Below are 115343 nucleotides of genomic sequence, written 5' to 3'. Positions count from 1 at the left end.
ATCTACCTGTCTGCGGAGGACGACGCGCGGTTGCAGGACCTCATCGCCTCAGCGAAGCCCGAGTCGTTCAAGCAACTGCGGAATCTCGCGATCGTCGCCCTTCTTCTTGGCTCTGGGGTGATTGCGGCCGAGCTTCGGCAACTGCGGGTCGACGACCTCGACGCTGACAACGACCGTCCGACCATCTTTGTCGATAAGCACGGACCTCGCATCGCGCGCCGGGTACCGATAGATGCGTTTGCAGTCGACGTGCTCCGCGCATACGCCGACGGGCGGCGCTCAATACTCTGCGCCACTCAGTGGCTGTTCATTACGACGGCGGCCGGCAAACCGATGCAGCCCGACACCATGCTCAAATGCGTGCGATCCGCTTTGCATGCGGCCAACCTTTCCGCGGCTGACGAGAGTCCTAGATTGCTGAGGAACACATTTGGTCGACGCCATCTCATCAGCGGTAAGTCCAACGAGCAGGTAAGCAGCCTGATGGGATTGTCCAGCCACCGGACCGCCACTCGGCTGCGCCAGACCATCGAGGAAAAAGCAGACGAGCACACGGACTTGTGAGACCGGGACTAGTTGGACACCGTCACATCGCGGTCGACCAGTCGACTGCCGCTGCGCGGTATGATCAGCGCACTTTGAAGTACAGATACTAAGAACAATTAGAGTAAATCGCGACAGCCAGAAAAATGACAAGACAGACCTGCGTCCTCCTCGTATTAAAGCCCGGTTCCCGAACAGTGAGCGGTTCGACGCCACCTTTGACTCCGAGCGCCAAGTTACGACGCCGCCTTTGAGCACGTGCTGCGCGACGCTCACGCTTCTTCTGTGCGCAGCCGAGCGGCCCTCAATTGCTCTCGCCGCTCCTCGATGATCGTGTTGTAATCCACGTCGCAGTTCTAGCTGCTGATGTGGTGCATCCACGTCTTTTATTGACGCACGGTAGCCCGCTCGACGACTGGGACACCGCGGCGCTAATCGCACGTCCGGTCTTGGCAGCCAGCCTTCAATGCGGAACTAGTCACCGCATTGCCGAAATCGATACGAACGATCCGGCAAACACTCGTGTTACCGTCCGTCACGGTAGTGCCTACCTGCATCCCCGTCACGAGTCGCCACACCAAAACCGAGTTCAACATCCACGACAAAACCCACTCCGCAATGGACCAGCCCTCATGAAGGATGAAAGACTTCTGGAGATGCGAATATTTAAAACCGTCGTGGAGACGGGCGGTTTCACCGCGGCCGCGAACGTCCTCAACGTCAGTCAGCCTTTCATCAGTCAAAATATCAGCAATCTAGAACGACGACTCGGCGTGCAGTTGCTTCATCGTTCGACACGCAGAATGCGTCTCACGAACGAGGGTGAACGATTCCTTCGGTCGTGCAGCGAGATTCTCGAGAGCCTCGAAGAAGCGGAAGCGCAAGTTCGATCGAGCGAACCTACCGGCAATTTGCGAGTGAGCGCGCCGCACGCCTTCGGCATGGATCAACTGGTGCCTCAGTTGCCCGGCTTTCTTGCGGCTCATCCGAAGGTGTGCGTGCACTTTTCGTTGTCGGATTCCAACGTCAATCTGATCGAAGACAATTTCGATATCGCCGTGCGCATGGGCCGATTACAGGATTCATCGCTGCGCAGCCGGAAGTTGTGCGACTTGCAACGCATTGTGGTCGCCTCGCCCGCCTACCTCGCCGCGCACGGCCAGCCAGTCACGCCGCAGGGCCTCACAAAGCACGCATGTCTGACATGGGAATCGCCACGCGAGCATCTCAATCAGTGGCCGTTCATCATCAACGGCAAGCTGGAACGCGTGGCGGTGCGCGGCGGTTTCCGCAGCACGGACGGCACCACGCTGTTTCAACTGTGCGTGGCAGGCGTGGGCATCATGCGGCTTGCCGAGCATCTCGCGTTGCCGGCCATCCGCCGGGGCGAACTCGTGCGGCTTTTGAGCGAATACGAGGCGAAGGACGATACCGCGATTCACATCGTCTATCTACCCGAGCGGCAGGTGGTGCCGCGCATCCGCGCCTTCATCGACTATTTCGTCGATGCCTTCAGGACGCCCCCCTGGCAGGTGGTGTAATCCCGCATATATACCGCGTCGTGATAAATCTTATTGTCCGGCGCCCGTAGATGGCCGAGGCGGGTTTCCTTATCTTAGCGGGCATGCCAACAGCCCCGATCCGGAAACAGCCATGACCGTTACCGTCGAAGAACATCAGACCGGCGCGAAACAAACTGAACTGCGCCGCACCATCTCCCATCCGTCCAATAATTCGATCTATCGGCCGAAACAGGCGGGACTGAAATTCCCCGAACTGCCGGATTTCAGTTCGTTCGCGGAAGAGCGCCAGCATCGAAAGGAGCGTCTGGTCGCAGCGTGCCGCGCGTTTGCGATGCATAACTTCGACTATGGTTTCGCCGGCCATCTGACGGTACGCGACCCCGAGTTTCCGGAGTTGTACTGGACCAACCCGATGGCCGTGCATTTCTCGCAGGTCAAGATTTCAAATCTGATTCTCGCGAATCACGCGGGCAAGGTGGTGGAAGGCGAGTATGCGTTGAATCGCGCGGGCTTCGTGCTGCACGCCGCGGTGCATGAAGCGAATCCGGATATCGTCGCGATGTGCCACGCGCATACCGTCTACGGTACTGCGTTCGCGGCGCTCGGCCGCCCGCTCGACCCGATCACACAGGACGCCGCCGCATTCTTCGAGGACCACGTCGTCATCAAGGACGAAGCCGGCGCAGTCGCGGTCGAAGAGAAGGCGGGCCTGTCCGTTGCCGATTACTTCAAGAACGTCAAGGCCGCCATTCACCAGAATCACGGCCTCCTGACCGCGAGCCGTCACAGCATCGAAGCGGCGGCGTTCTGGTTCATCGCATTGGAGCGATGCTGCCAGCAGCAGTTGCTCGTCGAAGCAACCGGCATCAAGCCCGTCATGGTGCCGGAGCACAGTTCGCGGTACAGCCGCGAGAACGTCGGCAGCGAATACATCGGCTGGCTGCATTTTCAGCCGATCTATGAGCAGCTCGTGCAGACGAACCCCGACATGTTCCACTGAGCGACGGCGCGTAAGCCGCCAACCATCAGGACCAAAAGCCGGCGTGACCATGTAGCACGCCGGTGACGATTCACGGAGACAATCATGTTGAAAACCACTTACGGCGATGTCGTCGCGCATACCGATGCCGAGGATCGAACGTATGCCAAGGTGACCTGGCGGCTCATCCCCTTTCTATTCTTATGCTATGTCTTTGCTTATCTCGATCGCGTGAACGTCGGGTTCGCGAAGCTGCAAATGCTTGCCGATCTCAAGTTCAGCGAGACCGTCTACGGCCTGGGCGCGGGCATCTTCTTCATCGGCTATTTCATCTTCGAAGTGCCGAGCAACATCGCACTGCATCGATTCGGCGCGCGCAAGTGGATCGCGCGCATCATGCTGAGTTGGGGCGTGCTGTCCGGCATGATGATCTTCGTGAAGACGCCGGCCGCATTCTATGCGCTGCGCTTCTTTCTCGGCGTTGCGGAAGCGGGCTTCTTCCCGGGCATCATTCTTTATCTTACGTATTGGTATCCGTCGTCGCGGCGCGCGAAGATCACGGCGTTGTTCATGACGGGCATCCCCATTGCGGGCGTCATCGGCGGTCCGCTATCGGGCTGGATTCTGAACAACTTCGGCGGCGTCGGCGGGCTGGCGGGTTGGCGATGGCTGTTCCTGCTGGAGGCGTTGCCTTCGATCATCGGCGGCCTCGTCGTGCTGATGTATCTCGACGACAAGATCAGTTCCGCGAAATGGCTCAGCGCCGATGAGAAGACACTGCTCGAGAAAGGGCTCGCGAACGAATCGGAGCATATCGAGGTACATAGCGCGAGCGGCGCGTTCAGCAATCGCCGCGTGTGGGTGCTGTGCCTGTGCTACTTCGGCATCATCATGGGGCTGTACGGTATCGGCTTCTGGCTGCCGACGCTCATTAAGGCATCGGGCGTATCCGATGCGCTCAACGTCGGTCTCCTGACGATGATTCCCTACGGCGCGGCCGCCGTCGCGATGGTGTTGCTGGGACGCAGCTCGGACCGCAGCAAGGAACGGCGCTGGCACGTCGCGCTGCCAGCGATCGTCGGCGCGGTGGGTCTTGTCGCAAGTACGCTGGTGCCGCACAACGTCGCGTTGGCGGTGGCGTCACTGACCGTCGCGACCATCGGCATTCTCGGCGCGCTGTGCCAGTTCTGGGCGATCCCTCCCGCGTTCCTCGGCGGCGTGGCGGCAGCGGCGGGCATCGCACTGATCAATTCGGTCGGCAATCTCGCAGGCTTCGTCAGTCCTTATCTGGTCGGCTGGGTCAAGGACATGACGCACAGCACCGATGTGGGCCTGTACTGCGTGGCAGCGTCGTTGATCGTTGCAGCGGCCATCGTCCTGACGATGCCGAAAAAGGTTGTGAATCGCTGACGCCAACGTCAACCGCTTCCATCTCACTGAGATGCCCCCGACTCTCACCCGGGGGCATCTCGTCTTTTTAGGCGAAGGCCGCATAGTGCTGATGCCTTCAGCCACATCGCCGTCACGTTGCCTCATTTCGCTAGAGAAGACATCTGTTCAGATACGCAATGCATCTGGGCTGAGGCCAGCGTCCACGCACACAGCGCAGCGTGTACGAATGCCGACTATCGTGGCCAGCTCGACTGGTTTCGAGGAAGTTTCTCGTTGGGATCGTTGACCTCAATCGAATTGCCGTTAGCAAGTCGATCGATGAACACCACCACGTTGGTGCCTCCAGCGTGCGCTTGACTCGGGAAAATGATGCCTGTGTAGCCGACGTCCCGAACCAGGTCGCTCAATACCCAGGTCGGTGGCTCGATGTGCTGCTCGAACTTCCAGTACCGCCAGTCCTCGCGCCAATCGCCCCAAAGCTCGTCCCAATTTCCTCTGTCGAGTTGCCGCAGGTCTACCAGGTCCCTGAGAGCGGCCATGTAAGAGCAGATCGTGCAAGGCGGAAGAAAAGGGGAGGTCTGCTGGTATTCGCGCAGCGCGGTTAGTACTTCCAGCGACAAGTACAGCGCCTCGACACCTTCGCGGTTGAAGCGTCCACCTTTCAGCGCGGCGCCTGCCCCGCCCATGGGGCGGTCGGCCCAGCGCGGGGTGTGTGCGCGATAGAGCGTGGTTCCTTTGGGCAGATCGGTGACGATCATCCAACGAAACCTGCGCTGATGGATTCCAGGTAGTCGATCACATCGTCAGTCCGGCCATCCTGCACCAACTGGAGGATCGTCTTATGACGAAACGCCGGGATCGGATGGTTCTTGATGAAGAACAGCGCGCGTTCAAGGTCTGGTTGAAGCGCGACAGCCGCCGACACGACTCGCATCAGGTCACGAAGCGCGCCCTGCAGCTTCGGCGACTCCGGATGCGTGCGCAGCGTGTTTCGGTGCACGCCGGCTATGGCGGCTAGATCCTGCTGCTGCAGGCCCAGCACGTTGGCGAGGTTAGCCGCCGAAAGCCGCGACGTTCCCGTTTCTCGAGCAGACTCCAACACGTCGGCAAAGGTATCTGCGTTCATCTTTTCAGCTCCGGCGTCGATGCGACACGCACATTATACGCACAGTTCGGGCATAGTGAACGGTTCGTGAATCGGTTTGTCCCCGACAACCGGCAGCTCGGCGTGTCGCGCCATCTCTTAGTTATGCTGTTACATAACCTCGATTCGGCATTATGTCGACAGGCGCACGTTATTTGAATCCAAGTCTGCGCACGCTGCACTGATCTGCCCCGCGTTCGAGCCCTAGGTGCACTTGCTGTCGAGGTTGCAAACTGCTGCCTAGCGTCGTGGACCCGAGCGAAGCTGCGCTGGCGTAAAAGAGCCGAGCAAACTATCAGCCCAGCCGGCGTTGTTGCCGGCGCAGGTCACCGCTTAGACGCCGTCTTTCATCTCACGCAGATGCTTGTAAACGGTCGCGCGTCCCATGCCGAGCACTTTGGCCACGTAGTTCGCCGAACTCTTGCCCTTGAACGCGCCCTGCGCGTGCAGCGCCTCGACGAGCTCACGCCGATGTTCGCGCGTGAGCGAATTGAGCGCGATCTGCCGCTCGCGCAGCCAGCCGTGCAGAAACGTGTTGATGCGCTCCTGCCAGTCGTCTTTGAATAGCTCGACGGGCTGCGCGACGACGCCCGCACCGCGCAAGAAGAGATCGAGGGTCGAACGCATTTCCTCGAAAGCCGCGATGTTGAAGTTGATGCACATCACGCCGGCGGCGTTGCCCTCGTCGTCGAACAGCGCCGTGCTCACGCAGCGCATGCGGCGGCCATCCCAGTTCAGCTTCTCGTAGGGGCCGACGAGCCGGTCGCGCGCGGTGTCCTCGATATCCTCGAGCGCGGAGTCGTCGCCGATCTCGCGCTTCGACAGATTGTTCGACAGATACGCGACAGTCTGATCTGAGAGATCGTGGATTACGACTTCCGCATAGGGAAAGAACAGCGTCGTGATGCTGTCCGCGATGTGCGCATAGCGCGCGAGCAGCGCCTCTCGTGCGATGGCACCGGGCTTCGGCGTCTTGCGTCGTGACATTGACCGGGATGGGGGCATGAGTTCCAGAACGTTGAAAGACGATGATACTGCTTAATCCGCGGCGCGCGGCCTCGCGAGATGGAGATAGAGGGCGTGCGCGACCGCAATGTCTTCGAGGCCGAGGCCAATGGAGCGGAAGAACACGCTGCGCTCGGAAGATGGCGCCGGGCACGCGCCGCGCACGAGTTCCGCGAGATCGCCGCGAATCATAGTGGGCGACCAGCCGTGACACTCCTGCGCGATCACCATTTCGCCCGCGCTCGACGGCGTCGTCTGCCGATAGTCGCAGTAGACATCGAGCGCATTCAGCGCGGCCGGATGAATCTCGTGCGCTCGAGCGACGTTCGTGCTGATCGAGGTGATGAGCGCTGGCTTCGTGAGCGCATCGAGCGAGAGCACCGGCGTACCCGACGACGTGCACAGCAGCACGACATCCGCATCGCGCACGCACTCGGCGACCGATGCCGCGATGCGCACGCGTGCGTCGAGCGCCCGCGCTTCGTCGGCGCGTTCGTGGTCGTTCACCAGGCGCGGCGAATGAATGCGGATCTCCGACCATGCGCGCAACGGTGCGACATGCCGCAGATGCGCAAGCGCGACGCTCCCCGAGCCGATGATCGCGAGGCGTTCGCTCGACTCGCGCGCGAGCCGCGCGACCGCGAGCGCCGTGGTACCCGCCGTGCGCTCGGTGGTGAGGACCGCGGCATCGCACCACATGAGCGGCGCGCCGGTGCGCATCGACATCAGCGCTGTCCAGGCGGTGACGATCGGCGCGCCGGGATGCACGATATACGGCGAGAGCTTTGCGCCGAAGACGCCGTGTTTCGCGAGCGCCCCGAGATAAGTGATGAAATCGCCCGCGCCGTCCGGAAGAGGCGTGAGCGTCTGCGGTGGCTGCACGGCACCGCCGTCGCCGAGCGCGTCGAACATGTCTTCGAGCGCCCCGTTGATATCCAGCGACGGCAGCGCTCGCCGCACGTCGTCTTCGTGAACGATGGAAGGCGTCTTATCGCGCGTGGTTTCGGACAACGAGTTCATTCGATAGCCTCCGGTTCGCGCGGCCAGGGTCTTGCCATGCAGCCGCTGCGGGTTGATTAGACATTTTTGTCTATTCTAGACTTTTATTCTGTTTATGGACTATATTTCCGATGGGCGCTCGGCGAAACCCGGGCGGCGGATCACACACGAACTTGGGTGGCGACAATGAACTGGAAGATGATTTGCTTCGCGGGCGCGGCGAGTTTCGCGTTCGCATTCGGCGTGGCGCACGCGGATTCGCAGACCTTGCGCTTCGGGGTCGAGGCGTCGTATCCCCCGTTCGAGAGCAAGACCCCGGCAGGCACGCTCGAAGGCTTCGACATCGACATCGGCAATGCCGTGTGCGAGCGGGTCAAGATGAAGTGCGTGTGGGTGGAGAACAGCTTCGACGGACTGATCGCCGCGCTGCAGGCCCGCAAGTTCGACGCAATTAATTCGGCGATGAACATCACGGCCAAGCGCAGGCAGGCCATCGACTTCACGCCGCCCGTCTACGTGATGCCGATCCAGATGGTCGCGAAGCGCGGCTCGCATCTGGAGCCGACGCCCGCAAGCCTGAAGGACAAGCGGGTCGGCGTGCTGCAAGGCTCCACTCAGGAGGATTACGTGCGCAAGCACTGGGCGAGCGCAGGCGTGCAAGTCGTGACGTATCAGAGCCAGGACCAGATCTTCGCGGATCTCTCGGCCGGGCGGCTCGACGGCGCGGTGCAGGAAGTGCAGACGGCGATCGACGGCTTTCTCGCGAAGCCCGAGGGCAAGGCCTTCGATTTCGCGGGCGGCCCGTTGACCGATCCGTCCACGCTCGGCGAAGGCACGGGCATCGGCTTGCGCAAGGACGACGCCGCGTTGAAAGCGAAGGTCGTCGCCGCGCTCGATTCGCTGAAGAAGGACGGAACCCTCAGCCAGCTCTCGCAAAAGTACTTCAAACGCGACATCATCGCCAAATAACCATTTCAGCAGGCTCTGCACATGGCTCATGACGTGATCGTGCTCGGCGCGGGTATCGTGGGAGTGAGCGTCGCGCTGAATCTGCAGCAGCGCGGATGGCAGGTGACGCTCGTCGACCGGCGCGCGCCCGGCGAAGCGACGAGCTTCGGCAATGCGGGGCTGATCGAGGCGTCGTCGGTGGTGCCTTATGCGTTTCCGCGAGACCTGCGCACCGTGTTCAAGTTCGCGATGAACAGGTCGACCGCCCTGCGCTACGACCTGCGTTCCCTGCCCGCCTATGCGCCGTGGCTCGCGCGCTACTGGCGGGAGTCGGCGCCGGCGCGTCTCGCCGCCGCCGCGCGCGACATGCTTCCGCTCATCCGCAACAGCGTAGCCGAGCATGAGGCGCTGATCGCGCACGCAGGTCTTTCCGATCTCGTGCGGCCCACGGGCTGGCTCGAAGCCTATCGCTCGCCCGAGCAGTTCGAGCGCGAGGCGAGCGATGCCGAGCGCATCGCGAGCGAGCACAGTCTGGGCATGAAGGTGCTCGATGCGGCCGCGCTGCATCGGCTGGAGGCATCGCTCGCAGACGGATACGCGGGCGCCATCCACTGGACCGACCCGCGCAGTGTCATCGATCCCGGCGCGCTGACGAAAGGATATGCGACGCTGTTCGAGCGCCGGGGCGGACGCATCCTGAGCGGGGACGCCGCGACGCTCCAACGGTCGGGCAGCGGCTGGCGCGTGATGACGTCGAGCGGGCTTGTTGAGGCGCAGGCGGCGGTCATCGCGCTGGGCGTCTGGTCCGGGGATCTCGCGCGCAAGTTCGGCTACCGCATTCCGCTGGTGGCAAAGCGCGGCTATCACATGCACTACGCGAGCGACGGCCGCGCTGCCCTATCCCGGCCCGTCGTCGATATCGAAAACGGCTATGTGGTCGCGCCGATGCGGCGCGGGCTGCGACTCACGACCGGCGTCGAACTGGCGTGCCGCGATAGGCCGCCGAGTCCGGTGCAACTCGAACGAGCGGAGCGCCTTGCGCGTCCGATGTTCGGCCTCGGGGCGCGCATCGACGACGCGCCGTGGCTCGGAATGCGACCCTGCACGCCGGATATGCGGCCGGTGATCGGACCGGCGGACCGTCATCCCGGTCTCTGGTTTGCGTTCGGACATGCGCATCACGGACTGACGCTCGGGCCAGTGACGGGCAGGCTGCTGAGCGAGTTGATGGACGGAGAAGCGGGCTTCACCAGTCCACATCCCTACCGCGCGGGGAGGTTCTAGCACTGCGCAGCCGGTGATGTGGACTCGCGGAACCGTTGGACTTGCTGCGAACACTCGCCCTTACCGGTCAGACGCGATCGGACCTGGCGTTCTCATAAGAATGCCGGCGCGCTCGCATCGCCTGACCGAACAGCAAGCGCGGGGTCTAAGGATGGACGACCGTCATCCTGAACGGGCCTCCATCCGCCGCAGCATGACCGATGGCTTCGTTCACGTCGTCGAGCTTGAAGGAGGTCACGTCGAAGAGACCAAGATCGAGCAGACCGCCGCGAACCAGGCCGGTCATAAGCGTGACCGCTTCCGGCGGATACATCCATTTGCCCCGCACGGTGATGTCGTTGCGCATGATCCACGGATAAGGCAAGTCGAGGCCGTCGCCGCCGAGCATGCCGACACCGCCCATTAACACAACGCGTCCGTGGGGGCGCACGGCCATCACCGCCGCGCGCACCGTCCTCGTGGTCGCAGATGGCGGCAGCAGGTCCATTACGCAGTCGATAGGGGCTCCGGCAGCCGCACGCATCCGTTCCCGATCGTCGTCCTCGTTGCCAGTCAGCTCCACTGCACGGATGCGTTCCCCGAACCGCCTTTGCAGGTCCGCGAGCGAACTTTTATTGCGGCCCGGCGCGACCACGCAGCGCGCACCCATTGCGAGGGCAACGGCGACGCACGCACTGCCAAAATTCCCAGTCGCGCCGCTCACAAGCAATGTCTCGCCAGCCTGCAGATTCGACGCAAGCAACCCGCCATACGGAACCAGCATGGTGTTGAGCGCGCACCATTTCGCGGCATCGTCGGGGTCGATGTCACCGATGCGAATGGCGTTCTCAGTCGGCACGCGCATTTGTGTGGCAAACGGGCCGTGGTGGAAATGTCGCGCAAGGCGCAATCCCCCGTCGCCGCGTGCACTCCACCCCTGCAATGTAATGTCGGGTGTGAGCGCGTCGTCGCGTGAACGAACGGTCGGGTCGCAGAAAACCCAGTCGCCTGTTCTCAGATGTGTGGCGTCGGGGCCAAACGCGCGTACGCGACCGATAGCCCCGCAGCCCGGCACGATTGGCAATTCGATCGCGTAGCGGCGCTCGCCGCTGAATACTTCTCGCGCATACGACAGTACTGGCGCGGCAACGACGTCGACGATCACTTCGCCGGTACCCAACGAAGGATCTCCTACATCTTCAATCGCAAGCGGCTCGCCGAGCGTATGCAGAATGGCTGCTTTCATCGGAGTCTCCTTTTGATGGTGGTCAGGCAAGGCCATTCTGGCAGGCGTAGAATCGGCAACAAGGCCTAGCACTATCCTGGGATTGCCGCGTACCTGCTTTTACAGGAAGGACGGTCGTGACAAAAGCGAGCCGAAGCGAGTTTGGCGATTTCCTGCGCTCACGGCGCGAGAAGCTGAGTCCCGAATCCGTGGGACTCACTAACGGCGGCCGGCGGCGTCGCACGCCCGGTTTGCGTCGCGAGGAAGTGGCGGAACTCGCGGGCATTGGCGTGGACTGGTACGTGCGGCTCGAGCAGGGCCGCACGGTAAGTCCGTCCGATACCACGCTCGAAGCGCTGGCTCGCGCGCTGCGGCTCGGCAAAGTCGAGGCGGCGCATCTGCGCGCACTGGCACGCATCGGCGATCGGCAGCCCTTCACTCGCGAGAGCGTGCCGGGACCCATCGCGAATCTGATCGCGACACTCGAGCTTCCCGCGTATGTCACGGGCAGGCGCTGGGATCTGCTGGCCTGGAATGGTGCGGCGGCCGATCTGCTCGGCTTCGACCGTCTCGCCGAACCGGACCGCAACATTCTGGTGTTCATGTTCATCGAACCGGATGCTCGACGGCTATTCGGCGCGACCTGGACCAGCGAGGCGCGTCGCATGATCGCGTTGTTTCGCGCAACGCATGATCTCTATGCTGACGATCCAGCCTTTGTCGAACTCGTCGAAAGACTTCGCTCGCACAGCGCCGAGTTCGCGAAATGGTGGAACGCGCACGATGTTCGAGGAGGCACGTCCGGGCAGAAGGTGCTGACCCATCCTGAGCGTGGCGCGCAACGCTACGATTACGCGAGCTTTCAGGCGAACGACGACCCTGCGTTGAAACTTGCGATCTACACGCCCGCGTGAACCAAACTCCCCGCGCGCGGCGCGTCACGATGGCGAGGCCAGTGAAGCCGGGTATCGAGTACGCTAGACCCAGGGACGACAACGGAATGAAAAACGCCCCGCATGCCTTTCATCGCTAGGCGCTTGTCGACGATCAGTGGTCCGAAGCCGGTCGTCCGTTCTTGGCGGGTTTCGAAAGCTTTTAAGTGACGCTAACGTTGAAGAGGAACGTTTCGCCTTGAAAATGGTGTGAGTCCTCATTGACAGATGTGCAGCAATAGAGCCGTTCAACGACGCTGGGCGATGCGCGCATCGGCGTGTTTCCTCTACCGCCGCGATGAGATTGCCGCGTGGTCTAGAGCTGACGACGCCCCATTGGACCCTCATCGAGCCCATCGCCCTTCCCTAGCGGGAAGCACAACTGATCGGGCCAGCATCGTCGTGTTATCTCGCGCGGCCGAGCGCTGATATGTCACGCAGCCACCGTTGAGCCAACGAATTCGCCTACTCGAGAAGCGACTCGACACGCAGTCTTGCCGATCGTGCGCGGCTTTCGATCACGATCTTCGCTTCCGCGCGCGTCCAGAACCATTTAAGGCTCAAACGTTGATCTCGGAACTTGCCGTTGAATCTTTCGTCCGCGCCGTTCTGCCAGACCTTGCCAGACCTTGCCAGACCTTGCCAGACCTTGCCAGACCTTGCCAGACCTTGCCAGATCGCTCGTCGCGCCCGTCCGCGACGAGCATGCTGAGATTGTCCTCGTAGCACCTTTTCGAGTCCGAATCTGACCTCGCGCCGCCCAGATGCCGCCACTACTATCAAATGGCTTTCACCGGTGACATGCGTCGGTCGCGCTCCACGGGTCAAGCCAGTTCGCGGCCGATGCCGCTACTGCTAAATAAGCCACGCCCACGTGAGGCGTTATCCATAAGGAGACGTTATGGCAACAGGTCAGTGCTGCATTGCGAGGGCCGCGCGCGTGATCGCGGCTATCGTCACTTCCGCGGTTTCGGCATACAGCATCGGTGCGACGCCGCCAGCGGGACACGAAGCCGCCTGCCAACGTCTTCAAGGCTTTGTGGTGCCGGCTTCGGAAATTGGCGAGCCCACATCCGGAGCGAGCGTCACTGCGGTCAAGCCGGTCACCGCGAGCGGAAGCGGTGCAAGCGCGTTACCGGACTACTGCGAAGTGACAGGCAAGATATCCCCCATCGACAGGTTCGCGCCCGACATCCAGTTCAGAGTGGCGCTTCCCGCCCAGTGGAACGGCAAGGTCTTGATGTTCGGCGGCGGCGGATTCGACGGCACCATCCCCAATGTGGCGGGCAACGTACCCAATGGTCCCGTCGATGCAGCTGTGCCGCTCGGTCGCGGCTACGCGACGTTTGCCAGCGACTCCGGCCATCAGGCTAACGCGTTGGGTTCTCAGGACGGACGCTTCGGTGCGAACGACGAGGCGTTGAAGAATTTCGGCGGCGACGCGTTGAAGAAAACCCACGACGCGGCTCTGGCGATCATCAAAGCCCGCTATGCGCGTTTGCCCAGCAAGGCCTATTTTGCCGGGGGCTCGACTGGCGGGCGCGAGGCAGTGACGGCCATCCAACGCTGGCCGTCTGACTGGGACGGTGCAATTGCATGGTATCCGGCATGGGACGATGCTGCCGCCCTGCTCGCAGGGCAGCGCATGAGCCGCGCCCTAGCGAAACCGGGCGCGTATCTCTCGGTGGGGAAACGCCAGGCCGTGTACAACGCGGCGATGCAGGCGTGCGATGCGCTTGCAAGCGCAATTTGGCGTTGACTGCGTCGATTCGTTCGTGCGTTTCTACGAGATTCCCGGCATGGGACACGCTGCCAGCAGTACCTTCAATGCCACTTGGGATTCTCTGTCGGCGCTCGCCCAGTGGGTCGAGCGAGACAAGGCGCCAGTTGCGCAAGTGACAAGCGATACGGCTGGGGTTCCGGGCCGCACGCGACCGCTATGCGACTATCCGAAGTGGGCCCGCTACGAAGGCGGTGACGTCAATGATGCTGCTTCGTTTCGATGTGTGCGTTGAGCACATAGCGCCGTCGGACGCCTATATTGCGATTGCTCTACCAATGCCGTTGTCGACGCTTCCTTGGTCCGCCCGAGGTCGAGGCATTCGCCTCGATCGTCGAGAATCCGACGGTGCGAGGATTGACTTTTTTGGCCGGTGACCTCGCCCTCGCCATGAAATGATCCTTCTAGATGACCTTGGGAGCAGGCAACTAAGATGAGCCTTGGCGTTCGGATTGTGGCGATCAGCGGCTTTGGCGGTGGTGAGGTAGGCGATGCGTTTCATCACACGTCACCCGTCTTCCAAGCTAGTCTATGCTGCGGGCGAGGGCGGCGCGGGCAGTTGGTTAGCCAACCGTTTCGCCGCTGTGACGGCGAAGGTGGGCGAGAAGCGGTACTGGAGTCGCGGCTCCAACCACATTAGGCCTACTAAGTCCCTAGAAAAGCCGGCAGCTTCATTGACCACCACATCCGAGCAACGTATCCGTGGGGTGCCTAAAGAAAGGTTGGATAATTGATGAATGCCGTCTCACCAAGCGCAAGAGAAGACGATTAGATTTCGACCGGGACTTTCACTGTTCGCTGTCGGTCGCGGAGCGCATTGATAAGGATCTCCACGGAATCGAGAATATGTCGTTCGATGCAGGCGCACGCCTTTGTTACGTCTTGTTGGCGTATTGCATCGAGGATCTGGCAGTGCTCCTCCTGCGACTGAGGGTCCCAGTCCGTTTCGTGTGCTGTTGCGTACATATAGCGCAAGCGTGCTACGTGTAGTTCGTCGATCGTCTGAAGTAGCCTTGGCATGGCACACGGTCGGCTAATGGCCTCGTGGAACTCACGATTGCAACGTTCCCATTCTTCGATGTCGACAGCTCGATTCGCTCGCTCGATTGCAGCGGTGGCTGCGGCAATGTCGGTGTCTTGAATCAACGGCATCGCCACTCGCATTGCTAACGTCTCTAAAGCCGCCCGCATCCTTGTGATCTCCACGATTGACGGCTCGTCGAGGTCGGCTACCCGTACACCTCGACGCGGCACGCTTTGAACGAGGCCTTTCGACTCGAGCCGACGGAACGCCTCGCGGACGGGTACGTGACTGGTGGTGAATTCGGCGGCGATTGCATCTTGCCGTAACCACTCTCCCGGCTGCAGCTCGCCTTTCACGATTCGATCCGCCAGTCGCCCCGCAATCCGTTCTTGTAAGGTCATACTGGTCGATTCGCGCATCTTATACTCGTGAAATGTTCATGCCGGTAAGTCAACGGCGCCAAAAAAAGGACCGCATACCGCCTCAACCGCCCGCCTCAACGTGCCGTGAACGACCATAGAGCGCACGGCCTCGATGTCGTCGTGTACCCATCTATCGTCGCCAAGCGTTGCGGGGATTTTCTCACGAATCACTCTGTGAGCCGCGGACGCTCCCCGTCCAAGGGCATAGGCGGCCAGGTGAGCGTCCGATAGGTCGATAGCTTGAGCGGCGACCAGCAACTCGGCGGCCACAATGGACTGGGTGTTCTCAACAATCGTTCTCGTGCGACGCGCAGCAAAGCAGGAGTTGCTAACATGGTCTTCGGTGTTGCCCTTCGCAGGCAGACTTATCACACTGGCAGGGCTGCACAGCGCGACGTTTTCAAGAACCAGCCCTGTACCCATGCTCTGGACGACGGCGAAGCCTGTGTTGATGCCCGGCCGTTCCGCGATGAGGTTCGTGGGCAAGCCGAAGTTGCACGCTGGATCAATGAGACGCGCAGTGCGTCGATCACAGATAGCGCCGAGGTCGGTCATCACCAGTGCAAGTAGATCCATTGCCTGAGCAACGTATTGACCGTGAAAGTGTCCACCTGAGATTACTTGGTAGGCTCCTGCGGCGTCAGGGAAGATCAGCGGATTGTCGGTCGCACTGTTCATTTCCGTCGCCAGGATGCCATCAATATAATCGAGTGCGTCGAGGGCGGGTCCATAGACCTGCGGCGCGCACCGCAATGAATAGGCGTCTTGGATACGTGGTTCAAATGCGGCTCGGTCTCTTGCGCCGTTACCGCCAGCAGGTGAGTCCAAGCGCACTCTTCTAGACTCCTCTCTGCACCGCTCGGTCCCGCACATGACCGCCCGGATCGCCGCGGCTATCCGCCGCTGACCGGAGTGCGGGCGAGCCAGCATGACTCGGTCGTCAAAGCATGACAGTTCGGCCCTTAGCGCCTCCAGCGTCATACCAAGCGAAATCGTCGCGTCGGACAGAACTGCGCGGGCGTCATAAGCGGCCAACACCGCGTAGGCCAACGACGCCGTTGCTCCGTTGATGAGAGCCGTAGCGTCCTTCGCTTGGACGTCCATCGTTGCAGGCAGCCCTGCCCGCTCAAAGGCGGCAGGCGCCGACACAATCTCCCCATGGAACCGGACTTTGCTCTCAGCCATCCCCATAAGCGCTGCGCTCATGATGGCCAGTGGTGCGAGGTCCCCACTGGCTCCCACGCTGCCCTTTGAGGCGATTACGGGAACGATGTCGTGATTCAACATGGCGAGAAGCCGGTCGACGATCTGGACCCGGACTCCCGAGCGATTGCTCGCAAAGGCGTTAGCTCTGATCGCCATCATCGCCCGGACCGCGTCCGGGGGCATCAAGTCACCCGTGCTCGCCGAGTGTGAGAGGACGAGATTGCGCTGGAACGCCGATATGTCCTCGCTGCCGATCCGGCGGTTCTTGAGGCTGCCGACACCCGTATTGAACGCGTACATCAGCGGCGCGGTGTCGTTGAGCCACTTTTCCTCGATATAGGCCCGCGTCGCCTGCACCAGATTGCGTGACGTCGGACATAGTTCGACGCGGGCGTGGTGGCGTGCGACGTCGCTGAGCGCCTGGGCGGTCAGGGTCGCTCCATCGAGGATGACTGTACGTTGCATTGCGTTCTCCGGCTGTCGTCGTGCGATAGATAATAGATAATCTATTTATGTTGTCAAGACGGGCGTCGACGAGTTGGTGAGCCTCCACTCTGTTTCGAGTTTCCGTGGCCTCGCAGGGATTTCGTCGGTGGCAGCCTATGCCCTCGCGTGATACCTGCGTGCTCTCAGCTTGCCGCGTCGCATGTTTCCCCAAGGAGTTGAATTGGACGATGAGAACTCGCTCGACTCGCTAGACCGCAATCTATTGCGCCAGTTGCAGGACGATTCCCGCACGAGCGTCGCCCTGCTTGCGCGACGCCTCGGCGTGGCGCGCACCACAGTCATCGCACGCGTCGGCCGGATGGAACGGCTCGGCGTTATCGCTGGCTACGGCGTCCGCATCGGCCGAGAGTTCAGCGATATGGGCACCGTCGCGAAGAAATCGAAATCGCCGCTTAGGGAGCTCAGGCTTTCTATCTCGATGACCTTCGCCAGTTGGCGTTCGACGGTGGCCCAGGCGCTCGGCGCGGTGGCAATGCCGACGTAGGAAACGATGGGCGTTGGGCACCGGTGTCGTTGTGCTTGTGACGAAGCTGCGCACGAAGTACGACCATGCTTTGGGTCTGGAGGGTTTTCTTGCGCTCGGCACCGTTGCCTTGGCCTACGGTGCGACCTTGATCGTCGATGGCTACGCGTTCATTGCCGTCTTCGTTGCGGGTGTGGCGCTCCGGCGACAGGAAATGAAGGCAACCGGCGAGAAACCGCCAGGCGAGGTATTGGATTCGGTCGAGCGAGGTCAGCGGGAGGAAGCTGCGAAGGATCCGGATTGGCTCACGCCTATATCGCGGAGAACATGATGGGCTTCTCTGTCGAAGACGAGCGCTTCGTCGAACTGGGTCTCATGGTCGTTATCGGCAGTTTTGCATCGGCTCCAGGTCCGCGCGGCACGGTCGTCGTCGGCGACATCAAGATTAGCAACCCACAGCGCGTGATGGATCAGGCCTCAGGCCGCACCAAGCTCGACATCGTGCGTTACTACGACGCCATCGCCGAATGGGCGCTGCCCTACCTTCATGCCCGGCCGCTCGCACTGGTGCGTGCGCCCGACGGTATTGCCGGCGAGCTGTTTTTCCAGAAGCACTCCGAACGCGCGCGCATCCCCGGCATCGAAGAGTTGCCCGTGAGTCTCTATCCGGGGCACAAGCCGCTGCTGGTGGCTAACAGCGCGGACGCGCTAGTCGGACTCGCGCAGATGAGCGTCGTGGAAATCCACTCATGGAATGGCGTGGCGCCCGACCTCGAACATCCAGACCGTGTCATCTTCGACCTGGACCCGGACCCAGCCCTGCCGTGGTCCGCGATGCTCGAAGCGGCCTCGCTCGTCAAGGTGGTACTGGATGAGCTGGGCTTGCGCTCCTTCGCCAAAACCAGCGGCGGTAAGGGCTTTCACATCGTCGTGCCGCTCACCCGCCGACAAGGATGGGATGAGGTTAAGCTCTTTTCACAGGCGGTCGCGCAGCACATGACCCGCGTGGTACCGCAACGCTTTTCAGCGGTGCTCGGCCCGAAGAATCGCGTCGGCAAGATATTCATCGACTATTTACGCAACGGGCGAAGCGCCAGCACGGTCGCCGCCTTCTCAGTGCGTGCTCGCCCCGGCATGGCCGTGTCGATGCCGATCTCATGGGATGAGTTGAACGACGCCAAAAGCGGCGACCAGTGGACGATGGGACAAGCCATACGCCGGCAACGCACGCTCGCTGCAGACCCGTGGGAAGGCTACTGGCGCACGCGGCAAGGCATCACCGCCGCGATGCGCCGGGCCGTCGGCCTAAAGCGCTAGACGGGTCGCAGCCTCACTCAGCGGCTCTGAGATCAGCTACGTGCCTCGGTGCCCTTCAACTCGCTGTGCTTGTGCGAGTGGGTAGCGCCGTACTTCAGTTCATAGTGGGCGCCCTTGCCGCTTCGCGTCGGAGGAAAGTGCTCGCCCTCGACGCATGTCACTTCGAACGTATCCTTTCCATCTTCATGAACCACCGAGTAGATGCCGGATACCTTGACGATCTCGCCGGGCTTATACGAATTGTCGCCTGCCATCGTTTCCTCCTTTGTGAAGAACAACGATGGACGAGCAAGGAGCGTTCCGAGTGATGTGCGGCACGTATCGCCCGCTGGCGGCAATTACGCAGCGAGCCGATGCTCGTAATACGGCCGGTCGCGATCTTCGAGAATCGCATCGAGCGCGGCGAGGTCGGAGGCTTGCGGGTTCAGCCAGGCCTCAACGTTCTCTTGCTTGATCGGGACAATGCAGCGGTCGTGGCCGGCGGCTTCGACTTCCGCAGGCGGCTCGTCCGTGATCGCCGAAAACGACAAAAGATCCGGCTGACCCGGAGCCGTCCATTTCGACCACAGGCAGGCCACCATCAGCAGTTGGCCGTTATTGGGCCGAAACTCCAGTACGACGTTCTCTCCCGGCGCCTGCGGTCCGTCGTGCGTCTCAAACAAGGTGTTCTCACACTTCGCGCGCGCGACGTTCTCATAGAAGACGTCGACCAGCAGCAAGCCGTGCGTGTAGCCGAAGCACGGCTTCCAGAACTTGTCGAGACTGTCGCGCCGCGCGTTGTACGTGCCCGGGTACTTGATGTCATAGTTCGCGGGCTTACCTGCAATGCGACACTGGTAGCGCATCGGCTTGACCACGTACTGCCCATCTTCGACCACGAGGACGGGCGCGTAGTAGCCCGGAAAGATGCGTGAATCACGCGGCTCTTGCGCAATGCGGTTGATATCTGCCAGGCGACGCAACGCAGCGTCGATCTTGTCGGTCGCGATGCGCTTGCTCTCGGTTGCTGCCTTAGTGGTCTTCGTCTGCAATGTGCGCTCCGCATCTGCGAGTCGGGTGCGCTGCTTGAAGAGCTCCTGCTCCAGCTTCATCGTCTGTTCCGCGTTGTACCGGTCGATGAACGCCTTGATCTGACGCTCGTCGTCGGTCGCTTGATCGTGGAACGCGTCTTCCATCGCTTTCGGAATTTTGGCCTTGCTGCCCTCCGCGCGCTCCCAGAAAAGGCGCGCGAACTCGCGGATGTCCATTTGTGCGCCGAACATCTTCACATAGCGACGATAGTCGGCCTGGATCTGCGCGGAGTAGCACATGCGGGAAGTTCCTCGTTAGATGGTCGCGGTAGGGCTGAAGTCGCTTGGATCTTCAGAGCGCCTCTTTGCACAGCGCCAGCATCTTCTTGATGACGGTGCAGGAATAGTTGAGTTGCATGTCGCCCGTGAAGAGCGCCTGGACATTCGACTGCCGCACCGCAATGCCGGCGCCTTTTAGGTCTCGCCTCGCGATCTTGAGCGCGAGTTGTCCGAGGCGCACACGTTCAAGCCAGTCCATGTGAAGCTGATTGCGTCGAAGCCAGATTCGGCAACTTTCCACCACGTGGTCGACTCGCCACTCGTGCGTCAGCGAATACGAGGCCGCGACAGTTGCGACCAGGAAGCACAGCAGTTCCGCCCGCGCTTCCGACACTTCGTTGTTATCCGGTTCAGCCATACGTCAAGTCTCTCATCCTTTGATTCATTGTGGTCCGCAGCGGACGCACGCATCGTCACCAGCAACTGCGGGCACGTGCGCCGGAATCAACGGGAGTCGCTCACTTTCACCGGCGGGCACGGCCCGGGACTCTGTCGCGGATTCCATGCCGGCGGTGCGCGTGGTCGCTCAGCGCAATGAGCTAGAGCATAGTCACCCCGCAGGATCGCGGCCACAAAAAGGGCGCAATGCCATGTTGCGGTTTTCGATGTAAAGTACTGTACATCCATACAGTACTTATGCAAAATGGCCGCCCTGCCCAACCACGTCGAGTCCATCCACCCCGCGCTGTGGGGCGGCTCGCAGCTCGCGCGCGCCTACGGAAGAACCGTCGACACCGGCTACGCGGCCTTGTCGGCGGAACTGCCAGGCGGCGGCTGGCCGCTCGGTGCACTCGTGGAGTTGTTAGTCCAGCAACCCGGGATCGGCGAGATGCGCTTGATGCGCCCCGCACTCACTCGCCTGAGTCAGCGGCCTGTCGTGCTGCTGCAGGCGCCGCATGTGCCCAATGCGCTGGCATTCTCGTATCTCGGTGTGCCGGTGGACAAGCTGATGTGGCTGCGTGCGTCGAAGACCGCCGATGCCTTGTGGAGCGCCGAGCGCGTTCTGCAGGCCGGTACATGCGGCGCGCTGCTCTTGTGGCAGCAGCACATCCGCTCGGAGGCACTGCGACGCTTGCACCTGGTGGCCCAAGCGACCGAGACGTTGCTGGTCCTGGTGCGGCCGCTTGCAAGCGCTCAAGATGCGTCACCGGCGACGCTACGGCTCAACGTGAGACCGGCAGAGGGCGGGATCGCGGTCGACATCATTAAACGACGCGGTCCTGCCCAGACTGAGCAACTGTGCGTCACCCTACAACCGTCGCCGATCCTGCTGAGTTCCTATGGCCGTGTTCGTCGCCATTCACTTGCCCCGGCTTTCGCTGGAGGTATTTCGACCGAGGTGGTCGCCTCCGTCTGAGCACGGATGCGTGGTACTCGAGCGCGACAAGGTCATCGTGCTCGATGCGGTGGCCAGAGGCGCCGGTGTGCGCGTCGGGATGAAGCGCGGCGGAGTTGTGACGCTCGCGCCTGATGCGCTCATGTTTGACCGCAGCGCGGAACGCGAGCAAGACATGCAGCGCGAGGTTGCGATTGCGCTGCTGCGCTTCTCGCCGCAGGTGGCGGTGTGCGAAGAAGAGACCATCGTCGTGGAAGTCACCGCGAGCTTGCGCCTCTTTGGCGGCATTCTGCGTGTATGCAGGGAAATCAGGGAAGTCGTCAGTGCGATTGGCGTGACGGCGGGTACGAGCGTCGCCCCCACGGGACGCGGCGCCTGGCTGCTTGCCAAGGCTGGCCGCCGGCGCGTGCTCAAGGTGCAGTCGCTCGAGCGTCAGCTAGGCGGCTTGCCCTTCATGGTCGTGCCGGAGCTGCGCCGCTTCGCCGACTGGTTCAACGGGCTCGGCTGCCGTGTGCTGAGCGATATCCAACGCCTGCCTCGCGCAGGTTTGAAGAAGAGGTGTGGCGTGGACCTACTCGATTCCCTGGACCGGGCCTATGGCCTGGCTCCCGAACTACACGAGTGGCTTGAATTGCCACCGACCTTTAGCGCGCGCGTCGAATTGCCCGATCGCGCCGAGCACGCCGAAGCCATCCTCTTCTCGGCGCGGCGGCTCGTCGTGCAATTATGCGGGTGGCTCGCCGCCCAGCAACTCGCACTCACGCACGCCACGGTCACGCTGGAGCACGAGCGCGGACGCCAGGCCATTGAGCCGACGCTCATCGATCTTGCGCTGGCCGAGCCAACCTGGCACGAAGAGCATCTGGTTCGTCTTCTTAAGGAGCGGCTCGGACGCACGGAATTGCAAGCCGCGGTCATCGCCGTGCGGCTGACTGCCGCCGACGTGCAGGCGGCCGAGCCGCCCAGCGATACGCTCTTTCCGGAGCCCGGCGGATCGGCGCAGGACCATAACCGGCTGCTTGAACTATTGGCCGCCCGCCTGGGCGCCGAGAACGTCTTGCGGCCAGCGCCTGCGCCTGACCATCGTCCCGAGCACGCCAACCAGTGGGTGCCGGTCCAGAACGGTTCGAAGAACGGGCCGAATGGCCGCCCCAAAACCGTGTCCGCGCCCGATGATCTTCCGCGACCGACCTGGCTGCTGCATGTGCCCCTGCGCTTGATGGTCAAGAACCATCGCCCGTTCTATGGCTCGCCGCTCAAGCTCGTTTCGACCGGCGAGCGGATCGAAGCCGGCTGGCATGACGGGGCGCTCGTCACGCGCGACTATTTCGTCGCCGAAGCAGACGATAAAAGCTGCTACTGGATCTACCGTGAGCGGCCGAGCGTCACGAGTGAAGAAACGCGCTGGTTTCTTCACGGGCTCTTTGGATAAGCGAACAAGCAGGTGGCATTGTGGACTTTCCTTCGTCGGCCCTGCCCGACTACGCTGAGCTTTTCGCGTTCACCAACTTCTCGTTTCTGCATGGCGCCTCGCACGGTGAAGAGCTCGTGCTGCGTGCGTCACAACTCGGATACGCCGGACTGGCCATCACCGACGAGTGCTCGGTCGCGGGCGTCGTGCGCGCTCATGTGCAGGCCAAGGAAGAGAAGCTCCCGCTGATCATCGGCTCGTACTTTCGTCTGGTTCATGCAAGTCATGGCGCAGAAAAGCAGCCCGCCTTCGGTCTCATCCTGCTCGCACAGAACCGCGAGGGCTACGGCAACCTGTGCGAGTTGATCACGCTGGCCCGCATGCGGGCGGCCAAGGGCAGCTATCTGCTCACGCCTGAAGATCTCGCGCGGCCCGACTCGAAGTACGCGCATCTGAAAGGCATGCCCGACTGCCTGGCGATCTTGGTGCCGGACTTTCCGGCGAAGGAAGAGACGCTCGCCGCGCAACTCGATTGGTTGCGCCAGACCTTCCCCGCTCGTGCGTGGGTCGGGCTCACGCTGCATCAGCGCGCGATGGATGACATCCATCGCGGTGTAGTCGAATACGTCGCGTCGCGCACCGACGTCCCTGTCGTGGCGACCGGCAATGTCCTGATGCACGTGCGCTCCCGAAAGCCCCTGCAGGACACGATGACCGCAATCCGCCTGGGCAAGCCTGTCGCCGAATGCGGCTACGACCTTGCGCCCAACGCGGAGCAGCATCTGCGTTCTCGCTTGCGGCTTGCCAATCTCTACCCGCCACACGCGCTCGCCGAGACCTTGAAGGTGCTGACGCGCTGTACCTTCTCGCTGGATGAGTTGCGCTACGAGTATCCGGACGAGCTGGTTCCCGAAGGCTACACACATGAGGCGTATCTCCGGCAAGAGACGTACATCGGCGCGCACCGGCGTTTCCCTGCGGGCATTCCGCACAATGTGCAGCAGCAAGTCGAGCACGAACTGCAATTGATCCGGGAGATGCATTACGAGGCGTACTTCCTCACCGTCTATGACATCGTGCGCTTTGCCCGCAGCCAGCACATCCTTTGTCAGGGGCGCGGGTCGGCGGCGAACAGCGCGGTCTGTTATTGCCTGGGCGTCACGGAGGTGGATCCCTCGCGCGGCAACATGCTGTTCGAGCGCTTCATCAGCAAGGAGCGCGGCGAGCCACCCGATATCGACGTCGACTTCGAGCACCAGCGGCGTGAAGAGGTCATCCAATACATCTACCGCAAATATGGACGCGACCGGGCGGCGATTGCGGCTGCCGTTTCAACCTACCGTCCGCGTGGCGCGCTTAGAGAAACCGGCAAGGCGCTCGGCATCGATCCGCAGATCGTCGACAAGGTCGCCAAAAGCCATCAATGGTTCGATCACTCACAAGACCTGCTGCGTCGCTTCGAAGAATCCGGCCTTGACCCGGCCAATCCGCTCATCGCCATGTGGGCGAACCTCGCCGCGCAGATACTGAATTTTCCGCGACATCTATCGCAGCACTCGGGTGGCTTTGTGATCAGCCGTGGCAAGCTCACGCGCCTCGTGCCGGTCGAAAACGCGGCGATGCCGGAGCGCAGCGCCATTCAGTGGGACAAGGACGACCTCGAAGCACTGGGATTGTTGAAGATCGACGTGCTCGCGCTCGGCATGTTGTCGGCGATTCGACGCACGCTCGATATCGTCTCAGAGCAACGCGGCGAGCGCTTCGAGATGCAGGACATCCCGGCGGAGGACGCCGCCACCTACGAAATGATTTGTCGTGCGGACACAGTCGGCGTCTTCCAAATCGAGTCCCGTGCGCAGATGAGCATGCTGCCGCGCATGCAGCCAAGAGAGTTCTACGATCTCGTGATCGAGGTGGCCATCGTGCGCCCGGGGCCCATTCAAGGCGGCGCCGTTCATCCTTACCTGCGGCGACGGCAAAAGCTCGAGCCGGTCACCTATCCAAGCGAGGCGCTGGAAACTGCATTGGGGCGCACGCTCGGCGTGCCGATCTTCCAGGAGCAGGTGATGCAGGTGGCGATTCTCGCAGCCGGCTTCACGCCGGGCGAAGCCGACCAGTTGCGGCGCGCGATGGCAGCCTGGAAGCGCAAGGGCGGCCTGCAGCAGTATTACGACCGCATCGTCAACGGCATGCAGCAGCGCGGCTACGACAAAGCGTTCGCGGAAGCCATCTTCGAGCAGATCAAAGGCTTCGGCGAATACGGCTTTCCGGAAAGTCATGCGGCGAGCTTCGCTTTGCTCGTCTATGCGAGCAGCTGGCTTAAATGTCACGAGCCGGCCGCCTTTTTGGCCGCGATGCTCAACTCGCAGCCGATGGGCTTCTATTCGCCGTCTCAGCTCGTGCAGGATGCGCGGCGTCACGGAGTCGAGATGGCGCCGATCGACGTCACCATCAGCGGGTGGGATTCGGTGCTCGAAAAGCGCCCCGGTCGGCAGAAGCCTGTCGTGAGGCTTGGGTTGTCGTTGCTTAAGGGCATGCGCGAAGGCGCGGCCGAGCGAATCGAAACGGCCAGAGCGGTGAAGCCGTTCGAAAGCGTGAGCGACCTCGCGCGACGCGCACAACTCGACCGCCGCGACCTGCAGGTCCTTGCCGCGGCCAATGCTTTGCAGTCGCTTGCAGGCAATCGTCGCGAAGCACTATGGCAGTCGGCTGCCGCGGTGCCCGACCACGACATGCTCGCCGATACGCGCGTCGACGACGAAACGCCGTCATTGGGTGCACCATCTGAAGCGCAGGACATCGTGAGCGACTACAACTCCGCAGGCCTCACGCTCGGGCGTCATCCATTGTCGCTGTTGCGGCCGATGCTGCTCGAACAGCGGCTCGTGCCGGCATCGACTTTACGTACCTACCGCAACGGGCGTCTTGCGAGAGGCTGCGGGCTCGTGACCGTGCGGCAGCGGCCCGGCACGGCAAAGGGCGTCATGTTCGTGACGCTCGAAGACGAGACGGGTAACGTCAACGTCATTGTGTGGCCCTCCCTGCTCGAAAAACAGCGGCGCGAAGCGTTGGGCGCGTCATTGCTCGCGGTGTATGGCACTTGGCAATGCGAGGGTGAAGTCCGACACTTGGTCGCACAGCGACTTGTCGACATGTCGCATCTTCTCGGTGGACTGACGGCGGTTAGCAAGAACTTCTGCTAAAAGCGGCGCCAGGGTGACGGACGACAGCGACTTACCGACGGAGACGAGCCTTGGACCTTTCGGGATCGCAATGACCGCCCTTCCTCGCTAGCTAGGACACTGCCCTAGAGATGCGCAGCTTCTCGGCCATTGCAGTCGTTCAGCTAACGACGCGCATCAGGCGGCTACACAACGCTGCGCGGTCGTTCTCAAGCACAGAAGAAATCGTGCAGAGAGTCGTACGCAAGCGCCGCGACAAAGCTTCGACCGCGAGTCGGACTGTTGTATTTCTCGGCGAACGCAGAAGACAAGCTTGCCTGTAACCAAATGTAACACTAGACTGCCGAAAAATCATTACAAGCGGCCTCCCGGGGAACATGAAAAACGTCCTAGTCTTTGGCGCGGCGAGTGCGATGCTCGCGGCTTGCGCAACCGTATCTACGCCTCCGCAAGTCAAAGAGGCATCACTCCCAAGAACACAGCAACAAGCCGCGCAGGCCGCGAACTCGACAGTCGACGAGAAGGCGGTCAAGCGAAAAGTTGCTATTGGCCGGTTTAGCAACGAAACACGCTACGGGCGCACGTTCGTCACCGACGCCAGTCTGGACCCGCTCGGGAAACAAGCAAGCGACATCCTCGCAAGCCGTTTGGTCGCATCCAAGCAGTTTCTTGTATTCGAACGTCCGGACATCGCCAAGATCGCCGCTGAACAGTCCCTCTCAAAGGACGCAGGGCTGATCGGTGTCGACGCTCTTATCCTCGGTTCGGTAACTGAATTCGGACGGAGCACGACCGGAAAGTCGGGCTTCCTGAGCGCAACCAAAGTACAGAATGCCCACGCCAAAGTCGAACTTCGACTCGTCGACGTAAAGACGGGGTATGTCTTCTTCTCGGCTTCTGGCACCGGTGAGGCTTCGACGGAATCCGGAGAAGTTGCAGGATTTGGCAGTCGTGCAGACTACGACGGCTCGCTCAACGACAAGGCAATTTCCGCTGCAATCTCCGACGTCATCGGGCGAATGATGACGAAGCTCAAAGAACGCCCTTGGAAGTCGGACATTCTGAAAGCAGACGGCTCAACCGTATATATAAGTGGTGGCGCGCTTCAAGGCATCAAGCCGGGCACGAACCTGCATGTTTACAAAGCGGGTGAGTCAATCCAGAGCGGACAGACAGGCTTCACCATTGCGTTGCCGCCTGCCGCCGTCGCCACTATTCGTGTCACGTCAAACTTCGGGGACAGCGAAGTGAACGAAGGCTCGGTGGCATTCGTGACGAGTGGGTCCGTCACGAAGGACAAGTCTCTTTTCGTAGCGGAGTAACTTCAAAATGATTCGTTCCATATGCGTCGCAACGCTCGTCGTTGCCTTCGCGGGCTGCGCTATGCCTCACAGCCACGTCGTTTCGGGCAGTTCGCGCCCGACGCTCAGTCTTGTAGGCGCACCCAACGGCAGCGAGCTTGTTTTTGATGGACAGCTTATCGGGCCGGCGAGCCAGTTTGACGGAGTAAGCGGTGTGATGTCCATCGAAGAAGGCACACATTCCGTCGAAGTCCGACAGGGCTCTGCTGTCCTGGCGAGGAAGAAGATCTTGGCAGCGAACGGGGAAGCGGTTGCCATCGACGTCATGAGCGGAGGAGAACAATAGTGAAAGTATGGAAGCTTGCAGTGGTGCTCACGGCGGTCAGCATGACAGCCGCATGCGCGCCTCAGACGAAGTACGCATGGGGCAACTACGAATCGTCACTGTATCAACACTACAAGACTCCGGGTGACATGACGGCATTCGCCCAGCATTTGGCCGACACGATCAACGCGGCAGAGTCGTCCGGGAAAAAGGTTCCGCCAGGCGTGTACGCCGAGTATGGGCAAGTTTTGCTGGAGTCCGGAGAATCTAAGCAAGCGGCCGTATTCTTCGAGAAGGAAAAGGCTGCATGGCCCGAATCGACAGTCTTCATGACGACAATGATTCGCGTTGCCTCAGGCACCACGAAGGAGGCGAAACAATGAACACAATGACCCGTCTCATGAGACTTGCATTTGCGTCAGCGTCCGTCACTGGAATGGCTGCGTGCGCTCCAGTGCCGGTTCACAACGACTACAGCGCTTTCCGACATTCTGATCCGCATTCGATTCTGATCGTACCGGTGGTAAATCGAAGCGTTGATGTGGACGCCCCCGACTACTTTCTGTCGACGATCAGCAAGCCGCTGGCAGAGCGCGGCTATTACGTTTTCCCTGTCAACCTGACAAAGCGAGTCATGGAAGACGACGGTCTCGGCGACGCGGACCTCGTTCACGCCAACGATCCCACCGCCCTCGGGAAGATGTTCGGCGCAGACTCGATCATGTACATCACTATCAATCGTTGGGACGCTCAGTATGCTGTGCTTGCGACTTCGGTGACGGTGGATCTCAGTTATGCGCTGAAGAGCGGCACCACGGGCGAAACCTTGTGGACCCACAAGCAGAGCATGGTGTACTCGCCGCAAGCGTCGACGGCTGGAAATCCCCTTGCAATGTTGATTGCCGCGGCCATCACGGCCGCTATTGCAAAAGCAAAACCGAACTACGTCCCGCTCGCACAACAGGCCAATGCGATCTCGGTCTACAAGGCGGGTCAGGGTCTGCCGGCGGGTCCATACGACGGACAGTACAAAAGCGACGGCGCGACCTTCTAGGCTCGCATCGCTGGACTGAGCGGCCTTCGAAGTTCTCTCCCGGAGGCCGTCCAGACTCTAATCGGTAGCAGCCTAAATTATCCTGCGTGCGACACGGTGCCAGCATCACACGTGTCTTTGCAAGCAATTCCGCTCAAGTCGATGCGCTCGAAGGCCTGCCAGCAAACGGATATTCGAAAACCAGCGGCGGTTGCACTACTGGCTGTTCGTCTCTGCGGGCGCACACCCGTTGGACGGCATTTTCTTTTCGGCCTTTGCTGACGTTCGAATGTAGGCTTCGGTAGGTCGGCTCTACAACGCTCTCCGGCCGTTCCCACGAAAGCGGCCGTAAGCGACGCGCCTCGTCACCGCGAATGCGTACTTGCGACCCCATAACGGCCGTAGGACACAGGATCCGACGGACGTCCCTTGACGAAGTGCATCGTTCGCTCCGAGCCTGGCCGGTGCACAATCGGTATATCGACGATCGCGGGCCAAGCGTCGCGAGGCCGCTGCACGTCGACCACTAGTCATCGGCGCGCCGGTGCACTGAACCTCTGCTTCGGGAGCCGCTAAGGCTATCGCCCCCGAATTGCGGCAGTCCAGCGAAACATACATACATATCTCCGCGGTCACCGGAAAGTAGTTCAGGTCGCTCGCCGATGACGCGCTGCTCGCCCACAGAGATTGCTCTCTCGTCGCTGTGGTGGTGGCCCGACGGTGCACGTAGACCGCATGGCTTAGCTTCACCCGTCCGGCCCGGGGAGCGATTGGCTAGTCTCGCGCGTCCCACACGAATAGGCCCGCCGGTACGCTCCCCTCGGCGCGAGCGGCTGCTATCTAACATCGTCCATACGGTGTACAACGATAGTGGAGAGGCAGATGGGAAATGAAGAACAGTAGACGAGGCCGGTGGGTTACCAAATGGTCGGAGTGCCGCTCCGTTCGCTCCTACGACGCGATACCTGTATTGGCCAATCGGCAGCGACCCGGTAGTATCCCGGCCTGCCATAGTCTCGGGCGCTGCACCCGGCTACGACGGCACGATTACCTGGAGACAAGGTCATGGGCCACCTAACGGATCGAGAGGAAGCTGTACGACCCGGATAGCGGTGGCAAGAAAGCGCGCCGGAGAATGGCGCAGCGGCGGTGGAATGCAACGCACGGCCAGCGCCAGTCTATTTAGAGAGATGGCCGAGCCAGACCGTATTCATCGGGCATCAAAAGCCCTGGTGCCCCAGTACCGGGAGCGATTCGTCAGATGCATAGCTTGCGGAAATGCGTTCCACGACGAGCGCAGCTTCCTGTCACACTGGCGGTATGGTTTGAACGGTGCCATCGAATGCGTAACGACGTCATTTCTGCTTCAGGTTCTCGGTTTTGAAACTGACGAATATCGCTATCCCAACGAGCGTTGGGCAGACGTCGTCTATCGACAACCAGTCCGAGAATAGGCCAAGCTGCGTAAGTCAGTCGCCGGTAACGGCGAGGTTCGCGTTGATCCAGTCTAAACTGGGGAACGCAGCGCGAGTGTGCGACTTGCGCAAACGGCCGCGAGCGTCGCAAGCACTGCTTCCGTGCGACGGCGTAGTCGCGCCAAGAGCACGCGTGAAGACAACTTCGCACGGACAGGGAACGAGAGGCAATGTTGACCCTTCAGTCGGACATTCACGGTAACCACCTATTGCGCACCCTTCCCGCGCTTGAATGGCAGGCCATCGCAACGGACCTTCAACTCGTGCATTTGTGCGCGGGGCAGCTTCTTTGCGACTCCGGGAATCGTATCCTTCACGTGTATTTTCCGACGACCGCGGTGATCACGATGTTGCACACGATGGAGAACGGCAGCTGCGTTGAGGTCGCGGCGATCGGATGCGAGGGCATGACTGGGTTGCCGGTGTTGACCGGCGGAAACACAATGCCCACGCGAGTCGAGGTGCAACATGCGGGCGCCGCTTATCGCGTAAGCGGGAGCGCACTACGGGGGCACTTCGCTCGCTCAGATGCCCTGCAGCGCATTGCGCTCTTGTATCTGCAGGTTCTGCTCACACAAATGGCTCAGACTGCTGCCTGCAATCGCCGCCATTCGGTGAGGCAGCAGCTATGCCGGTGGCTGCTTATTCAGGCGGACCGGAGACCTTCAGACGAGATGAACGTCACGCAGCAGATGATCGCCGATATACTCGGCGTGCGGCGGGAAGGCGTTACGGACGCACTTGGTATGCTGCAAGATTCGCGGTTTGTTCAGACCACTCGCGGACGCATCAAGGTTCTAGACCGAGCCGCTATAGAAGCGCGCTCGTGCGAGTGCTACGGCATAGTCAAACGCGAGCTGGCCCGGATGCTTCCATGGGACCGTCGGACAGAGGCTCCTTCGCAAGAAACGTTACGGTCATGAACGCTGTTGACAGCACCCGCAACAGCGCTTAGCTACGTGTCTGTCTACCAGAAGAATTGTCTGGCTCGAAGCAAGCCTCAACGACGGCCTCAATCTGCTCCTGCGCGGTGTCGCTCTCGCCGTAGGTGGCCGTCACGCGACGGCGATGTTCATGGGGTCGCGCCATCAAATCACCCACCGTCCCGGCGAGCAGCGCGCGCTGTAACCTCCTTTATTAGGCGCCACCTCAGCGGGCTGCTTCTCGAACGGTCCAATACTTTGTGAGACTGAAAGTGTTCGGAACCGGCGTCAGTTGAGCCCGGTCCACCGGGCTTGCGTGCACAGGTTACCTGGATGACCGTGTAGACAACGCGCCGCAGCGGTCGCCATGCTTTCGAGGCGGAACATCAAACACATAATGCTGCTAACTGACCTCTCGCTATCGGTTCCGAGAACCGACACCAAGAACTCGGCGCATCATCGAGAAAAAAGTCCGCGGCGCTCGGGACCGATCGAACCAGTGGTCAGGCCGTCGCGCCATGCAGGGCGAGCAACACGAACAGCGCTATCTTCAAGAGGCTGTATGCGACTAGGCCAACTAGAACAGCGCCAAGCAGGACAGCAGTGACGTTAGCCAGCAACTCGCCGCATGTCATTTTCACAAAGACCCTCCTTCACTTAGCGGCATATGCAGTCGGGCCGCGGCCTGTCGCTGGCGTCTGCCTAGCGGTCGCAACCTGCTGTCCGCGCCCAACGGTGCGCCGCGCTGCCTGAAGCGTCGATGACAAAGCCCGAAGCCCTGCGCCGACCGGGTATTATTCAATATCATCCCCTTTGGTAGATCCAAAGTTATGCCAAGCAAACACGCACTTAGCGTAACCGTCACCGAGCGCCTCGCCTTATTCATTAGACAACAAGTTGACGGCGGGCGATACGGTTCTGCGAGTGAGGTCGTGCGCGCGGGACTGCGACTTCTTGAGGAAGAAAGTCACCATTCGGCGTCGCTTGTCCGGGGCGCAGCGGAGGTGCCAACGTCTCCGGAACCGGCGGCCAAACGCGCCAAGCCCCGGGCCAAGGCATGAACAGAGCTGATAACTTTCCGATCGTGGGCATAGGTGCTTCTGCTGGCGGAGTTGAGGCGCTCGAAGGCTTCTTTCGCGGCTTACCCGACAACCCGGGGCTAGCATGCGTTGTTATCACGCACTTAAGCCCCGACCGTCACAGCCTGCTGCCGGAAATCGTGTCGCGGTTCACGTCCATGCGGGTGGTCGAGATTGCCGACAACACCGCCGTCGAGCCGAACAGCGTGTACATCCTGCCGGCTGACGCGGTGGTAGTGATTGAAAAACGCGTGCTGCGCGTCCAGCTGCAAGACAGGCAAAGGCGGGAACTCAAGACCGTCGATGTCTTCTTTAGTTCCCTTGCCGCGGACCTTGGCGAACTGTCGGCCGGAGTCGTGCTGTCGGGCGGCGACGGCGACGGTACACTGGGTATCAAAGCCATTAAAGAGCGCGGCGGACTTACGCTTGCGCAGGCTCCAGACGCGTTCGGCCCCCAACATGCGGGCATGCCGGAAAGCGCCATTTCAACCGGCTTAGTAGATCTTGCGATACCAGTGGAGCAGATGGGCCCGAAGCTGGCGAGCCTCGCCGCCGGCTCCTTCGTGCTAGACATCCTGCCCGAAGCCACGGATGCACACACGGCAACCGATTCGGACGGTTCCGACGAAGCTCGCAAAGCGATCTACTCGATCTTACGCGACGAACGAGGCCACGACTTCAGCGGATATAAAGCAAACACCTTCCTACGCCGGGTGCAGCGGCGCATGCAGCTGCTTGAGATCGGTACGCCCAGCGCCTACGTCGCACGACTCCGTGTTGATGCAGAAGAAGTCACTGCACTGTTCCGCGACCTGCTGATCAAAGTCACGAGCTTCTTCCGAGATTCTGATGCGTTCGAAGCGCTGGCCGACCAGGTCGTTCCTCGGCTGTTCGAGGGCCGCGGCGTCGACGACTTGATTCGCGTTTGGGTGCCCGGGTGTGCGACAGGCGAGGAGGTTTATTCCATTGCCATACTTATGCGAGAGCACATGGACCGGGTCGGCCGGGCGCCCCGCGTGCAGATTTTTGCGACCGATATCGACGACGCAGCCCTTGGCGTCGCACGCGCGGCGCGTTACCCGTTGCCACTACTCGATGGTCTTTCAGATGAGCGGCGCAACCGCTTCTTTGTTCTTGACGGCAACTGCTACGTGCTGACCAAGGACATCCGCGATATGTGCATCTTCTCACCGCACAGCGTCATCCGAGATACCCCTTTCTCCCGTATCGATCTGGTCTCCTGTCGAAACTTGCTAATTTATTTCGGCACGGAGATCCAGAGCCAGGTCATTCCAACGTTCCACTATGCACTGCGCCCCGACGGCTACCTGTTCCTCGGCACTTCAGAGAATGTGAGCCAGTTCGATGACCTTTTTGAGCCCGTCGAGAAGAAGCAACGAATTTTTCGCCGCCGCTCCAACGTTTCGCCGCCGGTTCGGGTCCCATTGTCCGTGTCTTCGCTAAAAATCGGCCATTTGGCTGCCGTCGCGCCAAGTCGACCCGCGCTAGGTGGTCTCGCCCTACGTCACGCCGTCGACAGCCATATGCTTGAGCGGTTCACTCCGCCTCATGTCATAGCCACGCGCGAGGGCGACGTGATCTATTATTCGTCGCACACCGGAAAATATCTAGAGGCCGCACCCGGCGTCCCGAGCCGGCATCTCTTCACGATGGCACGCAAGGGCTTGAGCCTCGATCTGCGCTCGGTATTTCGAGAGGCCGTCGAGTCCGGCCGGTCCGTTACGCGGGAAGGGGTGGTGATCGACGGGGAGGAAGGTCGTGTCCAAATCATCAGTTTGACGGTCGAGCCGCTGCCTCAACAGTCCCAAGCAGAACCGATGTATTTGGTTGTCTTCGCGGACCAGGGGCCGGTTCTGTCGCGCGAGGACGCGCTCGCGCGCGCCCAAGCCATGCACCAAGGTACAGCGGCGCAGATAGAAAAAGAACTTCGCGACACGCGTGACCGCCTGCAGTCAATGATCGAAGAATACGAGACAGCGTTGGAGGAGCTTAAGTCGTCCAACGAGGAGCTCGTCTCAGTCAACGAGGAGCTGCAGTCGTCGAACGAGGAGTTGGAATCGTCCAAGGAGGAGCTCGTCTCACTTAATGAGGAACTGCATACCGTCAACCTCGAGCTCAATCGAAAGATCGACGCGCTCGACCGGTCGAATAGCGACCTACGCAATCTCTTCGAAAGCACCTCTGTAGCGACCGTTTTCCTCGATCGCAATCTGGTGATCCGTTCGTTCACTCCAGCGATGGCGAGCGTTTTCCATATGCGACAGATCGATTTGGGACGCCCGATCACCGAACTGGTAAGTCGCTTCGATATGCGCCAACTCGGGTCGGATATCGACGCAGTCTTCAATACAAACCAACCTCGTGAACGCGAGGTCGTTAGCAATGACGGACTGGCGCACATCCTCGTGCGTCTCGCGCCCTATCGCGACGGCAACGGAAAGACCGATGGGGTGGTAATTGCGTTCGTCGACGTTACGGGCATGGTGCATGCTGCAACGAGGCAGCACGTCCTGATCGCCGAACTGCAGCACCGCACGCGTAATCTGCTCGCCGTCATTCAGTCGATCGCGCAACAGACCCTGACCAACGATGCCGCTCTCGAAACCTTCACTAGTCGCCTCGGCGCTCTTGGCCGACTCCAGGGTCTGATCGGAGAAGCGGACGGTAATCTGATCAAGCTCGGTGACATCGTGCAACTTGAACTGAGCGCGCTTGGAGTCGCAGACAACGGTCGGATCACAGTTAGCGGTCCGGTCGTCCCGCTGGGCTTTCGGAACGTACAAACAATAGCGCTGGTTCTTCATGAATTGGCTACGAACGCGCTCAAGTATGGGGCGCTTAAAGATCCAGCCGCCCGGCTGGATGTGCGCTGGAGCGTTGAGCCGTCGGCGCAAGGAGATTCCAACTTGATCATTCAGTGGCTCGAATGCGGCGTGCGCACAATCCCTGACACGACCAGAACGGGCTTTGGACGGCAGTTGATCGAGCAGGCCCTGACGTTCTCGCTTAGAGCGCGCACGGAGCTTAAGTTCAATGCGGACGGCGTCTCATGCCATATTGAGATTCCTCTGCCATCAGAAAGCCGCTATAAGAATGGGTAAATAACAGCCGGATGATTCGAATGAGCGAAGACGCGAGGACATTAGAAGGCCGCACCATCATGGTTATCGAGGATGACTTCCTAGTCGCGCTCGCTCTATCGATGGTGCTGCAACACGCTGGCGCAAGCGTCGTCGGTCCCGTTGCGACGGCGCAGGAAGCGGTGGCGTTGCTTGAGCAAGACAACCGACACATCGACGCGGCGATCCTCGATGTCGATCTTAACGGCGAGAAATCTTATCCCGTGGCCGACGCACTGACGCTGCGGCACATCACCTTCGTCTTTGCAACCGGCTATGGCGCCGAAGCCTTGGACTTCCCATACCGCCAATGCCCCCGCCTCCAAAAGCCGCTCGACCATCAGGCCTTATTCAAGGCGTTGATGGCCAGCTAGGGGTATCGTCCTGGGGCGAGTCCGGCCCTGAAGCCGGTGGGTAACGCTCGATCTGGTTTATGCGTGGAGGAAGCTACGTGAGGAACGCGGTCAAAGAGAGGGATGTTGTGGTCGTCGCTGCGTCCATGGGTGGCCTTCAGGCCCTCAGGACCGTTGTCGCTGCACTGCCTGCTGAATTGCCGGCGAGCATCTTTATCGTAATGCACATCGGGAGTTGGCCAAGCCAGCTTCCCCAACTCCTGGAGGCTAGTGGATCCCTTCCAGTCGCACACGCCCGGGACGGCGAACCGATTCGAAAAGGAAGGGTATACGTGGCTCCGCCCGACAAGCACATATTGATTGGAGGCGATACCATTGTGCTGTCCGCGGGCCCTAAGGAAAACTTCACGCGCCCGGCGGCAGACCCCCTGTTTCGCTCGGCTGCTGTCAACTATGGCCACCGGGCGATCGGCGTCGTCTTGACGGGCAAGCTCGATGATGGTGCGGCGGGAATGAAAGCAATCCACGCCTGCGGTGGCTATACCATCATTCAGGATCCCTTGACGTGTGCTGCGCCCGATATGCCGCGCGCTGCCCTTGATGCGGTTCCGCCGGACGTGGTCGCCCCGGTCGAGGACATAGGTGCAGCCATCGTCAACGCGTTGACAGACTCCTCTTCGCAGGGCTTCAACATGGACGAAAGGGAGCGCACCGCGCTAGAACTAAAGATCGCAACGACGGGCTATTCGTCTCCTGCCGATCTTGAGAAGCTAGGCCATCGAACTAGCATGACCTGTCCGGGATGCGGAGGCGTCGTTTGGCGCATTGGAGAAGGTTACCCACTCAGGTATCGCTGCCATACAGGTCACGCGTTCTCCGCGATGTCGCTCGAAGAGCAGCAACGCTCGGGCGCTGAGGATGCGCTGTGGTCGTCTGTTCGGCGCCTCGAAGAAAAGCTGTTGCTTGTCCACGAACAACTTGCGCTAGCGGAGACCGTATGCAGTCAGCGGGCGGCGGAGTTTCGCGCGGGAATCGCCCCCCTGCAAATCGCTATCGACGCGGTCAGGCGGTTGGCCATCGAATCGGCAGCGTCGATACCGAGCGAAAGTGTTGACTAATGTTGCTTCATCCCATTTTGCCAGGCTCGCGCCGTACGCAAAGCACGCATTATTCGCTTCGCGGTGACCGGCTTTATCTTTAGGTAGCTGAGGAAGGCAATCATCAGCTACGACCGGCGCTTACCAACGAATAGAGCGCGGATCCTGGTTTGACGCTGTGAGCAATGGCAATCAGCGCGTTTGCTTGATGGATTGGCGTCGTCCGAGTGCGGCCTTCCCGGCGCTAATCCGCATGCTCGCGAGTCGTTTTCGCTGACAGGTGGCGGCTCGCGAGTCGTTTGGTCCTGAAACAGCAGAGAGTCGTCTAGGCGTCGTTCGCTCACCCATAATGCGCGCACAATGGGTACGTTCTTGTGCCTGACTACCGATGGAATGCGTCATGCCCCGCTTGATTCGCGTCGGAAACCATGAGTATCACGTTGCGGTACATCCCCTGCAGGCAGGTGGTTTCGCCTTCACGGTCGTTGACATAGATTTGACCGGACCCAAAGTCACCGAGGCTCGCCACGACAGTGCAGTTAGATTCGCGACCGAAGCAGACGCTTATAGTCGCGGTTCGGCCTACGCCCGTCGGCGCAGTCGTTTGTTCAGACGTTGACTTCGCGCTGACCCGCGCGGCGCAACCGTTGCAACATCGAGGTAAGTGCAGTCGGCAGCTTGCAGCACAGGGCTAGGACCCTTCTGCACAAATGCACGTCTCGAATGTCTGCGCTGCGCACACGAGAGCTCGACCTTAAGGACGGCCGACACTGGGTCCGACGCCCGTCCCTTGACGAACCGAAACGGTCTTTTGGCAGCGGTTCTCCGCGTGTATCTGCCGCCGATAGCACTGCCGTCCGTAATCGCTCGATACGCGCCCACTCGTCCGTGGCGCCCCCGGGCTTTGCTCGTGCGCGCACGCGAGACCATGTCGAACGGGCGGGTACCTCGCTCCTCGGTTTGACTAAAAAAGAACCCGCCGAAGCGGGTCGCGGAAGTACGTCAATGCCCCAGATCAAGGGCGAGGTTGGCGTACGAGAGAACGGGTATATGGTCCGGAGTCTGATCGGTTGACTATCCTTGCGTTCCGACGATTTCTTAAAGTTTAACGTTTGCGCGGAGGACTTTCACATAGGGTGTGTACGAATTAAACAGAACGTGGACGAGACGCCTGTTGGTGTCGGAGTTAGGCGGACTCGGGCGGGATTCGACCATGCCAACCAAGAGCGACAATGACGAGGCGCCAATTGCCGGATTCAATAGCTGACTAGCGGGAGCGCTATGACACGTCGTGTACCGTTGGACGATGAGCAAGAGTGCGCGTTCTGGCGGGTTGGCGCAAGAGGGCAAACCGTCACGGCGAGTTGCCGCATTCTCATTGGCCATGCCGATGAAGTGATCGGTTCTTCCATATCGCTGTTGTTGAGACGCAAGAGCTACCAGGCCATTCACGCGACGAGTCCCAGTGAGCTATGTCGTTATCTGAAAAGTTGGCGTCCCGATGCACTTTTGCTAGATACGCGTCTTGACGCGCCCGCGGACTATGACCTCGTTCGAAAAATGCGCGAAAGTGATCCGACGAGCCGGCTGGTTATTATTGCTATGAGCAACCTGTATCCACTGGATTGCTTGCCAACCCTCAGAGAGGTGGGCTTCGATGGACACGTACGGCGGCCCTGTTCGGTATGGCGGGTGGCGGAGCTTCTCGACGCTTATTTCGGTCGCCCGTGACCCTCACAGTCATTGGTGTAGCTAAAGAGTAATTGGTCCTCTTACAGCGCGACTTCATGAGTCGGCTGGCGCATGTTATCGGACTCGATAAAGGACGACTTTCGCGTTCATTCCGATGGTAGTCGATAGGAGCACATCAGCTAGAGATCCCCGCAGCGAAGCTCGGCGAGACTGTCTGCAGGGCCCTAAAGGAGCACGTAATTGCGCCCGCTTTCATGAAGGCGCGACGTCTTCATGGCATGGAACTGTGGACCAACTGCTCGAGCGTTTTCCATCGGTCCAACTCGTCGACCATCAGCCCAAGCAGATTGGAGACCCTTAGCAAGTCTTCGAAAGATACCGGCCGGTTTGCAATCGACAGGTGAAGCGCTGCAATCTGCGCTTCTTGCGTGGCTATCTGTTTCCTGATGGTTTCCAGGGAAGATGTTGGGTGACTGTCCATTTGGACACTTCAGCTGACTTTCAGCGCATCCTGTGAATCCAGGGAGCGTTTAGCCAGCTTCCTCTCTCCTGGCTAGCAGCGAACTGGAACGTTTCTGTACGCACGGAGGTTCCCGGAATGGCCTTGAGACTCGCGAACGCACGCGCCGACGGGCAATTCCGCAAATAACCGAAGCTCCGATAGCTCTCTTTGTGTGCACGACTCCTTTGCTCAGGGCCGGTAGATGGCGGTCGGCGGAATTGGCCCTTGGCGATCACCGATCAACGGTGGCTCTGGTCCGGCTTCCCGTCGCCCCATACTGGCCCGCGGTAACGCTGCATGCCCTTGCTGCAGCCGACCGCATCGCACGGCACCACACCGCGTCGTCTATTACAGCAACGCGGCGTGCCGCTGCCGCTCGGCGGCCGAAAAGGAGCGGCGGCCTTGGTCAGCCCGCGCAAGTTGAGAATCGGGCTGCTTCTGCAGCATGCGTCACATGCCCAATTCGCGGCCAAGTCGCACTCGTCAAGCGAACAGCCAGGCGCGCAGCCGTCATCGCCACCTAGGTAGACGGGTCCAGCTTGGCGTGCAACGGCCGGGGGACGTGCAAGTCCGGCGTCGCGCTCTCAGCGGGTATGCCACAGGAATCAGGGCGCCGCCGGAGAAACTTAAGTCCCCGCGTCATCCCATGCCGCTCGATCGAGCGAAAGGCAAAGCTAGAACACCTCCCTCCACCGGTGCGGACACAGTGTACGCATGCTAAGCCCTTACGAGGAGAAACGTAGCGCTGGCGAAGGCGAATACCGTTCAAACCCACTGAGGTCAGCATATGCGTTCCTTCGAAGCGTTGAGCGGCAACCAGCAAACTGCATAGCCATCCAGCTGCCTTCCTATTGCAAAGCGACTTTGCGCGAGCGAAGGCGTCGCCTTGACCGGCTGGTTTCTTGGAGCGCTAGCCCACCAGAGATTGGACGTTTCCGCGTAAACGCCCGACGGACAGAATTGAAGCCTCGGACGATCTTGGGTCGGGCGCACGCCAACCCAGAATGAAACATGATTCGATCGAGCTGACAATCCCCAGTCGGTGCAGGCCGACGGACCGGTCACGCGGACTCGGGCATCGCGTAGTCCAGCGCAAGGGCAGTACTGCAACGCTGACGCCAACTGTTGGCTGTTTTGCGGCTGCAGCGCCTTGGATGGGCGGCGACAAGCATGATGTCATTCGGAAGGACCCAGCAGGACGTCAACTGCAGCCTGTCCGGCAACTTCGCCAACAAGATACGCCCATCGCTCGGTAAACGGGCCGTTACGTAACTTTACCCGGTCCGCTCGTGCGCCTAGTACGTTCACATTTTCGGCGCCTTTGATCTGAACCGTCACTTCGAACACGTCCTCCGCAGAAGGAGCTAACTCGACATGGATCTCGAAACCCCGGTACTTAATCATCCGGTTCATGAAATCTCCCGCTTGGCAACAAACGCTAGCATGTGCCGTTTGAATAGGAAACTGTCGAGGCGCTAGTCGTTGAAACGCCCAACAGGACCGGCTTCCGAATGGGCGCAGGTGAACCGGCCGCACAGTCGGATCGGACGTGCGGGCGATGTCGGCCAGCGTTGCGTTACAGGCCGCTTTCGGCGCCGGCCACTCCCTCAGGTGCAGGCCGACTATCTTTGCGAGAACCCCTCTCGCCACAACGTTGCGCCTACGGCCATCAGAAGCTGGGCATCGCCTTCCTCTAGGCGGTCCCATGCTGACGCCAGCCATTGCGCAAGTGCATTACAAGCGTCGTTGAGGGTGACGTAATCTCTTCCCTCGGCATTGAACTGTTCGAAGACAGCGACTACGTTTTCCTCTGTTGCCATATCGATCTCCAGGGATAGATCGTCTACTGTACGCGGAAAAGAGCACCCGTGCCGCTCTTCTCGGAAGGCAGATCATTCGGTCGCCGCATGACATTCCGGGCCTAAGCCATTCCCCCGCTTGACGGCCTGCGGGGCCTCTCCTTCGTCGGGTTCTTTCGCTGCCCGGCGGCGCGCCCGGCGTGGAGCGGGCACGGCACCTGGCGGACGTCTCAGTGCCAATGCTCTTCCTGCAGGGCACGCACCCATTTCGGCCTCTCAACGCTTGAGCGCTTCGTCGAGATCGCCGCTGGCACCAGTCGTAAGCCACCGCCTAGTTGCATTGCGAGGTCACTGACGCTTCGGCGAGGTTCGCAGCCTAGCGCCCTTGCCATGCATAACGGGTCGTCCTCCTTGATGTTTAAGATCATAACCGGACCCCGTGACGGTCCAGTTCCGTCAGGCCGCAACGGACAGGTCAGGCATCGGCACCGTTGTAGCCCGGTCACTCTTGGTCGCAGTGCACCTCGAAGTGGGTTAGCACGGCGGGTCCAAACGCATTGCTTATTGCAACGTCGGCGGCGTCGCGGCCGTATGCCATCAAAACGCGCCCGATGCGCGGTGCGTTGTTGCGCGGGTCGAAGGTCTGCCAGCTACCCCCTACGTAGGCCTGGAACCATCCCGCGAAGTCCATCGGCGCTGCGGCCGGGGGCAAGCCTACGTCGCTTATATAACCGGCGCAGTAGCGCGCCGGAATATTCATTGCCCGGCATAGCGCGACGCCCAGATGCGCGAAGTCCCGGCAGACACCCTTGCGTTCGCGGTAACCATCCACCGCGGTTTTGGTCGGCCGCGCGTGCTGGTAATCAAATGCAATATGGCGGTGGACGAAGTCGCAGATTGCCAAGACGGTCTCGCGGCCCGGCGCGCACTGCCCGAAAATCTTCCACGCGACTTCGACCAGCAGATCCGTTTCGCAATAGCGGCTGCCCAGCAAGAAAACGAGCGTATCGTCCGGCAACTGCTCGACCGGATGGCCCCCGCCGTCAACGGGCCGTGTCTCCATCTCATCCGGCACATTCAGCAGCGCTGTCGTGCGCAACTGAACATGTCCGGCGGGCGCGACGATCCGGCTGCACAGGTTGCCGAACAGATCGCGGTACTGCTTAATCGGCACGGGCGGATCCGTAACGAGCAGATCTGCCTCAACCACATCTTTGGCATGCGAGAAGTGCGTGTTCAGCATCAGCATCATGGGCGTCGGTTGTGAGCACCTGTACGACAGTTCGTATCCGACGCGAAGTTTCATGGATTTATCCCAGTTCGGAAGATTGCGGAGGCCGGGTTCAGCATCTGCGAGTGCGTTGCCCCGAACAGCCACAGAGATGATCCCACGATGCCGGGCCCCACGCCCGCGTTTAAAAATAATCACCGCTATGTGGCTTGAGCGGCCTTGCGGTCCGTGAAGTGAACGCTTTAACCGCGGTCCAATTCGACCCGCTTCCCGACCCGCATGCCGGGTCGGGCCTCGGAAAGCCCGGCGGAACATGCCCCGTCCATAGTCGTCCGCTGTTTCAAAATAGTACTGAAGCATTCGGTCGTTCGTGTGCGCGGCGGCTGCAATAGCAGCGACGCGCGCCCCCGACAGTCCGTACGTCGAGAAATGCTCTATTGCGGCGTCAAGGATACGCCTGCGTGTACCCTCGGCGTCTCTTCTCCCTGGCTCGTTCATCGGGATGGCCTCCGATTCCTTCAATGTAGCATCGGCACGGCGGAGGATCGCCCGCTTCATCGCAGAGCCGCGTGAGCGAAAACGCGGGCTCGTTCGGCCTCTGCTATGACACGCCTCTTCAGCACGGACCGCCCCGTCGCTCCAAACCCCATCACCGCTGCGAATTGCTGCGGATGATGACGCTTATACCGGTTGAAAAAATCGTCACCCGGAAGTCCGTTAGCTAGCGTCATGAGACACCCGTAGTCAAGAGTGGCACAGTCCCCCAGCAGTGCAACGGCGTCTTCCAGAGTCGAGTACCGGTGCGTAAGAGGCTCATCGTTGAAAAGAGTGTGAAACTCTTGGTATGACACCAGGCGCTGTTGCTTCGCAGCTTATTGCAGCAGAGATGCGACAGCACCGGTCTGATGGGTATTGTGCATAGGCCACCGTAGGACCGAAAAACGGTTACCGACTGACGTCGGGCAATTCAAGGCCGGATCCTGGTGATGCGATTTTCGCTTCACAAATCGAGGGTTATAAAAGTCCCAATATACCTCGTCGGTCGGAACGTCAACTAACGTTGTGCGCATCTCATGCAGCCGTGATGGAGGCCAACGTTCGCGCGTGGTCGTTCAAGGCATTCGGTGACATCAGAAACCGGAGGGCTCTAAGCGGTGTGTATTAGTTAGCAACTTAAACGGTTTGGTAGTGCTGTGTCGCACAAGCAATCTATATCAGTCGAGCGCGCGCTTGCGGGACTACGGGGTGACGTCTATAAAATTAGAGCGCGATCTCAAAGAATTGCCCACGTTTAGGCGAGACGCTTATGAACCTCTAGGCCCTACGTGTTTTGATTATGACGCGGGGCATCTACTTCACGCTCGTCTTGTCGTGGTAGCAGTGTGGATCGGCATTCCTAGAGACGCAAATACCGCAGTCGTGGCTGGAGCAGGCGAATGAACAAGATCGTCATAGCCGGTGCCGTAGCGATCTCCACAATGGCCGGTAGAGCGTATGCGCAAAGCAGTGTTACGCTCTACGGGCTGATCGACGCGGGTCTGACCTACACGAACAACCAAATCACTGGGACAGGCGGCGGACACAGCAACTGGGAGATGACGAGCGGTGCGGTGCAATACAGCCGCTGGGGACTGCGCGGAGCTGAAGCCGTTGGCGGAGGACTGACGGCCATCTTCGACTTGGAGAACGGCTTCAATCTGAACAGCGGGCAGTTCGCGTCGAGCAATCGCGTCTTCAACCTCCAGGCTTATTTGGGCTTGTCGAGCCGCGAATACGGCGCGCTGACGATCGGCCGCCAAACCGACGGCATGGTCGATTTCGTTGCCCCACTTTCATTGACCGGGACGGAGTTCGGCGGGAGGCATTTCGCGCACCCGTTAGACAACGACAATCTGAACGATTCGTTTCAAATAAATAACTCCGTGAAGTATCTGAGCCCGAATTTCGCGGGCTTTAAGTTCGGCGCACTGTACGGCTTTTCCAGTCAGGCAGGTGGATTTACAAATAATCGCGCCTATAGCTTCGGCATGTCGTATGCATCCGGGGCGTGGAACTTCGGCGCCGGTTACCTTCAACTCAACAGTTCCGCGCGCACGCCGGCACAGCTGAATCCGAATGGCGCAGTCACCGATACAACCGGCTCGTCCTTACAGGGCGCGCTCGCACCGACCGCCGTGCCTCTAGGCGTGCTGGCGAGCAGTCAGAAGACCTTTGGCGCTGGCGTGAACTACGCCTTCGGCCCAGCTATAGCGGGTTTCGTGTACTCCCACAGCAAGTTCTCCCAGTTCTTCCAGAACTCCTTAAGCGGGACTTTTCAGAACTTCGAAGGCAATCTTCGCTATGCACTGATGCCGGCGGTCGAATTGTCGGGTGCGTACACCTATACGCGGGCCGGTGGAAATGGGGGCGCCGGGGGGATACCTCACTCGCATCAGGTGAGCGCCATGGCCGACTACCGGTTATCTAGGCGCACCGATGTCTACATACAGGGCGTGTGGCAACGGGTAAGCCCGAGCGGCAATTCGCCCTTGGGCGTCGCATGGATCAATGGCGTCACCGAACCGTCATCCACGAGCAACCAACTCGAGGCGACCGTCGGCCTGAGGCATCGCTTCTAGGCCGACGGACTCCGTGGGTCGCCTGAAAACCGGTACCAGGGAGACCACCGCGGCCCGAATATTCCCTGAAGGTAGCGCTCCAGCGACGGATAACAGCGGCCGATCGGGTGTTACGAGTGTTTGAGTGTCCGACGCGACCAATCGCCGAATGTCAGGACGCGGGCGGACTTGGAAGGTCGCTGGGTGGTCAACCGCCGATTCACGCGAGCGTCCTGTGTTGGCACCAAACAAACCCACCTTACGTATTTGATCTCGTCGCTTACATCGCCTCGTTCCGCAGATAGGTCTCCATCGGTCTTACGCCGGCGACGCGGCGTTAGGGCGTTCGGGTCGGCGGCCCCCGATAGCGCGATCGCGGCAAGGTCCAAGATGACTTCTTTCCTTTATCGATCGAACAGCATCAACATCAGGTACGCATAGAGCGTGACCGCGAGAAAAAGCCCCATGCGCACGGCAAACGCGGTGTAGACGTCCTTTCCAGCCACGCTGTCCTGCACCGACTGGCCCAGCAGGATGATCATCGTGACGAGACTGCTGGTCCAAAAGCCTGGCGAGTACCGGGTCGAAGCGATGCGGTAAAGCCTGCACCCGACGAGCAGGCCGAAGAGCAGCATCCACAGGAAAAACATCCACAGGTTCACGGAGAGCTTGAGCGCGAACCAGAACGCGATTGCGAGCAGGCCGCCGAAGAGCGTCGAGCCGACGAGCTCGCGCGCCGCGTTACGGGCCGTCGCCGTGCAACTCTGTTGGCCGAGGCTGACGGACTTCATGATGACCGGCATATAGCTCGCCGGGTCGGTCATCGCGAGCAGATATGCCGGCATGACCACGAGCGCGGCACGCAGCGCGAACATCGCCGCCCGGTCGGCAGGCATGGCCTGCGCGGCACGCTGCGGGCGCGCGTCCGCCGTATTGGGAAACAGCGCGTGCACGAGCGCCGAAACCAGCACGGCGAGTAGGAGCCCCTTCACCAACGCGCCGACCACAGTCGTAGCCACCTGAAAGTCGGCCGTGCCCGCGGCGGAAATCATCGTGAGTCCGGCCACGAGGAAGGTCGCGACGAGATTGTTGCCACCGCTCAAGCCGTAGCGGAACGCGAGAAACAGCAGCAGGCCGACGAGCAACACGCCGGCGATCGCGTAATGCCTGAGCAGCGGGACCAGTAAAAGGCCGCTGCCCGTAGTGAGCATCACGACGAGACTCAGCATCACGCCTGCCTTGAGCGGCATCGGCCGGGTTTGCGTGGCGAGCAGAAAGACGGCGAACACTGGCGCGATCACGGGAATCGGCAGATCCAGCGCGAAGCTGATCGCGAGACACAGCGCCGTGCCGGTCGCCATGCGCAGCGTGCGTCGGCCGCGCAGCCGGAGGCCGGTTTGCATGGCCGTCATCAGTAGATGTAGGAGATCCAGCTCATCGCACGCAAGAAAGCGCGGCCGAGCGGATTGAGGGGATTGCGCTGACTCGGAAACGCCATGACCTCGGCCTGTCCGCCCACACGGATATTGGAAAGACGCGCGCGCTCGCCCGGATCGAACTCGACGATTACCGGGAAGCGTTGTGCGGGACGCAGCCAGTCGCGGCTGTTCTGCACCGTCGGCAGGCTGCCGGGCGGCGCGTCCTGTCCCACGCTCACGCCATAGCCGATGCTGCGCACTCGCCCTTCGAAGACGTCACCGGGCAGCGCATCCAGCGCAATGGCGACGCGGGTGCCTGGTCTCAGATGGCCCAGATTGTTTTCGGTCATGTCCGCGCTGATCCAGACGTCGCGGATTGCGATCAGCGTCATGACGGGCTTGCCCGCCGCCGCGAACTGGCCGACTTCGGTGCCGAGATCCGTGATGACGCCGCCCGTGCGCGCCGTGATGCGCGTGTTGGTCAAATCGAGCTCCGCCTTCTCGACCGCGGCCGCGGCGCTGCGCAACTGCGCGTTCTCCGCTTCGACGCCGCCTTGCTGCTCCCGTGCGCGCTCGACTTCGGCACGCGCCGCCGCGACCTGACTTTGCGCCTGCTCGTAGGTGGCACGCGCGACTTCGAGCCGCCGCAGCGAGATCGTGCCCTCGTCCTCGCGATAGAGCCTTTCGAGCCGCTCGCTGTCCTGCCGCGCCTTGACCTCGTTCGCGACCGCCGCACGCAACGATGCGCGCGCCGAATCGATTCCGGCCGTGCCCGCGCCGATCTGGCGGCGCATGGTTTCGAGCTCCGAGCGCGCCCGGTCGGCGGCGATGCGATATTGCTCGGTGTCGATCTCGAACAGGACGTCGCCCGCGTTGACCTCCTGGTTGTCACGGACCAGCACGCGCGTCACGCGGCCCGAGACTTCGGCCGCGACAGGCACGACATACGCCTGCACGCGCGCCTGGTGCGTGTAGGGCGTGAAGCGGTCGGCGAGCAGATACCAGATCAGGCTCAGTACGATCAGCGCGACGACCCACTTCACCGCACTGCCCGACGGATCGGCGGCCGGCGCCAGCGGCGGCGCTTGCGACGGCGTCTGCGCCGGCGCGGCCCGGGTCGGCTCGGACGTTTCGCTCATCGCGACGCTCCTTCAGACGTGCCGTCCACCTCGTTCAGCAAGTCGCCCCAGTCGGTGCGTCGCTGCATCTGTTGGCGCGTCGCGGCATCGACGAGCGGCTGCCGCGTGATCCAGCCGCCGCCCAGCGCCTTGTAAAGCGCGATCAGGCTGCCCGCCGCGTTGCGCCGGTTGACGACATACGCGTCCTGCTGTGCGAAGAGCGCACGCTGTGCATCGAGCACGCGCTGGAAGTCCGAATACCCTTCACGGTAGACGGTATTGGCGAGTGTAAGCGAACGCCGCGCCGCGCCTTGTGCGTCGTTCAGGATGCTGTCGCGCCGCAACGCGGCGAGGAGCGCGGTCGCGGCATCGTCGGCTTCGCGCGCGGCTTCGCGCACCGTGTTCTGGTATGTGACCGTCAACTGCTGCAAGCGGGCGTCCTGGACGCGCACGTTGTTCGTGATCCTGCCGTGATCGAACACGTTCCAGACGACGCTCGGGCCGGCCGCGACAGCCAGCGTATTCGGCGATCCCGTGAGCGAGCTCGCGCTCCAGACGAGCGTGCCGAGCAACGACACCGATGGATACAAATCGGCTTTCGCGACGCCGATGAGCGCCGACTGAGCCGCCATCTGATACTCGGCGGCACGGACGTCCGGGCGACGCAACAGAAGTTCGGCGGGCACGTCCTGCAGCACGGCGCGGTCCACGAGCGGAATCACGCCTTCCTTGCCGGACGACGCATCGAGTTCCGGCAGCGGTCCGGGCGGACGTCCCAGCAGCATCGACAGCGCGTGGCGCGCGAGGACGATCTGGCTCTCGAGATCAGGGATGCTGCTCAGTGTGCCCAGATATTGCGTCTTCGCCTGCTGGAGGTCCAGCTCATCCGTCTCGCCGGCTTTGAAGAGCTTCTGCGCGATGTCGTAGCTGCGCCGCTGCAACTGCCCGTTCTCGCGCGCAATGCGCAGGCGCGCTTCGGCGGTGCGCAGCGTGAAATAGGTATCGGCGACCTGCGCGTGCAACAGGACGAGAGCGGCTTCGCGGTTCGCCTGCGCGGCAAAGAACGCCGCGTCGGCCGACTCGATCGCGCGGGCGAAACGCCCCCAGAAGTCGAGTTCCCATCCGACGACGAAGCCCGCGCCATACTGCAGATAGACGCCCGAGCGCGTATTGAACCCGTCCGACCGCTTGCGCGCCGAGGCGAGCACCTCGGCACTCGCCTGCTGTACCTGAGGATAGCGTCCCGCGAGCGCGATGCCGAGTTGCGCGCGCGCTTCGATCACGCGCAGACCCGCGATCTTCAGATCGCCATTGCCCGCATCCGCCAGTGCGATGAGATGCCCGATGGTCTCGTCGCCGAAGATCGTCCACCATTCGCGGATATCGGGCTGCGCTGCCTGTTGCGTGACCGTCCCGAGCGTCGCGCTGCTCCAGCGCCCGCTCCATTCCTCTTGTTGCGGGTGAAAGTCGGGGCCCACGTGCATGCAGCCGCTCATGCACCCCGCAATGCACGCGACGACGCAGCCCGCCAGGCGCAGACGTGGCATCCCGCATGGGGACATTGAAGGTGACATGGCCTCGTCCGCGCTGCAGCCTTCAGGACCGGTTCCGCTCTGTCAGCGTATCCGGGCCCGGCTGGTCATTCACCCAACGCCAAAACAGCTTGTAAGCCACCGCGAGCATCACGGGACCGATGAACAGGCCGATCACCCCGCCCGTCACCATGCCGCCGAGCGCGCCGATCAGCACCACGGGCATCGGCACGGCAACGCCACGTCCGAGCAACAGCGGCTTGAGCACGTTATCCGCGAGGCCGGCGACGAAAACATAGACGGAGAACACGATCGTTCCGGTACTGACGCCGCTCGTGACAATCACGAAAATGATGACGGGAACCGTAATCAACGTCGCGGGCAGCTGCATGATTCCGATCAGCAGCACGGCGAGCGCGAGCAGACCCGCGCCGGGGATGCCCATGACGACGAACGCGATGCCGATCAGCAGCATCTGGATGAACGCGATACCGACGACGCCTTGCGCCACGGCCCGAATCGTGGCCGTGCAAAGTTCCGCGATCTCCCGGCCGTTGTCCGGGCCGGAAATACGGGAGGCGATCCGTATCGCGCTCTGATGACCTTCTTCGCCGTGCGCCATGAAGATGCCCGCGACGATCAGCGCCACAAAGAAGACGAGCAGCCCGGCGCCCAGTCCGGTGACCGTGCCGAGCACCGCGAGGCCGGCTTGCTTGAGCTGAGGCGCGAACTTCGTCGCGAGACCGGACAGATCCGTCGAAGCCTGCGTCCAGAAGTCGAATACCCGCTGCCCCACGAGCGGCCATGTGGCCACCGATTCGGCGGGCGGCGGTATCATGAAGCTGCCGCTCCTGAAAACGGCCATGCCGCGCTCGATCGAACTGGCCACCGCGACGCCGAGCAGATACGTCGGTACAAGAACGACGACGAAAGCGACGAAGACGATCAACGTGGCAATGAGGCCGTCCTTGCCGGCCAGCGGACCGCGAAGCCGCACCTGAAGCGGATACAGCGTCACCGCGAGAATCAACGCCCAGACCATCAGGTCGAGGAACGGAACAAACACGCGGAAAGAAAAGACGGCGAGAACGGCAATGAGTCCCGCACGAATCAGGACGTCGAGCATTTCTCTGGAGAGCATGCGTTCGGTAATCGGCGATAGCATCTCAATGCCTCCTCGCAGCTTGCCGCCGCTTGTTCGGACGGCAAACCGCTTGCCTGGGACCCACTTCCACTAAAAGATGCGCTCGCCCTTATGCGTACATCGATTCGGGCTCGGCGCGTGCATCAACTCGTTCCGGCCGGCGCATGGGCGCTGCGTAGACGGCGCTGAACGAGCAGCAAGAGCGGCGTCGTGGCCATCGAGAGCGCGACGACCAGCGTGACCAGCGACGCCTGACGCTGGTCGATGACACGCGCAGTCAGCGAAGCGGCCATCACCACAAACGCAAACTCGCCGCCTTGCGACAGCAGAATGGCAAAGTAGCCGCGCTGCGAGGCCGGCACCTCGAACCGGTTCGCCAGAAACCATTGCGCGATCGTCTTGATGCCGACCACCGCCACGACCAGCACCGCAACGCGCACCGGCTCGCGCGTCAACACGCTGAAATCCATAGACATGCCCACGGCAATGAAAAACAGACCGAGCAGCAGACCCTTGAACGGCGCCATGTCGACCTCGACTTCGTGGCGATAATCCGAATCGGCGAGCAGCACGCCTGCGACGAACGCACCCAGCGACATCGACAGATGCACGCTTTGCATCAGCAACGCAATGCTGATAATCCAGAAAAGCGCGAATGCCGTGAAGATCTCGGGAACGCCGGTGCTCCGGATGAGTTGCAAGACGACGTGCAGCAGGTAGCGGCCCGCCAGCGCAATCGCGGCCAACATGGCGAGCGCCTTTAGGGCCGTGAGCCAGCCGGGCTGTGCCACCGGGGTGGGGACGGTCGGGCCGAGCAACGGCAGCAGCGCAATGAGCGGGATGGCTGCCATGTCTTGGAAGAGCAGGATCCCGAAGCCGGCGCGGCCCGTCGGCGTGTCCATCGACTTGCGCTCTTGAAGCTCGGACATCACCATTGCCGTCGATGACAGCGAGAGCGCAAGTCCGCCCGTCATCGCAATCCGCCACGACAATCCGAGGAGCATGAAGATCGCTAGCAACGCCGCGGCACACACGGTCATCTGCATGGCGCCGTAGCCGAAGATGGTGCGGCGCATGGCCCATAAAGCGTCAACCCTCATTTCGAGGCCGATCACGAACATCATCAGCACGATGCCCAACTCGGAGAAATGCAGGATCGAGTCGACGTCGGTGATCAGTTGCAACGCCCAAGGACCAATCAACACCCCTGCCAGCAAGTAGCCGAGCACCGCGCCGAAGCCCAGACGGACCATGACCGGTACGGTGACGAGTGCCGCGGCAAGAAAGATCAGTATGTCAATCAACAACTTCGACATGCGCGCCTCCAATCCACCTTTATCTGAGTGACTACTTCACTCCATTCGTCGGCCCCGAGGCACTGCAATCCATCGCAGATTCGTTCACGTTTTTCAGCGTGACAATCAACCGGCTCCCCGTATTCGCCGTGATAATGTGCCCATAGCTGACGGTTGGAATGAATTTGATGTCGGGAGCTACTGCGACAGGAGGTTCCTGCGCGCCATCGACGGTCAGGTCGAGTTCCACGGTCACGCTGTCGATTGTCGCGGCATAGTTGCGCGCGTGTTTCGCCTCCGTCTGCTTGAAGTCGCAAAGGCCTTTGAGGACGTTCTCCAGCGCCGTGGGGATATCGACCGGCTTGCCTGGCGGGATGGGCGGGGTGTTGCACCCCATCACAACAACGGTTGCAACTAGCACAGCAAGCAGAACATGAGTGCGCATGAAACCCTCCGGTATTGCCAGATGACCGATGTGCGCTGAGGTACTGTCTGTGTTCGCGCACTGACGCAGCAAACCGTCGCACGGATCGAATGATTGTCGTTATCTGATGAACGCCGCGGGGAACCATGATCCTGCTGCAGTCTTGTGACACGGATACCTTGACATCGCGGCGCGCGCAAGAGCGCGCTTACAGTTGCCTAGCTCTTCTCACGCTCCTACGTAGAAGACAAGGATGCCACGACGGAACTTCGCGGCAAGCGGGCCACGAACAACTGACTGTTCGTTCTTGCAACAATCGTCGACGCGCTCGGCGGCAAAACCGAATCTCCGCCACTTGCAGGTTCCCGTCGCCACGATGTATCCCGTGGCTGCTGCACCTGTTCGTTCGGTGGCGCAACCGAGCACAATGAGCCGTCGCTGGCGTCAGATGTCACACGTTGCCGGACGCCGTCGAAGCGGTTCTGCATCACCGCGCACGCGAGGCGAGGCGTGCAGCGAGCCGTTCCGCCAGCGCACGATCGATTACTTCGAATGAGCGACTCTCCCGCTCATATGCATGCATCTCACCCGTCGCAATGTCGAACCACCAACCGCTCAGAATGAGCGCCCTAGCGGCGACCTGCTGGCGAACGATCGGATAGCTCATCAAGTGCTCGATCTGCATGAGGACATTGATCTGCGACAACTGGTCGTGCGGCTTTAGCTGGGCGTTGAGCGGGCCTTCGTGCTCCAGGCGAAACGCCGCAGCGTTAGCGTGGTGCAGCCATTTATCGAGATTCGGCGCCTGCACCTTCGGATTGCGTGCACAGACGGCTTTCATCGCACCACACTCGGAATGCCCGCACACGACAATATTCGCGACTTTCAGCACCAACACCGCGTACTCGATCGCCGCCGCCTCTGAAAGGTCGCCAGTCGAGGCACCCTCCGCGGTCGCCGGTGGTATTAGGTTGCCGACGTTACGCATCGTAAAAAGAGAGCCTGGGTGAGTAGATGCAAGAAGGTCCGGCACGACCCGGCTATCCGAGCACGTGACGAACAGTGCATCGGGTGCCTGAGCCAGAGCGAGCTTACTGAACTGCTCTGCATATTGCGGGAGCATGTTTTCGCGGAATTCGACGATGCCCATGATGAGTTTGCGCATGACCGGTCTCCGGAGCAGACAACTGGGCACCATAGTCGGATTAATCGCCCGGCGCTGGCGTTATCCCGCATTTTTAGGCGCATGTTGCAAATCGCGTCCGTCTTCCATGTACAGTAGCAGTCGGCGCGCGCGAGGCTTCATCGTTGACCGCCTACGGCTTCCCGTCGTCAACGAAACTTTCTCGAGGCGGATAAACTCCCGCCAAGCGAGCGATGAGTATCGCGACGAACAAAGCTCCGGTGATCTGCTCAATCATGCATAGCCCGCGTGCCTGGCGCGTGAGCGGCGTTATGTCGCCGAAGCCAGTACTAGTGAGTACGGTTATGCTCAGGTACAGGGCATCGGCATAAACCAGTCGCCCCGGTTGTCCGACGATCATGTACGAATTTGAGTAGAAGAATCCGATGGTCGCGTACAGGTACGCCCAGAGCACACCAATGAGGAGATACGCAGCGGCAGCACCGAACAACTTGTCCTGCGTCATGATTCTTGGCCGAAAAACGTAGCGGAGCAGATATGCGGTGCTCATCGAATACATGACGGCGCTTAACATCCACGATCGTGCCAAGTCGGTGTCGCTATCGTGCCAAAGGCCGAGATACTGGAACCATACCGCGGGAACGGCGAGTAACACCGCGACGACGAACGACCGCGTCGTCCGCCCAACTGCTGCGATCGTCGCGATCAGAAGAAACATGTTGACACCGTTCAGCAGTAGTCGCCCGTAGTCGCTCGAAGGCACGAACGAGACCGCGCCGATGAGAACGAGCAACACGACGAACAACCAGAAGCAGCGCTGATAAAAGATCTGCGACAAGGCGTCGCGAGTGGCGCCAATACCCATAGAACACCCCGCTGATTCGCAATGCCGGTGAGTCGCAAGGTCGGGATGCGTCGTCGAGCGCTCATCGGCGTTGTTCCTATCGCATCGCCCACGTGCCACGTTGTGTTTCTTGGGAATATCACTTGCGCAGTGAACGTGCAAGTCCGGCCGCGAAATCCGGGTCGTCCGGGGCGTATCAGCGGGAGCGCCTCCTTCCGGGCCATTACATCGCCGCCAGCCACCCGCCCTTCAAGAGCTCGGCGGGCGGAGCAGCATGCGGATCTTTTGGGAACGACACTGAACTCCGCGCATACGCCGGGTGTCACCATTGATTTTCGACGCCAACCCAACGGCAGCAAACGGACATGAAGCAGTCGCTTGGATGACGGCTCATCGCGAATGATGAACGGCCGGAGATGGCCGGCTCCCGCCCGACGTTGGCCGGCTGGACCCGACCCACTCCGGACAGACGCCTTTCTCCGAACCGGTCAGTCAGCGAAAGCCACGTTTCGCGAATTGAAGAGCCAGTTCTCGGCCGTGCAAATCGTAGCGAACGTTTTACGGGACTAGGCCAGGCGAGAACCGCCGGGCTGGTCCATGTCCACCGTGACATAAAGCAAAGGGTTCTTTGGTTAGCGGTCGCGCAATTCCTTAACAAAGCCGCGGGTCAAGTTCGAATTCCTTGTACCGCGTCACGCCCGAGGTGAATCGCGCGTAGGCCGGCACGCGTCGCGCCGTAATAATCTGAGGTCAGTGAGTCCCCAATCATGAGGGTGTTTTCGGGGAGCACGCCCAGCCGTTCACACGTCCATTCGAAGATCTGCCGATCCGGCTTCAGGTGACCAACCTCGAACGACCACGCATAGACGTCCAACTCGAAGGGCAGCAGGGCCAGAAGCGGGGCCGCATACGGCATGGCGAGATTTGACGCGATTGCGATCTTGATGCCGCGCTCGCGAAAGCTGGTCAGCACGTCAATGGTCTCGGGGTAAAGCTCGATGCTGGCAAGCTCCGCAGCGAGGTCGGCTTCCAGTGCAGTCATCACTTCGGACCGCGGGGTTAGTCCCAACGCCTCCGCCCCTGCACGCAGGTCGAGGGCTTTCGTCATGACGGCCTTCCTCGCGCGCCAGAAGTTTCGTCTTTCGCCAAGATTGAAAAGGCGCAGAAACGGCTTGCGCACGTTTGTGATCCGGCAGAGCGTCCCGAACGCATCAAAAATGACGGCCTGCACCTCGGTGTCAAGCTTAACGTCGGCAAGACTGGACACGGTTGGTGGCAACTTCTTCATAGCCTCGATCGCTTTCGCCTCTCGAAATTCAGCAATGGCGTTGCGTAGTCGCGTCGCGTTCTTTGGCGATTCGAGCAGGTGCAGGGTTTCCCGCATGTTAGGCATACCTTTTTGGGAGAAATGCACGGTCAGACGAGCGCCCTGCGGAATCCTTTGAAGAACGCCAATCAGTTCGGCGGCCGTCATCGCTGTTCCATAGCCCACGGCGACTTCCTTCAGAGCGCAAAGATTTGGTTTGGTCAAGACGTGATCCTCATTTGAAGGCGTAGTCGTTTAATCCGTCTTCGAGACTTTGAATGCCCCGATACGGTTGCGTATGGCGTTCGGCGAAAAGGTGCAGCGCGCCATCGAAGTCGAGAAAGGCGATCATTGCGCCTGCTCCGCGTTTTGTTGAAAGTCACCGGCGGGAGGGTACGTGCATGTTTTCAGCTGTTCGACCCACTTCTCCCAATCCCTGTGAGAGGCAACCGTCCACTTCGTCTGAATGAGGCACGCCGCGCAGGTGAAGTCCTCTGTGAACGCGTTCCTGACGACCGTGGGCAAGGCGTCGAGCACGATAAAGGATTCATCCTTCGTGCCAACGCGTGTGCGGGCGAATTGCAGACGGGCGAGTGCCGGATAGCCGTCGAGTAGCGCGTCCATGACCTGGTCGCGCATCTTCGCCATCTGTTCGTCCAGCCCATCCAGATTCAAATCCAGAATGTCCTTCACGGTGGTGCGCTCCTCAATAGAATCCAATCGGGCGGCGGTGCTCGCTGCCATACTCGCCCTGCATCTTCGCGGCATGGGCCGGAATGGAACGGATGGACACGGCCGACTCACCGGCCTGCAACGTGCGGCCGACCAGAACCCGCAGCATGCGGTCGATGTCCCGGCCGGTTCCGAGCTTTTCGCACAGGGCGTCCAGTACGTCGTCCGGTAACGCGCCGTCAATCTGCCTAGCAACGGCCGGATTGTTTTCCAGCAGTTCGCCGAACATGCGTGCGACGACCTCGCGCAATTCATCTTCCGAAAGTGGGCGAATCTGGAAGACGTTGAAGCGCGACAGCAGCGGCGCACGAATGGGCTCGAGCGAGTTCGCGGTGGCAATCCAATTGATGCGTGACGCGTCAAAATGCACTCCGGGGAGAGCGGCATCGAAGAAGCGCTCCGCCGTACGGCGCTCCAGCAATGTGTACAGCCCATTGAGCGGGTCGTAGCCTTGGTGGTGCCCATGCGCTTTGTCGATCTCGTCAAGGACGAGGATCGGATTAATGTACGCGCTGTTGGCAAGCAACTGGAACACCGCGCCGGGTTCGCTATTCGACCAATGCCGTTCCGTTCCGGTCAGAAACGCCGACGTCTGGACGTTATTCACGGAGGCTACCTGAGACGGCACGCCAAGTAGTTTTGCCAGCTCAAGGCAGAAGGTGGTCTTGCCGGTGCCGGCTGGGCCGACGAGCAGCAGCCGCGCGAACGACAGCCCATGCCCGGCGGCACGCGCAAATGCCATCTCGGCGGACACGAAATCTACCGCTTCGGAAAAGTTAGGGTGCCGTTCGGCAAGTGTTCGAAGTCCAGCCTGTACGCCAGGGGTGAGCTGCGCGCCGAAGCGTTTGTTTGCGTGCTCCAGCAGGAGTCCGGCCCACTGCTTCAACTTTCGCGCTTCGTCGCGATCTGGGCTCCTCCGCTTCGCGATGCCAATCAACTCGCGGAGATTCAGAAAATTGATACGGTCTTGCATTGCGTTCTCCTGGTGTTGCCGTTGTGCCCTAGGCCCTTAGTCGGCCGCGTGGCCCGGGCATCGCGTCTTGACCCACAGACCATCGATCAGCGCGCCGGGTGCGCCGCACGTCTCGCAGGTGGTCATGCTGGCCGCTTCCGCTGCTTGGACTAGATTTCGTTGACGGGCAGCGAGGTCGGCGGCATAGAAGCAGATGGCTCCGGATTTTTCTTTCACCTGCGGTGCCACGACTTGGGATGATCCGTTTTCGGCGGTCTCGCGTTGCAGCTTGCCGCAGAGGTCGTTGAGCAACCCGGCCCAGCGGTCGCCGCAGTGGGGCCCCCGGTAGCTGAACGGGGCATGCGGGTGACTCTGCTCCGTGGCGGAGAAGATGAGGGGTGACGCTCACGCGCAAACGCGGATTTGGCAAGGCTCATGGCTGTTCGGAGGGAAGAGGCTGGACATCACGCGGGATTGGAAATATTATATTTCGTCATGTAATGATATTAATCATGCGTGGATGGGGTTTGTCAATAGCGATTTCGTTTCGATGGATCATTTCGGTGGAGAGAGCGGGATGCGCGAAGCGTTCGACATAGATCAGGCACGGCTCGCCGTGCGTGTTGGTGGGATACGCGCGGCCAACGTGCGAGCGGCGTATGGAAACTACTTTTACGTCGAGTTCGTGACCTGTGCCGGCGAGGCCGATCTCGTGACAACGCGGCAGCGCGAGCTAAGGGCGTTCCGGGATGCCGGTCTGGCGCTCAAAGCGCTGCACGAAATTGGCATCTTCGCAGCCCAGGTGTTCATGGAAGATTGGGAGCCCAGCGCGGGCAAGCCGCCGGCTTGGGCGCGGCCCGACAAGTCGGTGGCCTTGAAAGAGACCCACGAGCGGGCTCATGCTGATGTAGCCCTCGAGCAGAAGGTGAAAGATGCGTTGGCAGATGCGCCGGCCGGCGCCGATTTGCTCGCGAACGCTAGTCTCGTCGCCGTGCTGAAAGAAAAGGTCGGGAAAATCGAGGCCGATACTTTCGAATTGCAGGCGACCATCGATGCGGCTATCGAGAAAGCAGGGGCGAACTTGGAGTGACTGCCAGACGATTACTTGCCCACCGCCGGATGCTGCGCATGTCCTGTGCTAGACGAGCCTCTTGCGTGCGGCAGTGCCGTCGGGTCGGATTCGCACAGGCTTCGGGCCGTGGACAAGCCGATGTGAGAAACGGTTTGCGCGTAACTACCGATCGCTCCCAACAATGACAGACAGGGGAGCAAGGTCCTTGCCGTAGTGGTTCATAAGTGAGCGTTTCGCCCGATGTTTGTTGGCCGTATGTCGGGGAGTGGCTAAGTATGCAAAAGCGGTGTTATGTCGTTAACGATTCGACGGTGGCCGAGCACGTCGCCGAATGCTTGGGTATCACCAAGCGTCTCAACGGCGCCTATCGGCTGAAGAACAGCGACACGGTAACGCACATAAACTGGGTTCCGCTCGGCGGCGTCCCTGTCGACGTGTGGCGCGACATTCATACCCCTATAGGAGATTTTCCCACCGAACACCGACGCGGCCGGATGGCAAGGACGAGCAGCGGAAGCTCGCAGGCCGCCTCCTGCGCGAGGCGGACATTATCGTCAACGCGTGCGGCGCGCGCGATATTGACCAATACATTGCTGACAAGCTGATCGCGGTTGCCTGGTTCGACCCGGCGGGGCGTAAAACCATTGCCGGACGAAGCAAGCCTGTCGAGCGGGTCGTGTTTCGAGCCTTGGATAAGGCATCGCTGAGGGTTGCACTCGCGCCGTCGGCTCGCAGGAATAACGATGAGGGGGCACTCGTCCGACTGCGAGATGTGGGCGAATGCCGCTACTTCGCCGAGGGCATTGTCAACGGATTAGAGGCGATTCAGATGCTCGCGCTCGTGATCAAGCGCGACGCGAGATCCGCGACTTCAAGCCTAATACGTACTACATTCCGAAGGTCAAACTACCGGATGGCGTCGTGCTCACCTGGAAACGCGGCATCGAGGGCGCAGACTACCGCGCGATTGATGAGAAAGGTCGCATCATCGACCGGCGCTCAGCCGAGGCGATGTCGCGCGGCTAGACGCGGGTCTGACGGGCATCGTGACCATTACCAAGAAAACACTTGCGAACAGGCTCCGCCGTTGCCGTACAACCTCGCAAAGCTGCAGACGGAAATGCCGGCGCGGTACGGCATGTCGGCGAAGAAGACGCACGATTCGGCCCGGTCGCTGTACGAGAAGCGCAAGATGGTCATCTATATCGGCACCGACTGACGGTATCTGCCGCAGTCGATGCACGCCGAGGTCCCAAAAAAGCTTGCTGCCATTGTGGGCATGTACACGAAGCTCACGAACGGGGCCAACCCCAAGGTCCAGTCCCCATGCTGGGAGGATTCCAAGGTTATCGCGTATCACGCCATCATCCCGACCGGGCATGCCGAGCTCGGGTTGTCACACGACGAGCGGAACGTGTTCGACGCGATCGCCCGGCGCTACATGGCGCAGTTCTATCCCAAGCTTCAGTACCTGCAGATGTCACTCGATGGCCAGAACGGCGACGACGTTTTCTGCTCGACGTGGTCAAAGACACTGGTTGACGGCCGGAAAGAAGTAGACCAGCCGGCGCTCGATGCGAACAGATCGAGCCTTACGCTCTAAACGCTCGGAGGGGGCAGGTGGCCGTACCAAGCACACTGCTCGCTCAACGTCGCTGATTTCATATCTTTGGTGCTCCTGCTTCGGGTTCGTCAAGTTCGTGAGGGGCGTTATGGAAGCGAAGCATCGACACCACCGGCGCGAATTGCTGAGTCGGTAGGGGCACGTCATCAGTTGGCACGCGAGTTTGTCAGCTCGCGCGGACTGACCTCGATGTCATCCTCCGGGGCGAGAGAGTCGCGCATCGATTCAATTAGCCCGCTGGTTAAAGCGCTTGGCGAAGGTCGAGTTTGCATCGCCCATTGCTTTTGGCTGTTCAGGCGCCATGGCGTGGCCAGCGTTCGGCAGCACGGCCTCCGTCAAGCGGTCGCCGAGCATCGTTTCAAAACGTGAGAAAAGTCACGCGGGTCTACTGCATCGCCCTCTTCCTGTAAGTTTCGATCGGTGCCGTCCCGGCGGCGAAATAATCGTCCACCCAGTGTGTTACGACTGCTGGCTTACGTATCGCCTTAGCGATATGAAAACATCTTGTGTATAATGCATGATTGCATCGCTTGCCGAATTCGCGGTTATGTCAATGGCCTGGGGCTTCGGTCTTTCTCCCTTTGAGCCTCGTCGCCCGCGATAAGCTGGCCAACATAAATAACGCCAGGCGGTGCGCTCGGCGTAGTCGGATTGGAGAGTTCACCACGCATTCCCTCGGCGAGTTCAGGTCGATAATGCGTCAATACGTAAGCAGGCAAATGAATAAGGCCAGTAAACTGCAACCGGTGCGTCCAGTCGATCTAGAAATGTGGCGTACGAGGCACGGCTTCACGATCAGCGCCGCATGCGAACTTCTCGGCTTGCAGCGGCAAAAATGGGCCGAATTGCACAAAAAGCCGTCCGAGCCTATCGACGATATGGCCGTTTGCATCCTTCTCCTGTTCTACTTGGAGCATCCCGAAACGATTCCCATGGCTCGGGTCGTAGACATACGTCGCGACATGCATTCACTTGGGTTCAATCCCGAGGATCCTTCCCATAAGAAAGAGTATGCGATCGCTCACGGGCGTGAGCCAGCCGCCGCATACCGGTGGCTTGGCGACCAGGGTGCCGTAGGAAAGCCCGTTGAGCGTTTGATGGAAGCAGTGAGCAGGCTCGACACTGATTCGGCTGACAAGCGACGCAATGCGCTTCGCAAGATTGCGACAGAAGTTGCTGACCGCCAGGGTGTGACTGATCCGTTTACTCGCGGAACGTGGCGCAAAGAGCAGTGAAGGCGACATCAATGGTAAAGCCCAAGCGACCGGCCATAGACGTCACGGTCGTGCAGTTTTTCAAGCCGACAAGCGTCCCGCACCGGATTCAGGTGCGCTCGATTACCACGCCGCTTCAGAAGTCGCTACCCGGATTCATAACGGGACTGTCTGGACACCAACGCTTGAACGGCTTGATGTTTGCGCGTCAGTACGCCGATGCGCATCAACTCGAAATGATTGTGGTCGATCTGTTGGCGGGTTTCCAGCGACCGTTGTACACCAAGGTCATGCCTCCTGCGTCGGTCAAAGATCATGATGTCTTGAACATGATGCGCATCAGCAAGGATCTCGTCGGAAAGATCGCTGACTACTGGCAAAAGTGGGTGGTGGCAAGCGAGGGCAAGAAGGCCGAGAACAAATACGACTGGTCCCGCCCGTCTGACTTTGTCGCACGTCGGCCGGATCTCATCGGCAAGCTGCTGGAGCTGGAAGAGTTTCACCATGTCGCGATCGTTACTCATCCCGTGATGACCCAATTCAGCGATCAACCACTGACGGCTACTTCCTTTCGCGCGCACAGTCCGTCGATTGTCGAGGCCCACGCGCGGTTCCATCCAGAGATTGAAGTTGCGCTGTAGAAGCTCGGGTTGTGATGCAGGCGGCAAACCATGCTTACTGCTTAAAGTCTAAAGCCGGTAGCAGCCCGCTTCCGTGCGACCATCTCGCATCGGCGATGCATCACCCTTTTCACAGCGAAGCGTGCACGCAGCACTCGCCGGGGCTATTCAACCGCCCTGCGGCCTCGCGGTGAGCCGCGCCCGTAAAACCGCAATGGTGGCTGGCCCCTTCGAAGCCGCGCGCTAACCGGGCGCGCTCAGCCCGTCACCCGACGACGCGTAGGATTCACGCCGCGCGCCGACAGCCGTAAGCGGGGGACTTCCCTGGGCCAGTGCAGAATAGGATGAATCGATCACTTCGGCGAAGCAACGACGGATCGTGTGACGGCGCCACCGCGCAAGAGCATATATGGCTAGCGGACAAGCGGGCGTTCGCTTTAGCGAGAAGCCGGTGACGCCTCATCGCTGCTGTGGCCGCGACTGAAGGGCCTGGAACAGCGCCCGATGCATGAGAGAACCTTCGCCAGCGGCTGATACGCCGGCAGCTCGTGCCCATGACCGTCGACCGCATTAGTTCATGATCGACATATCCATCCGTTTCATGAGGGAGCGTTGCCCGGCGGACAAACCCTTGTGCATCGGCGCTTCCTGCGCGATTGCGTCTGTCGCGACATCTGGCACATTCCGACCGCCAATGGTCGTAACCTGGTTGCCAGCTCCTGGCGACGACGCTGGCGCAGGGCTACGCTGCGGCACGACCGGGCCTGGCTCGGCGACCGTCGCGGGGGTGGCCGATCCTGTCACATCAGGGGCCGCAGCAGCCACGATTACCCCCTGCTCCACCATTAGACCTAGATTGGCAAGCCGGCGCAGTACCGACATGCGTTTGCGCGGCGTGACGGCGGATAAGGCGTCATATAGCCCCGCATCGAGAACGTCGTGCACCATGCCGTTAAGTCTCATCGGCTTCCGTTCGAGCGCAGCCATTGCTCCCCCAACATTTGAAAGCCACGGACGTTCGCATACACGGGGTTGTCACCCGTATGCACTTCGAGGTTCGGGAAGCGAGCCTTTACCGCGTCCCGGTAGAGATGAGTTGCGCCGCCCACAAGGATGACATTCTCGATATCGACGATGCCTCGCGTGCCGCTGATGAGCTTATGCACCGCGGAATCAGCGATTTGACGCATCAGCGGACGGTATTTTTCGAGCTCGACCTGCTGGCCGCGGACGCGCAAAGCGCGTCCGGTACGCAGCGATTCGTCGATGCGCATGATATCGCCCGGATCGCAGTTGAGGTCGGCCTCAATCGCGTCGCGAACCGCCGTAAGGATGGTAGACGCGCCCTGCTCGTTCACTGCCGACGAGCGCGAATCGATCGGCCTGCTGCCCTCGGACACCACCCAATCCAAGGTGTAGTAACCGGGATCGATGATGAGGTTCATTTCGTGATCGATGGCGTCGGCCGTATTGTTTTGGACGACATAGTCGTAGAAGCCGCCCATCGGCTGAGGAACAACTGAGACCTTGTTAATCGTCACAGTTTTGCTCCCTAAGCGGTGCTCTCCCGCAATAAATTGTTCAAGAAGGCGGCGTTTGGCCCCGTAGGTCGTCAATGGCAAGCCGAGCACCAGGCAATCGATCTCATCCAGGCTCATGTACCCGAGCGCCGCCCGTACAAGCGCCAAATACCGGTTCGACAAACAGAAATCTTCGTCAAGCACGCGGTCGTGACTGCCTCCACCCAACGCCAAACGCACATCTTTGCCACACTCGTACGTTTCACCTGCAATTTCGATTTTTAACGTATCCCGCTGTCGCCCGATGGCGCGGGAGAAGTCAATGTGCAACGCCGTCGGTGTGAGCGACGGAAAGAAGTCACAAATCGAGTCCAGGCCGCCGTCAAGCATTCCGACCGTAAATTTCGTGTTGCCATAGCCAACGTCCACCGCGCGAACTACTTTACCTTTAACCATCACTGTCTCTTGTTTGCCGCTGTTAACGAACGACGCGTGCCTGCGTCACCCACACATTGAGATCGGATTGTACGTATCGTTATGTCGATACACAATCACATTGTTGTTTTTCTGCTCGTGGAAAAACGGGACATCAAGGCAAGGCCGGTGTCATACAGCGATCAGATCTAGATGCGTGCAAAACCCCGGGGTGCGTGCAGACTTCCCTGTCACCCTGGAGCTGTACTCGCCTCAATATTGGTCGACGCCTTCCAGAAGTGTTGGATTGCGTGGATCGCCTCTAGTCGGAGGCAAGGGGGTGAGCCTTCCCGCCTTTTGCGGCGGACAGTTCGTTCGCGCCCGCTATCGGCGAAGGTCAGGCACGAGGGGCCACCCCATTGAAGTGGCGACCGCGCTGAAGGAGGCGTCACGCATACTGATCGACAACGTTCGACAGCCTGCGATGCGTCTACTGCAACGGCCGCAGTATTTGATGCGTCCGGTCGTGACGGCAAGAAGCTTTCCGCCGTACATTGTCTGCCCCGATCGCGCCCAGGCGATGAAGCAGACGCACTCGAGCGCCGATGCCTATGTAACGTGGTTGCGAGAGCAGGGGCTAGAGTCCTTAGACGATCCCAGGCCGAATGTGCCTCATGATCAGGTGCCACAGGAACTGGCCGAGAAAAAGGCGCCGCTCCATAAGCGAGCCCCAGACAGTGAGGCTAGATTTTGATCGACGGGATGTAGCGAGCGAAGGCGGGAGAGTCGCAGCGCGCGACGTCGCAGTGCCCCATCAGCCGTCCGCAAATCTGACGATTGCATAAAGCGGGAGCGGAATCCTTGTCGCCCGACTCTCGTGAGACTTGCGCTGTCTGCCCGCGCACATAGCGTCCTAGCCGTCTTCAAGTTTCCATCGAGCATCGGTATCTCAATGTTTTCATCCTCGTTTGCGCGGTACCGACCTCCTTGTCAACCTCCTCTGTCCCGAACGATACGCGAGGCCGCACTCATCGTCGGTTGTTGATCGATGTGTCGCCGCGTGACCACCATGACCTGCCCTAATTGTGTCTCGATAATCGACGAGCAGCGCGAAAAACACGCCGCGTTGCGTCGTTGACGCGTCGTTGCGAGTACCGTTTCCCCCAGGGAATTGAGTCTATGACGCATGAATGCGTCGTTTTCCTTGCTACCCACATCGCTGAGCGAGTAGTAACCAGCGTACGACGCGTGGTGGCGTCATTCCCGCGCGAGTTAAGCATTGTTCGCCGGCACGTTCCCGGCCTGTGACGCGTGGCGGCGTCGTTCGCTTTTTTATTTTGCTTCGTTGACCGACCGGTACTGAACGCTTTGACGCCTCGCTGCGTCGTTCTAGCGTCGTAACTGTGTGACGCCGACATTGTTAGCTGCGGCGTCCCGCGCTATGACGCGTGCCAGCGTCGTCTCCGCGTCGTTTGGCTGCAGCAATGCCTGAGATGACTTGCGAGCATGAGTTACGGAAAGAACCTATATACGAGATTCGCCAGTGCCTTTGAGGATCGAATGCACCCTAGTGTCGTCTGTTACCGCCCGTTGACCCATGCGTCGTAATAGCCCGACATCTGAACAGCCATCTAATCTCTCGAACGGGCATCGAACCGGGAAGCGGGTCACGGCTTTCCCGACTGCCGCGGACGATTGCGCCGTATTTGAATCAATCCAGGTGGCCGTTACAACGCACTGCGCAATGCGTCGTAACAGCCATCGTCGGTTACTGGCGATCCGCAATGCGCGCTACATGGCAACCGATAGTGCGGCGCTGTGTTAGGTGAAAGAAGCGTTGGAACGCATCACATGCCAGTGCCTTCAACGGGTCAATTAGGATTGCGTGCGGCCTGTTACCGCGCGCCAGTCGATGCGTTGTAACAGCCACAGATGCGAACACGCAGCCGGTGTCTGCTGGGACGACGAACTGCGAGTTGGCTCGGCGCTTTCCAAGTGCGATGGGTGTGCCCGGCAATTTCCAATCGATCGAGGCGGCCGTTACTGAACACAGCCTCGTGCGTTGTAACGAACAGGGCCGCTGACCAGCGATGCACACTGCGCGTTGCGTCAACTGAATACTTGCTCTGCGTTACTAAGTATCGACATTGCGCACAAACAACACCGATCTCTGACCTGCACCGCTTTCCCCATCGAATCGGTATTATGCTCGGACTTGCGACGGCCTGTGCTGTTACCGCGCGCCCCATTAGCACGGGTAACGCGGCGAAAACTCTATTAGTCGAAAACGTACAGCTTCGCTGTAACGATAATTATCTGGTGTCCGAAGGGCGATCATTCGGAAGACGATCGGGGCTTGGAATCGATACGTGCTGCAACCAATCCGGCGCATGCAATTCGTCAGACTGCACGATCAATGATTACATCAAACCGTAAGCGATTAAGTGTGGAAAACGAGAAAGCGGCGATCCGGTTCGAATAGACCACCGCCTCGGTCGAGCATCGCTACGCTTTCTCGATCGGCCAGACCGAGCAAGAACGGCTGATGGTGCCGGCAACACATCGGAGTTCGCGCCGGCCGAACTCAGCCGCATTAGAAAATTAATACGACCTAGACCACACCCATGGACCGAAACCGCGCACGCAGTCAAACCAGAACTGAAGACACCATCAACAAATACGTGAGACGGGCCCGTCAGATCCTGAGCCGCATGGCCAGGGAAATGTGGTTGCACGAAGATGCCTATCCGGCACCCGACGACGTCGTCGCCTACATGGAACAGCACGCGAGTGAGTGGAAGTGGGCGACCTTTCGCCAGTACCAAGCTAGCATCGCCTGCCGGTACGACATCGAATTCGAACGCACCCAATACCCACTTTTCGCCAAGGCTGCCGAACAGATCCGGGCGCTATCGTGGGCCAACTGCAAGCCGGAATCCGAAGTCGGTCAGACTTCATCACGCAAACGCAAGGGGGTTCCGAAGCGCGATTACGATGCACTGATTGCGAAGCTCTCGAATCCGGCGAAAGGCGGTGACTACTCACGCCGTGCAGCGCTCTGGCTCAAAGCTGCAGTCAGCACCGGGTTGCGCCCGTGCGAGTGGCGCGAAGCGAGCCTCTCAGTCGACGGAGCCGAACTTATTGTCAAGAACGCCAAGGCGACCAACGGGCGTGGTACAGGCGTGAGCCGGTCTGTTCCCGTGCACCCGGACGACCTCGAGGTCGTCCGAGCCCATCTCGAGTCAATCAGTGAACTGCTCGCGAAAGGACTCGCATTCGCGCAGGTCCACGAGTGCTGCGCCGGAGCACTCCGCCGCGCTTGCCGGTCGCTGTGGCCCAACGATCCTAAGCGACGCTACGCACTCTACTCCGCCCGGCACCAATTCGCGGCGAATGCGAAAGCGGTGAAGTCGCAAGAGGAGGTCGCCGAACTGCTTGGGCATTATTCGGTCAGGACCGCACGCCGACACTACGCACGGCGTCGTTCCGCCTGGGCGCAGTTTCGGGAAGCTGCACAGTCGATCACGAAGCCAGGCGCAGCGCCGGTACCCGCTAGCCCTGAACCGATCGACGACGCCAGACCCTATCGGCCTCGGCCTTGAATCGCAACGCTCGCTTGTTGCATGCACACGCCGCTTAGGCAATTGCTTACCTCTGCTCGGATTGCTCAAACGCAAATAGGATCGTTCGCGTAACGATCAAGACTTAGCGGTATGCATTGTTGCACTCGTCGCGGTTGTCGTCGCCGCTGCCCTCGCCGTCCCGGCGGCCGCGTCCTTCTCTCGAAGCCAGTTGCTCACGCCCGCTCGCGTGGACAGAACCGGTGCAAGTCGAACGCGTCCGCTATAACTCGAGAATGGATCGCGCGACCCATGGGCCTTGATTCAGTCTGCCGCAGCTGAGGCGCAGCCCAAAACGGTCAATCAGCTGCGGCGGCATCTCCGACATCTCGTCCGCTCCGGGTAGTCTGATTGACACCGGCGACGGCGTCGCACCGGTGTACCTGGGTCATTGGCCCGCTAATACCCGTAAGGCTTGCCTGTCGGCAAAGAACTGGTCATCGCCGGAGCCGACAGCGGCCAGTTTGCCTTTCAGCAGTTCTTGCACCGGCTGCGCCGATGGCTGGCCAGCGATCGGTCGCCTAGGCATTCTGCGTTCCCCTCGCGTCTGTTCCGGCGCTGCGGGACGTCCGAGCGCTTATCGCAGAAGGTTGCGCGGCGCATTCCCAGACCCGCCGTTTTCGCGTGTTGGTCACCGCGCTCCCCGACTAGCGCCCTACCCTTTCCGGGCCTGTCGATCAGGCAGCAGGCAATGCGATCGCGACCCGAGTCGCGCACGAGAAGGGATTACGTATCGGAATGCTCCCAAAGGACCCGTGGACTCTTGGGAGCTTGCCTCCTCGTTCGGCGAGCCGCAGAAGGGTCCCAATCTTCCTCCGCGTTACTGCCATAGTCGACAGCTGAGGGGTGCTGATGCGTGGTAGACGTGAAAATCGTGCTTTCGCGGGGCTAGGCTCCACGCGTATCCTTGCGTCATCAAGGAGAAGAAACATGCCGCTCGACAACTTTGGCCGCTACATGGTGAGTGACAGATTTCTACAACGCGCGAACGCCGCTATCGAAAAGGCCGTGAACGAGCTTGAGGCCAAGGGAATCAAACCTGCTTATATTGTGCGCGACGGTGAGCCGCGTGATGAAGCCGTGGAACGCGTTCCTGTCGCTGTCGCGAACGCCGGAACCGCCCGCGGTAGCCGATTGGGTCGCTACATTACGAGCCAGGTATTCGCTGACCGCGTCGCGAATGCGGTCGAGGACGCAGTGCGTGAACTGGAGGCCAGAGGGCTGAAGCCAATTCACGACGAACCCGCAACTGCTCGTGCTGTTCTAGCTGAAGTGTGCGCGAGGGGCGATACGTTGCGCTGTGCAATCGCCTAAGCGAACTGTTGCGCTCGCCAACCTGTGCACGGCAAGTCGACGCGGCCACCACTGCGACGGCCAGCGCGTTACTGCTTGCGAAAACTGCGATGCCAAGCGACGAAGCGAAATTTATGGCCGGGATTCGGGCACAACTGGCTCCTGCGCGCGAGCTACCCGTCCTGGTCGAATGGGCGTCTTGCTTGATCGATATTGACCTCGGCAGTCCCGATGCGATGCGCGATCGAACAATCATCGTCGATGACCTATTCCAACGACGCGTTAACGCGCTTCGGCAGGCGCTGACTAGAAGAAGGCGACGCACCGAACCAAGACACGCTTTCAAAGACAACGAGATGAGCCCAGACCTCGAGAAACAGCTATTCGAGCGCTATCCGCAAATCTTCTCGGGACAAGAGCGGATCTGGTGTTGGGACGGCTGGTTCAATTTGATTGACACGCTGTGCAATCAATTGCAGCAGGCGACAGCGAAGGGAGCGCCGCAAGTCACGACGTGGCAGGTCCGAGAAAAAATGGGCGGCTTGCGTTTCCACGTGCAGCGACCCGAGCCCCTGCAACATGGCATGATCAAGCTAGCTGAGGCCATGAGCCTGCGCATCTGCGACCTGTGCGGGAATCGTGGCAAGCTTCGTGGCCTAGACGGAGACATGAGTAGCGGATGGATGCGAACCCGCTGTGATGAGCACGCGAACACGCAGCCGGAATAATCCATGACCGAAGAAGAAACCAAGGCGGCAGAGCAATGCCTTGATGCAGGCAAAGCGGGCACGGCAGCAGCGCGAGCGCGAACGGGTGGTGAGCGGCCAATACACACTTAAATCGATGTTTCTCATCTCGCCGGAGATCGTTCACACGCTTGCTCTTAACCGGCGCACGGACGACTTGTGATTGAGAAAACGAGTGATGACGGAGACAATGGCCGGTTGATCACGGACGCCGAGGCCGAGGGTTATGACCGCCCGGCAGTTGCGAACGCGCGCATTGGCATGGGCATCATTTGACACCAATAATCAAGCATCAATAGGAGCTTGCGAGGCCTACCATCATCGCTCTTGATGATGGCTTGAGCGCCAAGGCTCGGGCCAATACAGGTAGAAGAGAAAACATCGCTGGTTCGCGAAGCGCTGAAGGCGCTGATTCAGCGTGAAGCCGCCAAGCGACTCGAGAATCGTGGCGGAAGCGAACCGGGCATCACTAGAGCGCCTCAAAGAACTTCCCGAGTTCCGCGGGTGTTTGCCGTGTCCCGACACGCAGTTCGACCTCGGCGCTCTCGTCGATTGGCGGAGGCGTATGCGACCCCGTTGGCGCCTTAGGATGCCCAGCGAGCGCCGCGTCGATGGCGTCAAGGAATGGCCGGCTCGCAGCTGTGGGCTCTCCGCCGTGGATATTCCGACACCGGCAGTGCAGCGTACGCTATCGACTGCCGAAATAGAGTAACCGTCGCAACCAAGGAGAGAAGCACGGAGGTGGCGAGCGACCGCCCCTGCCACAACGCTACCCTGCAACGGCGCGGTTTGCGCTGTTGGTGCATCACGGCCGTCCACCGTTGCGCGCACGCCCTCGCAGGGCACGACCGGCTAAGACCACAACAGCTTCATAGAAATGTTTCCGGTCCGTATCCGAGAAACAACAGTCCGTCCTAAGAATGTCGTATCATACGCAGGATACGAAAAGCGAGTGAGGAAGGCAAGGGCTGCAGTCGAACACTGGCATTAGTGCCGGTGCAAATGAAGGTCATTGGTTCGAAGGCTCGGCGGATTTCGCGTCAATGCCTACGCGCCGCAAGCAAAGCGTTTCGGCTAACAGCTTCGAGGCCCTCCGGCGCGGGCACCGACGCGCTTGATTAACGCGATCGGATGACTCTGGCGCTTAACGTTGTTTCGCGGAACCTACGTGTCCCGCCCGCGCTGCAAGGCGTTGCGCGATCGCAAAACCTCAAAGTTAACTTGCGTTTACCCAGCTTGCCGACTAAAGTCTGCCTTGATTCTATCGCTCGAATAAAAAACTCTTCTATCGATAGAATATCTCTTGACGATAAAAACGGACCATGGACTTAGACCTCGCCAACCCCGGCAAGACGACGCCAGAAGATCTTATCAAGCTCGCTGGTTTGTCCGACTTCATGTTGCAAAAGATTCGCGACGAGCTACTCGAACCATTCCCAAGGAAGGTTCCGCCGACGATTAGTTCAGCACGGGTCCAAGAGATGTGCGGGATTGACGTCCAGCGGATGGCCTACATGCTCAAAAAGGGCGAGCTTCCTCAAGGCAAGCAGACCCGTCGAGGGTCGCCGCGTCAATTCACCGTGGTTGAGGCTGTTCAATGGGTCCGTGCTGAACTGGCTCCAACTCCAAGATCGGGTCCCGGTAAGGTTATTGCCGTCGCCAATTTCAAGGGCGGCGTGACAAAGACCACGATGTCAACCGTCCTCGCACAGGGACTGGCGATGCGTCGTGGTCGACGTGTTTGCCACATAGATCTCGACCCGCAAGGAAGTGCGACAACGCTGTATGGGATCAACCCGCACGCAGAAGTCGACGCTTCGCAAACCATCATGCCCTTAATCGAGGCCTACTTGAGGGGTGACGAGTTTGACATGCGGTCCCTTCCCCAAGAGACTTATTGGCCGAACTTAGACCTGATTCCGTCGTCCACTGAACTCTTCAACGCTGAGTTCATGCTTCCTGCGCGCGCATCGGCGGGCGCCCGCGGCGAGCGATTTGAAAACGTCCTTCACGCGGGACTTGAAGCGCTGCGCGAAGAGTACGACTACATCATTTTGGACACGGCACCGACGCTGAGCTATTTGACCATCAATGCTGTCTTCGCGGCTGATGGGGTGATTGTGCCTGTCGTGCCGGACGTTTTGTCGTTCGCCTCCATGGTGCAATTTTGGCACTTGTTTTCGGATTTGGTGACAGGCATGGCAGCACGCGGAGAACAGTCACGCAAAGAATTCGACTTCCTCGACATCTTGATCACGCGCATGACGCCAAAGCCGGCAGCCAAGGCGGTCCAATCGTGGATTAGCCAACTCTACGGTAACCGCGTCATTCCAGTCGAGATTCCAGAAACCGATGTCGCTCGCAATACGAATATGCGATTTGCGACGGTCTACGACATTACGACATATGAGGGGGGTGCCGAGACTTTGCGTCGGATTCGAACGCCGTGTGACCAATTCGTTGATCGCGTCGACGATCGCGTGTCGGCTCTTTGGCAAAAAGGGGGTAACGCATCATGAGCATGAAAAATTTTGCCTCCAAGGCCGCGAACATACGCCTTACAAATGAGGAGGCAGACGAGGCACAGAAGCGAGCCGCGACGACGCCTCGCACCGCTCCCGGTCAATTGATGCACCTCCAGGCGAAGTCGGAACAGCAACAGGATGAAATCGACCGCCTCAAGAAGGAGCTGCAGGAAGCCAAGCAAATGGGCGGTGCGGTAGATGTGCCTCTTTCCGATCTGCATGAGGTCCCGGGCCGGCGTAGATACATGGCTCCGGGGAAGTATGCCGAGCTGCGAGACAATCTGCGGCACAACAAGCTCATCCATCCGGTAGTGGTCCTTCCTCGCACACAAGGCGGATTCGAAATTATTTCGGGACACCATCGGTGCGATGCTTATCGTGAACTAGGGCGCGAAACGATTCGTTGTGTACTGGGCGAGGCGACGCCAGAAGAGGCCGATGAAGGAGCCTTCTTCGCAAACTTGATGCAGTCGGACCTTACCGACTACGAGAAATACGTTGGACTAAAGCGATTTCAACACGAGCATCCAGAACTGACCAAGGCATCTGTTGCGGAGCATGTGGGGATCAGTCCGTCGCATATCAGCGCTCTATTATCCTTCGAACGTCTCCCGCAGGAAGCCCGGAAGATTCTTGAAGCGAACATGGCGCTATTGGGAGCAAACGCCGCGGCGGAGTTGGCGGTTCTCGCTGAGGCGGGCAAGAGCGACCGAGTGCTAGAGGCGGTCAAACGTCTTGCGGATGGGAAGTTTGACCAATCGCAGGCGATTAAATTCGTACGCGCTTCGGTCGAGCCCAAGAAAGCAGCGACAGGAACTACGAACTTCAAGATCCGCTCGGGAAAAACGACGTGGTGCGACGTCCGCAGCGCAAAGAACGTCATGCGCATCGAGTTCCAGTCAGAGGAGATCGCGAACTCGGTCCGTGACGCTATCCGCAAACACCTTGAACAACTGGCACAGGTTCAAAAAACGCAAACCATTGATTTTTAAGCCCTTCGTACTACGCAGGCGCTGATGGAGAAGGAAATGAAGGAACTCTAAGTCTATAAAAGACAAAGGCCCGCAGCTGGAAACTGAGGGCCTTTGTGATTGTGGGCTTGGCTGGAAACCTTGCCGCACTACTCCCCAGCTGGAAACTGGAAAGGGACTACACACATCCCGGAGTTTAGCGCAACAAGATCGACAGTCAAGTGAAACCTACCCATTCACCGAAATGGACCGCTCGACATGTCTATCGCGCAACGCTTCGTTGCCGGCGAGGGTGCAGCACACCCCGCAGATACGGCCGCCCTCACCGCTTTTCGCTGCGACTCAACCAACCTGCCCTGGATCATCTTCCGGGCGGCATTCCGGGCCGCACGTATCGAAGAAATCCCCCGTCGCGCTCGAGAGGTTCTGTCCGCCCTCGCGCGCACCGTTGACGCTGCTAAACCCTTCGCCGCCATCTTTGCGCGCCGCGAACTGCTCACGGGCCGCGCGCTGCAATCCATGCGGACCTTCTATCGCAGTCTCGACGATCTCGAAGCCGCCGGACTGATCGATCGACGTCAGCAGGTCCGCTATGTTGAAGGGGGGTTGTTCGGTCGCGCGTACCTCCACCTGACCGAGCATGCGGCTGCCCTGCTCGGCCTGATCGAGTCGCCGCCCGTGCAACAAAACGAAGCCGTGCAAGCGCCGTCACGGCCGGCACCCTCCCCCGCCCCGATTACTGTGTCGACACCGTGTGCCAATGTGGCAGACGGTGGAATATATAAGGATCTAAGCCCTTCTGTTTTTCAAAAGAGACAACCGGGCCAACTGCCTGCCGACCTTCAGCGCCTGCGCACCCTGGGATTCTTTGATTTCTTGATCTTCAAGTTGATGCGTGAAGCCGGCGAACACGGTAAGCGGCTGTCGGACGTGGTCGAGGCCACCTGGGATCACCTGAAGCGCGCCAAGGCGCCGATCAACTATCTCCGCGCCCTGCTACGGAATCCGGTTGATTTCGGGCTGCTCGTACGCCGTCGTCACGCAGAGGCTCACGCCGAGCACGAGCGGGCACAGCAACAGCGCGAAGCCGAGCGGTTCGCGCGCGAGCACGCCGGTCGCACGTTCATCGATGTCGACAACGCGCGTCAATTCGTCGTCGGCGCCGCAGGGGACTCGCTGACGATCTTCAGCGTGACTGAGCGCGTCGGCCGGCAAGCCACCGGTTGGATGCAGTCGTTTGCGAGTGCCCTCAAGGCCGGACAACTCCGTCCCGCCACTGCGTTGGACCTGGAGCAGTTCGCCGAGGCTCAGCGTCGTGCAGCGCCACCCGCGCACCCTTTGCCGTCGTCGCTGGCCGGTGAGCGACCGCCCGTGACGGCAAGTGTTCGTGGCCACATCGCCGGGCTGCGTCAGTTGCTCCAGGCGCGCACGGCGGGCATATCAAACCCGGCCATATGCCGATGACTTCCCGTCGAGTCAGACCAGAATCCGCGGCACGGCGACAGGACGAGGGCCCGCAAGCGCGCTCGACAAAACGCAACTAGCGGTCCTTCAGGCGGTCGCCCACCAATCGGCTCGTGCTTCCGGACGAAGGAATCGGCAAAACCAGTGCCCAAACCGCCGGGGATGGGTCCGGTGGCGTCAACCAACTGGTAGCCCGACTCAGACAGCGTTCGGGCGAAGCGGGGCCGGGGTCTGGTCGCATCAGCCAAGCGACACGAACCAAACGCTGACCATAGCGGCTCCATCGTCTTTGTCGACAAGAGCGGAGACCCCGGCCTGACGTCGATTCATGAGGCGTATCACTTCTCGTCTCGTGCTTTTGCATCGTTCAGGGACAAGGCTTAACCGACGCGATCGTTCCGCACATCAAGCGGCTTAATTTCGACACCTTCGGGCACGACTGTGTGGTGTTGCATGGGATCGATATCCGCGTAAGTGGGGCGCCTTTTCGAAGCTCGGCAAGTAGGCCCGCGAGGTAATCTCGCGCAGATCATTGCCGACGTTCCGATGAGGGCCGTAGCCGTCGCGATCGATAAGCGCCGCCTGACTCAGCGCTAGGCCAACCCTAGGACCCGTACCACATCGGCATCTCGTATGGCCCGGACGGGGTGCGGCACTTCCTGCACCTACAGCGGCGGCACGAAGCGCTCACGCACGTTGTGCGCAAGCGCTTGGCGCAAAGGATGGTGCCGATTTGAAATCAGCGTGTCGCCCGGTGTGCGTCGGCGAGACCGCGCGCCCGCGCCGTACGCGGTCGACACTGTGATGTGCGATCAGCAGACGAACTCCGAGGGCTGCAGCTCGCCAGTCTGATCGCGCGACCCGTGGGCCTGCACATCGTGCGCACGTTCAGCCGAGCCGCGGGTTCGAAGGCGCTGGCAGCGAAAGTGTTCCGGGAGAAAAGCGAAAGGCTCCAGAGTAGTCCCTGGAGTCAGACGCCGGCCGCGTAGTCGCAACCAATCTCAATTTCATTTTGAGCCGACCTGACTTGCACGGTCAGGCGCGCTCCGGACCGAGCGCCGCGTCGGGGTCCTCTCGGGGGCACCCTAGTTTGGTGCTGTCTTTGGCCTCAGCCCGTAGGGGAGGGGGTGCACGTCGTCCAGGTCGCTCGCATGGGCGGCCTGCCGCTTCCTGCCGGCGGCAGCGTCGACGATTTCGCGGCGTCGCCAGTGAGCCCCGACAGCGTCGCCAACGGACTTTTTGATTGCAAGGAGCCGCAGAAGCGTCTCAGTCTAAGCCTCATAACGGTTGGAGATCAGGGTGACCAACGCGTGCGCACCGGTTAGGCGCACTCGCCAGTGCTCTCCGCGCGGGGAACCACCGGGTTGCATTGCAGGAGGCTCACGATCAAGATAGGTTCCGGCGCTCGCGAGACCGCGTGCGCCGTTTTCAACTTTTTGGGTCAAACACAATGGCAACCGGTACGGTCAAGTGGTTCAACGATGCAAAGGGTTTTGGCTTCATCACGCCGGACGGCGGCGGCGACGACCTGTTCGCGCACTTCTCGGAAGTCCGCGCCGAAGGTTTTAAAACACTCGCCGAAGGCCAGAAGGTGACGTACGACGAGAAGATGGGGCCGAAGGGCAAGCAGGCGTCGAACATAAAGCCGACGTGACGGTGGTGGCCCCTGACGACTCATCGGTCGTCAGGGCGGCAGAAGGGCAGGGCGGAGGCCGGACAGTTGGTGACTAGAGGAAAAAGGCGTCGCGCAGCACGGTCTACCTTGTCTGCTAATTATCATTAGCAGTGAAGGATTTAATGGCTAAAATATACCTTGGGCCGCTTTGCGTCGGGTTCCGATAGGGTAGGGGTATCATTTGGGCTATAATAATGGTTCAACTGAACCCAAGGAGGCCGCCATGTTGCTGGTGTCGCCCGAACAAATTGCCGCGGTGATGGCGCTGCCGCGCGTGCCGCACACGGTCGCCGAACTCGACGCCCAGGTGCGCGAGGGGTTACCGAAGTCGGCGCTGAAGGAAGGGGTCGAGCACGCGACGCGCAGCGCCGAGGAGCGCCGCGCGCTGCTCGGCCGCATCGTGCCGGAAGCGACGTTTAAACGCCGCCGCGACCGGTTGAGCCCCGACGAGTCGGAGAAGACCGAGCGCCTGGCGCGCATCGTCGCGACCGCCCGCTATGTGTGGGACGACGAAGCCGATACGCGCGAGTTCCTGAACACCGCGCATCCGCTGCTCGAAGGCCGTACGCCGGTCGAGGTCGCATTGACCGAACTCGGCGCGCGGCGCGTCGAGGAACTGCTGTGGAAGCTGTTTTACGGGTTGCCCGCATGACCCTTTCTATGGAGCGCAGTGAGGAACAAGTTGGGGTGTCGGGCTGATGCGGATTTTTAGAATTGCCGACCGGCGTCACCCAGTGTGGAGCGGCACCGGCGCAATGCTGGTGGGCGGACGGTTTAATAGTCCGGGACGGCCGGTGATCTATGGCGCGCTGAATTTCGCGGGAGCGATGCTCGAGGTGTTAGTGCACGCGCGAATCGGCAAAGTGCCGAAGCACCACGTGTGGGTTGAAGCCGAGGTGCCGGCAGGCCTGGCGGTCGAGCGGGTCAGCGTCGACGAGCTGCCGGCGGGATGGGATGCACCGGATGCGCAAGTCGCGCGGCGCGTCGGCGACCGGTGGGTCGACGAGGCGCGCTCCGCCATTCTGATCGTGCCCTCGGTGGTGGCCAGGGCGGAATGCAATGCCGTGGTCAATCCTGCACATCCGGATGCGGGGCGGCTGGTCGTGTCGGCGCCGCAGCCCGTCGTCTGGGACCAGCGGTTGTTCACAGTCGGATGGGACGCGTCGCCCGAATAAGCTCACCGTCGTTTCCTTGGAAAGACTCACCGAACGAGCCGCATGTGGGGAGCCGTTGGCTTCCATGGACGAACCAATAAGCACATCGCGATGGCCAATCAACCGCAACAGCTGACGCTACCGCCGCCGCGCACCTACACGCGCACCGACTTCACCGCGCTGCGCGCGTTCGTGCAACGCCTGCCCGCGGCCACCATCGCGCGGCTCTACTACGATCCGGAACACGCGCCGCACGCGGCGAGCGCCGATGCGATGGAGCGGTTTCTGCGCACGATGCGCGATGACCTGGTGCAGCTCGCGCTGCTGCACGGCTCCTCGGTGCTGGCGGACCATCTAAAGGCGTCGATCAAACAGCACGGCAGCGCGAAGCTGACCGCGATGACCTTGCGCATGGTCGAACAGGCGTCGACGCTGGCCGCGGCGGTGCCGCTCGCGACGCACGCGGTGCAGCTGTGGTTTCGGCCGTTGGTCGCGCAGCGGCTGAACGGGGAGGGCATCGCCACGCTCGGTGCGCTGATCGACTATTGCAATGCGCGCGGCGGCAGCTGGTGGCGCTCGGTGCCGCGCATCGGCGCGTTGCGCGCGCGCACGATCGTCGCGTGGCTGCGGCGGCATGAAGCGTCGCTCGGCGCAACAGTCGCGGCCGATGTCGACACAGCCTCTCTGGTGCCGGCAGGCGCGAGTGAAGGAAAGGGCGACGACCGCGTCATCGTCGTCGGCGGCGATCCGAGCGCACCCCGCCTGGCGCCGTTCGAGCAGCTGGCGGTGCCGCTCGAGTTGTCGGGGGCGACCGGTTTCAATCGCGCCGCGAGCTTTGCGTTCATTCGTGCGGAGCACGATCTGGCGGCGGTGCACGCGTACCTGCACCGTTATCGCGACCGGCCGACGACCTTGCGCGCGTACACGCGCGAGCTCGAACGGCTGATCCTGTGGAGCGTGGTCGTGCGGCGCAAGGCGCTGTCGTCGCTGACCGTCGAGGACTGCGAGGCGTACAAGGATTTCTTGCAGGCGCCGTTGGCGTCGTTCACGGGACCCAAGCGCCCCCGCAGCAGCGGCCGCTGGCGGCCGTTCGCCCCGGAGGGGCTGTCCCCGGACAGTCAGGCCTACGCGGTGCGCGTGCTGCGCGCGGCGTTTGCGTGGCTGGTCGAGGTTCGCTATCTCGCGGGCAATCCCTGGAGTGCGGTCCACGAACCGGCGACCATCACCCGCGAACTATCGGTGCAGGTGCACCGGGCGCTGCCGGCGAAGCTCTGGACGCATGTCCGCCAGGCACTGGACGCACGATGCGAGGAACTTCATGCGGGCGAGCCGGATGCCGCTCCTGATGGCGATTCCGATGCGGAGGCGCGGCAGTGGCGCGCCGCACGGGCGGCGATCTTGCTGATGGGCGATTCCGGGCTGCGGCGGGCAGAAGCCGCGCTTGCGCGGCGCGAAGACTTGCGCATCGCCGAGGTTCCCGAGGATCGCCGTGCGTCGCGCCGCACCGCGCCGGGTCCGACGGCGAAGACGACCTCGGAAACGACGACCCCGGTCGAGCCGGGTAACAGGACTGACGCTAGCCATGGCGCTTCAGCCGTATGGACGTTGAGCATCGTTGGCAAGCGTCGCAAACAACGCACGGTACCGGTGAGCGGCGCCACCATCGCCGCGCTGCGCGCGCATTGGCACGATCGGGGCCGCGACTTTGATGCGCCGCAAGCGCAGGGGCCGCTGATCGCACCGCAGTGGATCCCGGCCACGCGCGCGGCGCTCGAGCGGCATGACCCGGACGCCGACGATGCACCCTATACCGTCGATGCGTTGGGACGGCTCGTTCGCATGGCCGCACAACGGCTGGCTAACGAAAGCGCCGCGTTGGCGGACTTCAGCACGGACGACCTGGTGCAGCTGGCGAACACGTCGGCACATGCTTTTAGGCACACGTTCGGTACACGCGCGGTGGCACGCGAGATGCCGACCGACGTCGTACAGGCCATCCTCGGACATGCCTCGTTGCAGACCACGTCGATTTACGTGCGGGCGGAGCGACGGCGCATGCTCGAAGCCGCTGCGCGCTACTATGACGAAGATGCGGGATAGGGTCGCGCCGGGGTAGTGTCGTCGAACGGCACGACCGAAAACGGCCCGTTCTGTCGATCAAACAGCGGGTAGTCACCATGTCCATCAATGCAAGTGACATTCAAGGGGATTTTTTGAACGCCCTGACGCGCGAACAGAAAGCCGTTTGGGTATTTCTGGTCAACGGCATCAAATTGACGGGCCAGCTTGTGGCGTTCGACCAATATGTCCTTGCGCTGCAGTCGCCGACGGGCATTCAGACGGTGTTCAAAAGCGCCGTCTCGACCGTCTGCGAAGCGCACTCAGTCGAGCACCCCCGAACGAGAGATCGTTTGACGACGTCCCACGAGCGTCCGCTCGCCAGGCGAAACGAGCGTTGAACGGGGTAGATCGCCGAGGATGATTAAACTCACCAACGGCACCGCTGCACAATGCGCCACCTTGGCTCAATCGTTGCTAAGAGCGCACATAGTGCATCGAAGAGAAAAGACAGATGTTCCCTGTTTCCTTTTCCGTAGGCAGTGAGGCAATTCGACAGCCAGGGTCCTACTTCATTGCTCTAGTCCCAATCGGACTAGCAGCAATCATCCTCGCCTACGTTGGAATTGGCCGCTGGCGACGCAGGCTTCGGACCAATGCGGAGGGCGCCGCAGCGCTGGCGTTAATGCGCACGCCGGACAGATACCGCGAAGCGCTCTGCTTATGCCGTTCACAAATCATTGAGTCCGGTGAAACTCCGCCAGGGTTTGGGGGGGCCATGGACGCTTTGATCGCGCTTGACGCAGCGATCCGTGACGTGCTTCCAGCTACCGTTGCGCGGTACAGGTCCGCGAGCGTCCTGACGGGGTCTTTGCTACAACAAATCGAAGCGGATGTGCTCAAGCAGTTGGCGCTCACCGGTCAGCATAGCGAGCGGGTTCTTGACCTTGTCCGTACGACTCCCCGGTCAAACTACGGCGAGAACGACGACCTTGCCATTAAGGGGTGCTGCGCTGGGTCGATCGTGCAGCAGGCGATCGAACAAGCGTGGCGTCTCGCCGAGGACGAGAAAAAATCGGCGCTGCCGTTCATCGAACGAAGTTCATCGGATAGTGCGGCGAACGAGAACCGAAGCGCGCGTCACGCGTAGCGGGTCCATCGGTGAACGGGAAGAGCGAAGCATTCTAGGCCGGAAGCGGTGCATGCCGTTAATGCGCAGGATTAAGCGTGTTCACGTTACGGCCTGCCCTCCATCTTACGCGATCAGGGCATGCAGTTCTCGGCGAGTGCATTCACCGAGGCCGTGCTAAGTTGGCCGTCCGTCTTTCGATGGACGGCTAGGGTGCCTGGGGCGACCGCCTGGTTCCCTCATGAACAAGAACCCTAACGCTCGTTGCTCGGGATGGAACCTATTAGGCGTGTTCTAGCCGTGCACCACTCTACCGCTAGCAACGTCTGCCCTAGCTGCGAGAGGGATTCCGCTCGGTCAGGGCGGTCGATGCGCAACGCGCTTGGTGGTATGGCTCTGTCGGGCCGAATGGCCGCTATCTAGCGTCGAGCAGAAGGAGTAAAACGATAGTGGAGTTGCACGTCGAGGGAATGCAGAGAAATTGTCAGGCCGCTGGATTACCGAAGCGTTCCGAATGCCGCTCCGTTTAGAGCTAGAGGGTGATCCCGGAACCGAGCGAGTGGGTACGTAGCCGGGATCCATTCCGTGTCGCCCAAGCCTCACGCGCGCTGTGCATACGCAAAACGGTACGATCACCTAGGGAGCAAGGCATGGGCTACATAACGGATCGAGAGGAAGCTGTACGAACTCGGATAGCGGCGGCAAGAAAGCGCGCCGAAGAATGGTGCAGCGGGGGCGGAATGCAACGCACGGCCAGCGCCACCCTGTTCAGAGAGGTGGCCGAGCTAGACCGTATCCATAGGGCCTCAAAGGCTCTGGTGCCGGAGTATCGGGAGCGTTTCATTAAATGCGTAGCCTGCGGAAATGCGTTTCACGACGAGCGCAGCTTTCTGTCGCATTGGCGGTACGGTCCGAGCGGTGCTATCGAGTGCGTAACGACGCCATATCTACTCGACGTCCTCGGTTTCGAAACTGATGAATATTGCTACCCCAATGAGCACTGGCCGGAACGGGTTTATCGTGAACCAATCCGTGATTGAATTGACCTGAGTGAGTCGAGGGGGCCACCGCGGCGCACATATCGCAGATTCCACCGTATCCTTCTTTTTGGCTCGCTTTTGCTCCAGCGCACCAAATCAAAGGGTAGGGCGGCCTTATGGCGTAGAACGACGGACCAGCTCCTCAAGGGCTCTCCAGTGGTCCAGCTCATGCCCGAGCAGCCCGAGCAGATTTGCGGCCCTTAGCAAGTCGTCGAAAGACATGGACCGGTTCCCGATCAACAGGTGAAGCGTTGCAATCTTCGCTTCTAGCCGGGCTATCTGTTCCCTGATGGCTCCCAAGGGCTGCGCTGAATGACTGTCCATTTGGACACTGTAGCTGACTTGAGCGCGTAGCGCGAATCGGGCGGCAAGCGTAGCGTTGGCTCACTTTCCCGTGTCTTGCCCAGTTCGAACTGGAACGTGACGGGGACAGCGCGGAACATTGACGGAACGCCTCGGAGCAACTCGAAGGATTTGGTAACCCTGCAACTCAGATCGAGAGGCGCTCATGCATAGACGCGTTCCACACCCGCAACAAGCCTACGCGTTGCGCCATCTCGACAAGGCGATAAATCGATTGATTGTGGCCACTACGCCGATGGAGAAAGCCGAGGCTGGCAGGTGGGCGCGGCTATGGGCGCGGGCAGCAGGCGCACCCTTTGATGGGCCGCAGCAGGGCGTCCATCGAAGACACGGTGTGAATAGATGGTACGACTACACTATTGCACTGCGGCGGTGCGGTTAAACAACGTTACGCGGGCGGGTCTAGCGACTAGAACGAATAAGGCCGCCCGTAGGAAAGCGGCATTAACCGAACCATGTCTACAACGTACGTGTTCGGGAGAGACGGCTGTTCAACGGCCCTACCGCAGTGAACCTTAGGGGCGGATCGAAGCGGCCTAGTAAACCTCGATATGGTCCGGGTACATGCCCGTTTCCCGCGCGGCTTGTTCTACGGCCTCTGGGCTAGCGCAGGCCGCTATCCCGCTAAGCTCCTTCTCGCCGAGAAACAGACGGCCCGCCCACTGGCCGGAGAGCATGCGGTAGATGCGCAGGGTGATGTCCGCGCCTGTGTCGTGATCCATATAAATTCCTCGAGCGTGGCACGGAGTACACCACGCCTGTCAACCAAACGAACAATATGCCTTGCGGTTCGGCACGAACTCGAACCGTAGCGCCTCGACCCTGTGCACTGATGGCTTGCCAGTCGATCAACGGTCCCTTTGCTCCGTTTCCTCGGCCATGGTCGGCTCCACTGCTAACCAGAAAAGGATACCTGGCCGTCCACGCCACGGAGATCGGCGCCCTTCGCCGCTACTTGCAAAGTCGGGCGCCGCACGCGCTCTTGCTCGATACGGGTTGGATGCCACATCGCACTACTCGTTCATTCGGGACGTCCGTGCGGACCATCAGTGTGCCGGGTTGCTTGTTCTTGCGATGAGCAACGTCTCGCCTTTGGACTCAGTCCGGGCACTGAAAGACGCCGGCTTTGACGGGCATGTTAGACGACCCTGTTCCGTGTGGCGAGTGACCGAGCTCATTGACGCTCATTTCGGTCGCCGTCCCTCTCCGTGAAAGCCACAAGACGGCTCTGCACACGCTTGCGCCGCGCTCACGGCTCGCTGAGCGGAGAGCGCCACACTCCGACCCGCGACGTCCATATCAGCCGGCGCGCAGGGTTTGGGAATTTCGTCCATGACGTTCACGAATGCAAGCGGCGTGCTGATCCACGCAGAGAGCGAGGAGCGTCCGCTGTGAACTTCTCAGGCGGCCGACTTCGTGATTGCGCACTCGTAGGACCGGAAACCGCAAAATACGGCGGCTGAACGTTCTAGGGCAAGATCCGCCGGAAGCAACACTGTCAGGGTCGCAGCAGCGGACACCGAACAATGCCCCGACCGCGCGCGTCATTGCAGAGACCGCGATCTATGTGCGTACCGAGCGACGCCACATGCGGGAGGCTGGGGCGCGTTACTACGCCGATGACGAGGGCCAAGGCGGCAACGAAAGGGCGACAGACTGAGGATAATGCAGCATCGCGCGCGGAAACCCATACCCAGCGAGCCGATCGTAGGTTGGTTCGGTGTCGGGCGGGGGGCGATAATGCAGGGGACACAGACTGCCGGTAAAACGGCGAGCCAAACTTCTCCGGAGGGCGGGTGGACATTCTGAAGCGACACAACGTGTACGTTGACGGGACAGGGACGACCACCATGATGTTCGCGCATGGCTTTGGATGCGATCAGAACATGTGGCGGCATTTTGCGCCGGCGTTCGCCCAGCGATATCGCACGATTCTTTTTGATCTCGTCGGTAGCGGCGACTCGGACCTCACGGCCTACGACCGCGCGAAATACAGCACCCTGGAAGGCCATGCTGACGACGTATTGGAGATCGTTGAGCAGCTCAGCACGGGCCCGGTCATTTTCGTCGGTCACTCGGTCAGCACCATGATCGGTATGCTGGCGGCAATCAAGTCGCCGGAGCAGTTCGCCGCGAACGTGATGATCGGCCCATCGCCGTCCTTTATCAACGACGGAAACTATGTCGGCGGGTTCGAGCGCAGCGACATCGAAGAGTTGCTGGACACGCTCGAAAGTAATTATCTCGGCTGGTCGAGCACAATGGCGCCCTCCGTCATGGGCGCCCCGGAACAGCCGGAGCTTGCCCAGGAATTGACGAACAGTTTCTGCCGCACCGACCCGGGCATCGCTAAGCATTTCGCGCGCGTGACTTTCCTGTCAGATCACCGCGCCGACCTTGCACGGGTGACGACGCCCACGCTGATCATTCAGTCGAACGACGATTTGCTCGCGCCCGTGTCGGTCGGTGAATTCATGCGCGACGTGATCCCGGGCAGCCGCCTCGCGATGGTCGAAAACGTAGGACATTGTCCGCATCTGAGTGCGCCGGGTCCGTGCATTGACGCGACTGAAGATTTCCTTAAACAACTGGCGCTTTGAGATGGACGGTACTCATCAACCCCTCTCTACGATGAGCGAGGCCTACGAGCACGCCCCATGCGGACTTGTCTCCACGACAACCGATGGCACCATCGTGCGTGTCAACGCCACCTTTTGTCGCTGGACGGGTTACCAGGCAGACGAGCTTCTGAACCAGCGTCGCATCCAGGACCTGTTGAGCATTGGCGGCAAGGTGTTTCACCAGACGCATTGGGCTCCGTTGCTCCAGATGCAACGCTCGGTCGCTGAGGTCAAACTGGAGATTCGGCGCCGCGACGGTCGCAAGGTGCCGATGCTCATCAACGCCGTCCGACGGACGGTCGGTAAAGCCGAACAAGACGACTTGGCCTGCATCGTCGTCAACGATCGTCATAAGTACGAGGTCGAGCTTTTGCATGCTCGCCGGCAGGCCGAAGAAGCGCTTGAAGCGAGAAGTGCCGCTGAGGAGGCGTTGCAGCGCGCAGACCGACACAAGGATGAATTTCTTGCCACGCTCGCCCACGAACTCCGTAACCCGCTCGCGCCGATCCAGGCCGCGGCTCGGCTGCTGACGAGGAAGGCGTTTGCCGACGAGCAACTCAACTGGTCCACGCGCGTGCTCGAGCGTCAGGTGGCGCAGCTTGGCAGGCTAGTGGACGATATGCTCGACGTTTCCCGGATTGCAGAAGGCAAGCTCGAACTTCGCAAGCAACGCATGAGTCTCGCAACGGCCATCGAGCTTGCAGTGGAAGGCGTCAGGGATCTCGTTCGTACGCAGTCGCATCACCTGCGTGTCAATCTACCGGACGCGCCGCTGTTCGTGAACGCGGACCCGACGCGACTGACGCAGATTGTGCTCAACCTCTTGAACAACGCGGCCAAATACACGCCCCCCGGCGGCACGATCGATCTGGGTGTGCGTAGTGAAGGCGATGAGCTGGTCATGGCTGTACGCGACACGGGCATCGGCATTGCCCCAGAGCACCTCAACACACTGTTTAATATTTTCTCCCAGTTACCCGAGGGCCATTCCCGGTCCCGCGGTGGCTTGGGCATTGGGCTATCGCTCGTGCGTGCGTTGACGGAGCAGCATGGTGGCACCGTCACGGTCACGAGCCCAGGTGTCGGCAAGGGCAGCGAATTCATCGTGCGCCTACCGCTTGCTTTCGTCGGATCAAACAACCGTTCAAAGCAGCGATGCGCCCGCTGTATCACCGCCGCGCAGCAGACGCCGGATTCTTATTGTCGACGACAGCGAAGATTCGGCCCTGAGCCTCGCGATGCTGCTCGAGGCTGATGACTACGAGACACATACCGCCGCAGACGGCCATGCCGCGCTGCGTCTCGCGTTCGGATTCCGAGCCGACGTGCTGCTTGTGGACATTGGATTGCCCGACGTGTCGGGCTACGATGTTGCCCGCCAGATCCTCCTCGATCCGCGTAGCAGCGGGATGTTGCTCATCGCGCTTACCGGATGGGCTCAGGAGCGCGACATTCAGGCGGCACGCGATGCAGGGTTCCATCATCACCTTGCCAAGCCAGTGGATTATGGTCAGTTGCTCCAAATCCTGAAGTAACCCATCCGGCGCTGCTAATGCGAATATGTCGGGCAAACAGGTATCGGGCTTTATTCAGGGACCGGAAGATGCCGAAGTGCTTCAAGTTCGTCCTCGTCGAACGGAGATCGACCGGCGAATCGCAGCTGCCGACCCCGCTTGGGCACTCGCGTGAGACACAGGCCGAACCACGTCTTACAGCGACTTCGCGCGCGCGGAGAACGCAATCAGACGTGAGTTAAGCGTGGGCTCCCAACTTTGGATATCTAGGTTGTTCTTGAAGGCGCAACATGCTCGATCATCTTGAACAGCCCGGCCAACGAAGCGCCTTTCCGATAGAACCCGTCGATCTCAAGCGCCTTGCCGCGTTCAATGAGTTCGGTTTCAGTCAGCGAGGTGTGGACAATGATGGGTACGGTCGCAAACCTTGTCGATCCGCGCATCGCCTCGGCGACCGCAAAGCCGTCGCAGTCGTCCATTTCGATGTCAAGGATGACAACGTGCAGCAACCATGCTTCGGGCATACGGAAAGCCGCCGCGCCGTCATTCGCGGTAAAGGTTCGCAAGCCATAGGCAGTGCAGGCCTCGGAGAGCGCGGCTAACAACATCTCGTCGTCGTCAACAATCAAGACGGCGATGGGCGGATCGACAGGACCAAACTGACGCGTCGTCCACAGACCGGGCGGGAAGGAGGAGTCTTTCATCATGTTGTGCCATTTCCTTTATTCTTGTTACGCAATCGTCATGCCCCCGCCGACGCCACCGTCGGCTTCCTCAACACTGATCGCGACGGCGACTTGGGGGCGGGTCCCGTCATTGAATCCGTCTATGCGAAGCGAATCGTCTGACGACCGTCCCGCTAAGTGACATGACCTAAGCCCGGGCGTGCCGCGACCGCGTCTTCGGCCTGTCGGACGTGAGATGCCGGCAACTGGAAACCCCATGCGCGTGTAAAACCCCGTGAACTGCCTTCACCGCCGATCGCTCTTATGCGCGTTCAGCGGGAACAAGGCAAGATGCATCGGCGACAACTTCGTTCTGCCCCCTTTCTGTATGCCGTCGGAAAACAGTGCTTCGCGCTTTGCTAGGCTTGCGCCAGCGCACCGCTGTGGAGGCTGCAGCGTGCGCTTGGTCTGACCCACCGGCTGGACCTTCTTGAACTTCCCCGCGCTCAAATACATCCTGTTCAGCAAGGGCGGTTCGCCGATAAACTTGCACAGACCAACGAACTCAAGCATGCGGTACCCCGGCACGCAGGGCAACGTTAGGAGGCCTTGTGGAAAGGGAAATCGGCGGATCCGAGAAGTTGAATTCTCCGCTGAACGCGGCGGAACGCACTGGCGCATGGTACTGGAATCTCGCCGATGACATCGCGTTGCTGACACCCGAAGCTTGCACCATCTTCGGCGTGGGTTCGGGCTCGCCGCGTCTTCCCTTGCGAACAGTGCTGGACAAGGTGGAGCTCGATGCCCGCGGCGCACTACTTACATCGCTTATGAAGGACGGCTCGTTCGACGGCGTCGTGCCTCGTGCCGAAGCCCTTGATCAGTCAACAAGCCTTCGCTTGAAAGGGATAGCGACCACAACGGCCGGCCGAGTCACTGCAATCGGTGTGGTCTCTCTGATAAATAGCGAAGCTCGTTCTGCAGAGAGGCTCGCTCGCAGCGAACACAGCTATCGGGAGCTCGCTCGTGCATCGGGTGCACTGGTCTGGCACGCGGATGCGTTCGGTCGCATGCAACCGCTCGACGACAGCTGGTCCGATTTTCTCGGCGTGCCAAACGACGAGATCGCCGGGCATGGCTGGCTAAGCTTTGTTCACCATTCCGACGTCGAAGTGGTCAGCCGCATTTGGACGGCTACGCTACAGAGTCAAAGGGCGAACGTAGCAACGTTCCGATTACGTCGCAAGGATGGCGCATGGCGTGACATGCACGTTGATGCGGTCCCGCTTCACGACCCGGCGGGACGCTTCGAGGAATGGTTTGGCGTCACCACCGACATTACAGAGTAACGTGAGGCGCAACGCCAGATCCAGGAAAGAAGCGTCAGACTGCTGCTGGCGATGAATGCTGCAGACGTGACCATCCTCAGCTTAGACCTGGGCAACTATCAGGTGTCCATAGAGCGCGCTGCGGATGTCAGGAATTGGGAGCAGCCGACGGAACGGCAACTACTCCCATACGACGTCTTCATGTCGACGATTCACGCAGAAGACAGAAAGCCGCTTGAGCAATCGCTGCGCGGAATGATCGATGGCTCACACGATTGCTGTGGAATCGACGTGCGAGCGGTATGGCAAGGCACGCAGCGTTGGATGAGCGGCAGAGCGATGATTCAGCGCGACGAAACGGGCAAGCCCGAGCGCGTCATCGCAGGGGTCTACGATGTAAGCGACCGCAAGCGCATGGAACTTGACCTACGGGATGCCGATCGCCGAAAGAACGAGTTCCTGGCGATGCTTGCACATGAATTGCGCAATCCGCTTGCCCCGCTTCGCACAGCCATCGAGTTGGCAAGCCGCCGTGATAAAGCTCGCCGTACGATCGATCTAACGGCGATGATGGAACGGCAGGTCAAACAGCTCTCACACCTGGTTGACGATCTGCTTGAAGTATCGCGGATCACGCAAGGTCGGATCACGTTGAAGCCGGAACCACTTCTCATTGGCACCGTCGTGTACTCCGCCGTCGAGTCAGTAGCTGCTACTGTGACCGCGCGCCGGCAGACGATCACCGTTGAAGTGCCTTCTGAAACGATCTGGGTGTGCGCGGACACGACGCGAATGGCGCAGGTGCTGGTAAATATCTTAAACAACTCGATCAAGTACACGCAGGAGGGTGGCCATATTGCACTGATCGTCGCAGCCAGCGCACGCGAAGTGCGCATCGAGATCAACGATGACGGCCCGGGCATAGCGCCGGACCTCATCCCGCATATCTTCGATCTATTCTCGCAAGGCGAACGTACGCTCGACCGGTCCCAAGGCGGTCTGGGAGTCGGTCTGGCATTGGTCAAGCGGCTGGTGCTAATGCAACAGGGAACGATTGAGATTGCAAACCGAGGCGAGACGCGCGGAACGAGCGTTCAAGTGCGGCTGCCGAGGATCAAGAACGACGTGCAAAACACGGTAGTCAATCGAGAGCATTCGCCTTTACCGCATGCTGCTGTCCACCTGCGGATTCTCATCGTCGACGACAACCGCGATGCCGCGGATTCGCTTGCGATTGTGTGCGAGGACGAAAAGTATGCGACCGCAGTTGCTTACGATCCCGTGACTGCATTGGAGCTCGCCGAGAGCTTCAGGCCTGACGTCGCCATATTGGACATTGGACTTCCCGACATGGACGGCTACGAGCTAGCCACGCGTCTTCGTTCTCGCGAAGCGGTGCGACCGGTGTTGATTGCCGTGACTGGCTACGGTCAATTAGAGGACCGGCTGCGCGCGCAAGCCGTCGGCTTCGATCACCACTTCCTGAAACCCGTTGAGATCAACGCGCTGCTCGACGTTCTGGCCAAGGTCGAGCGGTGAATAAAGCGAGTAGCGTCGCATTTCTGCCCGTACGGTGCACCGCGCCTACGGGAGGATGAGGGCAAGCACCGGGGTGGTCCCGAGCCTTGGCCTGCGCCAACGCTAACTCTTCCATTCTGATGTCCCCCCGGCTCCTTCAGGACCTGAAAGGTCGCCGCGTCGCCTTAGATGAGTTCGGACCCGTGCAGCCCATCACGCATCAAGTTGATCGCCGGCTGCGCGGCCAGCCAACGCACACAACGCTTGCGCACGTCACGCTTTGAATGAGATGCCTTACATGGTTGGCGCCTCGGGGCGGATTTCAGATGGCTAGGCAGCGGCTGAGCGTCCAGACGGCGGCACTCGCCGACTTCAGCCCAGAGGATACGGTGCAGCTTGCCTACATCTCGGCTCATGCGTTCCGACATCGGTTTGGCGTGCGCGCCGTCGCGCGCAAGATGCGGACCGCCGCAATGCCAGCCCTGACATCATTGCGCTTGCCGGCCGAGAACATCGGTATAGGCGCGTTCGAGCCACTCGTTTGCTAACGTCCTTGGGCGCACAGAGCCTTGTCTGAAAAACGCGTAGACTGCAGCATAGGTGCTTGCTCCTCGCTCCTGCGCCGATCCTCCAATTTTTTGACTGCCGGCAACCTGATCCCTGGGCGGGATCGTTCGTTGACGGTCGCCAACATGTCGAACAAGCTGAAGAACCCGAAGACGATGCGCCGTTCGCCGCTGACCCGGACGCAGCTGTTGCCAATTGCACCGGCCACGGCACGCGTATTTTCCCTGAAGAATCACCTCGCCCTGGTCGCGATGCGTAACGGGCGCGGCAACGCTGATCTGGCGAGCGAGCTTATCAAGACGCTGTACTTGACGTTTTTTGTTTGCAAGAAAGACCGGCTCGATCCGCCGATGGCCACTTTTCTCAAGGCCGAAACGACTCTCAGGGCGTGCATTCCATCGGACACGTCTGGCGCGTGGGGAATTGCCGACGATCAGTGCGAGGCGATCGAGGCGGTCCTCTGCGCGCACGACACGCAGCTCGCGTCGACGCCGCTTCATCAAATCGAAGTTGCGAAGGCGCGGCTGGAGCGGATACTAAAGGCAGGCCGATTTCCGGATCTCAACGCGATGCACCAGATACACGGTTGAACGGCCACCCAGGTCGCGCGGTTCATGGTCACCTTCCACCGCCCCTGACCACCAGTTGCACCCGCTCGGGTTTGTCGACAGATTCCAGTTAGACCTGCCCTGCGCTCTGACTGTTGGCTACTTCGCGCGGCGCTTGTTTATCCGGCTTGGCGACGAAGAGGATTACCCGGCAGACAGAGCGAGCTCTGAGCACTGCGATTCATTCGACGTCGAGCGAGCAGGTCGCGCAGTCGGGACGTGTCCCGATTCAGGCAGATGCAACCTTGACCCAAAGAGATGATGAATAAAGGAAAAACAAAGCTGACGCGGCAGGACGCTGAGCGTCTTTTCGAAGGACTCCCCGCAGAGAAGACGAGGGCGTCGAGCCGGCCCGAGAATCCGTTCGGGCAAAACGTGTCCGACGTCGTGCAGCGCGTCGACGACGAAGCCGCGCTCTGGAAAGACAACCTGATCACGCTACCGGTGTCGGTTGAGTTGCCGCCGGGCTATGAGTCGGCGCCTCGCCTGCGCAAAGCGATGTCACGCGCGTTAGGTGTGAAATGGGTGAGAGAAGGCAAAGATGAGGTTGTCGCGGAATTTCGTGAAGGGTGGAAAGCCACGCGTCCAACAAACGGCCCCATCGAATTGCGAGATCCATCAGGTAACGTCCGGGCCCTATTCGGTTGGGCCAAGGATGCGGAGCTCAGGGTCCTGCCGCGCTATGTCATCGAGTCACAGGCAAACACCACGAACGGACTCAACAGTGTGCTTGTTCGCGATCGCGCGACTGGTCAGATTCTCGAGCGATCCTCGGCCTGGTCGGCACGATCGGGAACCGACCATCCAGATTGGGCCACGCTTGCTGCGTGGCTCGACCTGCGCTATCCAGACCATCGCAACCCGCTGCGATACTGGCCAGACTGCGAGGAAAACTTGGCGAAACTGAGCAGTGTCTGAGAAGCACCGTTCTTTGCACCACATCATGAATCGTGACCTGCGTTCACGGCGCGATGGAGTGGCCAGGTTCGGCCAGACGTTTGACATCCAACGTCCCTTCGTGAGGGAGGGGGCGGAACGATCGTGTTGCGAAGGTGGGCCGGTTCCGACCTTGAAGCGAGGCATCGAGCGCTGGAGGGGTCAACGGTGATCGCGCATCACTGCCGCCCGTGCGTTGTAGTCGGGGTCATTCATCAATGCCTCGGTCAATACGCGTTAGCCATCGAGGTACGCCGTTTGCAGTGAGCCCAAAAGTGACAATCGGACGACCAAGATGAAGGCCACTATAATCGCTCACGAATCGGCACCTACGGATGCATCGGTGGAGATTCACCGATTCAAGTTCCTACTGGACGACGGCAAAGCTTGTCCGCTCGCAGAGACGATCTCTCTGCGCACGGCAAGAGTGATCGTCGAGAATCTGGAAGACGGCAACGCGTTCATCAAAATGCTCCAAGCGATTGTGAACGCACAGCCAACCGAATACGACGGCCTGATAGGCCAGGTTTTTCCCGACCATTACGAGAACTGCACGGTTGAAAAGTCCACGACGCCTCGCGGCGATGCGGCGTCTGAGACCAACTAAAGTCTGCCAATTAAGCTGAAGGCGGCGGTCCTGCGCAACGTCGCGCTCGCGACCTGTCCTTCGTCTAGACGCTCGGCGTTAGCCTACTTATCTTCATTGCTTCGCCCGCGTTCACCGCTGAGACCGGCGGCGGATTCATGCGGCCGCGCGGCTCAGGCGAGGGCCGCCTCGGTAGGTGGTTTCGCATTTCTTCAAGCAAGTGCGCGAAGCCTCGAAGACCAGGGTGCGTCGTTTGTCTCGCTGCCGAATCCATCAACTTTCCTCGAGCGTGCACGGGGACTCATTATATGCCTCCGCTCGTCGACTCGATTGAAGGCGAAATGGATCGATGAATCCCGTGCCGTGCTCCGCGGGGACCGCCTCCGCGCCGAAAACGATGTTTGATAAGGGTGGCCTGCCACGATGAGACAACCGGGTCGAGGCTGTGTCCCGGCAGCGGACCTGGATCTCTGCTTGAAACCCCAGCCAAGGATGGGATTGGTAGCTGGGTTGCTGATGCCATAAATTGGGGCCAAAGGGACGGGCTCACCGCTTGCGTAGGGGTTGCTCGGTCTCGTCTGCTGAGCTTAGGCGTTGCCGTTTGCTTCGTCTTCACCTGCACATCACGCTGGATGCGCAGTCGATCGCAGTTGGGAGACGTCAATGAATTTCTTTGCCCCGCTTTTCCTGGCGCATAACACGTTCTGGTCGTATGCCATGCCAGGCGCTTTCCTATCCGGGGACTTCGTCTCTTGTCGCGACAATGCGGCCCTCGACCGCGCAGCGGAAGATTCGCCGCTGGCACGCGCCGACGGTACGCCAGAACGGGTGAGCGAACCCGGCGTGCCGGGCGGTGACTATTTGACTCCGGCGGTATGCGCACAAACTCCCGCCGCTTCGCCTGCCTCATTGGCTGAAGAACGGGCGCGGCCGGCGATCAGGGGGGCGCAGTGGTTGACTCACACCGTTAAGCGCAGTGGGTGCGATCACCGCGCGAAGGTCTACGTTCCAAGTAGCTACGACGGTCGGCCGTTACCGATGATGCTGATGCTTCACGGCGCGCAGCAACACCCCGATGACTTCGCGGCGGGAACACGGATGAACGAGGCCGCAGAAGACAGCGGATTCATTGTTGTGTATCCGGAGCAACCGGAAAGCGCCAATCTGCTGCGTTGCTGGAACTGGTTCATACCGTCAAATCAGGCGCGCGACACTGGGGAAACCGCGGCGCTTGCCGCCCTGACGAATGAGCTTATCGTCCGGTTCAACGTCGATCGTGCTCGGGTGTATGTGGCCGGGCTGTCCGCGGGCGGCGCCATGGCAATCAATCTGGCCGTAACTCACCCGGACCTATACACGGCTGCCGCTATCCATTCAGGCTTGGCGTTCGGTGTCGCCAACGAGCACATCTCGGCTCTATGCGCGATGAACGACGGCCGAGGCACGATTTGCTTGCCAAAACAAAAAGAGGGCGTGGCTCCGATGCGCACTGTGCCGTTGATCGCGTTCCACGGTGACGCCGATGACACCGTGCACCCGTTCAACAGCGAGCAGGTCATCGAGATGAGCCAGCTGTTGAACAGCCAAGCGACCGACTCACGGGTGTGCACAACGACGCGGGCTGAGCACGAACCGGGCCGCCATGGCTACACTCGGGACGTCTGGCGCGACGAAGACGGATCGCTGCTTGCTGAGCGATGGCTCGTGCACGGTCTTGGTCATGCTTGGTCGGGCGGTCATGCTGATGGCAGCTATACCGACCATCGTGGACCTGATGCAACTAGGGAGATCGTCCGATTTGTCAGCCAGTTTTCGCTCGAGAACAGGCAGATGGCCTGTTGATGTAATCTAACACGAGCCTTTTCGCACGTAATACGTAGCGCCAACTGCAGCAGTCGCGTCGCTCGTTCTCCGAACGCCGCGTTGACGTTGAAACAGACTAACGTGGCGCCGACTCTAATCGCTGCTAGTTAGCAGACCTGATAATACCTATTATCGGGATAGCGTTTCAGGGGTAGAATCGGGTATCTCCGATTTACCTGGCAGGGGAGAGACCGAGGCAGAAGGCAGCGACGACGTTCGCGACGGCAACGGCAACGGCGACCGCGACGGTGCGGGTGACACTGAACGCTGGCTCAGCGGGGCGCCGAGCCCGCCGGTCGCGCGCGTCGCGTTAAACGTCGACGCGGCCATAACGCTGAAGCGGCGCGCGGCTGCGGCGTGGCTGACCGCGCACGGCGACGCCATGCCGTCCCTGCCGGTCAATCCGACGCGCATCGAACTCGCGGTCGTGGTCGCGCTGGCGGAGACCTTTGGTTCAGCTCTGGCTGAAGAGGCGCTTTTCCTGCCGGTGATCGACTTCATCGCGGACGTCGGCGCGGTGAGGCTGGTGCAGCGCGTGATGTATGGCGCACGGCCAATCACCGACTTCGATGACACCGCCTACGCCGCGGAAAATGCGCGCCTGGCCGAACTGCTGCGTGAGGCGCGCCCGGCGTTCGAGTGCCTGTGCGCGACCTGCCCCGAGGTCTTCATGGCGCAGGCGAGGGATGCGCTCGCGCAACTGGGCTTGCCGCGGTTGCGGGCCCCAGCGCCGCCGTCCGGCAACGAGGGACCAGGCGGCCGCGATAACTCGCGCGGGGACGCCGGCGAGGAGAGCGACGATGCCTGCACGCACGCGCGTGGCGACGACATCCTCCCCGCAAAAGCTCACCACGGGAACGGCGCGTCCCCCGGAGAAGCTCACCGAATCACTCCATCTTGAGCGCCGCTACACGAGCAAGGATTTCACGGCACTGCGCGCGTTCGTGCAGCGCATCCCGCCCGCGGTGATCGCGCGCACCTACTACGATCCCGACGAGGATTCGCACGCGGCCACGCCCGGCGCGATGGAGCGGCACCTGACGACGATGCTCGACGCGCTGGTGACGCTGGCACTCGCGCATGGTTCCACGGCGCTGGCCGACCACCTGCGCGCGTCGATGCGGCAGCACTGGCGGCCGTTGTTCACCGCCGTGACGTTCCGGATGGTGACTGAGGCCGCGCAGCTCGCGGCGCTGCCGCCGCATGCCGATCACGTGATCAGCGCCTGGCGCGCCCGCGCGTGGCGCGACGCCTGAAAGGCGAGGGCATCGCCACACTCGGTGAACCGGTCGCGTTCTGCAACCGGCGCGGCGGCCGCTGGTGGCGCTCGATTCCGCGCACCAGTCCGGGCCGGGCGCGCGCGATCGTCAGCTGGCTGCGCCGGCAGCAGGTATCCCTGCAACTAACGATCGACCGCGACGTCGACTCCGAAGAGCGGGACGGCGTGCCGTTGATCGCGGCCGACTTGATCGAGGTGGGGCCGGCCGCCAAGGTGACAGAATCCGGTCGTAACGTCGGCTGACTGACATGGCACGCATCACAGTGCTGTTTGCTAGCAACATCAGGTACATAGCGTTTGGTTCGGCGCGTGATCTAGACGGTTATCCACGTAAGCTGTGGATAAGTAAGCCACTGCAGCCACGCACATACGGAAGCGGCTCCCAACGCTTTGATAGTGACCGCTGAAATTCCGTAATCGGCCACAAACAGCCATTCCGCCGTCGATGACAGCCGTCATTCGAACGGCAGCAATGGCTTCAAAGCCGACGATGGGCATGCATGTCGTGACGGGAGTACCTAAGCTTGCACCGTGCTTCGGGGGTCTTTATCGGCGAGGCGGGTCAAAGTTCGGCCAACGCAATGTCCAACGACGCCTTCACACGTTCCATTGCCACGAACGTCCGGAAGTGTTTCACGTTCCCTTCCGCAAAGAACAACGTCCGCGTCAGAGCGGTGTATTGCTCCATATCGCGTGTCGCCATGATGAGAATGAAGTCCATCTCGCCGGTCACGTAGTAGCACTGTTGGACTTGTGGACACGCTTTAAAGCGTGCCTTCATCGAGTCAAGCAACTCGACGGCTTCACTCTCGGCAGCCACCTGCACGATGAGCGTCACATGTGCGCCCACTGCTTCGGGCTTGAGAACACTTTTGTCCGCGGCAATGACGCCACTCGCTCTTAACCGTTGCAAGCGACGAGCGACGGATGGCACGGACAGGTTAATTGCGTTCGCGATCTCACGGTGTGGCGTCTGATTGTTGCGCTGCACAAATTCCAGAATGTCCAGATCAAATTGATCGAGCGAAGCCGGCTGTGCGGTAACCATGAGAATTTTTCTCGTTTGGGATGCCAAAAAGAATAAAGAAAAACCGGGACGAGAAATAGACTGTAATCGTTGACCCACCCGGATGCTATATGACAATGCGAGTTCACATCAATCGAAACAGCCTTTTTGGATCCGCACTCGATGCGGCCGACCAGTCCAACTTTCACCCTGAAGTCGTTTCCGATGTGCGGCGGTTTCTGAGCCATGTTCCTTATCAAGAGACGCCGCTGCAGTCGCTTCCCGCTCTCGCGAGCGAGTTGCGGGTCGGCGGCATCTTGGTCAAAGACGAGGGCGCCCGCTCCCGTCTGGGAAGCTTTAAGGCGCTAGGCGGAACCCACGCGGTCATTCGCCTGGTGATCGAAGAAGCCTCGAAGCGGCTGGGCCGACAAGTCGAGCCGGAGCAACTGAAAGACGAAGCTGTTCATACGGTCGCGAAAGGGATGACATTCGCTTGTGCGACGGACGGCAATCACGGACGGGCTGTCGCCGCCGGCGCTCAGTTGTCCGGTGCGAGTTGCAACGTCTTTGTGCACTCCGGGGTGAGCGAAGCACGGGCGGATGCTATTGCCGCAGAGGGCGCGACAGTCACCCGCACTGCCGGGAACTACGACGATTCGATCGCTGCGCTGAACGCTGCAGCGGACCAACACGGCTGGCAAGTAGTGTCCGACACGTCGTGGCCGGGATATGAAACGATCCCCTCGCGAGTCATGCAAGGCTACTTGGTGATGGCGGAGGAATCGGTTCGACAAGCGGGCGAAGCTGGACTGATCCCGACTCACGTGTTCTTGCAAGCGGGCGTCGGCGGCTATGCCGCAGCGGTAGCCGCCTACCTCAAGCTGAAGCTCGGCGAGAAAGCGCCCGTTGTCGTGGTGGTCGAGCCGGAGCGCGCTGCTTGCCTTTTCGAAAGTGCACGCAATGGTGCAGTCACCCGTATCGATGCAGAGGAGCCGACGGTCATGGCAATGCTCGAATGCTATGAGCCGTCCGCCGTCGCGTGGCGGATCTTGCAGCGCACGACTCACGCCTTTGTCACCGTCGATGAGTCCCCTGCGATCGAGGCGATGCGTACGCTTGCGAAGCCAAGAGGCAATGACCCACGCATCGTCAGCGGCGAAAGCGGTGGCGCCGGTGTGGCTGCCTTGCTCGAAGCATCGCAGTCACCTGCGTTACGCCAAGCGCTCGGCCTGAATGAGAAGTCGGTTGTCTTGCTGTTCAACACCGAGGGCGCAACCGATGCCGCGACCTACCGTGCTCTGATCGGTGACGAGGAGGCTGCGCTGTGAAAATTGACGCAACACGTCTGAATGCCCGCCTGGACTTACTCGGTCAAGTCGGCGCAGTCGAGGGACAGGGGCGCACGCGTCTCGCTTTGACCGAAGAGGACCGTCTGGGACGGAAGCTCGTCTCGATGTGGATGCGCGAGACGGGCGCCGAGGTCGTGATCGACTCCATTGGAAACATTCACTGCGTGTTGCGGGGACAAAGCGACGATGCCCCAATCATGACGGGCTCTCACATCGATACAGTGCGGCGCGCCGGTGCCTTGGACGGCTGCTACGGTGTGGTCGCGGGCATCGAAGTGATAGCTGCGATCGTAAAGGCGAGACTCAAGCCGCGGAAGACGCTGGTCGTGACTGCCTTCACGAACGAGGAAGGCGTGCGTTACACACCCGATCTCCTTGGTTCACGGGTCATGACCAAGGAGATGAGCCTCAGCGACGCCTTGCACGTCGTCTCGACCGATGGAAAACGGTTCGGGGAAGAGCTCGACCGCATCGGCTATGCCGGCGAAGCGTCACCCTGGGAGTTCCTACCGAGTGCCTTTGTCGAGTTGCATATCGAGCAAGGCCCCGTTCTCGATGCAAAGGGTCTGGCGATCGGCGTGGTCGAAGGCGTGCAAGGCTATTCGTGGTGGCACGTCGCTGTGGAAGGGCGCGCCAACCATGCGGGTACAACCCCGATGGCCCTTCGCCTCGACGCGGGAACCGCAGCGATGGAACTCATTCGCGACATCACGAAACGTTCTGCAGACTCTCTGACGCCGGCGGTCGCGACCATCGGCACATTCGCGCTCGAACCCAATTCCATCAACGTTGTTCCAGGCAAAGCCAGCTTCACGATCGATATGCGGGACCCCTACATCCAGACGCTTGCGCGGGCCGAAGCTGACCTGAGGGACGCTGTGGCGGCGCTGCGTGACGAAGGTTTCAAGGTGACGCTCAACTGCACCTCGCGAAACGACCCGGTGCCTTTCAGTTCTTCCCTGTGTGAACGCATCGAAAATAACGCGCAAGCCCGATCGCTGTCCTCGATGCGCATTGTGTCTGGCGCTAGCCATGACGCGCAAATGATGGCTCGAGTCTGTCCCACCGCAATGATTTTCGTACCTAGCCGCGAAGGTGTCAGTCACAACCCTCGTGAATTCTCTACCCCTGCGCAACTCGCTACCGGCGCGGACGTTCTTCTCGACACTCTCTGGCAACTGGTCGAGGCATAGACCAGCAGCTAAAACAAGCGACCAGTTCCCTCTAGGAGACTTATCCCATGAAAGCCCCTGTTCTGAAGTCCACGACGCGCGCGCTGATGCTGTCGTTGTTGTGTACTGTTGGCATCGCCTCCAGCTCCGCGGCAACCATCGCCCCCGGCACGTTGACGGTTGGCAGCGACATGACCTATCCCCCGTATGAGTCGCTTGACGGCAATGATCCCGTGGGCTTTGACCCGGAATTCATGTCGAAGATGTCTACGCATCTGAAGGTGACGCCGAAATTCGTCGATACACGCTTCGCAAATCTCATCCTTGGTCTGACTGGCAATCGGTACGACGTGATCGTGTCGGCGCTGTATGTGACGCCCGAACGAGCAAAAACGCTGGATTTCATCCCGTATTTCATGACGGGCGGCTCGCTGATGGCCAACGCCTCGGGTGATTACAAGCCCAAGACGATGGAGGATCTGTGTGGGAAGCGCGTGGGCTCGCTCAAGGGCGCTGCGTGGGTGCCGACGTTGCACGAGGTCTCGGAAAAAGCCTGCCAACCGGCTGGAAAGGGTGCTATCGACGTGCGCGAGTTCGATACGTCGTCGGAAGCGGCGCAAGCCCTTCTTTCCCGGGCAGTTGACGCTCAATACGACGATTCGGGCGTCGCCAAGATGATCGTAGGCAAGCTGAACGGCCGTGTCGTCATTACGTCGACTGGACCTATGAATCCCGTTGTCTGTGGGATTGCGTTCAAAAAGGGGAACGACGGGTTGAAACAGCAGGTCGCCGATGCGTTCGTCACAATGAAAAGGAACGGTGAATATCAGGCGCTGCTGAAAAAGTACAACCTGGTGGAACCGACGGCGCAGGACGTGGCGCGTGCTACGGGTTCGGCGAAGTAAGTCGACTGTTGTAAATGAGATTGTCGCGCGAAGCCGGGGCAGTCTCGAACAGGAGCAAAAGCATGGAATTCGATTGGCGGTACGCCCTTTCCTTACTGTCGTACAAGGCTTTCTGGGAAGCAACGTGGATGGTGGTCGAACTCAGCGTGATGAGTTGGGTCATCAGTATCCTCGTAGGTTTCTTTTTCGCGCTCGGCAAGCAATCCACCATTGCGCCCGTTCGCATGTTCTGTCGTGCATACGTCTGGTTCTTCCGGAGTCTGCCACTCCTGGTTCTGCTGATTTTCGTCTACAACCTGCCGCAGGTGATACCGGCAACGGGCCCGGTGCTTTCGAACCCGTTCCTCGCCGGCCTGATCGCCCTCGCCTTAAGTGAGACTGCGTATGTGGCAGAAATCCATCGCGGTGGCCTCGCGGCCGTGGCCAAGGGGCAACTCGAGGCCGGGAAGGCACTTGGCATCGGCTACCTCGGCATGCACCGACTAATCGTTCTTCCCCAAGCCTTCCGTGTCGCGCTTCCGACGCTAATCAACGAATACATCACCATCGTCAAGCTAACGTCGCTGGTGTCAGTCATTTCGCTCGGGGAGATTCTCCTCGTAGGGGAGCGACTTTACACGCAGAACTTCAAAGTGCTTGAAACGATGCTTGCCGTGGCGTTCTACTACGTTCTCGTGGTCACGGCTTTCAGCTATCTCCTCGGCTACGTCGAGAAGCGCATCGACTTCACGCGCCGCACCGCCGCGATGATCAAGGAGCAACCGGTCGCAGATAACAGCGTGGTGGCGTTGGCTCCCAGCAAGCGGGAGCGATCCAACAAGCCTGCCATTCAGGCCGTGGGCGTGCACAAGAAATACGGCGAGCACCACGTACTGAAAGGGATCGACCTTAAGGTGAACGCGGGCGAGGTCATCTCGATCATCGGGCCCTCTGGGTCGGGAAAGACTTCGTTCATCCGTACGCTCAATGGTCTAGAAACCATCGACGATGGTGAGGTGCTTCTGCATGAGAAGCCGTTCCTCTGGGCGCCTCATGGCTCCCACGGCAAGATTCCGCGCTCACAATATCGCTCCGGAATTCTTGACATCGGCATGGTATTCCAGAACTTCAACTTGTTCCCTCACCGCACAGTTCTGGAGAATCTCACGCTCGCACCGGCATATCACAGCCGCCTGTCGAAGGAAGAGCGGAAGGCACAGGCATTCAAGCTTCTTGCGAAGGTCGGACTGAGCGCGCACGGTAACAAATATCCGCATCAGCTCTCGGGCGGTCAGCAGCAACGGGTGGCGATTGCCCGAGCGCTCGCGATGGAGCCCGCCATTGTGCTCTTTGACGAGCCGACGTCGGCGCTCGACCCCGAGCTTGTCGGCGAGGTCTTGAAAGTGATTGAAGGTTTGGCCCGAGAAGGTATGACCATGATCATCGTGACTCACGAGATTGAGTTTGCAATGCGCATCTCGGACCGCGTTGTTTTCATGGAAGGTGGACATGTCGTTCACGATCTGTCGCCTGCGGAGTACGCGTCGATGGGCCGAGAATCACGCGTCTCGAAATTCCTTAAGGGTTACGCAATGGAGATGACTGCCTGACTTGTCAGTGCGGCACTGCTTATCTCCCCACCACATACAGAGAGGTCATCATGAGCAATCTTCCCTTCCCAAAAGCAGAATTCGCCGACCGTATCGAACGTGTCCAGAAGAGTATGCAGAGCCATGAGCTGGACGGTCTGGTTATTACCGCTCCGCCGAACTATCGCTACTTTACGGGATACGACACGCAGTTCTGGGAAAGCCCGGCACGACCTTGGTTCCTCGTTATCCCCGCGAGCGGCGAGACAATCGCCGTCGTGCCCGAAATTGGCGAACCGGTTGTCGCCACGTATGCTGTCGGCAGCATTCGGACTTGGCCCGCTCCGCGTCCTCAAGATGAAGGTGTCTCGCTCCTGTCCTCGACGTTGAGCGACTTGCCGCGCCGGTTTGGCCGTATCGGATTTGAGCTGGGCCGTGAATCGGTCCTGCGTATGCCCGTGAACGACTTCCTCCAGGTCCAGAAAAATCTCGTTTCCATTCAACTTGTGGACGGCTCCCCGTGTATCTGGGAAACACGGAACATCAAGTCCGGGGCGGAAATTGAGATGATCCGTAACTCTGGACAGATCGTCAGCCGATCGTTCGAGGAAGTGCCGAAATTCGCGCGCAAGGGTATGACCGAAGCGGAAGTCTGCCGCGAGATGACCATAGATATTCTCAAACGCGGAGCACATGCGGTCCCGTTTCTCGCGTGTGCGTCCGGCGAAGGCGGTTATGCGGAAATCATCTCGCGTCCGAAGGCACGTGAACTCGTCGACGGCGACGTTCTGATCATCGATATTGGTGCGACTACGCACGGCTACTTTTGCGACTTTGATCGCAACTACGCGGTCGGCAAAATCTCGGACGCAGCAGCCAAGGCTCACGATGCAGTTTGGCGGGCCACGGAAGCCGGTATCAAAGCTGCGCGTCCGGGCGTTCGCGTGAGCGACCTCTGGCGCGTCATGATGGACGTACTGGAGCCGGCCGGCATGCGTCGGAACAATGTCGGTCGCTTAGGTCATGGATTGGGCCTACAGCTTACTGAACCGCCGTCGAATAGTGCCGACGATGCTGCCGTCTTGGAAGCTGGCATGGTCATTACGATCGAGCCCGGGATGGAATACGCGCCCGGCAAGATGATCGTACATGAAGAAAATATTGCGATCACCCCCGACGGTGCCGACCTGCTAACCACGCGTGCACCGCGCGAGATGCTGACCATCAGGTGATGCGTTAAGTGTGGGTCATTAAAAGTGGCCGCTACAGCGCTGTGGGCCGCCAGCACTGCGACGCGGCGCCAGTGGCGTTGCGACGGGATTTATAGGCTCTCCTCTCAGGCATCCGTTTCTACGCGGAAGCGCCTTTAGACCATCGCGCCAATCCAGCGCGATGGTCCTTTTTTTTGTTCCTAGAAGCGGACGAAACAGAGCTGAGCGCTGTCCCGCTTAGCGCCGCCGGCTGAGCCCTCGATGCCAAAGGGGGCCATCTTTGCGGTTGGAATTTCTCTTTTGGACTATGAGTTGTAACATGGAAAGAACTTCGCTGAACCACCCGAAGGTCGTCGAACCGGCAAGTTACCCTACTTCGGGGTCCTACGTGTACCACGGCAGCAACATCGCCGCCGACTTAGAAGAGCCGTCCCCCCTCAACTGGGCCTGGGCCAATAGCCCTCGCCACTACGATTGGATGGACCACCATTCTCCCTTCAAAGCGGCGGTCGAAGGCTGAAACGGCGAGGTACCTCATCAGGATCAGAGGGGCGGTTCGCCTGTTGGCTTAGATCTATTGCCGTCGTTTGCATCGCAGCAGTTTTCCCTTTTGCCAACGACTGCTTGTGCCCTTGGGACCGGTCGTTGAACGTGGCGCACGGGACCTTTGGGCATCTTAATGGATGGTGCCCTCGACGGACCGCTTGTGGCCGAGTCCTGCCCGACGTCCAGCACACGCAGACTGCGCAGGCAGTAGATGGCGTGACCGACCGCGATCTGCGCCGACGTTGAGGATCATGCAGCTCGGTAACGTCGGCGGCGGTCGCCGGGCATCGCTAGGAAACCTCTAATCAAGTACGCTCCTTGCGTGCGGAAGCCTAGTGCGCACATCCCGCTAATGAGGCTCCAACACGGTCATCGTAAAGATCAGCTTCGACCTGCCTTCATTCGCGTATTTATGTCCCACGTCGGTCCTGGCTACCGCAGAGTAGCCGGCCGGAACTTCAAGCTCAGTCTCGTCCACGGCGATCTTTAGTTGTCCCTGCTCAACATGCAGCAGTTCGACCGTCCCTTCGGGGTGGCCAGAGGATTCAAAAAATTCCCCCGGCAGCATCTCCCAGCGCCATAGCTCAATCATGCTCGGCCCGCTCGTGCCAGCAAGCAGGCGCGCCGAGCCGCCCTTCTGCCCCGTCCACAGTGTTGGGATGTCTCGTTTCTCGACCAAGTGCACAGCGGGTGAACTGGCCACGTTGACGATGTCCGCCACGGACACACCAAGGGCCGCCGAAATCTTGCAGAGAATGCCGATGCTGGGATTGGCGGCGCCCTTTTCGATCTCGACGAGCATGCCTTTACTCACGCCCGAGTGCCGCGACAACGCGTCCAGCGTCAACTTTTGCTGTTTGCGGTACTCCCTGAGACGAATCGCCACCGCCTCACTCACCGCCTGAATGTCCGCACCGGAATCGGTCGATATATTGACGTTTTTGGTCATTGGTCAGTATTATGGTACGGAATGGTCACCCGCGGATTCTCTATGCTCACCGTCCTCCCGTCAATTGCCCGCGAGATCGCCATGCTCGCTCCGGGCTTCCGTGCCCTAAGTGTCAGTGTTAGCACGTCGCCAATCGTAAGCCCCGGTCTTGGTAAGCAAGCGCTGGACGATGCGTGCCGATACGTCGGTTCAGGCGGGCCCGCATGGGCCGACGCGCATCTTTCCGCATGGGCCAATGTATTCAGAGAGTTCGGCGCGAAGCCGCAGCGGACCGGTTCTTCCGCGGACGCGCTGCGTAAGCGGGCTTTGAAGGCCGGGAGCTTGCCGAGCATCGACCCAGTCGTCGATCTTTATAACGCCGTCAGCCTGAAATACGCCATTCCTGTGGGCGGTGAGAATTTCGAGGCGTATGTCGGGATGCCTCGCCTAGTAATTGCAGACGGCACGGAAGAGTTCGATACGATCAAAGAAGGTGTGCCGGCCCTGGAGTCACCAGAGCACGGGGAGGTCGTATGGCGCGACGATGTTGGTGTCACTTGTCGCCGTTGGAACTGGCGGCAAGGCGTGAGGACCAGACTGACTGCCAATGCCAAGCAGATGTGGTTTGTTCTCGAAAGTCTGCCGGAAATGCCGATCAACTCGCTCAACGAAGCTGGCGACGCGCTCATCGATGGCCTACGTTTGCTGATGCCCGACGCCGCGATCGACAGCCGCCTGATTGGTGCAGACATTCAGTGATGGAAACTTTTTGATGCTCCCGTCCGCCTCGTTCCTCGTTGCCGGGCTGTTACTAGCGATTGTTCCAGGTCCTGGTATCGCGTATGTCGCTATCCGAGCAAGCATGAGCACCATACCCAGGTGCCCACATGGAATTACATTGTCGAGAGGCCGACCATGACCGAGATCGAGACGATGCGGGCGGGGTCGTGAGTCGTATCGTGATCGCGAAGGGCACGATGATTACAGGGATAATCATCAAAGCCACTTCACGACCGAGTCGAGCGTCGCAACAATACGGTTGCCCGGCGCACAACCCTGCTTCACGAATGGCAGCAGCGCTCCGATACCGGCCTTAATCGTGCACCAGCCTGACCGGCAGAAACGGGTCGGGAGTTCGCGTTGACGATCGGCCGTTATCGGGCAGCCAAACACCAGTGGCCGCTATGCGGCGATGAGTTCGTAGCTCCGATGGGCTCACCCCGACCCGTAAGCGACAGTCGAGCCGCCCGAAAACGGCCCTTCGAAGGGCATCAACGGCGACGTACCGGTGAAAGGGTCAATCTATAACAACAACGCTTGGCTCACCACATACGGCCTTAGCGGCATTGCGAACACCGCGGCAACGCCAAATGCCATCGTCAGCGGGTAGTGACCAAGAGCTCACTAATCGGCACATCAGGCACCTAGCCGTGCATATATGGAAGATTGACCAAATACTCGGCGATACACTTGGGCCCGAATCCCTAGACCCTAGCAACGTCAAATCGTCGAGCCGTTGATCGCGGTCAGCAGGCGTTTGCATTGCGACACCCAGCCTCGATGCAGGACGGAGTACTCATGACTATCCAAAGCTACGTTGCGATTGTTGTAGCCACGCTGGTCTGTGTCGCATCAGAGAACGCGTTAGCGCAGGCTAACGATGATCTACCGACGCCGTCACCCTCGCAAACGCCGTCCACATCTGATGTTAGGCGAGCGAATCGGACCTTAGGCACGCGCGTCCAACGCGCTCTCTCGAAGAATGGGGTTGAAACGGCTAATGTCAACGTTCTAGCAAGAGGCGGTAACGTCACTTTATCTGACAGCGTCGGGGACGAATCACAAATCGGAGTCGCGTCGCGTGTCGCACAAAGTGTACAAGGCGTCACCTCGGTCTCCAACCGCCTGACGATTCGCGCGGGTGGTCAATGATGACGCCGCGAAAAGCTGTCTTGCCTGTCGTTGATTTGAACAATTACAGTTCATTCTGGAAAGAATTCAGAAAATCGCCCGCCTAGACTCATCCATGAGACGTTGGTTGCATCACCAACCGTCAACTAAGGAGACTTCAAATGGGCTACTCGCTTACGCGGTATATCGTCTTGGTCCTCGTTGCTTCACTGCTGAATATGGCGGGGGCGCATGCCCAGACGTCAGCAGGCGATGCAAGCCAGGCACCGACCAATAGGAGTGTTGCGAGAAAGCAGAACCATCAATTGGAATCCAAGGTGCGCCACGCACTCGCAGCGACAAAGCATCTCGACTCTTCAGGCATCGTTGTGGTCGCACGCGGCGGAAAGGTGACGTTAGACGGCGATGCGCCGGATGATGGCCAGATCCAGATGGCAGAAGACGCCACAACCAAGGTTTCGGGGGTAAGCGACGTCAAGAACAACATACACGTCCGTGAAGCCGGTCACTGAGTGAGCTTGCTCTTCATGCCCGGAGCAATCACTAAGTTTATTGTCACGGCATACAGGAAGGGAGCTCAAAAGTGTCCAATACACCTAAGCCGGTTCGCATTGACATTCCAGTGAAACTCAGCAGTGTCAAAGCCGTATTTAGTGTCAGCGCGCTGGCTTTCGAGGGAGACCTTCCAGCGTCAGTATTCCATCTCCGGCTTATCGAGAGTGACGCGGCGGATTGGAAAGCGGAGAGCGAGGTCGTCGCGGTCTTCCACACAAACGCCGGGCACGTTACGCTTAATGACCAATCCTACAACCGAGACCGCAATATCGAGTCTGGCAATCCTTATAGGCGCATGGTTGAAGAGCTCATCGAGAAAGGAGTGCGCGTCGAGCTTTGTGGCGCAACTGCCAAATCGCATGGCTGGACTAACGAAGATCTTCTGCCAGATATCAAAGTCAACACCGACGCGATGGCGAGAACCATTCAGCTCGTCCGGCAGGGATACATAAAAATAACTGAGTGAGGGAGATCCGCTGGCCGATTCTGCCGGTCCAAATCCCCCAGCGAGGGTCGATCGGTGTGAGCCCTGCCTCACTGTTAGTGAGGCACGAGGCGCTCAGCGCAACGGCTTGTAAGTCATCCCATGCAGCAGTCGTGACGTACGAATGTGCTCTCATATTGGCCGGTGCCTTCCCAGCCTTTGACGTAGTGACCACCTATTCCACAAACATTGCCCGGGAGAAAATCATGGACGGCTTTGTAACTATGCGTGACCAGACAAAAATTTACTACAAGGACTGGGGAAAAGGGCAGCCAATCGTCTTCCATCATGGGTGGCCTTTGAGTGCGGACGATTGGGATAACCAACTCTTATTTTTTCTCGATAAAGGTTTTCGTGTGATTGCGCACGACCGACGCGGACATGGCCGTTCGACGCAAACGGAAGCTGGCAACGACATGGATACGTATGCATCGGACGTTGCCCAGCTGGTCGCTGCGCTAGAGCTAGCCGACGCAATACATGTCGGTCACTCAACTGGCGGCGGCGAAGTGGCGCACTACGTCGCGCGTGCAGAGCCCGGACGGGTCGCAAAGGCGGTTCTCATATCAGCCGTCCCGCCGGTAATGGTCAAGTCCGAGAAGAATGCTGGCGGCTTGCCGATAGAAGTGTTCGACGACCTCAGGGCGCGCCTCATGCAGAGCCGGGCTCAGTTTTATCTTGACGTTGCGTCTGGTCCATTTTACGGATTCAACCGCGCCGGTGCGACAGTCATGGAAGGAGTGACGCGCAACTGGTGGCGGCAGGCGATGATGGGCGGGGCAAAGGCGCAATACGATTGTATCAAGGCGTTCTCAGAAACCGACTTCACTGAAGATGTGAGAAAGATTGACGTGCCTGTGCTTGTTCTCCATGGGGACGATGACCAGATCGTTCCCTATGCCGATTCAGCGCCCTTGTCGATCAAGCTGCTGAAGAATGGCCGTCTCAAGACGTACGAGGGCTATCCGCATGGAATGCTCACGACTCACGCCGACGTGATCAACTCCGATCTGCTGGAATTTTTCGAAGCCGACAGCTGATGGTGCGCTGATGCAGCCCGCTGCGTGGTGAACCATGTCCTGGGTATTTGGGCAATCATCGGAGCTCCCCTCATGTCGACGGAAAAAGTCCATAGCATGTCCCGGCGGAAATTTTGTCTTTGTTGCGCATCGGCTGCCGGCCTTGCGGCTACCGGATGCTGGTTGACACCATCACAAGCATTCGCTGAGGCTAAGAACCTTGTGGACGTGTTTCGCGACGAAGCCGCCAAAGCGAAGATCAAGGTCTACAAGGTTCGCGGCAACATCGCTGTGTTAGAGGGGTCGGGAGGCAATATTGCGGTTCTGACCGGGCGTGATGGCAAAGTGTTTGTCGATGCTGGCATCGCCAATAGCCGGCCGCGATTGCTTGAGGCTGCCAACGGCCTGAGCCATGAGCCCGTTTCGTACCTCATCAACACACACTGGCATTTCGACCATACGGACGGCAACCAATGGCTGGCTGAGGAGGGTGCGGCCGTCATTGCCCACGAGAACACCCACAAGCATCTGCAGTCAGCGCACCGAGTCGATGACTGGGACTTCCTCTTTCCGTCCTCCCCGTTGGCCGCAATTCCAACGCAAGTGTTCTCGTCGGAACTCGCCTTGCAGCTTAATGCGCAGGCCATAAGCTTGCGCTATTACCAGCCGGCACACACCGATAGTGACATTTCGGTGTATTTCGCAAATGCTGACGTCCTGCATTGCGGCGACACGTTCTGGAACGGAATCTATCCATTCATCGACTATTCGACTGGCGGTAGCATCGATGGGATGATCAATGCAGCATCCATGAACGTCTCATCAGTAACCGACAAGACAATCGTGATTTCTGGACACGCCAATCCGGTGGGTAATCGGCAGCAACTTATCGCGTTTCGGGACATGTTGACCGGGATACGTGACAATGTTGCGGGACTGAAAAAGGAGGGACGTAACCTTGACGAAGTGATCGCGGCCAAGCCGACGAGTGCCTTTGACCCCGTATGGGGGAAGGGCCCCGTCGGCCCAGACTTTTTTGCGAGGTTGGTCTACTACGGCGTCTGAACCGGCTAGGTTCTACGCCTTACCCACCGACAGTTTTCGCCGAAGGCGTCTGTGACTACTGCCTCTCGGCTTTTTGATCGGGTGGCCGCTGCTGGAAGCTTTCGCCCGGTTCGCGCTCTGTCGGTCCCCCGCGCCATTGGCCGGGCGTCACGCCCACCGTCTTACGGAAGACTGTCGTGAAGTGGGCTTGCGAGCTGAAACCAGCGGTGAACGCTACCTGAGATAGCGACATCCTGCCCTCGGTGAGGAGCGTTTTCGCGAGTTCTATTCGCCTTGTCATCACGAATGCGTGCGGGCTTTGCCCGGTCGCTCTTTTGAACTGAGCCGCAAAGTGCATTCGACTGAGGCCCGCGTGGTTTGCGATCTCGTCGAGCGGCAGCTCGTCTCCTAGGTTCTCGTCGATGAATTTCATTACTCGGGCCAGTCGCCACGGCGCCAGGCCACCTTTGCTACGTCCGCTGCTGGAGTCTGATTCAAAGCCCATTGCCCGTGCAAGGGCCGCCATTGCAAGACTACGCAGGAGCAGATTACTAAATTGTCCCTGTAGCTCGCTTTGTCTATATAAGACTTCACCAAGTTTCGCCATGACCAAATCGGGCGCGTAGGCCGGATCTGCCATCCGGTAGTCGGCCGGAAGGCTCGATTGTTCGACCTCTTGGTACGCGGTAGCTACCACGGAAAGAGGGACGAATAGATGGATGGCTTCAACCGGCCGCCGAAAGGTGAGCTCTATCTTTTCGCCGGGCGACGTAACCTGTGTCCCGCCGTACGCCACTGCTCCATCGACGACGCGACGACCGTTCCTAAAGCAAACCACGACCGCGGTACACAGAAGAACTTCGATGGTGAAATGGGATTCCAGAACGGGGGCGCTATAACGTCTCTCGACATCGCTGGCGTCGCGCCAATAGCCTACTAGTATCATTTCTTCCGCGCTTGTCGCCCCTAACGCGTCTCCGGAGCGCCACGACCGTTCGTCTAGAAGACCTGCCCGTGTAACTCGCGATCCAACCGCGCTAGATGCGTCGTGGGACTCGATGTGAGCTTTCATGATTGCACCCGCCGTTAGTAGTACGTAGGGACGTGCAGGCTCCCGTGCACGTTTGTGTACGGCAGGAAGGCGTCGTATTCAGGTGTTCTTGATCGAACAAAATCGCGCGGCTTCGCAAAGGCCAAGCGACGGGAAGACCAGCGTGCGTTTTTGCGACGCGGCGACTGGAAGCCTGTCGCAGAGGTCGCTTGCCGCTGACAGTTGGAATCGAGCTTCTTCAGATCTCGCGGCTGCGTCGAACCGTTGGTCCTGCATTACATGATAGGACACCCTGTTGGCAATGCGAGCAATTTCTAGAAATTGAATGGATTGTTTTTCGTGAATGCACCGTGAAGGTGCGGACAACTTCGCAGGCGCACGCATTCCCGGTACGGCGCGTTTCGCACACTCGTCTGGCGGACGCTACCGGCAGGCCATTGCGTCTGCCTGTTATGCAGAGAATTTTGTTGTAATTGACTGCACGGCGGACAAAAACGTTGCATACAATGGAATCATTGATTCGCAGGAGGTGGGTATGCTCCATAAACCTTTCTGGGCGCCGGTGCTCCAAGACGCCGAGGGACCGACATACTTGGCGATAGCGAGGGCCGTCGAAGAAAGCATTGGGAACGGCGAACTAAAGGTGGGGGATCGATTACCGCCGCAGCGTGCGCTCGCAGCGACGCTAGGGATCGATTTCACGACGGTCAGCAGGGGATACGCTGAAGCACAGCGCCGGGGGTTTTTGGAAGCACAGGTCGGACGCGGGACCTTTGTAAAGGCGTCGAGGTCGCCCCCTTTCATTGCCAGTGGCGTATCGACAGTCGATATGCTGATAAACCACCCGCCCTTCTTCCAGAACGCGACCCTAGAAAAGAAGATTCGCGAGAGCTTGGAATCCCCGCTCAGTGATCGCGGTATGGAGATGCTGATGCGATATCAGACTCCGAACGGCGCAAGGAGAGACCGCATAGCAGCGGCCACATGGCTCGGACCGCGTGTCCCAGGCCTGGACCCGGAACGCATTTTGGTATGCCCCGGCGTGCAAGGCGCGCTACTTGCCACAACCATGATGCTTGCGCGCCCGGGCGAGACGGTCTGTGTCGAATCGCTCACCTATCCGGGCTACCTGTTGCTAGCTCGTGAATTAGGCATTCGCGCGGTCTCTGTTCAGATGGACGACGAGGGAGCCATCCCCGAGTCGTTAGATGAAATTTGCAAAGCCGAACATCCGAAAGCGTTTTACTGCACCCCGAGCCTTCATAACCCAACAGCTGTCACCATGCCGCCAGAACGCCGAGAAGCGATTATCGCGGTGGCGCGACGGCATGGTGTGCCAATCATTGAAGACGACAATTACTGGCCTTGTCTGTCAGGAACGAGCCGTGATAGGTCGTTGCTGTCGACAGCGCCAAGCCTGGCGTCACTTGCGCCGGAGCTTGTGTTTTACGTGTCCGGTCTCTCAAAATGCGTCTCCCCTGCGCTACGCATTGCCTTTCTGATAGTTCCCGGCGCAGCAGCGGTCCAGCGTGCCGCGGTTGTTCTTCGCGCGACCGCAACGATGGCTGCTCCGTTGTCTGCGGCAATCGCGACGAATTGGATTGAAACGGGGCTCGCCGAGGAGACCGTTCGTGCGATCTGCGCCGAAAGTGACGCTCGTCAAGCTATCGCGGCACGTCTCTTGGGCCCTGACACTTACAGGCGGCCGAGTGGAGGATTTCATCTCTGGCTACCGCTGCAACAGCCATGGACGGTCCTTGCGTTGTCAACGCAGTTGCGTCTCGCTGGAATATGGGTCGCAGGTACCGACGCGTTCGCTGTAGGGAGCATGCCTGACGGCGTGCGCCTTTGTCTGGGCGCTCCCGCCACACGCCGCGACTTTGAGCTATGTATGAGCCGCGTCGCCGAAATTTTGCATATGCGGGCCTACCCGGCTAGCCAAGTTGTCTAACACTGCGAATGCGCAGTCGCCGGGACCGGGCGTTACGAGGGCAGACTGGCAACGTTACGTTTGAGCGGGGCCGTGTGACAACACGATCGCGACGTTCGGCAGGGCAGTGCGAAGAGCATAGCGAAGGCCACAACACACGAGTAGATACGAACCGGAGGCTGGCAAGTCGAAGCTGTGAAGTGACTAGCCACCATCGAAATTTGCAAGTGCAGTGCGATTCAAGAAGAAAGATGCCCGTCTCTGGCTGATACTAAACGTCAAGGGTGCTCGCTGCGGCAGCGCCCGTCCGCCTCTGCTCGACGGAGCTTGACAAGCGAAGCGCCGTGCGACGCAGACGAAGCAGCAATGATCACGCGGCAACCGACCTCAACGCGATCACTTGAGACCGGTAAGACTCGCCCCAGCTGCAAAGGGGTCTCAGAGCTTCCGCGAGCGTAAATCCGAATTCGGTCATGAAGTAGTCAACACGCGGTGGGACCTCCTGATAGTCTCGGCGAATGATTACACCGTCATCCGCTAGCTCTTTCAACTGCTGGATGAGTACTTTTTCACTTATGCCACCGACCGCTCGCCGTAACTCTCCAAAGCGGCGTGGTCCTGGCCGCAGGTGGTACAGAACGAGCGGCTTCCACTTGCCGCCAATTACTTCTAACGCGATTTCAAGCCCACAACCGTTCAGCCTAGAGTCCATGTGTTCGGCCCTTACCTTTTGGTAGGTACTATCTTATCAGGAAGCTGCCATACATAATGCACCAAAATTTTTGGAGGTAAGGAATGGCTAGGCTTGCAGGGAAGATTGCCGTTGTAACCGGCGCGAACAGTGGTATAGGGTTCGCAACCGCGAAGAGATTCTCAGCGGAGGGTGCGATCGTTTACATGACCGGCCGTCGCGAGGCCGAACTGGAAAAGGCGGTCGGAGAGGTTGGGGGGCAAGCGAGAGGGGTCGCCGGTGATGTGTCTAAGATGGACGACCTTGACCGGCTGTACGGCATCATCCGGGAAGAGGTCGGCAGAATCGACGTCCTGTTCGCTAATGCTGGCGGCGGGGAATTCGCGGCATTGGGCGAGATTACAGAGGAGCACTTCGATCGGACCTTTGGGATCAACGTCAAGGGAACAGTCTTCACCGTGCAGAAGGCCCTGCCGCTGCTCGTCGACGGAGCATCTGTCATCCTGACTGGCTCGACCGGGGCGACAACAGGCATTCCTGCCTTTAGCGTCTATTCGGCGACTAAGGCGGCTATCCGTACCTTTGCGAGGGGCTGGATTCTCGATTTGGCGCCTCGCCGGATCCGCGTGAATGTACTTGTCCCGGGCGCCACCTCGACACCGGGGCTGCATAACCTAGCGCCGTCTGAGGAAGTGCATAGCGCCATGATGAAGTCTTTCGAAACCACGACGCCACTGGGACGCTTAGGTTCGCCCGACGAGACAGCAAATGCGGCGCTCTTTCTGGCTTCCGACGAGAGCAGTTTCGTGAACGGCAGTGAACTTTTTGTTGACGGCGGCTCAGCTCAGATTTAGCTGGTGCTGGTACTTGATGGTAGGGCCGTTGGCTGTTACCTAAGTGGTGGATCACTCGTGCCACTCGCGACGGATCGTCCCCTCGGAGTTCACTAGGACCACGTAGCTTCATGAGCATTTGCATTTATGGATCAGTCAGATACGCGGCTCCTTTTGCAGATTGAACGCGAGATTGCGGACTGTTGGGAGCGATTGGACGCTTGTCAGGAAGAGCTGTTAAAAGCTCGCTTTGAAGGATGCGATGCTTCAGAAAAGCAATTCGACTTGGACCGGTTGCAGTCGCATCGGATTGAGCTAGAACAAAGGCGCGCTTGCTTAACAGCCCGGTGGGCGGCGGCGAACGGCGGCGCTGCGCGGTCACTTGATGGTCGATCGGGAACGACCTAGACCATCTTGATCCGGCCTCTCTATACATAGCTTGCACAAGAGGGCAATGTGGCGACATCCTGTCACCGCGAACATTGGAGTTTGCGAACATGGCTGGCCGACAAGTGAGCTCGTCGTCAGACTTTCGGTCTTTGGCGGTGATTGTCATAGTCGCGGCAATGCTGACAGCAGCATTTGCTTACACAGGCGGATGGCTTTCGCCTCGCAGGCTGACACCAACAAGGATCGTCGATAGCCTCTCGCCTGCCGGAGGTCCAGCGCTTGGTTTCCGGCGGAATCACGCGATAGGCATATGCTTCACTGGCACCTTCGAGTCAAACGGCTCAGGCGCCTCACTTTCCAAGGCTGAGCTCTTTGCGCCCGGAGTGTACCCGGTGACGGGTAGGTTCAATCTCGGCACATCCGACCGCTCGACACAGGACAGCATGGCTCGCGTTCGGGGCTTGAGCTTGAGGGTATTGCTCCCCGATGGACGCGAGTGGCGAGCCGCTATGATTGACGTTCCGTTTTTCGCGGTATCCACGCCTGACGCGTTTTACGCGCTTCAGCGTGCGCTCGCGGACAAGATACATCCTCATGCGATGGACGATTTTGCTTCCGCCCATCCAGAGTTTCGCCGATTCGGGCAATGGGCCAGCAATGCGCCATGGACCGCCTCGTATGCCGAGGACCGTTACAACAGCCTGAACAGCTTCACTTTTACCGAAGCCGACGGAACGCAGCACGTGGTCCGCTGGTCGTTCGCGCCAACGGTTGTACCGCAGCTGCTCAGCGCGCAGCAGATTCAGAAACGCGGGCCAGCATTCCTGAACGCGGACATTACTGAACGGGTCACGCACGCTCCGCAGCGCTGGGCAATGCTCGTGACGGTGGCCGATCGAGGTGATTCGACCGCCGACCCGAGTAAGCCATGGCCCGCAAACCGGCGGACCGTCTTCGTAGGCACCCTGGTCGCGAAGGAAATACAACCTGAAGCCAATGGTGCGTGCCGGGATATCAACTTTGATCCCACAGTGCTCCCGCCAGGAATGGGCGTGTCGGACGACCCGTTCCCAGCCGCAAGGTCGGCCGCGTACGCTATCTCATACAACCGTAGGACCGCCGAAGAGAATGCCTATCCGCGCAACTCGGTGCCCGTCGGAGCCGTCCAACCATGAGCGTATCTTCTAGACTTGAGCTGCCCGATCATCCCGAGATAAGCAGACCATTTTCACCAGGTCAACGTGCACTGCATTGGATCATGGCAGCCAGCATCCTGGCGATGCTATTCATTGGCGTCGGCATGGTGTCGACCGTTAGGCCGAAACACCTGACGTTGGTCGCGATCCACCAGCACCTCGGCGTCGTCCTATTCATGCTCGGGATTGTACGTGTGGCGCTGCGCATGGCTCACGGTGCGCCCGCGCTCCCCGCGGACATGCCGACACTGACGAAGTGGGCTGCTCACTTGTCGCATCTTTCGTTTTATGTACTGATGCTTCTGCTACCGCTGCTTGGGTACGGTATGTTGTCAGCAGCCGATTACCCGCTGGTGGTCTTCGGCGTGCGCGTCCCGCTCTTGCTTGCGCATAATGGGGCGTTGCATGCACTGTTATGGAACGCACACCGCTCACTTGCAATGTGTTTTTTCGCGCTTATCGTCGTCCATATTGTCGCCGCACTCTTTCATGCGCTTGTGCGCCGTGACGGTGTGTTTCAGACAATGTGGCCCTCGAAGCATAGTATCCACGGTCCGCCCGTTCGCTGAACGCCCTCGCTTTTCCCGACTATTGTCCTGATGCACACCGAAGGTCGTTCGCAATGGCGCCACGAGTTCGCCGGGTCCCTATGGCGGTACGCTCACCATACACGCGCGCAGAGCTAGTCAGTTCCCTAACATCCAGCGCTCCATCGCACCCGTGACGGCAAGCGTGCGGCGCGCTCGTTGGCCCGACTCAAACGGCTACCCATATGCGATGGTATCGACCAGCGATGTGGTATCACCGTGAGATTTGCGCAGAAGGACAGCGAAGGTTGGTGATGCCCGGCAGTTCCATTGTGTCCACATATTGAGAATCACCCAGTGCTCGGATCAGGGATGCCCGCAAGGCTAAACGCGCACTCGCCGGCCGCTGACACCTGCGCCCAGGCCCGGTGACTGCATAGTTGCCGGACGCGTCCCCCCATCAAGGGTCTCGCTCGACCATTTCTAATGAACTGGCAAGTTGTTCACTGTAGGTACCTACTTTCTGCTCCCTAGTCCTTTTTTCGTGGACAAACCGCGTCAATGAATGGAAAAAACCTGCTATAAACATCTTACCGTCGTCGTCGGCCGACAAGGCATCACCATCGGGTCTCAA

The 115343-nt window shown here is 60.2% G+C and carries 102 protein-coding genes and 3 pseudogenes (1 of these 105 only partly in view); 71 read left to right on the top strand and 34 right to left on the bottom strand.

The window, feature by feature from the left end; all coding sequences use genetic code 11:
• The 4 genes from NCR37_RS23205 to NCR37_RS23190 form a co-directional block, all read left to right on the top strand.
• On the top strand, positions 1–564 hold the 3' portion of the coding sequence (locus NCR37_RS23205) for a tyrosine-type recombinase/integrase (protein ID WP_250475147.1). It extends 369 nt beyond the left edge of the window; the window shows 564 of its 933 coding nt (coding positions 370–933); the start codon falls outside the window, past its left edge; it ends in the stop codon at positions 562–564.
• Positions 565–1175: 611 nt separating this feature from the next.
• Positions 1176–2084, top strand: coding sequence for a LysR family transcriptional regulator (locus tag NCR37_RS23200; RefSeq protein ID WP_250475200.1), 909 nt, complete (start codon positions 1176–1178; stop codon positions 2082–2084).
• Between the two features lie 112 nt (positions 2085–2196).
• Positions 2197–3066 (top strand): class II aldolase/adducin family protein, encoded by an 870-nt coding sequence (locus tag NCR37_RS23195; RefSeq protein WP_250475146.1) that lies wholly within the window; start codon positions 2197–2199, stop codon positions 3064–3066.
• 84 nt (positions 3067–3150) lie between these two features.
• Positions 3151–4455: an MFS transporter gene (locus NCR37_RS23190; protein WP_250475145.1), complete on the top strand. Its 1305-nt coding sequence runs from the start codon at positions 3151–3153 to the stop codon at positions 4453–4455.
• A gap of 215 nt (positions 4456–4670) precedes the next feature.
• On the opposite strand, the gene NCR37_RS23185 is transcribed toward NCR37_RS23190, so the two are convergent.
• From NCR37_RS23185 to NCR37_RS23170, 4 genes are all read right to left on the bottom strand, one after another.
• Positions 4671–5195: an RES family NAD+ phosphorylase gene (locus tag NCR37_RS23185; RefSeq protein ID WP_250475144.1), complete on the bottom strand. Its 525-nt coding sequence runs from the start codon at positions 5193–5195 to the stop codon at positions 4671–4673.
• Positions 5192–5563: a DNA-binding protein gene (locus NCR37_RS23180; protein ID WP_250475143.1), complete on the bottom strand. Its 372-nt coding sequence runs from the start codon at positions 5561–5563 to the stop codon at positions 5192–5194. The genes NCR37_RS23185 and NCR37_RS23180 overlap by 4 nt, the downstream gene beginning before the upstream one ends.
• Before the next feature lie 351 nt (positions 5564–5914).
• Positions 5915–6568 carry a helix-turn-helix transcriptional regulator gene (locus NCR37_RS23175; protein ID WP_250475142.1) on the bottom strand — a complete coding sequence of 218 codons (654 nt, stop codon included), beginning with the start codon at positions 6566–6568 and terminating at the stop codon, positions 5915–5917.
• A gap of 51 nt (positions 6569–6619) precedes the next feature.
• A complete protein-coding gene (locus tag NCR37_RS23170) occupies positions 6620–7606 on the bottom strand; it encodes an ornithine cyclodeaminase family protein (RefSeq protein WP_250475141.1) in 987 nt (328 codons plus the stop codon).
• A 165-nt stretch (positions 7607–7771) separates the two neighbouring features.
• Here NCR37_RS23170 and NCR37_RS23165 point away from each other — a divergent pair, with 165 nt between their 5' ends.
• On the top strand, positions 7772–8554 hold the full coding sequence (locus NCR37_RS23165; RefSeq protein WP_250475140.1) for an ABC transporter substrate-binding protein: 783 nt from the start codon (positions 7772–7774) through the stop codon (positions 8552–8554).
• A 21-nt stretch (positions 8555–8575) separates the two neighbouring features.
• Positions 8576–9817 (top strand): NAD(P)/FAD-dependent oxidoreductase, encoded by a 1242-nt coding sequence (locus NCR37_RS23160; RefSeq protein ID WP_250475139.1) that lies wholly within the window; start codon positions 8576–8578, stop codon positions 9815–9817.
• A 145-nt stretch (positions 9818–9962) separates the two neighbouring features.
• On the opposite strand, the gene NCR37_RS23155 is transcribed toward NCR37_RS23160, so the two are convergent.
• Complete coding sequence (locus NCR37_RS23155) at positions 9963–11042, bottom strand: zinc-binding dehydrogenase (RefSeq protein ID WP_250475138.1); 1080 nt, start codon at positions 11040–11042, stop codon at positions 9963–9965.
• A gap of 116 nt (positions 11043–11158) precedes the next feature.
• Here NCR37_RS23155 and NCR37_RS23150 point away from each other — a divergent pair, with 116 nt between their 5' ends.
• The gene (locus NCR37_RS23150; RefSeq protein WP_250475137.1) at positions 11159–11935 is read left to right on the top strand and encodes a helix-turn-helix transcriptional regulator; all 777 of its coding nucleotides are present in this window, start codon (positions 11159–11161) and stop codon (positions 11933–11935) included.
• A gap of 519 nt (positions 11936–12454) precedes the next feature.
• Here the strand turns inward: NCR37_RS23150 and NCR37_RS23145 are convergent.
• Positions 12455–12583 (bottom strand): annotated as a pseudogene (locus tag NCR37_RS23145) (integrase core domain-containing protein); the annotation flags it as partial.
• Between the two features lie 271 nt (positions 12584–12854).
• Here NCR37_RS23145 and NCR37_RS23140 point away from each other — a divergent pair.
• Positions 12855–13968 (top strand): annotated as a pseudogene (locus tag NCR37_RS23140) (tannase/feruloyl esterase family alpha/beta hydrolase).
• A 533-nt stretch (positions 13969–14501) separates the two neighbouring features.
• Here the strand turns inward: NCR37_RS23140 and NCR37_RS23135 are convergent.
• Complete coding sequence (locus NCR37_RS23135; protein ID WP_250475136.1) at positions 14502–15176, bottom strand: GntR family transcriptional regulator; 675 nt, start codon at positions 15174–15176, stop codon at positions 14502–14504.
• Between the two features lie 18 nt (positions 15177–15194).
• Entirely contained in the window at positions 15195–16850 is a 1656-nt protein-coding gene (locus NCR37_RS23130) for an HAL/PAL/TAL family ammonia-lyase (protein WP_250475135.1), read from the bottom strand.
• Between the two features lie 202 nt (positions 16851–17052).
• Here NCR37_RS23130 and NCR37_RS28740 point away from each other — a divergent pair, with 202 nt between their 5' ends.
• The 3 genes from NCR37_RS28740 to ligD are packed head-to-tail and all read left to right on the top strand — an operon-like array spanning position 17053 to position 18672.
• Positions 17053–17376 (top strand): Lrp/AsnC family transcriptional regulator, encoded by a 324-nt coding sequence (locus tag NCR37_RS28740; protein WP_502800575.1) that lies wholly within the window; start codon positions 17053–17055, stop codon positions 17374–17376.
• A gap of 13 nt (positions 17377–17389) precedes the next feature.
• Positions 17390–17686 carry a hypothetical protein gene (locus NCR37_RS23120; RefSeq protein ID WP_250475134.1) on the top strand — a complete coding sequence of 99 codons (297 nt, stop codon included), beginning with the start codon at positions 17390–17392 and terminating at the stop codon, positions 17684–17686.
• Complete coding sequence (gene ligD / locus NCR37_RS23115) at positions 17683–18672, top strand: non-homologous end-joining DNA ligase (RefSeq protein WP_502800574.1); 990 nt, start codon at positions 17683–17685, stop codon at positions 18670–18672. Before NCR37_RS23120 ends, ligD begins: the two co-directional genes overlap by 4 nt.
• 32 nt (positions 18673–18704) lie before the next feature.
• On the opposite strand, the gene NCR37_RS23110 is transcribed toward ligD, so the two are convergent.
• The 3 genes from NCR37_RS23110 to NCR37_RS23100 all read right to left on the bottom strand — a co-directional run bounded on the left by NCR37_RS23110 (position 18705) and on the right by NCR37_RS23100 (position 20379).
• Positions 18705–18926: a hypothetical protein gene (locus tag NCR37_RS23110; RefSeq protein WP_250475133.1), complete on the bottom strand. Its 222-nt coding sequence runs from the start codon at positions 18924–18926 to the stop codon at positions 18705–18707.
• Positions 18927–19010: 84 nt separating this feature from the next.
• Positions 19011–19982, bottom strand: a complete 972-nt coding sequence (locus NCR37_RS23105) for an SOS response-associated peptidase family protein (protein WP_250475132.1) — start codon at positions 19980–19982, stop codon at positions 19011–19013.
• Between the two features lie 52 nt (positions 19983–20034).
• Entirely contained in the window at positions 20035–20379 is a 345-nt protein-coding gene (locus NCR37_RS23100) for a hypothetical protein (RefSeq protein ID WP_250475131.1), read from the bottom strand.
• Between the two features lie 285 nt (positions 20380–20664).
• On the opposite strand from NCR37_RS23100, the gene imuA reads away from it, so the two are divergent.
• From imuA to NCR37_RS23035, 13 genes are all read left to right on the top strand, one after another.
• Positions 20665–21378, top strand: coding sequence for a translesion DNA synthesis-associated protein ImuA (gene imuA, locus NCR37_RS23095; RefSeq protein WP_250475130.1), 714 nt, complete (start codon positions 20665–20667; stop codon positions 21376–21378).
• Positions 21302–22789 (top strand): Y-family DNA polymerase, encoded by a 1488-nt coding sequence (locus tag NCR37_RS23090; RefSeq protein WP_250475129.1) that lies wholly within the window; start codon positions 21302–21304, stop codon positions 22787–22789. Before imuA ends, NCR37_RS23090 begins: the two co-directional genes overlap by 77 nt.
• A 20-nt stretch (positions 22790–22809) precedes the next feature.
• On the top strand, positions 22810–25971 hold the full coding sequence (locus tag NCR37_RS23085) for an error-prone DNA polymerase (protein WP_250475128.1): 3162 nt from the start codon (positions 22810–22812) through the stop codon (positions 25969–25971).
• A gap of 356 nt (positions 25972–26327) precedes the next feature.
• Complete coding sequence (locus NCR37_RS23080; protein WP_250475127.1) at positions 26328–27272, top strand: CsgG/HfaB family protein; 945 nt, start codon at positions 26328–26330, stop codon at positions 27270–27272.
• A 7-nt stretch (positions 27273–27279) separates the two neighbouring features.
• Complete coding sequence (locus tag NCR37_RS23075) at positions 27280–27597, top strand: hypothetical protein (RefSeq protein WP_250475126.1); 318 nt, start codon at positions 27280–27282, stop codon at positions 27595–27597.
• On the top strand, positions 27597–27959 hold the full coding sequence (locus NCR37_RS23070) for a DUF4810 domain-containing protein (RefSeq protein WP_250475125.1): 363 nt from the start codon (positions 27597–27599) through the stop codon (positions 27957–27959). The genes NCR37_RS23075 and NCR37_RS23070 overlap by 1 nt, the downstream gene beginning before the upstream one ends.
• The gene (locus NCR37_RS23065) at positions 27956–28630 is read left to right on the top strand and encodes a DUF799 domain-containing protein (RefSeq protein ID WP_250475124.1); all 675 of its coding nucleotides are present in this window, start codon (positions 27956–27958) and stop codon (positions 28628–28630) included. Before NCR37_RS23070 ends, NCR37_RS23065 begins: the two co-directional genes overlap by 4 nt.
• A 1624-nt stretch (positions 28631–30254) precedes the next feature.
• Entirely contained in the window at positions 30255–31007 is a 753-nt protein-coding gene (locus NCR37_RS23060; protein ID WP_250475123.1) for a Crp/Fnr family transcriptional regulator, read from the top strand.
• A gap of 830 nt (positions 31008–31837) precedes the next feature.
• Complete coding sequence (locus tag NCR37_RS23055; protein ID WP_250475122.1) at positions 31838–32068, top strand: type II toxin-antitoxin system ParD family antitoxin; 231 nt, start codon at positions 31838–31840, stop codon at positions 32066–32068.
• Entirely contained in the window at positions 32065–35208 is a 3144-nt protein-coding gene (locus NCR37_RS23050) for a CheR family methyltransferase (protein WP_250475121.1), read from the top strand. Before NCR37_RS23055 ends, NCR37_RS23050 begins: the two co-directional genes overlap by 4 nt.
• 20 nt (positions 35209–35228) lie before the next feature.
• Positions 35229–35600, top strand: coding sequence for a response regulator (locus tag NCR37_RS23045; protein WP_250475120.1), 372 nt, complete (start codon positions 35229–35231; stop codon positions 35598–35600).
• Positions 35601–35659: 59 nt separating this feature from the next.
• The gene (locus NCR37_RS23040; RefSeq protein ID WP_284506985.1) at positions 35660–36697 is read left to right on the top strand and encodes a chemotaxis protein CheB; all 1038 of its coding nucleotides are present in this window, start codon (positions 35660–35662) and stop codon (positions 36695–36697) included.
• Between the two features lie 1260 nt (positions 36698–37957).
• Complete coding sequence (locus tag NCR37_RS23035; protein ID WP_250475119.1) at positions 37958–38407, top strand: response regulator; 450 nt, start codon at positions 37958–37960, stop codon at positions 38405–38407.
• Between the two features lie 1639 nt (positions 38408–40046).
• On the opposite strand, the gene NCR37_RS23030 is transcribed toward NCR37_RS23035, so the two are convergent.
• Together NCR37_RS23030 and NCR37_RS23020 are read right to left on the bottom strand one after the other, a co-directional pair.
• Positions 40047–40283 carry a hypothetical protein gene (locus NCR37_RS23030; protein ID WP_250475118.1) on the bottom strand — a complete coding sequence of 79 codons (237 nt, stop codon included), beginning with the start codon at positions 40281–40283 and terminating at the stop codon, positions 40047–40049.
• A gap of 888 nt (positions 40284–41171) precedes the next feature.
• Positions 41172–41975 (bottom strand): transglutaminase-like domain-containing protein, encoded by an 804-nt coding sequence (locus tag NCR37_RS23020; RefSeq protein ID WP_250475198.1) that lies wholly within the window; start codon positions 41973–41975, stop codon positions 41172–41174.
• A 1361-nt stretch (positions 41976–43336) separates the two neighbouring features.
• Between NCR37_RS23020 and NCR37_RS23010 the strand changes: the two genes are divergently transcribed.
• Complete coding sequence (locus NCR37_RS23010; RefSeq protein WP_250475117.1) at positions 43337–44518, top strand: porin; 1182 nt, start codon at positions 43337–43339, stop codon at positions 44516–44518.
• A gap of 383 nt (positions 44519–44901) precedes the next feature.
• Here NCR37_RS23010 and NCR37_RS23005 read toward each other — a convergent pair whose 3' ends face one another.
• From NCR37_RS23005 to NCR37_RS22950, 12 genes are all read right to left on the bottom strand, one after another.
• Positions 44902–45900, bottom strand: coding sequence for a DUF2955 domain-containing protein (locus NCR37_RS23005; RefSeq protein WP_250475116.1), 999 nt, complete (start codon positions 45898–45900; stop codon positions 44902–44904).
• Positions 45901–45908: 8 nt separating this feature from the next.
• Positions 45909–47054 (bottom strand): HlyD family secretion protein, encoded by a 1146-nt coding sequence (locus NCR37_RS23000; protein WP_250475115.1) that lies wholly within the window; start codon positions 47052–47054, stop codon positions 45909–45911.
• Positions 47051–48580, bottom strand: coding sequence for an efflux transporter outer membrane subunit (locus NCR37_RS22995; RefSeq protein ID WP_250475114.1), 1530 nt, complete (start codon positions 48578–48580; stop codon positions 47051–47053). Before NCR37_RS22995 ends, NCR37_RS23000 begins: the two co-directional genes overlap by 4 nt.
• 49 nt (positions 48581–48629) lie before the next feature.
• A complete protein-coding gene (locus tag NCR37_RS22990) occupies positions 48630–49730 on the bottom strand; it encodes an AI-2E family transporter (protein ID WP_250475113.1) in 1101 nt (366 codons plus the stop codon).
• Between the two features lie 122 nt (positions 49731–49852).
• Positions 49853–51025, bottom strand: a complete 1173-nt coding sequence (locus NCR37_RS22985; protein ID WP_250475112.1) for a monovalent cation:proton antiporter-2 (CPA2) family protein — start codon at positions 51023–51025, stop codon at positions 49853–49855.
• A gap of 31 nt (positions 51026–51056) precedes the next feature.
• Complete coding sequence (locus tag NCR37_RS22980) at positions 51057–51449, bottom strand: hypothetical protein (protein WP_250475111.1); 393 nt, start codon at positions 51447–51449, stop codon at positions 51057–51059.
• 466 nt (positions 51450–51915) lie between these two features.
• The gene (locus tag NCR37_RS22975; RefSeq protein WP_250475110.1) at positions 51916–52593 is read right to left on the bottom strand and encodes a carbonic anhydrase; all 678 of its coding nucleotides are present in this window, start codon (positions 52591–52593) and stop codon (positions 51916–51918) included.
• A 151-nt stretch (positions 52594–52744) separates the two neighbouring features.
• A complete protein-coding gene (locus tag NCR37_RS22970; RefSeq protein WP_250475109.1) occupies positions 52745–53437 on the bottom strand; it encodes a potassium channel family protein in 693 nt (230 codons plus the stop codon).
• 646 nt (positions 53438–54083) lie between these two features.
• Positions 54084–54947: an HAD-IA family hydrolase gene (locus NCR37_RS22965; RefSeq protein ID WP_250475108.1), complete on the bottom strand. Its 864-nt coding sequence runs from the start codon at positions 54945–54947 to the stop codon at positions 54084–54086.
• A 123-nt stretch (positions 54948–55070) separates the two neighbouring features.
• Complete coding sequence (locus NCR37_RS22960; RefSeq protein ID WP_250475107.1) at positions 55071–55415, bottom strand: hypothetical protein; 345 nt, start codon at positions 55413–55415, stop codon at positions 55071–55073.
• Positions 55416–55428: 13 nt separating this feature from the next.
• Positions 55429–56427, bottom strand: a complete 999-nt coding sequence (locus tag NCR37_RS22955; RefSeq protein ID WP_250475106.1) for an AAA family ATPase — start codon at positions 56425–56427, stop codon at positions 55429–55431.
• A gap of 36 nt (positions 56428–56463) precedes the next feature.
• Entirely contained in the window at positions 56464–56718 is a 255-nt protein-coding gene (locus NCR37_RS22950; protein WP_250475105.1) for a hypothetical protein, read from the bottom strand.
• Between the two features lie 238 nt (positions 56719–56956).
• Between NCR37_RS22950 and NCR37_RS22945 the strand changes: the two genes are divergently transcribed.
• The 5 genes from NCR37_RS22945 (at position 56957) to NCR37_RS22930 (ending at position 60957) form a co-directional block, all read left to right on the top strand.
• Entirely contained in the window at positions 56957–57496 is a 540-nt protein-coding gene (locus NCR37_RS22945) for a hypothetical protein (RefSeq protein ID WP_250475104.1), read from the top strand.
• Between the two features lie 1069 nt (positions 57497–58565).
• The gene (locus tag NCR37_RS28735) at positions 58566–58697 is read left to right on the top strand and encodes a hypothetical protein (protein ID WP_284506984.1); all 132 of its coding nucleotides are present in this window, start codon (positions 58566–58568) and stop codon (positions 58695–58697) included.
• Between the two features lie 6 nt (positions 58698–58703).
• Entirely contained in the window at positions 58704–59081 is a 378-nt protein-coding gene (locus NCR37_RS22940; RefSeq protein WP_502800579.1) for a DNA topoisomerase, read from the top strand.
• Between the two features lie 740 nt (positions 59082–59821).
• Positions 59822–60337, top strand: a complete 516-nt coding sequence (locus NCR37_RS22935; RefSeq protein WP_250475102.1) for a hypothetical protein — start codon at positions 59822–59824, stop codon at positions 60335–60337.
• Positions 60338–60348: 11 nt separating this feature from the next.
• Positions 60349–60957 carry a hypothetical protein gene (locus NCR37_RS22930; protein WP_250475101.1) on the top strand — a complete coding sequence of 203 codons (609 nt, stop codon included), beginning with the start codon at positions 60349–60351 and terminating at the stop codon, positions 60955–60957.
• 549 nt (positions 60958–61506) lie between these two features.
• Here the strand turns inward: NCR37_RS22930 and NCR37_RS22925 are convergent.
• Both NCR37_RS22925 and NCR37_RS22920 read right to left on the bottom strand, forming a co-directional pair.
• On the bottom strand, positions 61507–61899 hold the full coding sequence (locus NCR37_RS22925) for a hypothetical protein (protein WP_250475100.1): 393 nt from the start codon (positions 61897–61899) through the stop codon (positions 61507–61509).
• Positions 61896–62912, bottom strand: coding sequence for a PRTRC system protein D (locus NCR37_RS22920; RefSeq protein ID WP_250475099.1), 1017 nt, complete (start codon positions 62910–62912; stop codon positions 61896–61898). Before NCR37_RS22920 ends, NCR37_RS22925 begins: the two co-directional genes overlap by 4 nt.
• Positions 62913–63354: 442 nt before the next feature.
• Between NCR37_RS22920 and NCR37_RS28585 the strand changes: the two genes are divergently transcribed.
• The 14 genes and pseudogenes from NCR37_RS28585 (at position 63355) to NCR37_RS22855 (ending at position 79526) form a co-directional block, all read left to right on the top strand.
• Positions 63355–63624 (top strand): antitoxin PaaA2 family protein, encoded by a 270-nt coding sequence (locus NCR37_RS28585; protein WP_350029085.1) that lies wholly within the window; start codon positions 63355–63357, stop codon positions 63622–63624.
• A gap of 1870 nt (positions 63625–65494) precedes the next feature.
• Positions 65495–66472, top strand: a complete 978-nt coding sequence (locus tag NCR37_RS22915; RefSeq protein WP_250475098.1) for a site-specific integrase — start codon at positions 65495–65497, stop codon at positions 66470–66472.
• Between the two features lie 948 nt (positions 66473–67420).
• Positions 67421–67804, top strand: coding sequence for a hypothetical protein (locus NCR37_RS22910; RefSeq protein ID WP_250475097.1), 384 nt, complete (start codon positions 67421–67423; stop codon positions 67802–67804).
• A gap of 89 nt (positions 67805–67893) precedes the next feature.
• A complete protein-coding gene (locus NCR37_RS22905; protein ID WP_250475096.1) occupies positions 67894–68511 on the top strand; it encodes a hypothetical protein in 618 nt (205 codons plus the stop codon).
• A gap of 335 nt (positions 68512–68846) precedes the next feature.
• A pseudogene (locus NCR37_RS22900) lies at positions 68847–69117 on the top strand (type II toxin-antitoxin system VapB family antitoxin).
• 734 nt (positions 69118–69851) lie between these two features.
• Positions 69852–71048 (top strand): ParA family protein, encoded by a 1197-nt coding sequence (locus tag NCR37_RS22895; RefSeq protein WP_250475095.1) that lies wholly within the window; start codon positions 69852–69854, stop codon positions 71046–71048.
• Complete coding sequence (locus NCR37_RS22890) at positions 71045–72046, top strand: ParB/RepB/Spo0J family partition protein (RefSeq protein ID WP_250475094.1); 1002 nt, start codon at positions 71045–71047, stop codon at positions 72044–72046. Before NCR37_RS22895 ends, NCR37_RS22890 begins: the two co-directional genes overlap by 4 nt.
• A 237-nt stretch (positions 72047–72283) precedes the next feature.
• Positions 72284–73489, top strand: a complete 1206-nt coding sequence (locus NCR37_RS22885) for a Replication protein O (protein WP_250475093.1) — start codon at positions 72284–72286, stop codon at positions 73487–73489.
• A gap of 1450 nt (positions 73490–74939) precedes the next feature.
• Entirely contained in the window at positions 74940–75143 is a 204-nt protein-coding gene (locus tag NCR37_RS22880) for a cold-shock protein (protein WP_250475197.1), read from the top strand.
• Positions 75144–75387: 244 nt separating this feature from the next.
• Positions 75388–75816 (top strand): Xre family toxin-antitoxin system antitoxin, encoded by a 429-nt coding sequence (locus NCR37_RS22875; protein ID WP_250475092.1) that lies wholly within the window; start codon positions 75388–75390, stop codon positions 75814–75816.
• 46 nt (positions 75817–75862) lie between these two features.
• Positions 75863–76339 (top strand): RES family NAD+ phosphorylase, encoded by a 477-nt coding sequence (locus tag NCR37_RS22870; protein WP_250475091.1) that lies wholly within the window; start codon positions 75863–75865, stop codon positions 76337–76339.
• A 90-nt stretch (positions 76340–76429) separates the two neighbouring features.
• Positions 76430–78418 (top strand): phage integrase family protein, encoded by a 1989-nt coding sequence (locus NCR37_RS22865; RefSeq protein WP_250475196.1) that lies wholly within the window; start codon positions 76430–76432, stop codon positions 78416–78418.
• Positions 78419–78495: 77 nt separating this feature from the next.
• Positions 78496–78777 (top strand): RNA chaperone Hfq, encoded by a 282-nt coding sequence (locus tag NCR37_RS22860; RefSeq protein ID WP_250475090.1) that lies wholly within the window; start codon positions 78496–78498, stop codon positions 78775–78777.
• Between the two features lie 377 nt (positions 78778–79154).
• Positions 79155–79526 carry a DUF2471 domain-containing protein gene (locus tag NCR37_RS22855; protein ID WP_250475089.1) on the top strand — a complete coding sequence of 124 codons (372 nt, stop codon included), beginning with the start codon at positions 79155–79157 and terminating at the stop codon, positions 79524–79526.
• 1918 nt (positions 79527–81444) lie between these two features.
• Here NCR37_RS22855 and NCR37_RS22850 read toward each other — a convergent pair.
• On the bottom strand, positions 81445–81630 hold the full coding sequence (locus NCR37_RS22850) for a hypothetical protein (RefSeq protein WP_250475088.1): 186 nt from the start codon (positions 81628–81630) through the stop codon (positions 81445–81447).
• Positions 81631–82704: 1074 nt separating this feature from the next.
• On the opposite strand from NCR37_RS22850, the gene NCR37_RS22845 reads away from it, so the two are divergent.
• The 3 genes from NCR37_RS22845 to NCR37_RS22835 are packed head-to-tail and all read left to right on the top strand — an operon-like array spanning position 82705 to position 85064.
• Positions 82705–83508, top strand: coding sequence for an alpha/beta fold hydrolase (locus tag NCR37_RS22845; RefSeq protein WP_350029083.1), 804 nt, complete (start codon positions 82705–82707; stop codon positions 83506–83508).
• Positions 83468–84784 (top strand): PAS domain-containing sensor histidine kinase, encoded by a 1317-nt coding sequence (locus NCR37_RS22840; RefSeq protein ID WP_250475087.1) that lies wholly within the window; start codon positions 83468–83470, stop codon positions 84782–84784. The genes NCR37_RS22845 and NCR37_RS22840 overlap by 41 nt, the downstream gene beginning before the upstream one ends.
• Entirely contained in the window at positions 84768–85064 is a 297-nt protein-coding gene (locus NCR37_RS22835; protein ID WP_250475086.1) for a response regulator, read from the top strand. The genes NCR37_RS22840 and NCR37_RS22835 overlap by 17 nt, the downstream gene beginning before the upstream one ends.
• A gap of 245 nt (positions 85065–85309) precedes the next feature.
• Here the strand turns inward: NCR37_RS22835 and NCR37_RS22830 are convergent, their stop codons facing one another.
• Together NCR37_RS22830 and NCR37_RS22825 are read right to left on the bottom strand one after the other, a co-directional pair.
• Positions 85310–85750: a response regulator gene (locus NCR37_RS22830; protein WP_250475085.1), complete on the bottom strand. Its 441-nt coding sequence runs from the start codon at positions 85748–85750 to the stop codon at positions 85310–85312.
• 264 nt (positions 85751–86014) lie between these two features.
• The gene (locus NCR37_RS22825; RefSeq protein WP_250475084.1) at positions 86015–86281 is read right to left on the bottom strand and encodes a hypothetical protein; all 267 of its coding nucleotides are present in this window, start codon (positions 86279–86281) and stop codon (positions 86015–86017) included.
• A 38-nt stretch (positions 86282–86319) separates the two neighbouring features.
• Here NCR37_RS22825 and NCR37_RS22820 point away from each other — a divergent pair, with 38 nt between their 5' ends.
• From NCR37_RS22820 to NCR37_RS22780, 9 genes are all read left to right on the top strand, one after another.
• Complete coding sequence (locus NCR37_RS22820; protein WP_250475083.1) at positions 86320–87057, top strand: PAS domain-containing protein; 738 nt, start codon at positions 86320–86322, stop codon at positions 87055–87057.
• Positions 87058–87123: 66 nt separating this feature from the next.
• Positions 87124–88575, top strand: a complete 1452-nt coding sequence (locus tag NCR37_RS22815; protein ID WP_250475082.1) for a hybrid sensor histidine kinase/response regulator — start codon at positions 87124–87126, stop codon at positions 88573–88575.
• Between the two features lie 671 nt (positions 88576–89246).
• Positions 89247–89711 carry a hypothetical protein gene (locus tag NCR37_RS22810; RefSeq protein WP_250475081.1) on the top strand — a complete coding sequence of 155 codons (465 nt, stop codon included), beginning with the start codon at positions 89247–89249 and terminating at the stop codon, positions 89709–89711.
• Between the two features lie 279 nt (positions 89712–89990).
• Positions 89991–90647 carry a hypothetical protein gene (locus NCR37_RS22805; RefSeq protein WP_250475194.1) on the top strand — a complete coding sequence of 219 codons (657 nt, stop codon included), beginning with the start codon at positions 89991–89993 and terminating at the stop codon, positions 90645–90647.
• 313 nt (positions 90648–90960) lie between these two features.
• Positions 90961–91272 carry a hypothetical protein gene (locus tag NCR37_RS22800; protein WP_250475080.1) on the top strand — a complete coding sequence of 104 codons (312 nt, stop codon included), beginning with the start codon at positions 90961–90963 and terminating at the stop codon, positions 91270–91272.
• 642 nt (positions 91273–91914) lie between these two features.
• Positions 91915–93093 carry an extracellular catalytic domain type 1 short-chain-length polyhydroxyalkanoate depolymerase gene (locus NCR37_RS22795; RefSeq protein WP_250475079.1) on the top strand — a complete coding sequence of 393 codons (1179 nt, stop codon included), beginning with the start codon at positions 91915–91917 and terminating at the stop codon, positions 93091–93093.
• A gap of 403 nt (positions 93094–93496) precedes the next feature.
• Positions 93497–94015, top strand: coding sequence for a hypothetical protein (locus NCR37_RS22790; RefSeq protein WP_250475078.1), 519 nt, complete (start codon positions 93497–93499; stop codon positions 94013–94015).
• Entirely contained in the window at positions 93933–94370 is a 438-nt protein-coding gene (locus tag NCR37_RS22785; protein WP_250475077.1) for a hypothetical protein, read from the top strand. The genes NCR37_RS22790 and NCR37_RS22785 overlap by 83 nt, the downstream gene beginning before the upstream one ends.
• Complete coding sequence (locus NCR37_RS22780) at positions 94355–94636, top strand: phage integrase family protein (RefSeq protein ID WP_250475076.1); 282 nt, start codon at positions 94355–94357, stop codon at positions 94634–94636. Before NCR37_RS22785 ends, NCR37_RS22780 begins: the two co-directional genes overlap by 16 nt.
• A 319-nt stretch (positions 94637–94955) precedes the next feature.
• Here the strand turns inward: NCR37_RS22780 and NCR37_RS22775 are convergent, their stop codons facing one another.
• A complete protein-coding gene (locus NCR37_RS22775; RefSeq protein ID WP_250475075.1) occupies positions 94956–95441 on the bottom strand; it encodes an Lrp/AsnC family transcriptional regulator in 486 nt (161 codons plus the stop codon).
• A gap of 95 nt (positions 95442–95536) precedes the next feature.
• Here NCR37_RS22775 and NCR37_RS22770 point away from each other — a divergent pair, with 95 nt between their 5' ends.
• The 5 genes from NCR37_RS22770 (at position 95537) to NCR37_RS22750 (ending at position 101625) form a co-directional block, all read left to right on the top strand.
• Positions 95537–96727, top strand: coding sequence for a diaminopropionate ammonia-lyase (locus NCR37_RS22770; RefSeq protein WP_250475074.1), 1191 nt, complete (start codon positions 95537–95539; stop codon positions 96725–96727).
• Positions 96724–97941, top strand: coding sequence for a M20 family metallo-hydrolase (locus NCR37_RS22765; RefSeq protein ID WP_250475073.1), 1218 nt, complete (start codon positions 96724–96726; stop codon positions 97939–97941). The genes NCR37_RS22770 and NCR37_RS22765 overlap by 4 nt, the downstream gene beginning before the upstream one ends.
• A gap of 47 nt (positions 97942–97988) precedes the next feature.
• The gene (locus tag NCR37_RS22760; protein WP_250475072.1) at positions 97989–98825 is read left to right on the top strand and encodes an ABC transporter substrate-binding protein; all 837 of its coding nucleotides are present in this window, start codon (positions 97989–97991) and stop codon (positions 98823–98825) included.
• A gap of 62 nt (positions 98826–98887) precedes the next feature.
• Positions 98888–100414, top strand: a complete 1527-nt coding sequence (locus tag NCR37_RS22755; RefSeq protein WP_250475071.1) for an amino acid ABC transporter permease/ATP-binding protein — start codon at positions 98888–98890, stop codon at positions 100412–100414.
• A gap of 50 nt (positions 100415–100464) precedes the next feature.
• Positions 100465–101625 carry a M24 family metallopeptidase gene (locus NCR37_RS22750; RefSeq protein ID WP_250475070.1) on the top strand — a complete coding sequence of 387 codons (1161 nt, stop codon included), beginning with the start codon at positions 100465–100467 and terminating at the stop codon, positions 101623–101625.
• Positions 101626–102499: 874 nt separating this feature from the next.
• Here the strand turns inward: NCR37_RS22750 and NCR37_RS22745 are convergent.
• Positions 102500–103099, bottom strand: coding sequence for an XRE family transcriptional regulator (locus NCR37_RS22745; protein WP_250475069.1), 600 nt, complete (start codon positions 103097–103099; stop codon positions 102500–102502).
• A gap of 42 nt (positions 103100–103141) precedes the next feature.
• Here NCR37_RS22745 and NCR37_RS22740 point away from each other — a divergent pair, with 42 nt between their 5' ends.
• The 6 genes from NCR37_RS22740 to NCR37_RS22715 all read left to right on the top strand — a co-directional run bounded on the left by NCR37_RS22740 (position 103142) and on the right by NCR37_RS22715 (position 108112).
• The gene (locus NCR37_RS22740; protein WP_250475068.1) at positions 103142–103837 is read left to right on the top strand and encodes a B3/B4 domain-containing protein; all 696 of its coding nucleotides are present in this window, start codon (positions 103142–103144) and stop codon (positions 103835–103837) included.
• Positions 103838–104638: 801 nt separating this feature from the next.
• Positions 104639–105010, top strand: a complete 372-nt coding sequence (locus NCR37_RS22735; RefSeq protein ID WP_350029082.1) for a BON domain-containing protein — start codon at positions 104639–104641, stop codon at positions 105008–105010.
• Positions 105011–105150: 140 nt separating this feature from the next.
• Positions 105151–105501, top strand: coding sequence for a BON domain-containing protein (locus NCR37_RS22730; RefSeq protein WP_250475066.1), 351 nt, complete (start codon positions 105151–105153; stop codon positions 105499–105501).
• 71 nt (positions 105502–105572) lie between these two features.
• Positions 105573–106010: a DsrE family protein gene (locus NCR37_RS22725; protein ID WP_250475065.1), complete on the top strand. Its 438-nt coding sequence runs from the start codon at positions 105573–105575 to the stop codon at positions 106008–106010.
• A 224-nt stretch (positions 106011–106234) separates the two neighbouring features.
• Entirely contained in the window at positions 106235–107068 is an 834-nt protein-coding gene (locus NCR37_RS22720) for an alpha/beta fold hydrolase (RefSeq protein ID WP_250475064.1), read from the top strand.
• 162 nt (positions 107069–107230) lie between these two features.
• Positions 107231–108112 carry an MBL fold metallo-hydrolase gene (locus NCR37_RS22715; protein WP_250475063.1) on the top strand — a complete coding sequence of 294 codons (882 nt, stop codon included), beginning with the start codon at positions 107231–107233 and terminating at the stop codon, positions 108110–108112.
• Between the two features lie 55 nt (positions 108113–108167).
• Here NCR37_RS22715 and NCR37_RS22710 read toward each other — a convergent pair whose 3' ends face one another.
• A complete protein-coding gene (locus NCR37_RS22710) occupies positions 108168–109037 on the bottom strand; it encodes a helix-turn-helix domain-containing protein (protein ID WP_250475062.1) in 870 nt (289 codons plus the stop codon).
• 448 nt (positions 109038–109485) lie between these two features.
• On the opposite strand from NCR37_RS22710, the gene NCR37_RS22705 reads away from it, so the two are divergent.
• Complete coding sequence (locus tag NCR37_RS22705) at positions 109486–111093, top strand: aminotransferase-like domain-containing protein (RefSeq protein WP_250475061.1); 1608 nt, start codon at positions 109486–109488, stop codon at positions 111091–111093.
• 349 nt (positions 111094–111442) lie between these two features.
• Here NCR37_RS22705 and NCR37_RS22700 read toward each other — a convergent pair whose 3' ends face one another.
• Entirely contained in the window at positions 111443–111784 is a 342-nt protein-coding gene (locus NCR37_RS22700; RefSeq protein ID WP_250475060.1) for a winged helix-turn-helix transcriptional regulator, read from the bottom strand.
• An 83-nt stretch (positions 111785–111867) separates the two neighbouring features.
• On the opposite strand from NCR37_RS22700, the gene NCR37_RS22695 reads away from it, so the two are divergent.
• The 3 genes from NCR37_RS22695 (at position 111868) to NCR37_RS22685 (ending at position 114751) form a co-directional block, all read left to right on the top strand.
• On the top strand, positions 111868–112617 hold the full coding sequence (locus NCR37_RS22695) for an SDR family NAD(P)-dependent oxidoreductase (RefSeq protein WP_250475059.1): 750 nt from the start codon (positions 111868–111870) through the stop codon (positions 112615–112617).
• Positions 112618–113093: 476 nt separating this feature from the next.
• Positions 113094–114161 carry a catalase family peroxidase gene (locus tag NCR37_RS22690; RefSeq protein ID WP_250475058.1) on the top strand — a complete coding sequence of 356 codons (1068 nt, stop codon included), beginning with the start codon at positions 113094–113096 and terminating at the stop codon, positions 114159–114161.
• Positions 114158–114751, top strand: a complete 594-nt coding sequence (locus NCR37_RS22685) for a cytochrome b (RefSeq protein WP_250475057.1) — start codon at positions 114158–114160, stop codon at positions 114749–114751. The genes NCR37_RS22690 and NCR37_RS22685 overlap by 4 nt, the downstream gene beginning before the upstream one ends.
• The last annotated feature ends 592 nt before the right edge of the window (positions 114752–115343 follow it).

Origin of the sequence: Caballeronia sp. GAFFF1 (assembly GCF_023630705.1) — a bacterium.
Lineage (GTDB): Bacteria > Pseudomonadota > Gammaproteobacteria > Burkholderiales > Burkholderiaceae > Caballeronia.
This window is presented reverse-complemented; position numbering and strand designations above follow the sequence as displayed.

Excerpts from the sequence above, each read along its gene's own strand:
- NCR37_RS23110 (WP_250475133.1), bottom strand. The coding sequence starts at position 18,926 with ATGGCAGGCGACAATTCGTATAAGCCCGGCGAGATCGTCAAGGTATCC.
- NCR37_RS22990 (WP_250475113.1), bottom strand. The coding sequence starts at position 49,730 with ATGCTATCGCCGATTACCGAACGCATGCTCTCCAGAGAAATGCTCGAC.
- NCR37_RS23165 (WP_250475140.1), top strand. The coding sequence starts at position 7,772 with ATGAACTGGAAGATGATTTGCTTCGCGGGCGCGGCGAGTTTCGCGTTC.
- NCR37_RS22925 (WP_250475100.1), bottom strand. The coding sequence starts at position 61,899 with ATGAGACTTAACGGCATGGTGCACGACGTTCTCGATGCGGGGCTATAT.
- NCR37_RS23035 (WP_250475119.1), top strand. The coding sequence starts at position 37,958 with ATGACACGTCGTGTACCGTTGGACGATGAGCAAGAGTGCGCGTTCTGG.
- NCR37_RS23005 (WP_250475116.1), bottom strand. The coding sequence starts at position 45,900 with ATGCAAACCGGCCTCCGGCTGCGCGGCCGACGCACGCTGCGCATGGCG.
- NCR37_RS22875 (WP_250475092.1), top strand. The coding sequence starts at position 75,388 with ATGTTGCTGGTGTCGCCCGAACAAATTGCCGCGGTGATGGCGCTGCCG.
- NCR37_RS23045 (WP_250475120.1), top strand. The coding sequence starts at position 35,229 with ATGAGCGAAGACGCGAGGACATTAGAAGGCCGCACCATCATGGTTATC.
- NCR37_RS22980 (WP_250475111.1), bottom strand. The coding sequence starts at position 51,449 with ATGCGCACTCATGTTCTGCTTGCTGTGCTAGTTGCAACCGTTGTTGTG.
- NCR37_RS23020 (WP_250475198.1), bottom strand. The coding sequence starts at position 41,975 with ATGAAACTTCGCGTCGGATACGAACTGTCGTACAGGTGCTCACAACCG.
- NCR37_RS22930 (WP_250475101.1), top strand. The coding sequence starts at position 60,349 with ATGGTAAAGCCCAAGCGACCGGCCATAGACGTCACGGTCGTGCAGTTT.
- NCR37_RS22890 (WP_250475094.1), top strand. The coding sequence starts at position 71,045 with ATGAGCATGAAAAATTTTGCCTCCAAGGCCGCGAACATACGCCTTACA.
- NCR37_RS23170 (WP_250475141.1), bottom strand. The coding sequence starts at position 7,606 with ATGAACTCGTTGTCCGAAACCACGCGCGATAAGACGCCTTCCATCGTT.
- NCR37_RS22695 (WP_250475059.1), top strand. The coding sequence starts at position 111,868 with ATGGCTAGGCTTGCAGGGAAGATTGCCGTTGTAACCGGCGCGAACAGT.
- NCR37_RS23060 (WP_250475123.1), top strand. The coding sequence starts at position 30,255 with ATGTTGACCCTTCAGTCGGACATTCACGGTAACCACCTATTGCGCACC.
- NCR37_RS22870 (WP_250475091.1), top strand. The coding sequence starts at position 75,863 with ATGCGGATTTTTAGAATTGCCGACCGGCGTCACCCAGTGTGGAGCGGC.
- NCR37_RS23195 (WP_250475146.1), top strand. The coding sequence starts at position 2,197 with ATGACCGTTACCGTCGAAGAACATCAGACCGGCGCGAAACAAACTGAA.
- NCR37_RS23030 (WP_250475118.1), bottom strand. The coding sequence starts at position 40,283 with ATGAACCGGATGATTAAGTACCGGGGTTTCGAGATCCATGTCGAGTTA.
- NCR37_RS22800 (WP_250475080.1), top strand. The coding sequence starts at position 90,961 with ATGAAGGCCACTATAATCGCTCACGAATCGGCACCTACGGATGCATCG.
- NCR37_RS22850 (WP_250475088.1), bottom strand. The coding sequence starts at position 81,630 with ATGGATCACGACACAGGCGCGGACATCACCCTGCGCATCTACCGCATG.
- NCR37_RS22770 (WP_250475074.1), top strand. The coding sequence starts at position 95,537 with ATGCGAGTTCACATCAATCGAAACAGCCTTTTTGGATCCGCACTCGAT.
- imuA (WP_250475130.1), top strand. The coding sequence starts at position 20,665 with ATGGCCGCCCTGCCCAACCACGTCGAGTCCATCCACCCCGCGCTGTGG.
- NCR37_RS23175 (WP_250475142.1), bottom strand. The coding sequence starts at position 6,568 with ATGTCACGACGCAAGACGCCGAAGCCCGGTGCCATCGCACGAGAGGCG.
- NCR37_RS22775 (WP_250475075.1), bottom strand. The coding sequence starts at position 95,441 with ATGGTTACCGCACAGCCGGCTTCGCTCGATCAATTTGATCTGGACATT.
- NCR37_RS22885 (WP_250475093.1), top strand. The coding sequence starts at position 72,284 with ATGTCTATCGCGCAACGCTTCGTTGCCGGCGAGGGTGCAGCACACCCC.
- NCR37_RS22835 (WP_250475086.1), top strand. The coding sequence starts at position 84,768 with ATGCTGCTCGAGGCTGATGACTACGAGACACATACCGCCGCAGACGGC.
- NCR37_RS22855 (WP_250475089.1), top strand. The coding sequence starts at position 79,155 with ATGGACGCTTTGATCGCGCTTGACGCAGCGATCCGTGACGTGCTTCCA.
- NCR37_RS22860 (WP_250475090.1), top strand. The coding sequence starts at position 78,496 with ATGTCCATCAATGCAAGTGACATTCAAGGGGATTTTTTGAACGCCCTG.
- NCR37_RS22750 (WP_250475070.1), top strand. The coding sequence starts at position 100,465 with ATGAGCAATCTTCCCTTCCCAAAAGCAGAATTCGCCGACCGTATCGAA.
- NCR37_RS22880 (WP_250475197.1), top strand. The coding sequence starts at position 74,940 with ATGGCAACCGGTACGGTCAAGTGGTTCAACGATGCAAAGGGTTTTGGC.
- NCR37_RS23200 (WP_250475200.1), top strand. The coding sequence starts at position 1,176 with ATGAAGGATGAAAGACTTCTGGAGATGCGAATATTTAAAACCGTCGTG.
- NCR37_RS22690 (WP_250475058.1), top strand. The coding sequence starts at position 113,094 with ATGGCTGGCCGACAAGTGAGCTCGTCGTCAGACTTTCGGTCTTTGGCG.
- NCR37_RS22970 (WP_250475109.1), bottom strand. The coding sequence starts at position 53,437 with ATGGGTATTGGCGCCACTCGCGACGCCTTGTCGCAGATCTTTTATCAG.
- NCR37_RS22720 (WP_250475064.1), top strand. The coding sequence starts at position 106,235 with ATGGACGGCTTTGTAACTATGCGTGACCAGACAAAAATTTACTACAAG.
- NCR37_RS22955 (WP_250475106.1), bottom strand. The coding sequence starts at position 56,427 with ATGCAAGACCGTATCAATTTTCTGAATCTCCGCGAGTTGATTGGCATC.
- NCR37_RS23055 (WP_250475122.1), top strand. The coding sequence starts at position 31,838 with ATGCCAAGCAAACACGCACTTAGCGTAACCGTCACCGAGCGCCTCGCC.
- NCR37_RS23160 (WP_250475139.1), top strand. The coding sequence starts at position 8,576 with ATGGCTCATGACGTGATCGTGCTCGGCGCGGGTATCGTGGGAGTGAGC.
- NCR37_RS22995 (WP_250475114.1), bottom strand. The coding sequence starts at position 48,580 with ATGCCACGTCTGCGCCTGGCGGGCTGCGTCGTCGCGTGCATTGCGGGG.
- NCR37_RS22905 (WP_250475096.1), top strand. The coding sequence starts at position 67,894 with ATGCCAAGCGACGAAGCGAAATTTATGGCCGGGATTCGGGCACAACTG.
- NCR37_RS23130 (WP_250475135.1), bottom strand. The coding sequence starts at position 16,850 with ATGCAACGTACAGTCATCCTCGATGGAGCGACCCTGACCGCCCAGGCG.
- NCR37_RS23075 (WP_250475126.1), top strand. The coding sequence starts at position 27,280 with ATGATTCGTTCCATATGCGTCGCAACGCTCGTCGTTGCCTTCGCGGGC.
- NCR37_RS22735 (WP_350029082.1), top strand. The coding sequence starts at position 104,639 with ATGCAGGACGGAGTACTCATGACTATCCAAAGCTACGTTGCGATTGTT.
- NCR37_RS23010 (WP_250475117.1), top strand. The coding sequence starts at position 43,337 with ATGAACAAGATCGTCATAGCCGGTGCCGTAGCGATCTCCACAATGGCC.
- NCR37_RS22790 (WP_250475078.1), top strand. The coding sequence starts at position 93,497 with ATGCCGTCCCTGCCGGTCAATCCGACGCGCATCGAACTCGCGGTCGTG.
- NCR37_RS22920 (WP_250475099.1), bottom strand. The coding sequence starts at position 62,912 with ATGGTTAAAGGTAAAGTAGTTCGCGCGGTGGACGTTGGCTATGGCAAC.
- NCR37_RS23180 (WP_250475143.1), bottom strand. The coding sequence starts at position 5,563 with ATGAACGCAGATACCTTTGCCGACGTGTTGGAGTCTGCTCGAGAAACG.
- NCR37_RS23065 (WP_250475124.1), top strand. The coding sequence starts at position 27,956 with ATGAACACAATGACCCGTCTCATGAGACTTGCATTTGCGTCAGCGTCC.
- NCR37_RS23190 (WP_250475145.1), top strand. The coding sequence starts at position 3,151 with ATGTTGAAAACCACTTACGGCGATGTCGTCGCGCATACCGATGCCGAG.
- NCR37_RS23050 (WP_250475121.1), top strand. The coding sequence starts at position 32,065 with ATGAACAGAGCTGATAACTTTCCGATCGTGGGCATAGGTGCTTCTGCT.
- NCR37_RS22975 (WP_250475110.1), bottom strand. The coding sequence starts at position 52,593 with ATGCGCAAACTCATCATGGGCATCGTCGAATTCCGCGAAAACATGCTC.
- NCR37_RS22910 (WP_250475097.1), top strand. The coding sequence starts at position 67,421 with ATGCCGCTCGACAACTTTGGCCGCTACATGGTGAGTGACAGATTTCTA.
- NCR37_RS22825 (WP_250475084.1), bottom strand. The coding sequence starts at position 86,281 with ATGCTTGAGTTCGTTGGTCTGTGCAAGTTTATCGGCGAACCGCCCTTG.
- NCR37_RS22700 (WP_250475060.1), bottom strand. The coding sequence starts at position 111,784 with ATGGACTCTAGGCTGAACGGTTGTGGGCTTGAAATCGCGTTAGAAGTA.
- NCR37_RS22795 (WP_250475079.1), top strand. The coding sequence starts at position 91,915 with ATGAATTTCTTTGCCCCGCTTTTCCTGGCGCATAACACGTTCTGGTCG.
- NCR37_RS23155 (WP_250475138.1), bottom strand. The coding sequence starts at position 11,042 with ATGAAAGCAGCCATTCTGCATACGCTCGGCGAGCCGCTTGCGATTGAA.
- NCR37_RS22830 (WP_250475085.1), bottom strand. The coding sequence starts at position 85,750 with ATGATGAAAGACTCCTCCTTCCCGCCCGGTCTGTGGACGACGCGTCAG.
- NCR37_RS22810 (WP_250475081.1), top strand. The coding sequence starts at position 89,247 with ATGTCGAACAAGCTGAAGAACCCGAAGACGATGCGCCGTTCGCCGCTG.
- NCR37_RS22760 (WP_250475072.1), top strand. The coding sequence starts at position 97,989 with ATGAAAGCCCCTGTTCTGAAGTCCACGACGCGCGCGCTGATGCTGTCG.
- NCR37_RS23135 (WP_250475136.1), bottom strand. The coding sequence starts at position 15,176 with ATGCGCGAATCGACCAGTATGACCTTACAAGAACGGATTGCGGGGCGA.
- NCR37_RS22730 (WP_250475066.1), top strand. The coding sequence starts at position 105,151 with ATGGGCTACTCGCTTACGCGGTATATCGTCTTGGTCCTCGTTGCTTCA.
- NCR37_RS22945 (WP_250475104.1), top strand. The coding sequence starts at position 56,957 with ATGGATCATTTCGGTGGAGAGAGCGGGATGCGCGAAGCGTTCGACATA.
- NCR37_RS23105 (WP_250475132.1), bottom strand. The coding sequence starts at position 19,982 with ATGTGCTACTCCGCGCAGATCCAGGCCGACTATCGTCGCTATGTGAAG.
- NCR37_RS22895 (WP_250475095.1), top strand. The coding sequence starts at position 69,852 with ATGGACTTAGACCTCGCCAACCCCGGCAAGACGACGCCAGAAGATCTT.
- NCR37_RS22745 (WP_250475069.1), bottom strand. The coding sequence starts at position 103,099 with ATGACCAAAAACGTCAATATATCGACCGATTCCGGTGCGGACATTCAG.
- NCR37_RS22685 (WP_250475057.1), top strand. The coding sequence starts at position 114,158 with ATGAGCGTATCTTCTAGACTTGAGCTGCCCGATCATCCCGAGATAAGC.
- ligD (WP_502800574.1), top strand. The coding sequence starts at position 17,683 with ATGATGGGCTTCTCTGTCGAAGACGAGCGCTTCGTCGAACTGGGTCTC.
- NCR37_RS23090 (WP_250475129.1), top strand. The coding sequence starts at position 21,302 with ATGGCCGTGTTCGTCGCCATTCACTTGCCCCGGCTTTCGCTGGAGGTA.
- NCR37_RS23185 (WP_250475144.1), bottom strand. The coding sequence starts at position 5,195 with ATGATCGTCACCGATCTGCCCAAAGGAACCACGCTCTATCGCGCACAC.
- NCR37_RS22915 (WP_250475098.1), top strand. The coding sequence starts at position 65,495 with ATGGACCGAAACCGCGCACGCAGTCAAACCAGAACTGAAGACACCATC.
- NCR37_RS28585 (WP_350029085.1), top strand. The coding sequence starts at position 63,355 with ATGCGTCTACTGCAACGGCCGCAGTATTTGATGCGTCCGGTCGTGACG.
- NCR37_RS23040 (WP_284506985.1), top strand. The coding sequence starts at position 35,660 with ATGCGTGGAGGAAGCTACGTGAGGAACGCGGTCAAAGAGAGGGATGTT.
- NCR37_RS23080 (WP_250475127.1), top strand. The coding sequence starts at position 26,328 with ATGAAAAACGTCCTAGTCTTTGGCGCGGCGAGTGCGATGCTCGCGGCT.
- NCR37_RS23000 (WP_250475115.1), bottom strand. The coding sequence starts at position 47,054 with ATGAGCGAAACGTCCGAGCCGACCCGGGCCGCGCCGGCGCAGACGCCG.
- NCR37_RS22710 (WP_250475062.1), bottom strand. The coding sequence starts at position 109,037 with ATGATACTAGTAGGCTATTGGCGCGACGCCAGCGATGTCGAGAGACGT.
- NCR37_RS22740 (WP_250475068.1), top strand. The coding sequence starts at position 103,142 with ATGCTCACCGTCCTCCCGTCAATTGCCCGCGAGATCGCCATGCTCGCT.
- NCR37_RS23100 (WP_250475131.1), bottom strand. The coding sequence starts at position 20,379 with ATGGCTGAACCGGATAACAACGAAGTGTCGGAAGCGCGGGCGGAACTG.
- NCR37_RS22705 (WP_250475061.1), top strand. The coding sequence starts at position 109,486 with ATGCACCGTGAAGGTGCGGACAACTTCGCAGGCGCACGCATTCCCGGT.
- NCR37_RS22805 (WP_250475194.1), top strand. The coding sequence starts at position 89,991 with ATGAATAAAGGAAAAACAAAGCTGACGCGGCAGGACGCTGAGCGTCTT.
- NCR37_RS22755 (WP_250475071.1), top strand. The coding sequence starts at position 98,888 with ATGGAATTCGATTGGCGGTACGCCCTTTCCTTACTGTCGTACAAGGCT.
- NCR37_RS22985 (WP_250475112.1), bottom strand. The coding sequence starts at position 51,025 with ATGTCGAAGTTGTTGATTGACATACTGATCTTTCTTGCCGCGGCACTC.
- NCR37_RS22865 (WP_250475196.1), top strand. The coding sequence starts at position 76,430 with ATGGCCAATCAACCGCAACAGCTGACGCTACCGCCGCCGCGCACCTAC.
- NCR37_RS22935 (WP_250475102.1), top strand. The coding sequence starts at position 59,822 with ATGAATAAGGCCAGTAAACTGCAACCGGTGCGTCCAGTCGATCTAGAA.